This is a genomic window from Sphaerisporangium rhizosphaerae (assembly GCF_042665155.1).
GTDB lineage: Bacteria > Actinomycetota > Actinomycetes > Streptosporangiales > Streptosporangiaceae > Sphaerisporangium > Sphaerisporangium rhizosphaerae.
Genome location: NZ_JBHTCG010000025.1, coordinates 1 through 111,658, shown reverse-complemented (window position 1 = coordinate 111,658; position 111,658 = coordinate 1). Strand labels below are relative to the sequence as shown.

The 111,658-nt window shown below is 72.2% G+C and carries 102 protein-coding genes, 1 tRNA gene and 2 pseudogenes (1 of these 105 cut by a window edge); 55 read left to right on the top strand and 50 right to left on the bottom strand.

Annotated elements, in window-relative coordinates; genetic code table 11:
* From ACFQSB_RS29225 to ACFQSB_RS29215, 3 genes are all read right to left on the bottom strand, one after another.
* On the bottom strand, nt 1–863 hold the 5' portion of the coding sequence (locus ACFQSB_RS29225; protein ID WP_380830093.1) for an aminoglycoside phosphotransferase family protein. Its footprint begins 13 nt before the window's first position; 863 of the gene's 876 nt are visible here — the first part of the coding sequence; its start codon is at nt 861–863; the stop codon falls past the left edge of the window.
* 158 nt (nt 864–1,021) lie between these two features.
* Nucleotides 1,022–1,303 carry a hypothetical protein gene (locus ACFQSB_RS29220; RefSeq protein WP_380830092.1) on the bottom strand — a complete coding sequence of 94 codons (282 nt, stop codon included), beginning with the start codon at nt 1,301–1,303 and terminating at the stop codon, nt 1,022–1,024.
* A 275-nt stretch (nt 1,304–1,578) separates the two neighbouring features.
* The gene (locus ACFQSB_RS29215) at nt 1,579–2,265 is read right to left on the bottom strand and encodes an endonuclease III domain-containing protein (RefSeq protein WP_380830091.1); all 687 of its coding nucleotides are present in this window, start codon (nt 2,263–2,265) and stop codon (nt 1,579–1,581) included.
* A 447-nt stretch (nt 2,266–2,712) separates the two neighbouring features.
* On the opposite strand from ACFQSB_RS29215, the gene ACFQSB_RS29210 reads away from it, so the two are divergent.
* The 5 genes from ACFQSB_RS29210 to ACFQSB_RS29190 are packed head-to-tail and all read left to right on the top strand — an operon-like array spanning nt 2,713 to nt 10,532.
* Entirely contained in the window at nt 2,713–5,259 is a 2,547-nt protein-coding gene (locus ACFQSB_RS29210; RefSeq protein WP_380830090.1) for a glycoside hydrolase family 97 catalytic domain-containing protein, read from the top strand.
* A gap of 49 nt (nt 5,260–5,308) precedes the next feature.
* Nucleotides 5,309–6,577 carry an ABC transporter substrate-binding protein gene (locus ACFQSB_RS29205; protein ID WP_354836772.1) on the top strand — a complete coding sequence of 423 codons (1,269 nt, stop codon included), beginning with the start codon at nt 5,309–5,311 and terminating at the stop codon, nt 6,575–6,577.
* A gap of 14 nt (nt 6,578–6,591) precedes the next feature.
* On the top strand, nt 6,592–7,512 hold the full coding sequence (locus tag ACFQSB_RS29200; RefSeq protein WP_380830089.1) for a carbohydrate ABC transporter permease: 921 nt from the start codon (nt 6,592–6,594) through the stop codon (nt 7,510–7,512).
* Entirely contained in the window at nt 7,505–8,368 is an 864-nt protein-coding gene (locus ACFQSB_RS29195; protein ID WP_354916036.1) for a carbohydrate ABC transporter permease, read from the top strand. The genes ACFQSB_RS29200 and ACFQSB_RS29195 overlap by 8 nt, the downstream gene beginning before the upstream one ends.
* 16 nt (nt 8,369–8,384) lie before the next feature.
* Nucleotides 8,385–10,532, top strand: a complete 2,148-nt coding sequence (locus ACFQSB_RS29190; protein WP_380830088.1) for an alpha-galactosidase — start codon at nt 8,385–8,387, stop codon at nt 10,530–10,532.
* A gap of 157 nt (nt 10,533–10,689) precedes the next feature.
* Here ACFQSB_RS29190 and ACFQSB_RS29185 read toward each other — a convergent pair whose 3' ends face one another.
* On the bottom strand, nt 10,690–11,553 hold the full coding sequence (locus ACFQSB_RS29185) for a helix-turn-helix domain-containing protein (RefSeq protein WP_380830087.1): 864 nt from the start codon (nt 11,551–11,553) through the stop codon (nt 10,690–10,692).
* 173 nt (nt 11,554–11,726) lie between these two features.
* Here ACFQSB_RS29185 and ACFQSB_RS29180 point away from each other — a divergent pair, with 173 nt between their 5' ends.
* From ACFQSB_RS29180 to fabG, 7 genes are all read left to right on the top strand, one after another.
* The gene (locus ACFQSB_RS29180; RefSeq protein WP_354836759.1) at nt 11,727–12,458 is read left to right on the top strand and encodes an SDR family NAD(P)-dependent oxidoreductase; all 732 of its coding nucleotides are present in this window, start codon (nt 11,727–11,729) and stop codon (nt 12,456–12,458) included.
* On the top strand, nt 12,455–12,646 hold the full coding sequence (locus ACFQSB_RS29175; RefSeq protein ID WP_380830086.1) for a hypothetical protein: 192 nt from the start codon (nt 12,455–12,457) through the stop codon (nt 12,644–12,646). Before ACFQSB_RS29180 ends, ACFQSB_RS29175 begins: the two co-directional genes overlap by 4 nt.
* A complete protein-coding gene (gene dgoD, locus ACFQSB_RS29170) occupies nt 12,643–13,788 on the top strand; it encodes a galactonate dehydratase (protein ID WP_380830085.1) in 1,146 nt (381 codons plus the stop codon). The genes ACFQSB_RS29175 and dgoD overlap by 4 nt, the downstream gene beginning before the upstream one ends.
* Complete coding sequence (locus tag ACFQSB_RS29165; protein WP_380830084.1) at nt 13,782–14,618, top strand: hypothetical protein; 837 nt, start codon at nt 13,782–13,784, stop codon at nt 14,616–14,618. Before dgoD ends, ACFQSB_RS29165 begins: the two co-directional genes overlap by 7 nt.
* Nucleotides 14,611–15,282 carry a bifunctional 4-hydroxy-2-oxoglutarate aldolase/2-dehydro-3-deoxy-phosphogluconate aldolase gene (locus ACFQSB_RS29160; protein ID WP_380830083.1) on the top strand — a complete coding sequence of 224 codons (672 nt, stop codon included), beginning with the start codon at nt 14,611–14,613 and terminating at the stop codon, nt 15,280–15,282. Before ACFQSB_RS29165 ends, ACFQSB_RS29160 begins: the two co-directional genes overlap by 8 nt.
* Complete coding sequence (locus tag ACFQSB_RS29155; protein WP_380830082.1) at nt 15,279–16,214, top strand: sugar kinase; 936 nt, start codon at nt 15,279–15,281, stop codon at nt 16,212–16,214. The genes ACFQSB_RS29160 and ACFQSB_RS29155 overlap by 4 nt, the downstream gene beginning before the upstream one ends.
* 114 nt (nt 16,215–16,328) lie before the next feature.
* Nucleotides 16,329–17,087, top strand: a complete 759-nt coding sequence (fabG, locus tag ACFQSB_RS29150; RefSeq protein ID WP_380830081.1) for a 3-oxoacyl-ACP reductase FabG — start codon at nt 16,329–16,331, stop codon at nt 17,085–17,087.
* Between the two features lie 166 nt (nt 17,088–17,253).
* Here fabG and ACFQSB_RS29145 read toward each other — a convergent pair whose 3' ends face one another.
* Nucleotides 17,254–18,396 (bottom strand): S1 family peptidase, encoded by a 1,143-nt coding sequence (locus ACFQSB_RS29145; protein WP_380830080.1) that lies wholly within the window; start codon nt 18,394–18,396, stop codon nt 17,254–17,256.
* A gap of 152 nt (nt 18,397–18,548) precedes the next feature.
* Entirely contained in the window at nt 18,549–19,508 is a 960-nt protein-coding gene (locus ACFQSB_RS29140) for a LysR family transcriptional regulator (RefSeq protein ID WP_380830079.1), read from the bottom strand.
* A 378-nt stretch (nt 19,509–19,886) separates the two neighbouring features.
* On the opposite strand from ACFQSB_RS29140, the gene ACFQSB_RS29135 reads away from it, so the two are divergent.
* From ACFQSB_RS29135 to ACFQSB_RS29125, 3 genes are all read left to right on the top strand, one after another.
* Nucleotides 19,887–20,819: a PorA family protein gene (locus ACFQSB_RS29135; RefSeq protein WP_380830078.1), complete on the top strand. Its 933-nt coding sequence runs from the start codon at nt 19,887–19,889 to the stop codon at nt 20,817–20,819.
* A 399-nt stretch (nt 20,820–21,218) separates the two neighbouring features.
* The gene (locus ACFQSB_RS29130; RefSeq protein WP_380830077.1) at nt 21,219–22,334 is read left to right on the top strand and encodes an NAD(P)H-dependent flavin oxidoreductase; all 1,116 of its coding nucleotides are present in this window, start codon (nt 21,219–21,221) and stop codon (nt 22,332–22,334) included.
* Nucleotides 22,335–22,459: 125 nt separating this feature from the next.
* Nucleotides 22,460–23,644, top strand: coding sequence for a damage-control phosphatase ARMT1 family protein (locus ACFQSB_RS29125; RefSeq protein ID WP_380830076.1), 1,185 nt, complete (start codon nt 22,460–22,462; stop codon nt 23,642–23,644).
* Nucleotides 23,645–23,659: 15 nt separating this feature from the next.
* Here the strand turns inward: ACFQSB_RS29125 and ACFQSB_RS29120 are convergent, their stop codons facing one another.
* Together ACFQSB_RS29120 and ACFQSB_RS29115 are read right to left on the bottom strand one after the other, a co-directional pair.
* The gene (locus ACFQSB_RS29120; protein ID WP_380830074.1) at nt 23,660–26,431 is read right to left on the bottom strand and encodes an ABC transporter permease; all 2,772 of its coding nucleotides are present in this window, start codon (nt 26,429–26,431) and stop codon (nt 23,660–23,662) included.
* Complete coding sequence (locus ACFQSB_RS29115) at nt 26,428–27,129, bottom strand: ABC transporter ATP-binding protein (protein WP_380830073.1); 702 nt, start codon at nt 27,127–27,129, stop codon at nt 26,428–26,430. Before ACFQSB_RS29115 ends, ACFQSB_RS29120 begins: the two co-directional genes overlap by 4 nt.
* 71 nt (nt 27,130–27,200) lie before the next feature.
* Here ACFQSB_RS29115 and ACFQSB_RS29110 point away from each other — a divergent pair, with 71 nt between their 5' ends.
* On the top strand, nt 27,201–27,800 hold the full coding sequence (locus ACFQSB_RS29110) for a PadR family transcriptional regulator (RefSeq protein WP_380830072.1): 600 nt from the start codon (nt 27,201–27,203) through the stop codon (nt 27,798–27,800).
* Nucleotides 27,801–28,064: 264 nt separating this feature from the next.
* On the opposite strand, the gene tgmC is transcribed toward ACFQSB_RS29110, so the two are convergent.
* The 6 genes from tgmC to ACFQSB_RS29080 all read right to left on the bottom strand — a co-directional run bounded on the left by tgmC (nt 28,065) and on the right by ACFQSB_RS29080 (nt 31,308).
* Complete coding sequence (tgmC, locus tag ACFQSB_RS29105) at nt 28,065–29,201, bottom strand: ATP-grasp peptide maturase system methyltransferase (RefSeq protein ID WP_380830071.1); 1,137 nt, start codon at nt 29,199–29,201, stop codon at nt 28,065–28,067.
* Complete coding sequence (locus ACFQSB_RS29100; protein WP_380830070.1) at nt 29,198–29,803, bottom strand: hypothetical protein; 606 nt, start codon at nt 29,801–29,803, stop codon at nt 29,198–29,200. Before ACFQSB_RS29100 ends, tgmC begins: the two co-directional genes overlap by 4 nt.
* On the bottom strand, nt 29,800–30,093 hold the full coding sequence (gene tgmA / locus ACFQSB_RS29095; protein WP_380830069.1) for a putative ATP-grasp-modified RiPP: 294 nt from the start codon (nt 30,091–30,093) through the stop codon (nt 29,800–29,802). Before tgmA ends, ACFQSB_RS29100 begins: the two co-directional genes overlap by 4 nt.
* 14 nt (nt 30,094–30,107) lie before the next feature.
* Complete coding sequence (locus ACFQSB_RS29090; protein WP_380830068.1) at nt 30,108–30,479, bottom strand: hypothetical protein; 372 nt, start codon at nt 30,477–30,479, stop codon at nt 30,108–30,110.
* Nucleotides 30,480–30,673: 194 nt separating this feature from the next.
* On the bottom strand, nt 30,674–31,072 hold the full coding sequence (locus ACFQSB_RS29085; RefSeq protein WP_380830067.1) for an ATP-binding protein: 399 nt from the start codon (nt 31,070–31,072) through the stop codon (nt 30,674–30,676).
* 5 nt (nt 31,073–31,077) lie between these two features.
* Nucleotides 31,078–31,308, bottom strand: a complete 231-nt coding sequence (locus ACFQSB_RS29080; RefSeq protein WP_380830066.1) for a hypothetical protein — start codon at nt 31,306–31,308, stop codon at nt 31,078–31,080.
* Between the two features lie 235 nt (nt 31,309–31,543).
* Here ACFQSB_RS29080 and ACFQSB_RS29075 point away from each other — a divergent pair, with 235 nt between their 5' ends.
* Both ACFQSB_RS29075 and ACFQSB_RS29070 read left to right on the top strand, forming a co-directional pair.
* Nucleotides 31,544–32,395, top strand: coding sequence for a helix-turn-helix domain-containing protein (locus ACFQSB_RS29075; RefSeq protein WP_380830065.1), 852 nt, complete (start codon nt 31,544–31,546; stop codon nt 32,393–32,395).
* Complete coding sequence (locus ACFQSB_RS29070) at nt 32,392–32,592, top strand: DUF397 domain-containing protein (RefSeq protein WP_380830064.1); 201 nt, start codon at nt 32,392–32,394, stop codon at nt 32,590–32,592. Before ACFQSB_RS29075 ends, ACFQSB_RS29070 begins: the two co-directional genes overlap by 4 nt.
* 297 nt (nt 32,593–32,889) lie before the next feature.
* Here ACFQSB_RS29070 and ACFQSB_RS29065 read toward each other — a convergent pair whose 3' ends face one another.
* Nucleotides 32,890–33,705, bottom strand: a complete 816-nt coding sequence (locus ACFQSB_RS29065) for a crotonase/enoyl-CoA hydratase family protein (RefSeq protein WP_380830062.1) — start codon at nt 33,703–33,705, stop codon at nt 32,890–32,892.
* Between the two features lie 197 nt (nt 33,706–33,902).
* Here ACFQSB_RS29065 and ACFQSB_RS29060 point away from each other — a divergent pair, with 197 nt between their 5' ends.
* The 5 genes from ACFQSB_RS29060 (at nt 33,903) to ACFQSB_RS29040 (ending at nt 40,336) form a co-directional block, all read left to right on the top strand.
* Nucleotides 33,903–35,447 carry an acyl-CoA synthetase gene (locus ACFQSB_RS29060; protein WP_380830061.1) on the top strand — a complete coding sequence of 515 codons (1,545 nt, stop codon included), beginning with the start codon at nt 33,903–33,905 and terminating at the stop codon, nt 35,445–35,447.
* A 91-nt stretch (nt 35,448–35,538) separates the two neighbouring features.
* A complete protein-coding gene (locus tag ACFQSB_RS29055; protein WP_380830106.1) occupies nt 35,539–36,432 on the top strand; it encodes a Zn-ribbon domain-containing OB-fold protein in 894 nt (297 codons plus the stop codon).
* A gap of 13 nt (nt 36,433–36,445) precedes the next feature.
* Complete coding sequence (locus tag ACFQSB_RS29050; RefSeq protein WP_380830059.1) at nt 36,446–37,483, top strand: thiolase domain-containing protein; 1,038 nt, start codon at nt 36,446–36,448, stop codon at nt 37,481–37,483.
* A 2-nt stretch (nt 37,484–37,485) separates the two neighbouring features.
* On the top strand, nt 37,486–38,634 hold the full coding sequence (locus ACFQSB_RS29045; RefSeq protein ID WP_354836725.1) for a thiolase domain-containing protein: 1,149 nt from the start codon (nt 37,486–37,488) through the stop codon (nt 38,632–38,634).
* Between the two features lie 115 nt (nt 38,635–38,749).
* On the top strand, nt 38,750–40,336 hold the full coding sequence (locus ACFQSB_RS29040; protein ID WP_380830058.1) for an acyl-CoA synthetase: 1,587 nt from the start codon (nt 38,750–38,752) through the stop codon (nt 40,334–40,336).
* A gap of 68 nt (nt 40,337–40,404) precedes the next feature.
* Here the strand turns inward: ACFQSB_RS29040 and ACFQSB_RS29035 are convergent, their stop codons facing one another.
* A complete protein-coding gene (locus ACFQSB_RS29035; protein WP_380830056.1) occupies nt 40,405–41,013 on the bottom strand; it encodes a TetR/AcrR family transcriptional regulator in 609 nt (202 codons plus the stop codon).
* Nucleotides 41,014–41,161: 148 nt separating this feature from the next.
* Here ACFQSB_RS29035 and ACFQSB_RS29030 point away from each other — a divergent pair, with 148 nt between their 5' ends.
* Together ACFQSB_RS29030 and ACFQSB_RS29025 are read left to right on the top strand one after the other, a co-directional pair.
* Nucleotides 41,162–41,398 (top strand): hypothetical protein, encoded by a 237-nt coding sequence (locus tag ACFQSB_RS29030; protein ID WP_380830055.1) that lies wholly within the window; start codon nt 41,162–41,164, stop codon nt 41,396–41,398.
* Entirely contained in the window at nt 41,395–41,715 is a 321-nt protein-coding gene (locus ACFQSB_RS29025; protein WP_380830054.1) for a DMT family transporter, read from the top strand. The genes ACFQSB_RS29030 and ACFQSB_RS29025 overlap by 4 nt, the downstream gene beginning before the upstream one ends.
* On the opposite strand, the gene ACFQSB_RS29020 is transcribed toward ACFQSB_RS29025, so the two are convergent.
* Nucleotides 41,702–41,914, bottom strand: a complete 213-nt coding sequence (locus tag ACFQSB_RS29020) for a hypothetical protein (protein ID WP_380830053.1) — start codon at nt 41,912–41,914, stop codon at nt 41,702–41,704. The two genes, ACFQSB_RS29025 and ACFQSB_RS29020, sit on opposite strands and share 14 nt — an antisense overlap.
* A 21-nt stretch (nt 41,915–41,935) precedes the next feature.
* Here ACFQSB_RS29020 and ACFQSB_RS29015 point away from each other — a divergent pair, with 21 nt between their 5' ends.
* The 3 genes from ACFQSB_RS29015 (at nt 41,936) to ACFQSB_RS29005 (ending at nt 46,204) form a co-directional block, all read left to right on the top strand.
* Nucleotides 41,936–42,778, top strand: a complete 843-nt coding sequence (locus ACFQSB_RS29015; protein ID WP_380830052.1) for an SMP-30/gluconolactonase/LRE family protein — start codon at nt 41,936–41,938, stop codon at nt 42,776–42,778.
* A 259-nt stretch (nt 42,779–43,037) separates the two neighbouring features.
* The gene (locus tag ACFQSB_RS29010; RefSeq protein WP_380830051.1) at nt 43,038–43,562 is read left to right on the top strand and encodes a hypothetical protein; all 525 of its coding nucleotides are present in this window, start codon (nt 43,038–43,040) and stop codon (nt 43,560–43,562) included.
* Nucleotides 43,563–43,678: 116 nt separating this feature from the next.
* The gene (locus ACFQSB_RS29005; RefSeq protein WP_380830050.1) at nt 43,679–46,204 is read left to right on the top strand and encodes a M48 family metallopeptidase; all 2,526 of its coding nucleotides are present in this window, start codon (nt 43,679–43,681) and stop codon (nt 46,202–46,204) included.
* Between the two features lie 163 nt (nt 46,205–46,367).
* Here ACFQSB_RS29005 and ACFQSB_RS29000 read toward each other — a convergent pair whose 3' ends face one another.
* Together ACFQSB_RS29000 and ACFQSB_RS28995 are read right to left on the bottom strand one after the other, a co-directional pair.
* Nucleotides 46,368–47,006, bottom strand: coding sequence for a LysE family translocator (locus ACFQSB_RS29000; RefSeq protein ID WP_380830049.1), 639 nt, complete (start codon nt 47,004–47,006; stop codon nt 46,368–46,370).
* 73 nt (nt 47,007–47,079) lie between these two features.
* Nucleotides 47,080–48,027 (bottom strand): LysR family transcriptional regulator, encoded by a 948-nt coding sequence (locus ACFQSB_RS28995; protein WP_380830048.1) that lies wholly within the window; start codon nt 48,025–48,027, stop codon nt 47,080–47,082.
* Nucleotides 48,028–48,102: 75 nt separating this feature from the next.
* Here ACFQSB_RS28995 and ACFQSB_RS28990 point away from each other — a divergent pair, with 75 nt between their 5' ends.
* Nucleotides 48,103–49,080, top strand: coding sequence for a threonine ammonia-lyase (locus ACFQSB_RS28990; RefSeq protein WP_380830047.1), 978 nt, complete (start codon nt 48,103–48,105; stop codon nt 49,078–49,080).
* Between the two features lie 167 nt (nt 49,081–49,247).
* On the opposite strand, the gene ACFQSB_RS28985 is transcribed toward ACFQSB_RS28990, so the two are convergent.
* From ACFQSB_RS28985 to ACFQSB_RS28975, 3 genes are read right to left on the bottom strand one after another with little or no spacing between them, the layout of a single operon-like run.
* Nucleotides 49,248–49,748, bottom strand: a complete 501-nt coding sequence (locus ACFQSB_RS28985; RefSeq protein WP_380830046.1) for a hypothetical protein — start codon at nt 49,746–49,748, stop codon at nt 49,248–49,250.
* A gap of 6 nt (nt 49,749–49,754) precedes the next feature.
* Entirely contained in the window at nt 49,755–50,639 is an 885-nt protein-coding gene (locus ACFQSB_RS28980) for a WXG100-like domain-containing protein (RefSeq protein WP_380830045.1), read from the bottom strand.
* Nucleotides 50,630–50,959, bottom strand: a complete 330-nt coding sequence (locus ACFQSB_RS28975; protein ID WP_380830044.1) for a hypothetical protein — start codon at nt 50,957–50,959, stop codon at nt 50,630–50,632. The genes ACFQSB_RS28980 and ACFQSB_RS28975 overlap by 10 nt, the downstream gene beginning before the upstream one ends.
* A gap of 166 nt (nt 50,960–51,125) precedes the next feature.
* On the opposite strand from ACFQSB_RS28975, the gene ACFQSB_RS28970 reads away from it, so the two are divergent.
* Nucleotides 51,126–51,500 carry a YbaB/EbfC family nucleoid-associated protein gene (locus ACFQSB_RS28970; RefSeq protein ID WP_354836697.1) on the top strand — a complete coding sequence of 125 codons (375 nt, stop codon included), beginning with the start codon at nt 51,126–51,128 and terminating at the stop codon, nt 51,498–51,500.
* Nucleotides 51,501–51,528: 28 nt separating this feature from the next.
* Entirely contained in the window at nt 51,529–51,930 is a 402-nt protein-coding gene (locus ACFQSB_RS28965) for a YbaB/EbfC family nucleoid-associated protein (RefSeq protein WP_354836695.1), read from the top strand.
* A gap of 240 nt (nt 51,931–52,170) precedes the next feature.
* On the opposite strand, the gene ACFQSB_RS28960 is transcribed toward ACFQSB_RS28965, so the two are convergent.
* Together ACFQSB_RS28960 and ACFQSB_RS28955 are read right to left on the bottom strand one after the other, a co-directional pair.
* Nucleotides 52,171–53,076, bottom strand: coding sequence for an alpha/beta fold hydrolase (locus ACFQSB_RS28960; protein WP_380830042.1), 906 nt, complete (start codon nt 53,074–53,076; stop codon nt 52,171–52,173).
* 298 nt (nt 53,077–53,374) lie between these two features.
* Nucleotides 53,375–54,031: a PadR family transcriptional regulator gene (locus ACFQSB_RS28955; RefSeq protein ID WP_380830041.1), complete on the bottom strand. Its 657-nt coding sequence runs from the start codon at nt 54,029–54,031 to the stop codon at nt 53,375–53,377.
* Nucleotides 54,032–54,152: 121 nt separating this feature from the next.
* Between ACFQSB_RS28955 and ACFQSB_RS28950 the strand changes: the two genes are divergently transcribed.
* The 3 genes from ACFQSB_RS28950 to ACFQSB_RS28940 all read left to right on the top strand — a co-directional run bounded on the left by ACFQSB_RS28950 (nt 54,153) and on the right by ACFQSB_RS28940 (nt 57,340).
* The gene (locus ACFQSB_RS28950) at nt 54,153–54,602 is read left to right on the top strand and encodes a universal stress protein (protein WP_354836689.1); all 450 of its coding nucleotides are present in this window, start codon (nt 54,153–54,155) and stop codon (nt 54,600–54,602) included.
* Between the two features lie 387 nt (nt 54,603–54,989).
* Nucleotides 54,990–56,003, top strand: coding sequence for a pectate lyase family protein (locus tag ACFQSB_RS28945; RefSeq protein ID WP_380830040.1), 1,014 nt, complete (start codon nt 54,990–54,992; stop codon nt 56,001–56,003).
* A gap of 89 nt (nt 56,004–56,092) precedes the next feature.
* Nucleotides 56,093–57,340: a pectate lyase gene (locus ACFQSB_RS28940; protein ID WP_380830039.1), complete on the top strand. Its 1,248-nt coding sequence runs from the start codon at nt 56,093–56,095 to the stop codon at nt 57,338–57,340.
* Nucleotides 57,341–57,463: 123 nt separating this feature from the next.
* Here ACFQSB_RS28940 and ACFQSB_RS28935 read toward each other — a convergent pair whose 3' ends face one another.
* The gene (locus ACFQSB_RS28935) at nt 57,464–58,804 is read right to left on the bottom strand and encodes a M20/M25/M40 family metallo-hydrolase (protein ID WP_354916116.1); all 1,341 of its coding nucleotides are present in this window, start codon (nt 58,802–58,804) and stop codon (nt 57,464–57,466) included.
* A 351-nt stretch (nt 58,805–59,155) separates the two neighbouring features.
* Here ACFQSB_RS28935 and ACFQSB_RS28930 point away from each other — a divergent pair, with 351 nt between their 5' ends.
* Nucleotides 59,156–60,547 (top strand): aspartate aminotransferase family protein, encoded by a 1,392-nt coding sequence (locus ACFQSB_RS28930; protein ID WP_354836681.1) that lies wholly within the window; start codon nt 59,156–59,158, stop codon nt 60,545–60,547.
* 94 nt (nt 60,548–60,641) lie between these two features.
* On the top strand, nt 60,642–61,754 hold the full coding sequence (gene ald / locus ACFQSB_RS28925; RefSeq protein ID WP_380830038.1) for an alanine dehydrogenase: 1,113 nt from the start codon (nt 60,642–60,644) through the stop codon (nt 61,752–61,754).
* A 141-nt stretch (nt 61,755–61,895) separates the two neighbouring features.
* Here ald and ACFQSB_RS28920 read toward each other — a convergent pair whose 3' ends face one another.
* Nucleotides 61,896–62,873, bottom strand: a complete 978-nt coding sequence (locus tag ACFQSB_RS28920; protein WP_380830037.1) for a helix-turn-helix transcriptional regulator — start codon at nt 62,871–62,873, stop codon at nt 61,896–61,898.
* Nucleotides 62,874–62,934: 61 nt separating this feature from the next.
* On the opposite strand from ACFQSB_RS28920, the gene ACFQSB_RS28915 reads away from it, so the two are divergent.
* Entirely contained in the window at nt 62,935–63,375 is a 441-nt protein-coding gene (locus ACFQSB_RS28915; RefSeq protein WP_380830036.1) for a VOC family protein, read from the top strand.
* 239 nt (nt 63,376–63,614) lie between these two features.
* Here ACFQSB_RS28915 and ACFQSB_RS28910 read toward each other — a convergent pair.
* Nucleotides 63,615–63,914 (bottom strand): annotated as a pseudogene (locus ACFQSB_RS28910) (response regulator); the annotation flags it as partial.
* A complete protein-coding gene (locus tag ACFQSB_RS28905) occupies nt 63,898–64,734 on the bottom strand; it encodes a helix-turn-helix domain-containing protein (RefSeq protein WP_380830035.1) in 837 nt (278 codons plus the stop codon). The pseudogene ACFQSB_RS28910 and the gene ACFQSB_RS28905, both read right to left, overlap by 17 nt.
* 231 nt (nt 64,735–64,965) lie before the next feature.
* Here ACFQSB_RS28905 and ACFQSB_RS28900 point away from each other — a divergent pair, with 231 nt between their 5' ends.
* A complete protein-coding gene (locus ACFQSB_RS28900) occupies nt 64,966–65,727 on the top strand; it encodes an SDR family oxidoreductase (protein ID WP_380830034.1) in 762 nt (253 codons plus the stop codon).
* A 26-nt stretch (nt 65,728–65,753) separates the two neighbouring features.
* A complete protein-coding gene (locus ACFQSB_RS28895; RefSeq protein WP_380830033.1) occupies nt 65,754–66,551 on the top strand; it encodes an SDR family NAD(P)-dependent oxidoreductase in 798 nt (265 codons plus the stop codon).
* A gap of 25 nt (nt 66,552–66,576) precedes the next feature.
* Here the strand turns inward: ACFQSB_RS28895 and ACFQSB_RS28890 are convergent, their stop codons facing one another.
* The 6 genes from ACFQSB_RS28890 to ACFQSB_RS28865 all read right to left on the bottom strand — a co-directional run bounded on the left by ACFQSB_RS28890 (nt 66,577) and on the right by ACFQSB_RS28865 (nt 72,487).
* Complete coding sequence (locus ACFQSB_RS28890) at nt 66,577–66,930, bottom strand: VOC family protein (protein WP_380830032.1); 354 nt, start codon at nt 66,928–66,930, stop codon at nt 66,577–66,579.
* A gap of 75 nt (nt 66,931–67,005) precedes the next feature.
* Nucleotides 67,006–68,649, bottom strand: a complete 1,644-nt coding sequence (locus ACFQSB_RS28885) for a tetratricopeptide repeat protein (RefSeq protein ID WP_380830031.1) — start codon at nt 68,647–68,649, stop codon at nt 67,006–67,008.
* Between the two features lie 81 nt (nt 68,650–68,730).
* Nucleotides 68,731–69,966: a sulfite exporter TauE/SafE family protein gene (locus ACFQSB_RS28880; RefSeq protein ID WP_380830030.1), complete on the bottom strand. Its 1,236-nt coding sequence runs from the start codon at nt 69,964–69,966 to the stop codon at nt 68,731–68,733.
* A gap of 253 nt (nt 69,967–70,219) precedes the next feature.
* Entirely contained in the window at nt 70,220–70,492 is a 273-nt protein-coding gene (locus ACFQSB_RS28875) for an SHOCT domain-containing protein (RefSeq protein WP_354836661.1), read from the bottom strand.
* 190 nt (nt 70,493–70,682) lie between these two features.
* On the bottom strand, nt 70,683–71,330 hold the full coding sequence (locus ACFQSB_RS28870; RefSeq protein ID WP_354836658.1) for a response regulator transcription factor: 648 nt from the start codon (nt 71,328–71,330) through the stop codon (nt 70,683–70,685).
* Complete coding sequence (locus ACFQSB_RS28865; RefSeq protein ID WP_380830029.1) at nt 71,327–72,487, bottom strand: sensor histidine kinase; 1,161 nt, start codon at nt 72,485–72,487, stop codon at nt 71,327–71,329. The genes ACFQSB_RS28870 and ACFQSB_RS28865 overlap by 4 nt, the downstream gene beginning before the upstream one ends.
* A 172-nt stretch (nt 72,488–72,659) precedes the next feature.
* On the opposite strand from ACFQSB_RS28865, the gene ggt reads away from it, so the two are divergent.
* Entirely contained in the window at nt 72,660–74,492 is a 1,833-nt protein-coding gene (ggt, locus tag ACFQSB_RS28860) for a gamma-glutamyltransferase (RefSeq protein ID WP_380830028.1), read from the top strand.
* 40 nt (nt 74,493–74,532) lie between these two features.
* Here the strand turns inward: ggt and ACFQSB_RS28855 are convergent, their stop codons facing one another.
* Nucleotides 74,533–76,029 (bottom strand): flavin-containing monooxygenase, encoded by a 1,497-nt coding sequence (locus ACFQSB_RS28855; RefSeq protein ID WP_380830026.1) that lies wholly within the window; start codon nt 76,027–76,029, stop codon nt 74,533–74,535.
* 237 nt (nt 76,030–76,266) lie between these two features.
* Nucleotides 76,267–76,437 (bottom strand): hypothetical protein, encoded by a 171-nt coding sequence (locus tag ACFQSB_RS28850; protein ID WP_354836650.1) that lies wholly within the window; start codon nt 76,435–76,437, stop codon nt 76,267–76,269.
* Between the two features lie 122 nt (nt 76,438–76,559).
* Here ACFQSB_RS28850 and ACFQSB_RS28845 point away from each other — a divergent pair, with 122 nt between their 5' ends.
* Nucleotides 76,560–77,528 carry an SURF1 family protein gene (locus tag ACFQSB_RS28845; RefSeq protein WP_380830025.1) on the top strand — a complete coding sequence of 323 codons (969 nt, stop codon included), beginning with the start codon at nt 76,560–76,562 and terminating at the stop codon, nt 77,526–77,528.
* A 49-nt stretch (nt 77,529–77,577) separates the two neighbouring features.
* Nucleotides 77,578–77,898 carry a DUF3817 domain-containing protein gene (locus ACFQSB_RS28840; RefSeq protein ID WP_354836646.1) on the top strand — a complete coding sequence of 107 codons (321 nt, stop codon included), beginning with the start codon at nt 77,578–77,580 and terminating at the stop codon, nt 77,896–77,898.
* A 104-nt stretch (nt 77,899–78,002) separates the two neighbouring features.
* Here ACFQSB_RS28840 and ACFQSB_RS28835 read toward each other — a convergent pair whose 3' ends face one another.
* Both ACFQSB_RS28835 and ACFQSB_RS28830 read right to left on the bottom strand, forming a co-directional pair.
* Entirely contained in the window at nt 78,003–78,194 is a 192-nt protein-coding gene (locus ACFQSB_RS28835; RefSeq protein WP_354916164.1) for a hypothetical protein, read from the bottom strand.
* Between the two features lie 297 nt (nt 78,195–78,491).
* Complete coding sequence (locus tag ACFQSB_RS28830; protein ID WP_354836642.1) at nt 78,492–79,436, bottom strand: LLM class F420-dependent oxidoreductase; 945 nt, start codon at nt 79,434–79,436, stop codon at nt 78,492–78,494.
* 485 nt (nt 79,437–79,921) lie between these two features.
* Here ACFQSB_RS28830 and ACFQSB_RS28825 point away from each other — a divergent pair, with 485 nt between their 5' ends.
* Both ACFQSB_RS28825 and ACFQSB_RS28820 read left to right on the top strand, forming a co-directional pair.
* Nucleotides 79,922–80,977, top strand: a complete 1,056-nt coding sequence (locus tag ACFQSB_RS28825) for a winged helix-turn-helix transcriptional regulator (protein WP_380830024.1) — start codon at nt 79,922–79,924, stop codon at nt 80,975–80,977.
* A gap of 175 nt (nt 80,978–81,152) precedes the next feature.
* Nucleotides 81,153–82,451 (top strand): cellulose-binding domain-containing protein, encoded by a 1,299-nt coding sequence (locus ACFQSB_RS28820; RefSeq protein WP_380830023.1) that lies wholly within the window; start codon nt 81,153–81,155, stop codon nt 82,449–82,451.
* Nucleotides 82,452–82,677: 226 nt separating this feature from the next.
* Here the strand turns inward: ACFQSB_RS28820 and ACFQSB_RS28815 are convergent, their stop codons facing one another.
* Complete coding sequence (locus ACFQSB_RS28815) at nt 82,678–83,571, bottom strand: arylamine N-acetyltransferase family protein (protein WP_380830022.1); 894 nt, start codon at nt 83,569–83,571, stop codon at nt 82,678–82,680.
* Nucleotides 83,572–83,651: 80 nt separating this feature from the next.
* On the opposite strand from ACFQSB_RS28815, the gene ACFQSB_RS28810 reads away from it, so the two are divergent.
* From ACFQSB_RS28810 to ACFQSB_RS28785, 6 genes are all read left to right on the top strand, one after another.
* Nucleotides 83,652–84,335 (top strand): response regulator transcription factor, encoded by a 684-nt coding sequence (locus ACFQSB_RS28810; protein WP_380830021.1) that lies wholly within the window; start codon nt 83,652–83,654, stop codon nt 84,333–84,335.
* Nucleotides 84,336–84,387: 52 nt separating this feature from the next.
* Nucleotides 84,388–87,678, top strand: coding sequence for a DUF4153 domain-containing protein (locus ACFQSB_RS28805; protein ID WP_380830020.1), 3,291 nt, complete (start codon nt 84,388–84,390; stop codon nt 87,676–87,678).
* A 38-nt stretch (nt 87,679–87,716) separates the two neighbouring features.
* On the top strand, nt 87,717–88,934 hold the full coding sequence (locus ACFQSB_RS28800; protein WP_380830019.1) for a hypothetical protein: 1,218 nt from the start codon (nt 87,717–87,719) through the stop codon (nt 88,932–88,934).
* Nucleotides 88,935–89,384: 450 nt separating this feature from the next.
* Nucleotides 89,385–92,243, top strand: a complete 2,859-nt coding sequence (locus ACFQSB_RS28795; protein ID WP_380830018.1) for a glycosyl hydrolase — start codon at nt 89,385–89,387, stop codon at nt 92,241–92,243.
* Nucleotides 92,244–92,384: 141 nt separating this feature from the next.
* On the top strand, nt 92,385–93,809 hold the full coding sequence (locus ACFQSB_RS28790; RefSeq protein WP_380830017.1) for a glycoside hydrolase family 16 protein: 1,425 nt from the start codon (nt 92,385–92,387) through the stop codon (nt 93,807–93,809).
* Between the two features lie 244 nt (nt 93,810–94,053).
* Nucleotides 94,054–94,695: a YbhB/YbcL family Raf kinase inhibitor-like protein gene (locus ACFQSB_RS28785; RefSeq protein ID WP_380830016.1), complete on the top strand. Its 642-nt coding sequence runs from the start codon at nt 94,054–94,056 to the stop codon at nt 94,693–94,695.
* 97 nt (nt 94,696–94,792) lie between these two features.
* Here ACFQSB_RS28785 and ACFQSB_RS28780 read toward each other — a convergent pair whose 3' ends face one another.
* The gene (locus tag ACFQSB_RS28780) at nt 94,793–95,422 is read right to left on the bottom strand and encodes a LysE family translocator (RefSeq protein WP_354836622.1); all 630 of its coding nucleotides are present in this window, start codon (nt 95,420–95,422) and stop codon (nt 94,793–94,795) included.
* Nucleotides 95,423–95,710: 288 nt separating this feature from the next.
* Between ACFQSB_RS28780 and ACFQSB_RS28775 the strand changes: the two genes are divergently transcribed.
* Nucleotides 95,711–98,695 (top strand): helix-turn-helix transcriptional regulator, encoded by a 2,985-nt coding sequence (locus ACFQSB_RS28775; RefSeq protein ID WP_380830015.1) that lies wholly within the window; start codon nt 95,711–95,713, stop codon nt 98,693–98,695.
* Between the two features lie 298 nt (nt 98,696–98,993).
* Here the strand turns inward: ACFQSB_RS28775 and ACFQSB_RS28770 are convergent, their stop codons facing one another.
* Nucleotides 98,994–99,392: a response regulator transcription factor gene (locus ACFQSB_RS28770; protein WP_380830014.1), complete on the bottom strand. Its 399-nt coding sequence runs from the start codon at nt 99,390–99,392 to the stop codon at nt 98,994–98,996.
* 1,394 nt (nt 99,393–100,786) lie between these two features.
* Between ACFQSB_RS28770 and ACFQSB_RS28765 the strand changes: the two genes are divergently transcribed.
* Both ACFQSB_RS28765 and ACFQSB_RS28760 read left to right on the top strand, forming a co-directional pair.
* Nucleotides 100,787–101,236, top strand: a complete 450-nt coding sequence (locus ACFQSB_RS28765; protein WP_380830013.1) for a C40 family peptidase — start codon at nt 100,787–100,789, stop codon at nt 101,234–101,236.
* Nucleotides 101,237–102,013: 777 nt separating this feature from the next.
* A tRNA-Arg gene (locus tag ACFQSB_RS28760) sits at nt 102,014–102,085 on the top strand.
* A 381-nt stretch (nt 102,086–102,466) separates the two neighbouring features.
* Here the strand turns inward: ACFQSB_RS28760 and ACFQSB_RS28755 are convergent.
* Both ACFQSB_RS28755 and ACFQSB_RS28750 read right to left on the bottom strand, forming a co-directional pair.
* On the bottom strand, nt 102,467–103,468 hold the full coding sequence (locus ACFQSB_RS28755; RefSeq protein ID WP_380830012.1) for a GlxA family transcriptional regulator: 1,002 nt from the start codon (nt 103,466–103,468) through the stop codon (nt 102,467–102,469).
* 121 nt (nt 103,469–103,589) lie between these two features.
* Nucleotides 103,590–104,831 carry a YbfB/YjiJ family MFS transporter gene (locus ACFQSB_RS28750; RefSeq protein ID WP_380830011.1) on the bottom strand — a complete coding sequence of 414 codons (1,242 nt, stop codon included), beginning with the start codon at nt 104,829–104,831 and terminating at the stop codon, nt 103,590–103,592.
* On the opposite strand from ACFQSB_RS28750, the gene ACFQSB_RS28745 reads away from it, so the two are divergent.
* Complete coding sequence (locus ACFQSB_RS28745) at nt 104,832–105,083, top strand: hypothetical protein (protein ID WP_380830010.1); 252 nt, start codon at nt 104,832–104,834, stop codon at nt 105,081–105,083. It begins immediately after the preceding gene.
* Nucleotides 105,084–105,312: 229 nt separating this feature from the next.
* On the opposite strand, the gene ACFQSB_RS28740 is transcribed toward ACFQSB_RS28745, so the two are convergent.
* From ACFQSB_RS28740 to ACFQSB_RS28710, 7 genes are read right to left on the bottom strand one after another with little or no spacing between them, the layout of a single operon-like run.
* Entirely contained in the window at nt 105,313–106,146 is an 834-nt protein-coding gene (locus ACFQSB_RS28740) for a hypothetical protein (RefSeq protein WP_380830009.1), read from the bottom strand.
* Between the two features lie 15 nt (nt 106,147–106,161).
* Complete coding sequence (locus ACFQSB_RS28735) at nt 106,162–107,001, bottom strand: hypothetical protein (RefSeq protein WP_380830008.1); 840 nt, start codon at nt 106,999–107,001, stop codon at nt 106,162–106,164.
* Nucleotides 106,968–107,675 (bottom strand): hypothetical protein, encoded by a 708-nt coding sequence (locus ACFQSB_RS28730; RefSeq protein WP_380830007.1) that lies wholly within the window; start codon nt 107,673–107,675, stop codon nt 106,968–106,970. The genes ACFQSB_RS28735 and ACFQSB_RS28730 overlap by 34 nt, the downstream gene beginning before the upstream one ends.
* A complete protein-coding gene (locus tag ACFQSB_RS28725) occupies nt 107,675–108,565 on the bottom strand; it encodes an ATP-grasp domain-containing protein (RefSeq protein ID WP_380830006.1) in 891 nt (296 codons plus the stop codon). The genes ACFQSB_RS28730 and ACFQSB_RS28725 overlap by 1 nt, the downstream gene beginning before the upstream one ends.
* On the bottom strand, nt 108,562–109,404 hold the full coding sequence (locus ACFQSB_RS28720; RefSeq protein ID WP_380830005.1) for a hypothetical protein: 843 nt from the start codon (nt 109,402–109,404) through the stop codon (nt 108,562–108,564). Before ACFQSB_RS28720 ends, ACFQSB_RS28725 begins: the two co-directional genes overlap by 4 nt.
* Nucleotides 109,394–109,957 (bottom strand): hypothetical protein, encoded by a 564-nt coding sequence (locus ACFQSB_RS28715; RefSeq protein WP_380830004.1) that lies wholly within the window; start codon nt 109,955–109,957, stop codon nt 109,394–109,396. The genes ACFQSB_RS28720 and ACFQSB_RS28715 overlap by 11 nt, the downstream gene beginning before the upstream one ends.
* An 11-nt stretch (nt 109,958–109,968) precedes the next feature.
* Nucleotides 109,969–110,880: an LLM class flavin-dependent oxidoreductase gene (locus ACFQSB_RS28710; protein WP_380830003.1), complete on the bottom strand. Its 912-nt coding sequence runs from the start codon at nt 110,878–110,880 to the stop codon at nt 109,969–109,971.
* Nucleotides 110,881–111,405: 525 nt separating this feature from the next.
* Here ACFQSB_RS28710 and ACFQSB_RS28705 point away from each other — a divergent pair.
* Nucleotides 111,406–111,658, top strand: a pseudogene (locus ACFQSB_RS28705) (endo-1,4-beta-xylanase); the annotation flags it as partial.

Here is a 111,658-nt window from a genome sequence, read left to right as displayed (position 1 = left end):
GGATCGTCCAGTACGTGGGGGAGGACGCGGGCCTGGAAGGCGTCGGGGTCGGGGCTGGACAGGCCGGCCATGGTCACCAGCGCCTTCCACAGCGCCCATCCGCGTGCGCGTCTCCAGGCGTCGTCGGACAGGCCGGCCGCCCCGCGGAAGATCTTCCGCTCGTCGCCGGTGAAGTACGTCCACGCCATGACGAGGTCACACGCGGGATCGCCGGCCCCGCAGGTGCCGAAGTCGATGACCGCCGACAGCCTCCCGCCGGTGGTGAGCAGGTTGCCGGCGGCCACGTCGCCGTGGAACCAGACGGGTGGGTGCGGCCAGGCCGAGGTCAGCGCGCTCGTCCAGACGGCCTCACAGGCGGTCACGTCGACCACTCCCTTGAGCCGGTCCAGGGCGTGCTCGACCTGGTCGCCGTAGGCGCTGGGGTGACAGCCCCGGAAGTAGGAGTGCCGCCCGGCCGCCGGCCCGTGGTCCGCCGGGACGCGTCGCAGCGCGGTCAGGAAGCCTCCGAGGTCCCGTGCCAGCTCGGACCGGTCGAGGTCGGTGGCCGCCTCGACGGTGCCTCCGGGCAGCCATTGCCGTACCGACCAGGGGAACGGATATCCGGCCGCCGGACGTCCCGCCGCGACCACCGCAGGCACGGGCAGGGGCAGATGCGCGGCCAGGACGGGCAGGCAGCGGTTCTCCTTCTCCACGGCGGCGACGTAGCCTTCGGCGCTGGGCAGGCGCACGGCCAGCCGGTCACCGAGCCGGAAGGTCCGGTTGTCCCAGCCCTGGCGGGCCACCGGCTCGACCGGCAGGTCGCTCCACTCGGGAAACTGGTCGGAGACCAGGGCGCGTACGAGGTCGGCGGTTATGTCGATCACGGTCAGACCTGGTGCCGTTTCTGTACGACGACGATGGTGCGTCCGGGAACGGGATGAGAGGGATCCGGGCGCCGCTGGACAGGCAGCCTATGCCGGGGAGCAAGGCGGACGATATTGATTTATGGCAGGTCCGGTCAGTTCATGTGGTGTGGCCGGGCTCAGCAGTGTTGGCCGTTGGCGTAGTCGATGGTCGGGAAGTAGGTCACGTTCTGGCAGAAGTAGCTCCCGGACGGGATGGTGATGGTGCCGTAGGTGCCGGTGCCCGACCCGGTGCAGCCGCCGGCGGTGATGTAGTAGCCCAGCAGGTCGGACAGGAGGAACCGGTTGCCGCTCGTGCAGGTGTAGTTGGCGTCCATGGCCATGGCGGGCGCGGCGGTGAGGGCACTCGCGAGCACGGCGGTGGCGCAGACGGCGGCCATGCGCGTGACCAGAGCATTCATCAGGCGCTCCTTCCGGGGGGGGTACGGACGCGTGCATCCTTACCCGAGGTGCCTTGCCCTGATCTGGTCGGAGGTGTCCAGATGCGGTCAGCTCCCGGACGCGGCACGGCGGTGGTTCGACGGCGGTGGTTCGAGGGCGGCGGCCCCGACGGCGAGGGCGCGGCCTACCGGGCCGGTGACCTCCTGAGCTCGCGACCCATGGGCCCCGTGACTGCCGGGCCCGCAACTCCACCGGCCGGGTTCACAGAGGGGTTCCGCGTCCAGCCTGGGAGCCGTCAGTGTTCGGCGGTGGGGGTGTAGGTGGTGGCGTAGTAGTCGCAGAGGTCGGTGAGGGGGCAGGTTTCGCAGCGGGGGCGGCGGGACTGGCAGATGGTGCGGCCGTGGACGATCAGGGCGATGTGGAGTTCGTGCCGGATCTCCGGAGGGACGCGGGGGGCCAGGAGCCGGTGGGCCTTCTCGGCGGTGGTGCCGGGCGGGATCCAGCCGAGCCGGCCGGTCACGCGGTGGACGTGGGTGTCGACGGGGAAGGCGGGGCGTCCCATCGAGAAGACCAGCACGCAGGCGGCCGTCTTCGGGCCGACGCCGGGCAGTGAGGTGAGGTAGGACTCGACGGCCTGGTCGTCGAGGCCGTCCAGGCGGCCGAGGTCGATGCGGCCCTCCCGTTCCTCGATGACCGCCAGGATGTGCTGGATGCGCCGGGCCTTCTGGTCGGCGATGCCGCCGCACCTGATCGCGTCGGCCACCTCGTCGACGGGGGCGTCGGCGGCCTGCTCCCAGCTCGGGAAGCGGGTCTTCAACGTGGCGAACGCCCGCTCGGAGTTGCGGTCGGAGGTGGCCTGCGAGAGCACGGTGGCCACCACCTGGTCGACGACGGGTAGCGCCTTGCCCGGGACGAAGGGCCCCTGCCGGGCGCGCAGCCGGCGGAGCACCTCTTCGATGGTCTCGCGATCGGCCTCGGTCATCTCCCGCCTTCCTCCTCTGCCGTCATCTGCTGCACTGATCGTCTGCCGTTACCCGCTGCCCTGATCATGACGACACATGTGGTGAGTGGTGGCGTGATAGTCGGATCGTCCAGGTGGTTCGCCGGTTCGACCATTCCTGTGACCTCCGACCTGGGCTCATAGTTACCTCACCTGAACGGACGCACCTCGGTGAAGTCCAGGAAGTCAGGTCGATCGTTCCCCTTGGAGGCCCGATGGCGCAACGGACCCGACCGGCGGCGGCGACGCCTCCGCGACCGTCGGCCCGCTGGGCGCGAGGTGAACACCGTCCCGCCGGGGCCGTCGGATCGTCTATCTGGTACCTGTGAAAGCCCATGTTACGTGCGGTGACGTGATCGACAGCGTCATCGATATGTGGCGGTGATCCGCCACGGCAGAGAGTCGGACGGCATCGTGATGGAGAACCTCGTGACCGACGAAGTACGTCCCGGCCCCGCGACGGGTCCGGGTGCGGTGAGCGCCTGGGTCCGTGCCACGGACACGGGGGTGCGTCTGACCGTCGCGTGCGACGGCGAGGTGGTCCTTGACGGGATCCCGCTGGGGTTCTCGCTGGACGGCGTCGAGTTCGGCCTCAACCCCGAACCGGCGGGCGTCGTGGAGCGCACGGTCCGCGACCGGTTCCGCGCCCGCTCGGGCAAGGCGGTGGGCGAGCACCACTACGAGCACCGCGAGACCGTCCGCACCTTCCGCGAGGCCGGCGTCGAGTGGCAGGTCATCCTGCGGACCGGGCCCGACGGCGTGGCCGTCCGCTACGCGCTGCCCGCCCTGGACGGCACCGCCCTGCTGACCGGCGACCGCACCGCCGTCACGCTGCCGGCCGAGGCGAGGAGCTGGGTGCTGGACTACCAGACCTGGTACGAGACGCCCCGGTTCGGAGCCGGCACCGCTGAACTGCCGAGCGGTGCTTACGGGTTCCCTTTCCTGACCCGGCTCGACGCCACCAGGCATGTGCTGGTCACCGAGTCCGGCATCGACGGCCGGTTCTCCGGCGCGCACGCCGAGGTGGGCGAACCCGGGGCGGCCGGCGGGCGGACGCTGCGCTTCGCGCCGGCCGACGAGGCCGTCGAGGTCACCCGAGGCCTGGTGACGCCGTGGCGGGTCTTCCTGGTGGGGACGCTGTCCCGGCTGGTGTCCTCGCTGTTCGTGGACGAGCTGGCGCCGCCCGCCGCGCCCGAGCTGGAGGAGGCCACGTGGGTGCGGCCGGGCCGCGCGGCCTGGTCGTGGTGGTCGGACTTCTACTCCGGCGCGCAGGTGGAGAAACAGAAGCACTTCGTCGACGTCGCCGCGAGCCTCGGCTGGGAGCACCTGCTGATCGACTGCGGGTGGGAGGAGACCTGGGTCCCCGAGATCGTCGCCTACGCGAGCCGCCGGGGCGTCCAGGTGCACCTGTGGACCATCTGGCGTGACCTCAACAGCCCCGAGGACCTGCGCAAACTCGCGCTCTGGCGGTCGTGGGGCGTCGCCGGCATCAAGGTCGACTTCATGGAGTCTGAGTCCAAGGACCGCTACCGCTGGTACGACACGATCCTCGCCGAGACCGCCCGCCTGGGCCTGATGGTCAACTTCCACGGCTCGGTCATCCCGCGCGGCTGGGGACGCGCGTTCCCCCAGGTGATCGGGTACGAGGCGATCCGCGGCGCCGAGTACTACGTGTTCTTCGAGAACCAGGCGCTCACCGCCGCGCACAACGTGATCCAGCCGTTCACCCGCAACGTCGTCGGCGGCATGGACGCCACCCCGGTCGCCTTCGGCGCGGCGAACCGCACGACGAGCGACGGCCACGAACTCGGGCTCTCGGTGGCGTTCGAGTGCGGGATCACGCACTTCGCCGACCATGTCGACGCCTACACGGCCCGGCCGCTGGCGGCCCGCTTCCTGGCGGAGCTCGCGCCGTGGTGGGAGGAGACGGTGCTGCTGACCGGTGACCCCGACGAGCACGCGGTCGTCGCCCGCCGGTCCGGCGACCGCTGGTTCGTGGGTGGCATCGCCACGGGCGGGGCGCGCGCCCTGCACGTGCCGTTCGACCTGATCGGGGTGGGGGCGGACGCCCAGGTGTGGGTGGTCGGCGACGCCTCGCCCGCGACCGGCGAGGTGCCGGCCACCGGGCTGGCGGAGACCACCACGACCGCGGGCGACGGCATCGACGTGGAGGTCGCCCGCGACGGCGGCTTCGTCGCCATCGTCGCCCCGGCCGGAACCCCGCTGTTCCGGGCCGTGCCGCGCCCCGTGCAGTCCCAGCCCGCCGTGCACCCGGCCGTCGCCGAGGTCGGCCCGGACGGGACCGCGACGATCACGACCGAGGCGGGCGCCCGGATGCGCCTTCCGGCCGGCTGGACGGCCCACCGTGACGGTGAGGACGGTCGGACGGCCCACCGTGACGGCGCGGAAGGGTGGGTGGTGCGCCCCGATCGTTCGCTGGCGCCCGGGCGGCTCGGGGTCGTGACGGTGGAACGCGACGGCGACGGCGGCGTTCCGGTCGTCGCACACGCGCGGGTCGTGCGCCCGCTGACGCCCGGCGACCACGCGCTGTCCGACCTGCCGATGATCGCCTTCGTCAACGACGACGGCCCCGTCGAACGCGACCAGTCCAACGGCGCGGGCAACCCCGGAGACGGGCGGCCCATGCGCGTGGCCGGCGAGGGCTTCGCGCGCGGCCTGGGCACGGCGCCGTACTCCGAGGCGCGCTTCCACCTCGGCGGGCACGCCGATGCCTTCACCGGCGCCGTCGGCGTGGACGACGAGTCGACCGGCGTCGCCCGGGTCGGCGTCCTCGGCGACGGCCGCGAGCTGTTCACCGCCGTCGTCGAGGCGGGCAAGCCCGTCACGGCGTTCACCGTGGACGTCCGGGGCGTCCAGACCCTTTGCCTGCGCAGCGAGACGGCGACGCCGGACGACACCGGTGTCCACGTCGACTGGGTCGACACGACCCTGCGCGTCGCATCCACCAGCCGATGAAACCGCGCCGGTCACGACGACCGGGGCACAGCACGATCAGAGGAACACCATGAAACGCAAGTGGATGGCCGCCGCGGCGATGGCCGCGGCGGCGACGGTCCTGACCGCCTGTTCGGGCGGGTCCGGCGGCGCGTCGACCTCGTCATCGACGGAGAAGGTCACGCTGACCTACGCCAACTGGAGCGAGGACCAGTCGCCCGCGATGAAGCAGATCGCGGCCGAGTTCGAGAAGGCCAACCCCACCATCACCGTCAAGATCCAGACGCTGCCGTGGACGGAGTACTGGTCGACGCTCCAGGTCGGCGCCGCGGGCGGCACCGCGCCGGACGCGTTCTGGATGCTCGCCGACCACTTCCGCGAGTACGCCAAGGGCGGCCAGCTCCTCGACCTGTCCGGCACGGTGAAGTCGGCCGGCATCGACATGAGCGTCTACCCCAAGGCCGTCTCGGACTCCTACACCCTGGACGGCAAGGTCTTCGCGCTGCCCAAGGACTTCGACACCAACGGCATCTGGTACAACAAGGCGCTGTTCGACGCGGCCAAGGTCGCCCACCCCGACGACACCTGGACCTGGCAGGACGTGCAGGACGCCGCCAAGAAGCTCACCGACAAGGCCAAGGGGGTGTGGGGCATCGCGGCGCCGATCGACGCGCAGGGCGGCTTCTACAACACGATGCTGCAGGCCGGCGCGCAGATCGTCAATCCGGAGGGCACCGCCTCGGACTTCGCGAGCCCGGCCGGCGTCGCGGGCCTGAAGTTCTGGGCCGACCTGCAGGCGGCGGGCGTGTCGCCGACCCTGCAGCAGCTCTCGGACACCGAGGCCGTCTCGATGTTCGAGAACCAGAAGGTCGCCATGTACTTCTCCGGCGCGTACTGGGCCTTCCGCCTGCACAACAACCCCGACCTGAAGGGCAAGGTCGACGTCGCGCCGCTGCCGCAGGGCGTCAAGCGCGCCACCGTCACCAGCGGCATCGGCAACGCCGGGTACGCGGGGTCCAAGCACCCCGAGGAGCTGAAGAAGTTCCTGGCCTTCCTCGGCGGCACCAAGGCGGCCGAGATCCAGGCGGCCACCGGGACGGTGCTTCCCGCCTACAAGGGCACCCAGCAGCCGTGGCTCGACGCGATGCCGGAGTTCAACCTGAAGGTCTTCATCGACGCCATCGACTACAGCGTCCCGCTGCCGGTCGCCGGCAACGCCTCGGAGTGGCAGGGCCTGGCCGCGCAGTACCTGACTCCCGCGTGGAACGGCGACAAGCCGGTGCAGCAGGCGGCCAAGGAGTACCAGGACGCCGTGGACAAGGTGCTCGCGAAGCAATGACGTCCGTCAAGACTGTGACATCGACACCCGTGCGGCGGCCGGCCGGTCGCCGCGCGGGCGTCGGCGAGCCCGGCGGCTGGTGGGCGTTCGCCTTCATCGCCCCGGCGGTGCTGGGCCTGGCCGCCCTGTATCTGTGGCCGTTCCTGTCCACCGTGATCAAGAGCTTCCAGGACGTGCCGGCGTTCGGGCCGGCGACGTTCGTGGGGCTCGGCAACTACACCGAGCTGCTCGGCGACCCGGAGTTCTGGAAGGCGTTCGGCAACTCCGCCCTCTACACCGCGATCATCCTGCTCGGCATCCCGCTCGCCGTCGTACTCGCCGCGCTGATCGAGCAGGTAGGGCGGGGGCGGGCGGTGTACCGCGTGCTGTTCTTCCTGCCGGTGGTGACGCTGCCGGTGGCCATCGGCATGGTGTGGCGGTTCATCTACAACGGCGACTTCGGGCTGCTGAACACCGTGCTGTCGTGGTTCGGCGTCGAGGGCCGGTTCTGGGTCGCCGATCCCCGGTACACCATCTGGGCGTTCGGCGCGGTCGGCATCTGGATGAGCCTCGGCATCAACATGATCATCCTGGGCGCCGGGCTGCAGGCCATCCCGAAGGACCTCTACGAGGCCTCCGCCCTGGACGGCGCCGGGCGCGTCCGGCAGTTCCGCCACATCACCGTGCCGCTGCTCACCCCGAGCATCTTCTTCGTCACGATCCTCAGCGTGATCGCCGCCCTGCAGATGTTCGACCTGATCTTCGTGATGCTGCGCGGGGTGAACAACACCGCCCTGGCCGACTCCAAGACGATCGTGTACCTGTTCTACGAGAAGGCGTTCGTCCAGTTCCACCAGGGCTATGGCGCCGCCATCGCGGTCGTGCTGCTCATCGTGATCATGATCGCCACGGCCCTGCAGTTCCGCCTCCAGAGATCGTGGGTGTTCTATGGCTGAGTCCGCCGCCCGCTCCGGGCCGGGCCGCCGCCGACGCGGGGGAGCGGCCTCCACCTGGACGATCCACGCCGTGCTCATCGTCGCGGCCGTCGTCATGGTGGTGCCGTTCGCCTGGCAGATCCTCACCGTGTTCAAGACCACCGCCGAGGCGACCAGGATCCCGCCGACCGTCCTGCCTGACGCCTTCTCGCTGCGCTCGTTCGGGACGTTCTTCTCCACCGTGCCGTTCTGGTCGATGTTCGGCGTGTCGGCCGGCGCGCTGGTGCTGCGGGTCGCGGGCCAGCTCGCGGTGGCCTCGCTCGCCGGGTACGCCTTCGCCCGCATCCGCTTCCGGGGGCGCGAGCCGCTGTTCGGGCTGTTCATCCTCATGCTGATGGTGCCGAGCCAGCTGTTCCTGATCGGCCAGTACGACCTGGTCCGCGGCCTGAACCTGCTGGACACCCTGCCGGCGCTCGCCATCCCCGGCCTGTTCTCGGCGTTCGGCACCTTCCTGATGCGCCAGGCGTTCCGCACGATGCCCAAGGACTACGAGGAGGCGGCCCGGCTCGACGGCGCCAACACCTTCCAGGTGTTCTGGCACGTCATGCTGCCGATGGCCAGGCCCACCCTGGCCGCGCTCGCCGTGCTGACCGGCCTGTACTCGTGGAACGACCTGCTGTGGCCGCTCATCGTCTCGCCCTCGGGGGAGAACCGGCCGCTGCCGGTGGGCCTCGCGGGGCTGCAGGGACAGTTCGGCACGGACTACCCGACGCTGATGGCCGGGGCGTTCGTGTGCTCGATACCGCTCGTGATCGTCTTCCTGGTGCTGCAACGGCAGTTCTTCGCGGGCATCGCGAGCAGCGGACTCAAGGGATGACGGGGGAGTACGCCCAGTGAACGATGACACCCGCACGCCGATCCACCTGCGAGCCGGGGGCACCGGCCTGGTCGTCGCCGTCGACGGCGGCCGGCTCCCGCGCATCCTGCACTGGGGGCCGGACCTCGGCCCGCTCACCGGCGACGTGCTGGCCGACCTGCGCAGGGCCGCGCTTCCCGCCATCGGCGACAGCGCGGTGACCTATCCGCAGCCCGTGCCGGTCCTCCCGCAGCTCGCGGAGGGCTGGCTCGGACGTCCCGGGCTCACCGGCGACGACGACGGCCGCCGCTGGGCGCCGAAGTTCCGGGACGCGGCCTACCACCTGGACGGTGAGGCGGACGGCGGGCCGCTGCTGCGCTGCACCGCGCACGACCCCGAGTACGGCCTCACCGCCGAGATCGAGATCCAGGTGTTCGCCGCGAGCGGCCTGGTCCGGCAGCGGGCCCGCCTCAGGAACGACGCCGCGGCGCCGTACCGGGTCGGGCACCTCGAACTGGCCCTTCCCGTCCCGTCCGAGGCGACGGAGATCCTCGACCTGACCGGGCGGTGGGCGCTGGAGCGCGTGCCGCAGCGCCGCCCGTTCCACGTCGGCGAGTGGGTCCGGGCCTCCCGAGGGGGCAAGCCGGGGCTGGAGCACACGACGCTGCTGGTCGCCGGCGAGGAGGGCTTCGGGTTCCGGCACGGCCAGGTGTGGGCGACGCATCTCGCCTGGAGCGGCGACCAGGTGCTCGCCGCCGAGCGGACGCCCGCGGGCACCAGGCACCTGGCGGCGGGGGAGATCCTGCTCGCGGGCGAGGTGGTGCTCGGGCAGGGCGAGTGGTACCGGACCCCGTGGCAGTACGGGTCGTGGGGCACGGGGCTGGACGAGCTCGCCGCGCGGTTCCACCGGCACCTGCGGTCGCGGCCCGGGCACCCCCGCTCACCACGGCCGGTCGTGCTCAACACCTGGGAGGCGGTCTACTTCCGGCACGACCTGCAGGCCCTGGTGGCGCTCGCCGAACGCGGAGCCGAGGTCGGCGCCGAGCGGTTCGTGCTGGACGACGGCTGGTTCCTCGGCCGCAGGGACGACACCAGCTCGCTGGGCGACTGGACGGTCGACCCGCGGGTGTGGCCGGACGGCCTGGAACCGCTCGCCGCCCGGGTCCGCGAACTGGGCATGGACTTCGGCCTCTGGTTCGAGCCCGAGATGGTCAACCTGGACTCCGAGCTGGCCCGCGAGCACCCGGAATGGGTCTTCGACGCCGGGCACGGCCCCGGCCTGCCCTCCCGGCACCAGCACGTCCTGGACCTCGGCCACCCTGGCGCCTACGCCCACGTGCTGGAGCGGATGAGCGCGCTGGTGGCGGCCCTCGGCATCGCCTACATCAAGTGGGACCACAACCGGTACCTGCTCGACGCCGGGCACGGCCCGGACGGCAGGCCGGGCGTGCGGCGGCAGGTGGAGCAGGTCTACCGGCTGATGGCCGAGCTCAAGGCCGCCCACCCCGGTCTGGAGATCGAGTCGTGCGCCAGCGGCGGCGGGCGCGTGGACCTCGGCGTCCTTGACTTCGCCGACCGCGTCTGGCCGAGCGACTGCAACGACCCGCACGAGCGGCTGGAGATCCAGCGCTGGACGGGCCTGCTGGTGCCGCCGGAGATGCAGGGCACCCACATCGGCGCCGAGGAGTCGCACACCACCCACCGCGCCCACCCGCTGGACTACCGGGCGGAGAAGGCGCTGTGGGGACATCTCGGCATCGAGGTGAACCTGCTCACCGCCGACGACGCGACCCGCGCGGGGCTCGCCCGCTGGGTCGCCTTCCACAAGGAGCACCGGAGCCTGCTGCACTCGGGTCAGGTGGTGCACGCCGACCTGCCCGACCCGGCCCTCCGGCTGGAGGGCGTCGTCGCGGCCGACCGGAGCGAGGCGCTGTACGCGTTCAGCGTCGTCGCCCGGCCCGCGACCTGGCCGCCGGGCCGCGTCCGGCTGCCCGGGCTGGACGACGACCGGCTCTACACCGTGCGGGCGGTGTACCCGGGGGAGCCGCCCGCGGCGGCCGCCGTGCTCCCGCCCTGGCAGCGCGAGGGGGTCACCATGCCCGGCCGGGTGCTGCGGCTGGCCGGCGTCGAGGCGCCCTCACTGGACGTCGACCGGTCGGTGCTGCTGCGCGTGACCGGCGCCTGAACGGCCGTGACCGGCGCCCTCGGGACGGTCCCGCGCCGGGGCCTGGCCGGCCCTGGGACGGTCCCGCGCCGGGGCCTGGCCGGGCCGGAGACGGACCCGCCTTCCGGGCCGGCCGGCCGTGACGGCAGGGAGAGGGGACGCGCCCGCGTCCGGGGCGTCAGCCCTTGGCGCGGTTGCGGTACTCCGTCGGGCTGGTCTCGTGCAGCCGCTTGAAGTGGCGGGAGAAGTAGAACGGGTCGTGGTAACCCACCTCGCGGGCGATCGCGGCGACCGTCGCGTCCGTCGTGTCCAGCAGGTTGCGCGCCTGGGCCATGCGGAGCGCCGTGTGGTGGGCCAGCACGCCGCCGCCGGTCGCGCGGCGGAACAGCGCGCTCAGGTGGGAGGGGGAGACGCCGACCAGTGACGCCAGGTCGGCGACCCGCACGGTGCCGTCGAGCCGTTCGGCCAGGTAGGCCATGGCCCGCTGCAGCGGGTCGCCGGGCGCCGGCATGACCCGGTCGGCGGCGATCTGCGTGAGGAGCTTCCATGCCGCGCCCGCGGCGCCCATCAGGCTGGCCGGCGAGTGGTCGCGTTCGAGGACGGTGACGATCTCGTCGAGCAGGGCGATCGCCCGGTCCAGCCGCCGGATGGGGATCACCGGCCTGGACGCGCTCACGCCGATCTCCCCGACCAGCTCGGCCAGATCGCCGCCCCGAAGGTGACACCACCAGATCGTCCAGGGTGCCTCGGAAGACGCGCCGTAGGAGTGCGGGGCGCCGCGCGGGATGACCAGGGCCGCGCTCGGCCCGACGCGGTGCTGGGCGCCGCCCACGTCCGCCCACCCCGCGCCCGCCGCGCACAGGATGAGGACGGTCTCCTCGGTGCCGTTCGGCCTCCTCATCAGGTGGTCGGTCGCGTTGGGGTAGTAGCCGCAGTCGGTGACCTGAAGGCGTCTGGTCACCGGGCGCGCCTGCGCCTCCGCGGTGACGCGGCGCGGGACGACGGTCAGCCGCTGGTTGCGGAACCCCTCCTGGATCGGCATCGGCTCAGTATGGCATGGACCATCGGATTGTCCAGGCAGTGCCGTACATCCGCCATTCCCCGCGGCGCTCGCCGCCGGTTGACTGGTGGCGCCGGCCACCCGAGACACGTGCCCGGCCGATCACGGAGGCCGTCCAGCCGGGCGGCCTCCTCACGACCTGGGGGATGGAGATCATGGGACGGGGATTACTGGCCGGGAAGGTCGCCGTGGTGACCGGCGCGGCCTCCGGGATCGGCGCCGCGGTCGTGGACCGCTTCCTGTGCGAGGGCGCGCGGGTGATCGCGGTCGACGTGGCCGACCAGGGCCCGGACCGGCCAGGGGTGCTGCCGATCACCGGCGACGTCGCCGACTCCGCGGCCTGGCGGCGGGTCGCCGAGGCGGCGCGCGAGGAGTTCGGCCGGCTGGACGTGCTGCACAGCAACGCCAGCGTGGTGGTGCGCGCCCCCGCCCACGAACTCGCCGAGAGCGACTGGGACCGGCAGATCGCGGTCAACCTCAAGGCGGCCTACCTCGCGATCGGCGCCTGCGTCGGCCTCCTGCGCGACGCGCGCGGCGCGGTGGTGCTCAGCTCCTCCGTGCACGCCATCGCGGGCCTGCCGTCCCACCCCGCCTACGCGGCGGCCAAGGGCGGCCTGGTGTCGCTGGGCCGCCAGCTCGCCGTGGAGTACGGCCCCGAGGTGCGGGTCAACACCGTGCTTCCCGGGCCGATCCTCACCCCCGCCTGGGACGGCATCGGGCAGGAGGACCGCCGCCGCAGCGCCGCCGGCACGGCCGCCGCCCGCTTCGGCCGGCCCGAGGAGGTCGCGGCCGCGGTGACCTTCCTCGCCTGCGAGGAGAGCTCGTACGTGACAGGAGCGTGCCTGGTCGTCGACGGCGGCTGGAGCGCGGTCAAGGACTCCGCGTGACCGGCCGGTACGACGCGGCCCGGCGGTACGACGCCGCCGGCCGGCATGCCGTGACCGGCGAGAACACGGCGACCGTCCGGCATTCGGCGACCGTCCGGCATCCGGCGACCGCCCGGGATTCCGCGGCCGTACGGGATTCGGTGGCCGGCCGCGACGCCGTGGTCGGCCCGGGGCGGAGGGCGCGGTGAGGATCACCGGGGTCGAGACCTTCCTCGTGCCGCCGCGGTGGCTGTTCTGCCGGGTGCAGACCGACGAAGGCGTGGTCGGCTGGGGCGAGCCGGTCGTGGAGGGACGCGCGGAGGTGGTCCGCGCGGCCGTGCACGTGCTCGCCGAGTACCTCATCGGCCGCGACCCGCTGCGCGTCGAGGACCACTGGCAGGTCATGTCCAAGGGCGGCTTCTACCGGGGCGGCCCGGTGCTCTCCAGCGCCCTCGCCGGGCTCGACCAGGCCCTGTGGGACATCGCCGGCAAGGTGCACGACGCTCCCGTCCACGTGCTGCTCGGCGGCCCGGTGCGCTCCCGGGTGCGCATGTACGCCTGGGTCGGCGGGGACGAGCCGGCCGAGCTCGCCGACGGCATCGCCGCCCGCGTCGAGGCCGGGTTCACCGCGGTCAAGATGAACGCCGCCGGCCGGACGTCCCCGCTGCCGACGGCCGCCGAGGTCGCCGGCATCGTCGACCGCGTGGCGCTGGCCAGGGAACTGCTCGGCCCGCACCGCGACGTCGCCGTCGACTTCCACGGCCGCTTCACCGCGGCCGGCGCGCGGCGCGTCCTGCCGCTCATCGCGCCGTTCCACCCGCTGTTCGCCGAGGAGCCCGTGCTGCCCGACCGGCCGCACGTGCTGAGCGAGGTGGTGGGCGCGAGCGGCGTCCCGATCGCCACCGGGGAACGGCTGTACTCGCGCTGGGACTTCCGGCCGGTGCTGGAGGCGGGGGTCGCCGTGGTGCAGCCCGACCTGTCGCACGCGGGCGGCATCTCCGAGACCCGCAGGATCGCCGCCCTCGCCGAGGTCTGGGACGCCCAGCTCGCCCCGCACTGCCCGCTCGGCCCGCTGGCGCTGGCCGCCAGCCTCCAGGTGGCCTTCGCCACCCCGAACTTCCTCATCCAGGAGCACTCGATCGGCATCCACTACGACCAGGGCGACGACCTGCTCGGCTACGTGCTCGACCCGGAGGTGTTCCGCTTCACCGACGGCCACGCCGCCCGTCCCACCGGGCCGGGACTCGGCGTGGAGATCGACGAGGCGGCCGTGCGGCGCGCCGACCAGCGGGGGCACGCCTGGCGCAATCCCGTCTGGCGGCACGAGGACGGGGCGTTCGCGGAATGGTGACGACCCTTCGGATCCCCCTTCACCCCCGTTTCGACCTGGCGCGCGGCGGCAGGTGGACCTCGCTCGCCGGGGGCGGGCGCGAGTGGCTGTGGTCGCGCCCGGACCCGGCCCGCGCGGACGTGGCCCCCGGCGCGGAGTTCGTCGACGCCGGCGGCGTGGAGGAGTGCCTTCCCACGGTGCGCGGCCTGCCCGACCACGGCGACGCGTGGAGCCGGCCCTGGGAGGGCACGGCGGCGCGGGCCCGCGTGCGCGGCGCCGGCTACGAGCTGCTGCGCCGGGTCACCGAGGAGGCCGGGGCGGTGGTCGCCGAGTACCGGCTGTCGGCCGACCCCGGGTACGCCTTCGTCTGGACGGCCCACGCGCTGCTCGACGTCGGCGATGACGCGCGGCTGGTCGCCCCCGCAGGCACCGTGACCAGGGTGTACCCGGAGGCCGCCGGCCTGCTGGGGCGTCCCTGGCCCGACGGCGTGCCCTACCTTGAGGGCCGCTGGCCCGCTCCGCTGGGCCTGCCGCTCGACCGGTTCGGCCCGTGCGACGGCACCGCGGCGGGCGCGGTGCTGCGCTGCGCCGCCGTCCGGGTGACCGACGGAGCCGACGCGCTGCTGCTGCGGCTGGAGGCGCCCGGCGGGGTGCCGGTGTCCACCGCGCTGTGGCGTAACCTCGGCGGGTTCCCCGCCCGCGCGCCGTACCGCAGCATCGGCGTGGAACCCATGCTCGGCGCGGTCTTCGACCTGGAGGAGGCCGGGCCGGGGGACGCGGCGGTGGTCCCGCCGTCCGGCGAACTGACCTGGCGGCTGGTCGTGGCCGCGGAACGGATGAGCGATGCCTGAATCGAACACTGAATCACCCGCTGAATCCCCGCTGGACGGGGCGCGTGAGGCGCGTTTCCTGTCGACGCTGGCCGGACGGCGCCTGGTGGCGATCGTCCGCGGCCGGGACGCCGGCGCGGCCCTGCGCACGGTGCTCACCCTGGTGGAGGAGGGCGTCGAGCTGGTGGAGGTGTCGCTGGTCACCGCCGGCGCGCTGGAGGTCCTGCGCCGTGCGCGCGCGGCTCTCGGCGAGGCGGCGGAGCTCGGCGCGGGGACGGTCCTGTCGGCCGCCGACGCCGACGCGGCCGCCGAGACGGGCGCGTCCTACCTGGTCACCCCGGCCGTCTCCGCGTCCGTCGCGCGGGGCCGGTCCCTCGGCCTGCCGGTCCTCGCGGGCGCGTTCACCCCCACCGAGGTCGTGGCCGCGCTCGGCGCGGGAGCCGCCGCCGTCAAGCTGTTCCCCGCCTCGCTGGGCGGCGAGCGCTACCTGCGCGCGTTGCGCGACCCGTTCCCCGAGGTCGCGTTCGTGCCGGTGGGCGGGGTGGACGCGGCTGCGGCGGCCGGGTACCTGCGGGCCGGCGCGGTCGCGGTCGGCGTCGGCTCGCCGCTGGTGGGCGACGCCGCCGACGGCGGAAGCCTCACCGAGCTCAGGGCACGCGTCCGCGCCTTCAGGGACGTGCTGTGATCGACGTGGCCACCTTCGGCGAGACGATGGCGTCCCTGCGGGCGCGCGACCCGATCCGGCTCGGCGGCGCCATGCGGCTGTCGGTCGCCGGCGCCGAGTCCACCGTCGCGATCGGCCTGGCCCGGCTCGGCCACCGCGTCCGGTGGACCGGCCTGGTCGGCGAGGACGAGACGGGCGAACTGGTGCTGCGCACGCTGCGGGCCGAGGGCGTCGAGGTGTCCCACGCGCGCTCCGACCCCCGCGGGCCCACCGGGCTGATGCTGCTGGAGCGGCGCGTCGGCGAGCTGACCCGGGTGATCTACCACCGGGCCGGCTCGGCGGCCTCCTTCCTGCGGCCCGAGGACGTCCTGCCCGCGCTCGACCCGCCGCCCACGATCGTGCACGTCACCGGCATCACCCCCGCCCTCGGCCCCGGCCCGGCGGCGGCCGTGCGCGCGGCGGTGGAGTGCGGCGCGCGGGTCTGCCTGGACGTCAACCACCGCTCCCGCCTGTGGGGACGGGAGGAGGCGGCGCGGGCGCTCCGGCCGCTGGCCCCCCGGCTGTCGATCGCCGTCGCCTCGGAGGACGAGCTGGAACTGCTCGCCCCGCCGCAGGCGCTGACGGAGGCGGAACGGGTGGCGGCGCTGCTCGAGGCAGGCGTGGCGGAGGTCGTCGTCAAGCGGGGCGCCGAGGGCGCCAGCGCCTACACGGCGGGCGGGACGGCGCACCGGCCCGCCCGCCCGGTGCGGGTCGCCGACGTCGTGGGCGCCGGGGACGCGTTCGTCGCCGGCTACCTGTCGGCCGTGCTGGACGGCCTGGACCTGGCCGGCCGTCTGGACCGGGCCACGACCACCGCGGCCTTCGCCGTCGGCTCCCCGGGCGACTGGGAAGGACTCCCCGCGCGGGGGGAGCTGGACCTGCTCGCCGCCCCGCCCGGCGCCACCCTGAGGTGAGCGGGCCACCGCCGCGCCCGATGCCTGTGGCGTGCGGCGGCGGCGTGCGGCGGCGGTTACGCTGGCGGCCCCTGAGGGGTCACCGGGCGGTGGCCGCGAGCGCGAGGAGGACAGGTGACGGCTTCGGCAGGGCGGACGGCCATCGTGACGGGAGCGGCCCGCGGCATCGGGGCGGCGGTGGCGCGGCGGCTGGCGGCGGGATCGCCGGTGGCGGTGGTCGACCTCGTGGAGTCCGACGCGCGCGGGACGGCCGAGCAGATCGAGAGCGCGGGCGGCCGGGCGATCGCCGTCGGCGCCGACGTCGCCGACGCCGGGCAGGCCGCCGAGGCCGTGCGCCGCGTGGCGGCCGAGCTCGGGCCGCCCGCGGTGCTGGTGAACAACGCGGGCGTCACCCGGGACAACCTGCTGTTCAAGATGACCGAGGAGGACTGGGACCAGGTCGTCGACGTGAGCCTGCGCGGGTCGTTCCTGATGAGCCGGGCGGCGCAGCGGCACATGGTCGAGGCCGGCTGGGGACGCATCGTCAACGTGTCGTCGACCTCCGCCCTGGGCAACCGCGGGCAGGCCAACTACGCCGCGGCCAAGGCCGGGCTGCAGGGGTTCACCAAGACGCTGGCCATCGAGCTCGGCCGGTTCGGCGTGACGGTCAACGCGGTCGCGCCCGGCTTCATCGTCACCGACATAACCCGGGCCACCGCCGCGCGGGTCGGTCAGTCGTTCGAGGAGTTCAGCGCCGCCCGGGTCGCGCAGATCCCGGTCGGCCGGGCGGGACGGCCCGAAGACGTCGCGGCGGTCGTCGCCTTCCTGGTGGGCGAGGACGCCGGGTTCGTCAGCGGGCAGGTCGTCTACGTGGCGGGCGGCCCCCGCGGCTGATCCGCCGGACGATCCTGAGCGGCCGACCCGCCGGACGAGCCTGAACGGGTGGTCCGCCGGCCGGTCCCGCGCGGAGGGTCCCCGTGCGGCCGGTCCGTGCCCGTCCGCGGCGGGAGCGCCGCCCTCCGGGGAGGGCGGCGCTCCGTGTTACCGGGTGGGAGGGCTGCTACCCGGTGACCAGGGTGAGGCCATAGGCGGAGAGGACTTCGTTGACCGGCTGGAAGAACGTGGTGCCGCCGGAGCTGCAGTTTCCGGACCCGCCCGAGGTCATGCCCTGGGCCTGGCTGCCGGAGATGAAGGAGCCGCCGGAGTCACCGGGCTCGGCGCAGACGTTGGTGCGGGTGACCTCGCCGACCGTGCCCTGAGAGTAGGTGACGCTGGTGTTGCGCTGCTGGACGGTGCCGCAGTGCCAGCCGGTGGTGGAGCCGGACCGGCAGATGGAGGCGCCGACGCCGGCGACGCTGGAGCCGGTGACGGTCACGTTGCCGTACGCCACCTGCGAGGTGGGCGTCCAGTTGCTGTTCACCGCGATGTAGGAGTAGTCGCTGCCCGGGAACACCGAGCCCTGGAAGGTGCCCTGCGCGACCCGGTTGTAGCCGGCGGTGGAGTTGCCGGCCCGGCCGCAGTGGCCGGCGCTGACGAAGCCGGGCGTGCTGCCCCTGCGCACCGAGAAGCCGATCGAGCAGCGGGCCGAGCTGTTGATGTAGTAGGCCTCGCCGCCCCGCAGGTTGTAGAACGTCTGGGGCTGCTCGCTGGACTGCTCGACCCGCACCAGGGACGCGTCCACGCCGCTGGCGGCGATGAAGGCCTGGGCCTCGGCCGGCTGCGACGACTGGACGACCACGCTGTTGGTGGGCACGTCCACGAACCACACCGGGGTCGACCCGTGCGCCTGCGTGGCGGCGGTCCTGTCCAGGGCGGCCTTGGCCGCGTCGAGGGTCGCGAGGCTGTGCGCGACCAGCTTGCCCCGCACGCCGGTGCCCTGGATGCCGGTGAGCGCGGCGGCGTCGGTGGTGGCGACCGTCAGGGTCGAGGAGGTGGGCCCGCTGAGCCAGGAACCGGCGTAACCGGCGCCGAGCTTGTCGGTGTAGGACTTCTCGACGCCCATGAACCGGGCCTCGTTGAGAAGGCGGGACTCGGCCTGCTCCTTGTTGATGCCGAGGTCGCGGGTCATCGCGTCGATCATCGCGGGGGCGGGCTTGGGGCTCGCGGCGGCCGGTGCGCGTTCGGCGACGGCCGGGGCTGCCATGAGGGTGAGGACACTGATTGCTAGAGCGCATCCGGCGGTGACCGTGCGTCTGCGGAGCATGGGCTCTCTCCTCGGTGTTTGGGGGGTGTCGTCACCGTAACTGCGCTCACGCCAGGCGCGGAGCTATCGTTTGGTCCCTATCGCCGCGTTATGGAAGCGCGCACGGATGACGGATCGTGCCGTATCGCCGCTCGGGGAGGCGTGGCCACGGGTCAGGGGATCATGCCGAACCTCGGGTTGGCGGTCAGCCAGTCGGTGTAGCGGTCGTTGCGCCGGACGGCCTCGGCGTGCGCGTCCCTGGCGTGGTCGGTGACCAGGGGGGCCGTGCGGGCGGCCAGGGAGTCGGAGTGCCATCCCAGCAGGTGCCTCCAGCGCAGCGGGGTCCCGGCGACGGGCATCATGACCAGCCCGGCGCTCAGCTCGAACGTCGCCTGGCACAGGGCCACGGCCTTGCCCGCCTTGACCAGGTGCAGGCAGGTGGAGACGTCGGTCTCGTACATGTGCCGGGGGACGAACCCGGCGCGGGCGCACGCCCCGGCGAAGCAGTCGGCGAAGCAGCCGTCCCCCGGCGCGACGGCCCAGCCCTCGCCGGCGAGCCCGGACAGCTCCACCTCCTTGTCGCCGGCCAGCGGATGGTCTTCGGGTAAGAGCACGAACACCGGGTCGGTGCCGACGACGGCCCAGGTCATGGCCTCGGCGGCCGGTGGTGCCGACTCCCCGCAGGTGCCGATGAGGGCGAAGTCCAGCCGTCCGGCGCCGACCAGGGTGGTCAGCTCCCGCGCCGACCAGGACGTGCGGGTGCTGATGGGGGTGGAGGGATGGGCGCCGGTGAGGCGTTCGACGAGGCCGCCGAGGATCGGCCCGTGGGTGGCGCCGATGCGGAAGCCCGCGATGCCGGTGTAGGTGTTGGCGAAGCGCACCGCCTCTTCCTGAAGTTCCCGCACGGCGGGCAGCAGGACGCGGGCCCGGGTCAGGACGAGTTCGCCGAGGGGGGTCGGCCGGGCGCCGTTGCGGTCGCGTTCGAAGAGGGCGCCTCCGAGCGTGCGCTCGATCCGTTTGAGCTGCGCGGTGAGCGACGGCTGAGCCAGTCCTAGCTGGGTGGCCGCCTTGGTGACGCTCCCTGCCTCGGCGACCGCGCGCACGATCTTGAGGTGACGGAGCTCCAGATCCATACCGGGAACGTACGGCCGGGATGTTATGCCCGCAATGCCGATATGTCACCAAATCTGACTGCAATTTGTAGGATCATGCTGATCGCGCCGCTGAGCTGCGATGATGCTGGGCGAGGTCGTCGAAAAAAGGCGAGTCATCCTCGCCCTGCTCTGTCAAGAAGCGTGAACGGCGGCTCGGCGGCCGGTGCGGCGCGGAGGAACCGGGGCGGCGGCCGCCGGTCGCCCGCTCCACCCCACCCCAGGTAGAACACGTTTCTATCAATTTGGCGGGCGAGTGAGTGACGGAAGACACACGCAGCACTACGATCGCGGACAACATACGCGCTATTGGACAAACGGTCCGAGTATCCGGCTGTCGGTTAACCCCGGAGGATTTTGATGCGACGCATCACTGGAGTCGTTCTCATCGCGATCGGGGCCTTTCTCATCACGCTGGCGCCGCTCATCCGCTTCTACGCGGCCGGGAAGCTGGTCGCGGCGCCCGCCGACTACTACGGGGTCTCCGAGCTGCGCGCCGACGACGCGCAGTACTTCAGCATCGCCAAGGTGAAGGTGCTCAACGCCAGCCTCGACATCACGGTGACCACGCGCGGCGACGTGGCCGAGGCCAAGGGCGACCGGGTGGTGTGGGACGAGTTCACCGCCGTCAACGACGTCACCAACGGGCAGCCGAACATCCAGATGGACCAGCGGCGCAGCGCCTTCAACAAGTACACGGGGGAGGGCGTCGACTGCTGCGGCGCCAACGTGGACAAGGAGCCGGTCCAGATGACCGGCCAGATCTACCTGTTCCCGTTCGGCACCGAGAAGAAGACCTACAAGGTCTTCAACTCCTCGGCCAAGCAGTCCTTCGACGCCGCGTTCGTCGGCGAGGACACCGTCAACGGGCTGCAGGTGTACAAGTTCGAGCAGAAGGTCCCGCCGACCAAGATCGCCACGCTGACCGCGCCCGCCTCGGCGATCGGCATGGAGCAGACCGGTGACGTGCAGGTCGACCGCTTCTACGACGGCGTCGTCACCTACTGGGTCGAGCCGGTCAGCGGGTCCCCGGTGAAGCAGGAGCAGCAGCGTCACGAGGTCCTCAAGACCAAGGACGGTGTGGAGCGCTCGGTCGCCCTGGTCGCCACGGCGAAGATGACCCCCGAGACCGTCGACAGGCTGGTCAAGGGCGCCATCGACGGCAAGGACCAGATCACCCTGCTCAAGACCACCGTGCCCCTGGTGATGCTGGTCGTCGGCCTGGTGGTCGTGGTCCTCGGCGTCGTCCTGCTGGTGGCGAGCCGCTCCCGCCGCCGTTCCGCGGGCGCGTAGCCCGCAGCCAGGTGGCCGCGCGCCTCGGCGTCGTCCTGCTGGGGGTGAGCCGCTCCCGCCCCCGCTCCGTGGGCGCGTAGCCCGCGGCCAGGTGGCCGCGGGCTACGACCGGGCGTGGCTCTCCTCCCGTCATGTGCTGGAGGCGGTCGGCGCCGGGTCGGTGGGTCGTGGCACGGCGATGCCGGCGCCCCTTGCGGCGCCCGGCCGGTCGACGGTCGCGGACGGCCCCGGGCTGCCGGTCCTTCGGCGTGTCCGCTGTGGTGACCCGAGCGCGTGGAACGTGTTCTCGTAGGGGGCCGGCACCGTGATCGTCCGTGCGCCACGGGGCCCTCGCGTGTGATCACGACCTCCTGTTAGAACACGTTGCAGTTTGTGCGGCGGCGGTCGTACATTCGTGCCATGCGGACACGTGTCACCGACATGTTCGGGATCGAGCTGCCGATCTTCGCCTTCAGCCACTGCCGGGACGTCGTCGCCGCGGTCAGCCGCGCCGGCGGCATGGGTGTGCTCGGGGCCCTCTACTTCACCCCGGAAGAGCTCGAGATGGAGCTCAAGTGGATCGACGACCACGTCGACGGCAAGCCGTACGGCGTGGACGTGGTCATGCCCGCCTCCTACGCCGGAGCCGACCTCGGCGTCGACTCGCCGGAGGACCTGGTGGCCAGGCTCCAGGGGATGATCCCCGACGGCCACCGGGCGTTCGTCGAGAACCTGCTCGCCCAGCACGGCGTCCCGCCGCTCTCCGGCGACGCCGAGGCCGGACGGGTGCTGCTCGGCTGGACCGACGCCACCGCCCGGCCCCAGGTCGAGACGGCGCTCAAGCACCCGATCGCGCTGCTGGCCAACGCGCTCGGCCCGCCGCCCAAGGACGTCGTGGACCTCGCCCACGCCAAGGGCGTCAAGGTCGCCGCGCTCGCCTCGACCCCGCGCCACGCGATCAAGCAGGTCGAGGTCGGCGTGGACGTCGTGGTCGCCCAGGGCACCGAGGCCGGCGGGCACACCGGCGAGATCTCCACGATGGTGCTGATCCCGCAGGTCGTGGACGCCGTGGACGTCCCCGTCCTGGCCGCGGGCGGCATAGGGTCGGGCCGCCAGATGGCCGCGGGCATCGCGCTCGGCGCCGAGGGCGTCTGGACCGGATCGCTGTGGCTGACCGTCGAGGAGGCCGACACCCCCGAACTGGCCCGGCAGAAGATCCTCGCGGCCACCTCGCGCGACACCGTGCGGTCCCGCTCCTGGACGGGCAAGCCCGCGCGGCTGCTCAAGAACGAGTGGACCGACGCCTGGGAGTCGGCCGAGTCGCCGGGCACGCTGCCGATGCCGCTGCAGTTCATGCTGATCTCCGGCGCCCTGCGCCGCATCGGCAATTCCGACGCAGGCGAGCTGGCCACCTTCCCCGCCGGGCAGATCATCGGCGCGATGAACCAGGTGAAGTCCGCCAAGGACGTGGTGTTCGACCTGGTCGAGGAGTACGTCGAGGCCGTCGAACGCCTCGGACGCCTCACCGCCGACTGACGCCGCCGCGCTCGCCGTCCCCCGCTCGCCGTCCCCGTGCGCGCCGTTCCACCCGGCCCGGCCTCCCGGGCGGGTGGCGGCCGTGCGGTTTACTGGGCGGAAGGCGAGCGGAGGGGTGGAAGCGGATGCCGGAGGCGATGGACGCGCCCGAGATCATGGGCAACGTTCCCGGGGCGTACGCCCTGGGCGTGTTCCGCGAGCGGCACCCCATCCTGGTGCGGCAGGTCAGGGAGGCGCTGCCCTACACCCCCGACCGGCTGCGCGCCCTCGACGCGCTGCTCGACGAGGTCGTCCGCGACGTCATGGAGCCGCTCCACGACCCCGACGGCCCCGACGGCACGGCCCACGACCACGCCGCCTGGGCCGCGTGGGGGCGCGGCAAGATCGGCAGGCGCTGGGTGGACGTGCCGTTCCTGTGGGCCGAGAGCTACTTCTACCGCAAGCTGCTGGAGGCCACCGGCTACTTCGGGGACGGCCCGTGGCGCGGCGTCGACCCCTTCGGCCCGGCCAAGCAGGCCGAGCTGCACAGCACGGCGGTGGACGACGAGCTGGCCGCGCTCGACCACGCCGCCACGCTCCCCGAGGACGAGCGGGCCGCCGGGGTGCTGCTGGGGTCGCTGTGGGGCAACCGCGCCGACCTGTCGCACGCGATCACCGCGACCGGCGGGCCCGGGCCGGCCGGCGAGCTGGTCGTGGACGACGGCGCGCTGCTGTGGTCGCTGCTGCGCGACCGCGCGCCGGGCAAGGTCTGTGTGCTCGCCGACAACGCCGGGCGCGAGCTGCTGCCCGACCTGGTGCTGATCGACCACCTGCTCGACCGGGGGCTCGCGGCCGAGGTGGTCCTGCACGTCAAGCCGCAGCCGTACTTCGTCTCCGACGCCACGCCGGCCGACGTGGCGGCGTCCCTGCGGCGGCTGGCCGGCGCCCCCGGGCAGGCGGGCAAGACCGGCGAAAGACTCTGGCGGGCGATGGGCGCGGGACGCCTCGCGCTGCGCGCCCACCCCTTCTCCTGCGCGCCGCTGCCCTACAGCGACATGCCGGACGACCTGCGCGAGGAGTTCGCCTCGGCCGCTCTCACCATCACCAAGGGCGACCTCAACTACCGCAGGCTGGTCGGCGACCGGTTCTGGCCGTCGGCCACCCCCTTCGCGGCCGTCACCTCCTACTTCCCCGGGCCGGTCGTCGCGCTGCGCACCCTGAAGTCCGACGTGCTCGTCGGAGTGGACGAGCCGGTGTCGGCCGCCCTGGATGCCTCGGGGCGGTCATGGCGCACCTCGGGCACCCACGCGATGATCCAGGGCCGCGCCTGACGCCCCTCTCCTCTGTCACGCCTGGGCGAGGATAGCCGCGAGCGGCAGGCGCTGGACGAGCGCCGCCGGAAGCGCCGAGGCGAGCACCGCGAGCAGGACGGCCAGGACGCAGGCGCCGAGGCCCCCGGCGGCCACCGCCCAGGGCAGGCTCCCGGCGAGCACGGCCGTCGCCGCGAGGCCGGCGGCCGCCCCCGCGGCGCCGCCGGACAGGCCGATGAGCACGCCCTCCGAGACGACGAGCCTGGCGAGCGAGCGCCCCGTCCAGCCGGTCGCCCGCAGCGCGGCGAGTTCCGCGTCCCGCTCCCGCACGCCGAGATAGAGGACGTCGGCGACGGCCAGCGTGCCGAGCGCGAACATCACCATGATCGCGGCGTAGTCGGCGGGACGGGCCTGCAGCACGATCGCGTCCCCGAGGAGCGAGCCGACCACTCGGCCCCGGAAGCCGTAGGTCACCCCGAGAAGCACGGTCAGCGCGAACACGCACACCGCGAGCGTCGAGGCGCCGAGCAGCGTACGGGCGGGGACCCGGGCGAGGCCGGCCAGGGCCATCCCGGTGACGCCGCGAGGCGAGCGGGCCCGGCGGCCGGCCCGCGCCGCCGGGCGCACCGCCTCGACCGGCGGCACGGCCGAGGCGCGCCACGCGGGGACCAGCCCCGCCGCCAGCGCCAGGGCGAGCGCGGCGGGCACGGTGAGCAGGACGCGCGGCGCCGGCACCTGGAGCCCGAACCACGACGACACCGGCACGGCGACCACGGCCGACAGCAGGCCGCCGAGCAGGCCCACGCAGCCGGTCTCGGTCAGCACGCCGCCGAAGAGCTTGCGCCGCGACCAGCCGAGGCAGGCCAGCACGCCCAGTTCGGTGCGGGCGGTCCGCACCGCCGCGGAGGAGGCGTTCACCAGGAACAGCCCACACACGGCGAGAATCAGCACGAACAGCGCGAGCGACTTGCGGTCGGACTCCCGCAGGATCCGGTAGGCCACTCCCTTGTCGACCCAGCCCTCCTTGACGGTCAGCGCGGGCCGGCCGTAGGAACCGGCGGGCAGGTCCACGGTGACCGGCCGCGGCGAGGAGCCCATGGTGATGTCGACGTCGAGCCCCGTGGCGGCCACGATGTCGCGGGCCACCTGGCCGATGCGCTCCCTGCTCACCGGGTCGGGCCCGGTCACTCCCGCGACCCGCACCCTGACCACGCTCAGGGGCGCCTTCGCCAGCCGCCCGCCCTGCGTGAGGCCGGCGATCCTCCGCAGGCTCGCCAGGTCGGTCAGCAGCAGCGGCGGCGGCTGCAGGTAGCCCGCGAGGTTGTCGGAGGGCAGCAGGCCGCGTCCCTTCAGCAGGGCGCTCGTCCGGTCGTCGCCGGGGACGACCGACGGCGGGTTGTAGGTCTCCATCGGCAGCGAGGACAGGGGAGAGAAGCCCGGGAGTTTCTCGGGGTCGAACCGGCCGACGACCCGCATGGCGTCGTCCCTGACCACGTCACCGCTCATGGCGTTCAGGTCCAGCCGCCGGAACTGGGCGTCGGCCGACCCGATGGGGGCCGACCCCGCGCCGGCGATCTCGGGGACGATCGACGCGAGGAAGGGGTCCTGCCACACCTTGGGGTCGTTGGTCACCGGCACCGGCCTCAGCCGGCCATCGGCGTCCTTGCCGTACTGGACGGGGCCGGCCGTCCAGTAGCGGGTCATGGAGATGTACTGCTCGACGGACTTGCCGCTGACGGGGTGCTGCCAGGTGTGGAGCATGTCGGCGAAGAACCGGTCGGTTCCGACGGTGACCTTCTTGACGACGGGTCCGTGCTGCCGGGTGACCTCGCTCCGCAGCGTCCTGGCCGGCAGGCCGGTGACCACCTTCTCGGCGGTCCTGGCGGGCAGCCTGCTGATGACCAGCTCGTCCTGCTGGTCGGCGTAGGGACGGCCGGCCGCGATCAGCGGGATCTCCCCGCGGGGGGTGTCCTCCGGCCGGCCGAGGTAGTGGCCGTCCACCATCGCCTTGTCCAGGCCGGCCAGCGCGGCCTCCGCCTGCGGGTCGATCGCGGCGAGCAGCAGGGGGAACTCCTGCCAGAGCTGGATCGTCGCCTCGCCGGGACGGATCCCCCTCGTCTGCGCGAGAAACCGGTCGCCCTGCGCGTTCGCCGTGGACCAGGCGCTGGTGGTGGGCCCGCCGTCGAAGGGGAACGGGCCCGAGCGCGGCGTGAGCCGCTGCCAGTACAGGGATGTCCCGATGGGCACGTTCTTGTCGCGCGTCACCTGTTCGCCGGTGTGCCGCAGCACCGCGCCCTCCTGCATCGAGGAGGTCAGCGGGCGCCGGGTGATGTAGGCGTAGTGCGGGGCGTACGGGATGCGGGTGAGCCCGCGGTCGGCCACCCGGGTGCGCTCGACGCGCAGCAGGGTGCGCTCCCCTTCGCCCAGCACGTCGGTGACGGGGACGTCGACCTGCCCCGTGCCGGTCATGTAGCCGATCATGCCGATGGGCGCGGCGACCTCGATGCCGTCCAGCTTCCTGATGCGCTCGTACTGGGCCTGCGTGATGCCGCCGTGGATGCCCGACAGGTAGTTGGCCCGCACCAGGCCGGACGAGCGCTCCAGCGCCGTCGCCGACCCCTTCGGGCGGACCAGGATGTCGTACTGCGCGCGGAAGTTCTCGTCGACCGTGCCGACGATGCGCAGCCGCTGGGTCTCGGCCGTGCCGGTGAGGACGGTGAAGGCGGTGGCGGCGACCAGGATGCCGAGCAGGAGCACCAGGGCGCGCCCGGCGCCGTGCCGCAGTCGCGAGGCGGCGAGCCGGATCACCCGAGCCGTCCGATACGGTCGAGCACGTCGTCGGCCGGCGCCACCCGCTCGTCGCTCACGATGCGGCCGTCCTGGAGCCGGACCAGCCGGTCGCAGGCGGCGGCCACCTCGGGGTTGTGCGTCGCGATGATCATCGTCATGCCGTACCGGCCGCGCAGCGCCGCGAGCAGGTCCATGATCTCCTCTCCGGTGGCGCTGTCGAGGTTGCCGGTCGGCTCGTCGGCGAGCAGTAGAGGAGGGTTGCCGATGAGCGCGCGGGCGATGGCCACCCGCTGCTGCTGGCCGCCGGACAGCTCGCCCGGCAGCGCCCGCTCCCGGCCGTCCAGGCCGGCGGCTTCGAGCAGCTCCCGCGCCCGCGCCTTCCTGTCGAAGTCCACCCGGTACGGCAGGACGGGCGCGAGCACGTTGTCCAGCACGCTGAACGCGGGAAGCAGGTGGAAGCGCTGGAAGACGAACCCCACGCGCCGCCGGTGGGCGTCCAGTCCTTTGCGGGGGAGCGGCCGGTCGTCGACCACCACCTCGCCCGCGTCGGGCAGGTCCATGCCTCCGACGAGGTGGAGCAGGGTCGACTTGCCCGCTCCCGACTGGCCCATGAGCGCGACCGCGCCGCCCGGCTCGAACTCCACGCTGACGTCGTCGAGCGCCTTGGCCGACCCGTAGATGCGGCTGACGCCCCGTAACGCGACTCCTGCTCCCATGGCTCCATACATTGTCACAATGTATGGAGTGTTATCGATAGATTGCGACAATCTAGGGGAAGGTCGGAAAGATGCCGCTGAGTCACGCCGTACTCGCCCTGCTGGCCGAGGGCCCGAGCCACGGGTACGAGCTCAAGAGCCGCTTCGAGGCGGCGATCGGCCCGCAGTGGGGCGGCCTCAACATCGGCCACCTCTACCAGATCCTCGACCGGCTGGTCAGGGACGGGCACGTGACGCGCAGCCACGTGACGCAGAACGACCGGCCGGACAAGACGCTCTACGAGCTGACCGGCGGTGGGGCCGAGGAGCTGAGCTCCTGGGTCGCGACGCCGCACGTGCGCGCGTCCGGCTTCCGCGACGAGATGTTCCTCAAGCTGCTCGCCGCGACCCGGCTCGGCGCCGGGGCCCTTTCGGACTACACCTCGGCGCAGCGGCAGGCCTGCCTGTCAGACCTGGCCGGGCTCACCCGGCTGCGCCGCGAGAACGCCGCCGACCCGCTCGTCGCCCTGCTCGTGGACGCGGCCATCGCGCACACCAAGGCCGACCTCCAGGTGATCGACGGCGCCGAGCGGCGCCTCGCACCCCTCGCCGGTCAGGCCCGTCCCGCGCCGGCGGCCGGCGCCGTCCCCGAGACCGGCGGCGAAGCCCCGGACGCCGCCACCGGCCCGTAACCGGCGGATGACCGGCCGGCCCATGGCCCGGACGGGGGCCTCCATGGGTTACCGACCTCACTCAGCTGTTTTCAGCGGGGTCCTGGTCAGATGTGTCGAACTCCACGAGCGGACATGTTCGACGGACCAAGGCGTGAAGGCCCTCGACCAGAGAACCAGCCGAGGCCCTCTATGGGTGCCAGACGATACTCATTCAGTCGTTTCAACGAGGTTCTGGTAAGAGCTGCTGATCACCACCGAGCCGGCGCGCCTTGAACACTCCGCTTATACGGGCAGGTCCCAGCTTGGCCCGTCGTTGTCTCCCAGCCAGACGTACTGCCGGTCACGCGTGACCCTGAGACCGAACGCTGATTGATCGGGCGAACCGGCCTGTTGCCACGTCTCAATGGCATCTTCGACGGCGTCCCAGAGCCGCAACGGGCCATGCTGCCGAACCACCCATTCGCCTTCTGCCGTCTTACTGCTGCTCGCTTGTGAGCCGGTAGCGACATCGACCAGGATCGTCTCGTCCCCCGTACCCAACCGCTGGGCCGATGGTGCGGCGAGTTGGGCGACGAAGACCCCGGTTTCATGGTCGAGGAGATTAGGGTCGATCCTGCTCGGTCGTGACGGCCCGCGAAGAAGCACCGCGTGCGAGAGCGGGTGAGGCAGGTGTGGACGCGCGGTCATGAAGTAGAGACGGTCCTGCAAAAAACGCCCGCTGGCATAACCTGCGTCATCGAGGGTCAGGTGAGCGAACGCCGTCCCACCCATCCATCCCCACAGTGGCGTGGTGATGGTGCCGCCGTCACGGACTTGCCACATCCACGGCATGGGGATGTAGCGCACCGAACAGGTGGCGATCAGCCGGTCATACTCGGCGTTCTTCTCGTAACCCGAGAGCCCATCGCCGACCACCAGCGTAGGTGCGTATCCCCCAGCGGCCAATGCTGTGCGGGCGTGGCCGGCGACTGCGGGATCGTACTCGATCGATGTCACGGCGCCATCTCCGAGACGGTGGCACATCAGCGCTGCTGAATAGCCGGTCCCCGTCCCGATCTCCAGAACCTTCGCGCCCCCGGAGATTTGCGCGGCCTCCAACATCCGCACGACCAATCCGGGCATGGTTGACGAACATGTCGGTGGCCCTGACGTGCGACCGGTCGCGTCATCGGCCATGACCCCGCCCACCTGCGTTACCCAGGTCTCGTCACTGTAGGCGAGGCGGAGCCACTCGTCGGCGGGAACCTCATCACGCCGGATCACCTCCCACCGGTCCCCGTATTCGGTGGCCCGGTAGATCGCCGCCCCGAGAAACAGTTCACGTGGGACGGACTCGACGGCTTCACGCCATGCCGACTGCGGGAAGTGCTCCGCCAGGGCACGCCGGAAATGCGATGCATCGGTGGCGGGGACGTTCACGATGAGTCCTCCAAGAGCAGATCAGCGACGGCGCGGGCGATGGGCAATCCCGTCTGGTCTTCGAGCCATCCCCATTGACCGTTCGGATTGCATTCTAAGAATACCGGGCCGTCTTCGGTAAGGGCGAAGTCGAATGCTCCGAAGCGCAAGTCACAGCATCTCAAGTAGGTCATGCATCTTTCGCCGAGGCCGGACGGAGGATCAACGACTCTATAAGTGAGCCTGTCATAATCTGCTCGCCAGTCAAGCAGATCGGAATCAATTTGGACACAGAACACGCGTTCCCCGACCACGGTCACGCGAAGATCGGCATGCTTGGTCACGTAAGCCTGGAACAGATGTGCCGTGTGATTCACGGTTTCGTCCAACTCGGCCGGATCGACGAGGGTCGTCCAGATGGTGCACAAGTCGCCGTTTGGGTCAACGTAGGAAGTACTCCGCAGCGGCTTGTAGATGATCGGGCCGTGCTGGACCGCGAACGCGCGCGCATCCTCCACGCGATTAGTGATGAGCGTGGCCGGTACGATGAATCCGGCTCGCTGCGCCGTCGCGAGCTGGAGAGGCTTGTGCTCCGCTTCCGCGAGCGTCCACGGGTGGCTCACATATGGACATGGCAAAGTTGCGAGGACCCCACCGAGCCCGAACCGTGCTTGCATTCCCGAGAAACGCTCCACTTGAGACGGGCCCCCGCCTTGATCGGCTCACCTCCCGGGCCGACGTGCACGGCCTGCTGAGATACGGGATCGAGACGAACAGTGCTGTAGGAGAACGAAGAAGCCGGAGGCAGGGGGGACATTCGAGTCAAGCCCCACGGTTGCGCAGCATCCAGGGCCGATAGGCAGGACCCGGCTCCGCTGCTGTCGTCCCTTTCGCCCAGATCACTGTGAAGCATTCATTCACCTCGTTTCAAGACTGGTTACCGCGTCTTGGCTTGCGAGCCGATCCTAACTCGACCGGCCCGACATGGCGAGCCTTTCCGCGAATACGCATTTTGGCATGGTGTGCTTGCCGTTGAATTTGCGCAGCGAAATACCATTCGCTGTGCTGGTGTTTTGAAAAAGTGTTGACGAGGATGGATGGGGCGGCGATGCGGGAGAAGTCGCGCGTCGCTCCCGGATCGAGGGCGGCAACGGTCCGCCGTCCGAATGCTCGCCCAGGCGGCGGGCGGATCACCTCGCGGTCCGGCGGAACATGATCGTCACCCAGGCTGCGCACCCAGGACAGCCGGGTCGAGGGAAGATCGGGCAACCGGGACCAGCCCGTCAGGTAGCTGCTCACGTCCCATGTCGTCACCGGAGCCCAACGGCGGTGCTCGGCGGGGTGATCACGGGCGATCGAGCGGGCGACCTCTTCGGCCGGCAGCCCTATAGACGATGTCGATCTGTGCGATCGGTGCGATCTGTGCGATCTGCCAACCGTCATCCAGGCCGCTTGCCCGCGACTCCAGTTGAAAGGCGACGATCCGAAGCCCGTCATGACCGGACCTCAAACCAGACCGTGCGCCCGCTGGCGTCCTGTCCCCACCCCCACGATGAGGACAGCTCCCGTACCATCCACAGGCCCCGGCCGCTCTCACTGAAGAGGCTGGCCTGAACGGGGATCGTCGGAATGCTGTTGGGCGAACCCTCGTCGGTCATCTCTACTCGAACCCTGTCGCCGTCCTCGTAGATCCGCACCTGCACCACACCACCCGGTCGGCGGCCCGACTCCGAATGCCGGACCGCATTGGTGAACACCTCACTCACCAGGGTTTCGACGTCCTCCAGGTCCCGCCACCTGGCCCGGTCCAGCACCGAGCACACATACGCTCGTGCGATCTTGACCGAACTTTCCAGCCCCAGGAGATCGACCTTGCCGAGAAGATCGCCCACCGTTCTCACTGCGCGACCTCCCAGATCCGCTCGGCCGCGTCGTCCGCCAGCGCCCGCACCTGCTGATCCCGGCCCCGGCCCCAGGTGTAGACCCATGTCCCTTTGGCGCAGTACGCCATGACCCGCAGTGAAGCCGTCGCCGTCCGGGTCACCATCAGGACGGGCTCGGTCTTCAGGGGGAGATCCACCGCCGCGCGCAGGCCCCGCCGGTTCAGGTTCCAGGCCAGCCGAACCAAGTAGAGATACTGCTGCTCTCTCGCACTTCGAGAAGCCCGCGCAGTCGTGGCGGGCGCGGCGTTGCTCCTCTTGGAGCGACCGCGCACAAGATCCTGGCTTGTCATTCGCTCTCCATCCGCCTTGGTGAACGCCATGATGTTCGCGATATGTGCGTGGTGTCGATGCACTGTGCAGATTCGCTATAACTTGAGCATTCGACCATTGGCAGAGACGTGAATCCGGCAGACTGTGCGTATGTCGATCGCGCACAGTCCCACAGTCCGGCTACGCCGCCTCGCCAGGGAACTTCGTAAGATGCGAGAGGCGACCGGGCTCAGCCCCGAAGGCGCAGCCGCTCAACTCGGGTGGAGCCGCAGCAAGGTAAGCCGCATCGAGACCGGTCGCACTCGCGCAAGCACCGCCGACGTGGCACAGATCTGTGATCTCTACGGCACGCCGTCATCGACCCGTGCCGCCCTGGTGGAACTCGCGAAGGAAGTCCGCCGCCGAGGATGGTGGACGGCGTATGCCGATGTGTTCACCGGCTCGTATGTCGCGCTGGAAGACGAGGCGTCCCTGATCCATCAATGGGAAGTCCAGCTTGTGCCCGGCCTTCTCCAGACCGAGGACTACGCGCGCACGGTGATCAGCGTGGTGCGTCCTGAGCAGTACGATCCCCAGGAGATCGACCGGCGGGTCATGGCCCGCATGGCACGGCGGACCCTCTTGAGCCGGACCAACGCGCCACAGCTACACGCCGTACTGGATGAAGGCGTCCTACGCCGTCGCATCGGAAGCCGTGCGCTGATGCATGACCAGTTGGAAGCTTTGATCATCGCCGCACGGCGACCCAACGTGACTATCCAAGTTCTTCCCTACAGCGCTGGAGCCCACGCCGGCCTTGAAGGAGCCTTCACGATCTTGTCCTTCCCCGACGAGGTCGATCCTGATGTCGCATACATCGAAAGCACGGCAGGGGACGTGTACGTGGAGAGCTCAGAGCAGGTCGACCGCTATAAAGTGGCTTTTGAGCGCATCCGCGATGTCGCTCTGATCCCGGAGGAATCCATCGGGCTCATCACCGACACCAAGGAACAACTCGAATGACTGATCTTCCCAACGCCCGCTGGCGCAAGAGCAGCTACAGCGGTGGGGGCAACAACTGCGTCGAAGTCGCCGGCAACCTGCCGGGTGTCATCGGTGTCAGGGACAGCAAGAACCCCACCGGTCCCGCTCTCCTCTTCACGCCGGGCGGGTGGTCGGCTTTCGTGAAGGGTGTCAAGGGTGGGGAATTCGACGTCTGAGGCTTTGCTAGTCCCGACGCGACTGACCTAGAGAGCCCTCGCACCACGGGGGCTCCAAGGTTGTCGAGCGGCCTGGCGGACCCCGGCCAGTGCCGTCCCCCGAGACCGGGGGCGGAGCGCCGGGCTCCGCCCCCGGCCCGTGACCGGCTGACGTCGCCGCGGTCACCGGCCCTGACGCGCCCGCGCGTCGGGGGGTCGCCCTTGAAGGTCGTAGGTCGCGTGACAAGGGCCCGCATGCGGTGAGTCTCGCGTGCGGTGCGGCCAGCGTGCGGTGCGCCTGGCGTGCGGAGGCGAGGCTCATTCGCCTCGGTACACGGCGGGGCGCTTCTCGCGGAAGGCGCGTGAGCCTTCTTTGGCGTCCTGGGAGCCGATGACCGGCCAGCCGATGGCGTCGGAGACCTTCAGGGCCTCCGGCTCGGGCATGCCGAGCGTGTCGCGGTAGGCGCGCAGGATGGCCTGCACGGCGAGCGGGCCGCAGGCGGCGACCTGGTCGGCGATCTCCCGCGCGGCCGTCAGCGCCTGGCCGTCTGGGACGACCCGGTTGACCAGGCCCATCGTCAGCGCCTCCTGGGCGGTGACGGGCCTGCCGGTCAGCAGGATGTCCATGGCGAAGGCGTAGGGGATCTGCCGCGGCAGCCGGACGGCGCTGCCGCCCATGGGGAACAGCGCCCGCCTGGCCTCGAACAGGCCCAGCGTGGCCGACTCGCCCACCACGCGCAGGTCGGTGCCGACGAGCAGCTCGGTGCCGCCCGCGACGGCGTACCCCTCGACCGCGCAGACGATCGGCTTGGCGGGCAGCGCGTCGCCGTCGCGCAGCAGGCCCTTCCAGTGCACGTCGGGGATCTCCTGGGCGCGCCGGGCCACCCGCTCGTCGGCGGGCGGCGCGCCCATCGCCTTGAGGTCGGCGCCGGCGCAGAAGGTGCCGTTCGCGCCGGTGAGGATGCCCACCCGGACCTCCGGCTCGGCGGAGATGTAGGCCCACGCGTCGGCGAGCCCGACCAGCATGTCGGTGGACAGGGCGTTCCTGGCCTCCGGGCGGTCCATCGTGACGATGACGACGTGGCCGTCCCGCTCGACCCGGCAGTGCTGGGTGCTGATGGGCAGGAGCTCCATGGAGGACACCTTCCTGGGCTGAGCGGTCCTATCAAGCGCTTGTTCGACGCGGCCGTCCGGGGTTAGTCTGCCGCTGCGAACTAGAACAGATTCTTGTTCGTGAACCTGCCGTAACGCCAGGGTTGTCGGGAAACCGAGAACGTGCTTCACTTCGGCGCATCCGGGAAGGTACGGCGCAACCGGACAAGGGAGTTCCCATGGGCTCGCTCGGCTTCTGGAGGCTCGCGCAGGCCGATCCCGGCTGGATCGCCGCCGTGGACCCCGACGGCACGCCACACCCCGCCGGCGAGCTGCTCGCCCGCGCGAACCGGTTGGTCCACGCCCTTCGCGGCCTCGGGCTGCGGGCCGGGGACGGCGTGTGCGGCCTGGTGCCCAACGGCGCCGACGGCCTCACGCTCTACCTGGCCGCGCTCCAGGCGGGCTGGTACTACACGCCGATCAACTGGCACCTGACCGGGCCCGAGATCGCCTACATCGTCGCCGACAGCGAGGCCAAGGCGCTGTTCGTCCACGAGCGCTACGCCAAGGAGGGGGCGCGGGGCGCCGAGGCCATCGACGCCGGCCGCCGGTTCTCCTTCGGGCGCGTCGACGGCTTCCGCACGGTGGACGACCTCACCGCCGGGTACCCGGACACGCCGCCGCCGGACCGCACCGCGGGCGCGACCATGCACTACACCTCCGGGACGACCGGCAGGCCCAAGGGCGTCCGCCGCCCGCTCAGCGGCCTGGACCCCGACGACGGCGCCGAGCTGATGACGTTCCTGCTCTCGCTGTTCGGCATCACGCCCGGCCCGCCGAACGCGCACCTGGTGACCTCGCCGAACTACCACACCGCGGTCACGCAGTTCGGCGGCACGGCCCTGCACATGGGGCACACGCTCGTCTACATGGATAAATGGGACGCCGAGGAGATGCTGCGGCTGTGCGAGAAGCACCGCGTCACCAACTCCCACATGGTGCCGACCCACTTCAAGCGGCTGCTCGCCCTGCCCGACGAGGTCAGGCATCGCTACGACCTGTCCTCGCTGAAGTGGATGATCCACGCGGCCGCGCCCTGTCCCGTCCCGGTCAAATGGGCCATGCTCGACTGGTGGGGCGACTGCGTCTACGAGTACTACGCGGCCACCGAGGGCGGCGGCACCATCGCCACCCCGGAGGCGTGGAAGAAGCACCCCGGCACGGTCGGCTCGGCCTGGCCGATCAGCGAACTGCTCATCGTGGACGACGACCTGCGCCCGGTCCCCACCGGCACCCCGGGCACCGTCTACATGAAGATGGCCGGGGTCCGTTTCGAGTACAAGGGCGACCCTGACAAGACCGAGGCGGGCCGCCTGCGCGACCACTTCACCGTGGGGGACATCGGCTACCTGGACGAAGAGGGTTTCCTGTACCTCTGCGACCGCAAGGCCGACGTCATCATCTCGGCCGGCGCCAACATCTACCCGGCGGAGATCGAGAACGAGATGATGGTCCATCCCAAGGTCGCCGACGTGGCCGTCTTCGGCATCCCCGACGACGAGTGGGGCGAGCAGATCAAGGCCGTCGTCGAGCCGGCGGCGGGCGTCGCGCCGGGCCCCGAGCTGGCCGAGGAGATCCTGCGCTCGCTGGAGGGCCGGCTGGCCCGCATGAAGTGGCCGCGCACCATCGACTTCATCGCCGAGATGCCGCGCGAGCCGAACGGCAAGCTCCTCAAACGCAAGCTCCGCGACCCGTACTGGGAGGGCCGAGACCGTGCCATCTGAAGGGCCCCTCCCCGGGAAGCCCGACACCGCGACGCCCGGGACCGCGCATCCCGGGGGCCTGCCGCCCCTGCAGAGCCCGGTGCCACCGCCGGTGCCGCTGGTCGCCGAGCACGTGCTGGAGTTCCCCGGCGGGTACACCCGCACCACCGGCCCGGTGATCGGCCGCTTCCTCACCGAGCTGCGCGACGGGCGCATCGTTGGCGTGCGCACCGCCGACGGCCGCGTCCTGGTGCCGCCGCTGGAGTACGACCCGGCGACCGGCGAAGCGGTGACCGAGGAGTACGTCCAGGTCGGCCCGGGGGGCACCGTCCAGAGCTGGGCCTGGGTGGGCACGCCCCGCAAGGGGCACCCCCTCGACCGGCCGTTCGCCTGGGCCCTGGTCAGGCTGGACGGCGCGGACACCGCGCTGGTGCACGCCGTCGACGCCGGCACGGCCAAGGCCATGCGCCCCGGGCTGCGCGTACGGCCCCGGTTCCGGCCGGACGGCGAGCGCGCCGGCCACATCACCGACATCGCCTGCTTCGTGCCCGAGGTCACCACGATCACCGCGCACGTCCGCACCGAGTACCGCGTGCAGCCCGGCCGCTCGCTGACCCGCTTCCTCGAGGGCGTCAGGGACGGGGTCTTCATCGCCGGGCGCTGCGCCCGCTGCGACAAGGTCTACGTGCCCTACCGCACCTCCTGCCCCGAGTGCGGCTCGGCCATCGCCGAGGAGGTCGTGCTGCCCGGCACCGGCACCGTCACCACCTTCGCCATCAACAACCTGCCCGACCCCCGCGCCCCGCAGGTGCCGTTCGTGTCGGCCTACATCCTGCTCGACGGCGCCGACGTCCCCATGATCGCGCTCATGGGCGACGTCCCCGCCCACGAGGTGCGGCAGGGCATGCGGGTGAAGGCCGTCTGGGTGCCCCCCGAGGAGCGCACCATGTCGATGAGCAACATCAGGTGGTTCGCCCCCACGGGCGAGCCGGACGTCCGGCTGTGAGGGGAAGGTCCGCGTGCGTGAGGTGGCGGTCATCGCGTTCGCCCAGACGAGGCACACCGGTGAGGACCAGGGCCTCAACGAGCCCGAGCTCATCGGGCCCGTCATCCAGGAGGTCAAGGAGCGCACCGGCCTGACGCGATTCGGCTTCACCTGCTCGGGAAGCTGCGACTATCTGGCCGGGGCGCCGTTCTCGTTCGTGTCCGCGCTGGACGCCATCGGCGCCTGGCCGCCCATCTCCGAGAGCCACGTCGAGATGGACGCCGCCTGGGCCCTGTACGAGGCGTGGGTGCGGCTGCAGCACGGCGACGTCGACTCGGCGCTGGTCTACGGCTACGGCAAGACCTCCATGGGCGACCTGCGCGAGATCATGACGCTCCAGCTCGACCCCTACTACCTGGCGCCGCTCGGGCTCGACCAGGTGTCCTACGCCGCACTCCAGGCGGACGCGGTCGGCGCCACGCCCGCCGAACTGCGCGAGATCGTCCGGCGCAGCCGCGCCGACGGCCGGGCCAACCCGTACGCGCTCGACCTGCCCGACCCGGGTGACTCCGGTGGTCCCGGTGACGACGAGTACGACGTGCGGCCGCTGCGCGCGAGCGACATCGCGCCCATCACCGACGGCGCGGCGGCGATCGTCCTGGCCGCCGGAGACCTCGCCAAGCAACTCGGCAAACGCCCCGCGTGGATCACCGGCATCGCGCACCGCGCCGAGCCGCACTACCTCGGCATGCGCGACCTCGCCCGGTCCGTCTCGGCCGCCGACGCGGCCCGGGCCGCGGGCGTCGGCAAGGGACCCGTCGAGGTGGCCGAGCTGCACGCCCAGTTCAGCCACGAGGAGGTCATCCTGCGCGAGGCGCTCGGGCTGCCGCCCGGCACGGTCGTCAACCCCTCCGGCGGCCCGCTCGCCGCCAACCCCGTCATGGCGACCGGGCTCATCCGCATCGGCGAGGCCGCGCGGCGCGTCATGGAGGGCGCCGCGAGCCGCGCCGTCGCCCACGCCGCCTCCGGGCCGTGCCTCCAGCAGAACCTCGTCACCGTCCTGGAGGCCTGACCATGGGAAACCGCTGCGCCGTCATCGGGGTCGGCCAGACCAAGTACCAGACCAAACGCCGCGACGTCTCCATCGCCGGCCTGGTCCGCGAGGCCGCGCTGCGCGCCCTGGAGGACGCCGGGCTGACCTTCAAGGACATCGACGCCGTCGTCATCGGCAAGGCGCCCGACCTGTTCGAGGGCGTCATGATGCCCGAGGCCTACCTCGCCGACGCGCTCGGCGCCGCGGGCAAGCCGGTCACCCGCGTCCACACCGCGGGGAGCGTCGGCGGCTCGACCGCGCTGGTCGGCGCCTCCCTCGTCCAGGGCGGCGTGCACGACCGCGTGCTCGTGGTCGCCTTCGAGAAGCAGTCGGAGTCCAACGCCACCTGGGCGCTGTCCACCCACCTGCCGTTCACCGCGTCCCTGGTCGTCGGCGCCGGAGGGTACTTCGCGCCGCACATCCGCGAGTACATGCGCCGCTCGGGCGCCCCCGACCACATCGGCACGCTCGTCGCCGTCAAGGACCGGCTCAACGCGCTCAAGAACCCCTACGCGCACCTGAGGATCCCGGGCATCGACCGGCGGATGGTGGAGTCCACGCCGATGCTGTGGGAGCCGATCCGCTACCTGGACACCTGCCCGTCCTCCGACGGGGCCTGCGCCATGGTGCTGGCCGCCGAGGACAAGGTGACCGGCACCCCGGCGTGGATCCACGGCGGCGCCATGCGCTCAGAGCCGATCTTCCGCGCGGGCCGCGACACCGTGAACCCGCAGGGCGGCAAGGACTGCGCCGCCGACGTCTACCGCCAGGCCGGGATCACCGACCCGCTGCGCGAGATCGACGTCGCCGAGGTGTACGTGCCGTTCTCCTGGTACGAGCCGATGTGGCTGGAGAACCTCGGCTTCGCGGGGGAGGGCGAGGGGTGGAAGCTCACCGAGTCCGGCGCCACGGCGCTCTCCGGTCACATCCCCTGGAACGCCTCCGGGGGCGTGCTCAGCTCCAACCCCATCGGCGCGTCCGGGCTGATCCGCTTCGCCGAGGCGGCTCTGCAGGTCAGGGGCAAGGCGGGCGAGCACCAGGTCGAGGGGGCGCGCCGCGCGCTCGGCCACGCCTACGGGGGCGGCGCGCAGTTCTTCGCCATGTGGATCGTCGGAAGCGACAAGCCGTGAAAGGCGCTCCGCATGCCGGGGGATGAGTCGTGAGCCCGTTCCGGGCCACCATGGAGCGAGCACATCGGGGGGCAAGCAGTGAGGGCCGCCGGCGACCAGTTGTGAGGAGTCCCCGATGGAGTTCAACCACGCCGACCTGTTCGAGGGATTGGCCGACGCGATCGGGGACCGCGTGGCCGTCGTCTGCGGAGAGGCACGCCTGACCTACGCCGGGCTGGAGGCGCACGCCAACCGCCTCGCGCACTTCCTGATGGAACGCGGCGTCGGCCCGGGACGGCACGTCGGCATCCAGATGTACAACGGCGTCGAGTACATCGCCGCGCTGCTCGCCACGCTCAAGATCAGGGCGGTGCCGGTCAACGTCAACTACCGGTACGTCGAGTCGGAGCTGCTGTACCTCTACACCGACTCCGACATCGTGGCGCTGCTGTACGACACCGAGTTCGACGACCGGGTGGCCGCCACCGCGCCGAAGTGCGCCAGGCTGGAGACGCTGGTGGCCGTCGGCGGCCCGTCGCGCGTCGAGGGCGCCGTGCCCTACGAGCAGGCCGTCATCGGCCGGCCGGACGGGCGGGAGGGCTTCCCCCGGCGGTCGGGCGAGGACCTCTACATCATCTACACCGGCGGGACGACGGGCATGCCCAAGGGCGTCATGTGGCGCACCAGGGACCTGTTCATGGCCTTCGGCGGCGGCAACCCCTACGGCGAGCCGCACAAGGAGCCGGGCCAGGTCATCGAGACGGCGGTGAGCTCCAACCCGATCATCATGATGCCCGCCGCGCCGCTGATGCACGGGGCGGCGCAGATGGCCACGTTCATCTCCTGGTGGATGGGCGCAACCGTCGTGTACACGCGCAGGTTCGACGCCGCCGAGGTGCTGCGCGCCATCGAACGCGAGAGGGTCCTCACCGTCAACATCACCGGCGACGCCATGGCCCGGCCCCTGGCCGACGAGATCGCCGCCGGCGGCTACGACCTGGCGTCGCTGATGGTGCTCAGCTCGACCGGCGCCATCCTCACCGGCGTCGTGCGCGACCGGTTACAGGAACTGCTGCCCAACGTGATCATCATGGACAGCTTCGGCTCCACCGAGTCCGGCTACACCGCCTCCGCCGTCGCCGGCTCCTCCCCGGAGTCGGGCCTGAAGTACAAGCCCAACGCCACCGCCACCCTCGCCGTCCTGAACGAGGACCTGCGCCCGGTCGAGCCGGGTTCGGGCGAGATGGGCACCGTCGCCAAGGCCGGCGACATCGCCTTCGGCTACTACAACGACCCGGACAAGACGGCGCGGACGTTCGTCACCGACGCCGCGGGCACCCGCTGGCTGCTCACCGGCGACCTGGCCCGCGTCGAGGAGGACGGCACCATCCTGGTCTTCGGGCGCGGCTCCCAGTGCATCAACACCGGCGGCGAGAAGGTCTTCCCCGAGGAGGTCGAGGCCGTGCTCAAGGGCCACCCCGCCGTCTTCGACGCCGTCGTCACCGGCGTCCCCGACGAACGGTGGGGCAGCCGCGTCGCCGCCGTCGTCGAACCCCGCGACGGCGCCCGGCTCACCGCCGAGGAACTCGACGCCCACTGCCGCGGGAAGCTGTCGGGCTACAAGGTGCCCCGCACGTACGCCTTCGTCGAGCACATGGTCCGCACCCCCGCCGGCAAGGCCGACTACCGCTGGGCCCGCCAGGTGGTCACCGAGACGTCGTAGTCACTCACCCACGTCCCCCGCCATGCCGCGTGGGGACCACCCGCCATGTGCTGGTGGGGACCCGCCCGTCAGTGCGCGGCCGGGCCGAGGACGCCTTCGGCCAGCCGGGTCAGCGCGGCGATGATCCGCTCGGCCGGGTAGCCGTGCTCGTACCGCTGGTGCAGGTAGACCTCCGGGGCGAGCGGCGCGAGCAGGACGTCGACCAGCGGCTCGGGGTCCTCGGTGTGGGCCGCGACGAGCAGCACCCGCACGTGACTGCTCCAGAAGCGGTAGGAGCCCGGCGCGAAGCGCGACCGTCCCACTTCGGCGCCGAGCACCAGCGGAGCGTGCTCTTCCAGCAGGCCCACCATCGCCGCGTAGAAGGCGACCAGCCGTTCGGCCGGTGGGGCGCCGGGGCCCAGCGGCGGATCGCCGCGCAGGATGTGCTCCTGCAGCCGGCGCTCGTGCTCGTCGAGCAGCGCCAGGGCGAGGGAGGCCACATCGGGGTAGCGGCGGTAGAGCGTGGCGCGGCCCACCCCCGCCGCGCGGGCGACCGCCTCCATGGTGACCCCGCCGGCCGGCGGGGCGGCGAACAGCTCCGCGGCGGCGGCCAGGATGCGCCGGCGGTTGCGGGCCGCATCCGCGCGTTCGGCGAACGTGCCGGACTGACCCAGCACGGGAAGGTCAGCGGTGCTCACCCGGCCGGTCCCTTCCTCGAAGCGGCGCTCTCCGCCGGCAACGTTAGCAAACCCGCCCGCGCCGCCTCCGCAAGTGGACGGCATGTCCGGTTGTCCGGTACCGTGGTGACAATCGGACAAGGTGTCCACTTTTCCGGAGAGGAAGACGATGACCGGCCTCGCATCGACCGCCGTCGGCGCTCGCAAGGCAGGAGTGCGGCTGCCGCCACACGGCTGCGACGCCATCGAGCAGCCGGGCATGCCGCCACACCCCCGCGAACGCCCGCGTACGACTCCCGCCCGCGGCCGGGAAGCGCCCGGCGAGGCGCCCGGCGAGGCGCCCGGCGAGGCGCCCGGCGAGGCGCCCGGCGAGGCGCCCGGCGAGGCGGAGGCGGCGTCCCGATGAGCTGGGTCTGGCTGGTGACGGCCGGCCTGCTGGAGGTCGCCTGGTCGCGGAGCATCAAGCCGACCGGGAACTTCACCCGTGTGCTCCCCACGGTGCTGTGCCTGGCGCTGGCGGTCGCGGCCGTCTACCCCCTCACCCTCGCGATGCGCACCATCCCGGCCGGAACCGCCTACGCCGTGTTCGTCGGCATCGGCGCCGTCGGCGCCATCGCGCTCGGTGTGATCGTCGACCACGACCCGCTCACCCCCGGGCGGCTGGCGGCGCTCGCCCTCATCGTCGCGGGCGTCATCCTCGCGCGCCTGGTCACCGCGGGCTAGCCTCGGTGATCTGGGTGATCCAGTCGATCCAGGTGATCGCGGTGATCTCCGGTGATCTGTCGGTGCGGCGGTGCATCGTCGGTACGGCGATGTCGATCCGGGGGTTCCCCGTTCGTCTGTGTACCGAGACCAGCCCGAGGAGGACCGGCGCACGCCCTCGTACGTCGCCGTCCGCGGGCATCTCGCCCAGCTCGCCCACACCGACGTTGAGGGAGTCTTCATGTCAGAACCGCGCACCTGGGTCACCGGCCTCGGGCTGGTCGAGTCGCCACGCTGGCACGACGGCCGCCTGTACTTCTCCGACTGGACGGCGCGCGAGGTGATCGCGCTCGGCATGGACGGCGCGCACGAGGTGGTCGCGCGCGTCGACTCGCTTCCCTTGTGCACGGCCTTCGATCCCGACGGGCGCATGCTGATCGTCGACGCCGCGCGGGGGCTGTTGCTGCGCCTGGAGCAAGACGGCTCGCTCGTGACCCATGCCGACCTGTCCGGCCTCGCGCGCGGCTGGAACGACATCGTCATCGACGGCCGGGGCAACATCTACCTCAACCGCGTCGGCTTCGACATGCTCGCCGGAGCGGCGTTCGCCCCCGGGAACGTCGTGCACGTCGCCCCCGACGGCTCGGCGCGTCAGGTGGCCGACGGCATCGCCTTCCCCAACGGCATGACCGTGACCGGGGACGGCTCCACCCTGATCGTCGCCGATTCCTACGGCCACAAGCTGATGGGGTACGACATCGAGCCGGACGGCGGCCTGTCGGGCGCCAGGGTGTGGGCGGACCTCGGCGACGCCGCCCCCGACGGCATCTGCGCCGACGCGGAGGACGCCGTCTGGTACGCGGACGTGCCTCACCGGCGGTGCGTACGCGTGCGCGAGGGCGGGCAGGTCGCCGAGACCATCGAGCTCGACCGCGGCGCCTTCGCCTGCGAACTCGGCGGCCCAGACCGCTCGACGCTCTTCATCGTCGCGGCCGAATGGCGAGGCATGCCAGACCTGGTCGCCCCCGGCACCGGCCGCGTCCTGTCAACCCAGGTGACCACCCCCGCCGCCGACCGGCCCTGACCTCCGGCTTCATCACCGTCGTACGGGAGTTCTCCCTCAACGGACGCGCGGCTCGCCCAGGGAGACGCCGCCCGGCTTCCCTTCCGCCTGCTCGTCAGCCGACAGAGCAGATCGGTCGAACAAATGCGGACGAATCGCGGGTCGGGTGGTGCGGAATCGCGCGGCTATGCGCGCGGGCGGCCGGCGCGTGTTTCGGTAAACGCGCTGCCGAACCACGGCGTCATTGTGTCGGCGCGCATTTCCGTTCTCGCGTCCGACGATGTGCCGCAACGTACTGGAAGGGACATCAATGGCGGATGATCCACCGACCATCGACAGCGTCGCCCGTTCCGTCCTGGAGAAAGTCGCGCCACGGCAGATTTCCTTCCTGGATTCGACGGCGAGCGAGATATTCGCCGGCGGCGCCACGTCCAGGCGCGCCATGCTCGCCGCCCTCGGGGACGGCAGAACGGGCCGTCCCACCGGATTCGGCGCCGAGAGCATGGGCCTCGTGGTGGGCTTCCTGCTCAGCGTGCTCAACGGCGTGGCCTGCGAGATCCTCACCGACCAGGTCACCGAGCGGTCAGGGGCGCTGGTCAGGCGATGGCGCGCCCGGCGCGAGAGGCGGGCGCTTGCCTCCCGGCCGGCGCCGCGAGGGCTGGACACGAAACTGCCGCCGCTCGGCGCGGTGCAGGCCGCCCAGGTGGGGCAGCGCGTTCTCGGCCTGGCCCGCGAGGCGGGAATACCCGAGGAGCAGGCGCACCGCATTTCAACGCTTATCGCAGCGGAACTCACGACGGCATGACGACGGCCCCGAAATCCCCGGCCGGCGGTGAGCCGGCGCCTCCGCCGCCGGCCTCCGCACGTCATGACGTTCGCCTCGATCCACTGACGCTGCCTTCGGCGACGACATCGCGGTTCGTGATTCTGCTCGTGGTCGCCGCCGCGGGCGCCCTGTTCCTCGACTATGTATTCCTCAGCGATATTCAGGCGTCCACCCCCGGCAATCCCCTGGTGGACAGAAGCCACTGCGCGAAGACCCTCGGCACCGATTTTCAGGCGGCCAGGACGGGTCTCGGGCTGGCGTACTACCAGTGCGAGCGGCTCGCCTCCATGCGCTTCGCCACGATCGCTCTGGTCTCGGTCCCCGCGCTGGCGATGGTGACCTTCCTCATCTACCGGCTCTATCCTCTGCTGATCGGGCGGAGGCTGCGCACCGTGCCGCTGTCCTCGCGGGCCGCGGACCTGCCGGAGCACGTCGTCGCGATCATCGACGGCATGGTGGCGCGTGCCGGCCGGCCCGTGGACATCAGGATCGCCCTGAACCGGCCGACGACCGGCGGCCGGGCCTTCGGTCACTACCCGCGCTACCGCGTGGTGCTCGACCTCGGGCTGCTGGCGCAGGCCGCGGACGACTCCGGGCCGCTGCGCGCGGTCCTGGCGCACGAGTTGATGCACGTCCGCAACCGTGACATCGACCTCACCTACCTGGCCATGTCCGTGTGGTGGGCGTTCCTGCTGGTGGTCGTGGCACCCTTCCTCGCCGCCGGCCTGTGGTACCCGGCGTCGGTCGCCGCCATGTCGTGGCGGGTCGCGCTGCTGGTGGCGCTGCTCTGGTTCGCGCGCGCCGCGGTGCTGCGCTCGCGGGAGTTCTACGCCGATCTGCGGGCCGCCGAGGCCGGCGCCGGCGCGCCTCTGCGGGAGATCCTGCGCGGACGCGCGGCGATGGAACGTGACAGCCGCCCAGCGCGCATGCTGAGGGCCTTCTCCTACCACCCGGCCGCCCGCGCCCGGCTGGCCGTCCTGGACGACGCCGCACCGCTGTTCCGCCTGTACCCGAGCGACGGCTTCGTCGTCGGTGCGTTCGTCGGGCTGGCGTTCACCCCGCTGCTGATGATCGCGCGGATGTTCTGGACCAGCGTCATGTGGACCGGCGTCGCGGTGGGGCTCATCTTCAGCGCGTTGCTGGCCGGGTCGCTGGGCGGCGCGATCTGGCGGCAGACCCATCACCGCCTGGCCGCCGGCCGGCCGCCGGGCGGGATCGCCGCCGGAGCCGCCGCGCTCGCCGCCGGCATCCTGGCCGGACAGCTCGTCACGCCGCCGCTGTTCCCGATCAACGGCCTGACCTACCTGGTGACCGGTGCGCCGGTCGCCGCCGTGGGCCTGGTAGCCGTGCTCTTCGCGCTGAGCTACCTCATGTTGCGCTGGGTCGCGGTGTGCGCCGGAGGGTGGCTGCCGGTGGTGCGCCGGCCCCGGCGGGCCTATGTCGCGGGGGTCGTCGTCGCCGCGGTCGTGCTCGGAGGCTGGCTCGCCATCTGGTTCCAGATGCAGGCGCTCATGATGGAGACGCGCGCTCCCGCCGACATGATCAGCCTCACGGTGTTCAGCATCGCGCTCAACCAGCCGATGCTCGTCGCGGTCGCGGTCGCGCTGCTGTATCCCGCGCTGGCGTGGACCTATACACGGCTCCGCCGGCGCCCTGACGGCGTCCCGCTCGCCGCCTCGCTGGTGCCGGTGCCCGTCGCCCTCGCCACGGTACTCGCCGTGGCCGTGGCCTCCACGGTGGTGCCGCTGGCCTTCCTGGAGCAGGTCCGCCTGGCCGACCGGGCCGCCGCCGGCGCCCAAGGGGTGAACTTCGGCGGGTTTCTGCCTCCGCTGGTCATCGGAGCGATGATGTCCACCCTGGTCGGGTTGGTGGTGGGCCTGACGGTGGGCGGCCGGCGGCGCACTTCGCCGGTGGTGATGAGCACCGGCCTGGCCTCGCTGATCACCGGGCCCTACGTGCTGTTGATGTCGTTCGCGGCCGTGTGGCTGGCCGAGTGCGGCGGATGGCCCGGGGCGTTGGTGTGCCTGCAGAAGATGCCCGCGTCCACGATCAGCGCCAGCGGGGCGCTGGTCGGCATGTGGTTCTCCGCGGTGTGCGTCGCCGGGGTCGCCGCCGCGGCGGCCGGCAGCGGCATCCGCGCGGCGGTCGAGGCCGCACGGCGCAGGCCCCTGCGGACGCCATCGCCGCCGCCGCGGGCGCGGCCCGTGCGCGGCGTCGCGGCCATGCTGCCCTTCGCCGCCGTGTTCGCGCTGTTCGTCTATGTCATCGCCCATCCGGTGTTCGTGCCCTACACGGCGCTCGGTCCGGCCAATGCAGAGGCGATCCGGCGGCAGCCGATGCCCGCGCCGAACTCCTGGACCGGGGCGGTGGCCTGTACGACGATCCAGCGGCTGTTCAACGATTACACGTTGGGGGACGTCACCCAGGCGGGGGGCATCAGGTCGGCGCAGGCGGTGGCCGCCGCGGTGGGGAGCGACAACGGACCGCTGGCCGCCCTCGGCCGGGAGTTGGCCGCGCACATGAGGGCCGCCGAGGAGCGGGAGGTCAACGACATGAACCAGGCGGTGAGCTGGTACTGCGACCTGACCATCGGCTCCCGCCGCCCCACGGGCGCCGCCTGACGGAACGAATGCCGAACACGCCGATGAGGGGCCGAGAACCATCGCCGGACCCGGGGCGACGAGGGCCCCGAACGGCGGCCGGGACACCTACGACCAGGGACGGGGACGGCCGAGGCGGCTCGGCGAAGGCGGCTGCGCCCTGCACACCGGCTGACCTCGGAGGTCAGACCTTGCGGCCGGTGTCGCCGGAGAAGGCCGCCAGTGCGCCGAGGCCGATGTAGACCAGACCGCTGGCCACGTCCAGGCGGCGGGCGGCGATGGACGAGCGGCGCAGCCGGCCGGCGAGGGCGGCCGACAGCAGCGCGTAGGTGCCGTCGCTGGCCATGCCCAGGGCGATCCAGATCAGCCCGAGCAGGACGATCTGCGGCGCGACCGGACCGCGTCCCGGGTCCACGAACTGCGGCAGGAAGGCCAGGAAGAACAGCGCCGTCTTGGGGTTGAGCACGTTGACCACGAAGCCCTCGCCGAACATGCGCGAGCGCGAGACCGGCTCGGCCTCCTTGGCGAGCGCGCCGGTCCGGGCGAACAGTTTGCGCAGACCGAGGTAGAGCAGGTACGCGGCGCCGGCGTACTTCACCGCGGTGAACGCGGTGGCCGAGGCGGCGAGCAGCGCGCTGACGCCGAGCGCGGCGGCCACCACGTGGACGACCGAGCCCGCGTGGATGCCGGCGACCGACACCAGCCCGGCGGCCCTTCCCTGCGCCACGCTGCGGGTGACGATGTAGACGACGGCGGGTCCCGGGACGAGCAACAGGGCGAGCGTCGCCGCGGTGAAGACGGCGAGCGCGGTCATGGATGGCATGTCGCCGATGGTAGGAATCATCCCGCCCCCAGGTCCATCGATTTCCGCCCCACCGGCCGCTCCACCGGCCGCCTCAGGGAACGGCGTCGGCGAGGGCGGCCAGGAGGGCCGCGGTGGCCGGGGGCTCCGGCGGCTCACCGTAGGTGGCGGCGAAGACGTGCCTGGTCGAGCCGGGGATGGCGCTCGTCCGCACGTCCGGGTGGCGGTGGGCGGCCAGCGCCAGGCCGGGCAGCACGGTCACCCCGAGCCCGGCCGCGACCATCGCCTGAACGGCCACGTAGTCGTCGGTCGTGAAGGCGATCGAGGGCGCGAAGCCGGCCGCGGCGCACAGCTCGAGCAGATGGCCGCGGCACCGGTCGCAGCCGCTGATCCACTTGGCGCCCGCGTACGCGGCCGGCGAGCGGTTCGCGTCGGTCCCGGATGGCTCGGACGCCGCGGACGTCCGGGAGGTCGCGCGAGCATCGAAGGCTCCGGACGATTCGGGCGGGGTGACCAGGAAGCCCGGGTCGTCGAACAGCGCCCTCACGCGGACGCCGTCCTCCTCGGCGGCGGCGGGCACGGGGGCGGTGGCGTACCGGAAGGTGACGGCCACGTCGACCTGGCCGGCGCGCAGCATGGCCAGGGCCTGCGGCGGCTCGGCCTCGACCAGGCGCAGGTCCAGCCCGGGATGCTCCCGGGACAGGCGTACGGCCGCGGCGGGCACGAACGTCCCGAGCGCGGAGGGGAACGCGGCCAGGCGCACGCGGCCCGCGCGCAGGCCGACGTGCGCCGCCAGCTCCGCCGAGGCGGAGTCGAGCCGTCCGATGATCTCGGCGGCGCGGTCGGCGAGGATCAGCCCCGCCTCGGTCAGCCTGATGCCCCGGCCCACCCGCTGGACCAGCCGAGCCCCCGTCTCTGCCTCCAGCCGGGCCAGGTGGTGGCTGACCGACGGCTGGGAGTAGTGCAGCTCGCGGGCGGCGGCCGTCACCGAGCCGTGCCGGGCGACGGCGTCCAGGACGCGGAGCCGCAGCATGTCGAGCATCCATCAACCATATCTATGGATCGTGCCGCGTATTGGCATTGGACCTATGAAAGCGCGCGGGACAGGGTGGTGCCCATGCCGATCGTGTCCTGTCCTCCGGCGCCGCCGTCGTTCACCGACGTCCTGCGCGCCGCCCGCGTCATCGCACCGCACCTGCCGCCGACGCCGATGTGGTCCTACCCCGTGCTCGACGCGCACGTGGGCGCCGAGATCCACGTCAAGCACGAGAACGCCCAGCCGACGGGCGCGTTCAAGGTCCGCGGCGGACTCAACCTGCTCGCCCACCTGCCGGCCGGCGCCGAGAAGGCCGGGGTGCTCACCTACTCCACCGGCAACCACGCCCAGTCGATCGCGTACGCGGCCCGGATCTCCGGGGTTCCCTGCACCGTCGTCATGCCGGAGAACCCGAACCCGGCCAAGGTGGCGGCGGTGGAGGCCCTCGGCGCGGCGGTCGAGATCCGCGGCGCCACGATGGTCGAGACCGGCGCCTACGCGCGGGCGCTCGCCGAGGAGCGCGGCGACCGGCTGATCAGCCCGGCCGGCGACCCGGACCTGATCGCGGGCGTCGGGACGCTCTACCTGGAGATGTTCACCCGGCAGCCGGACCTCGACGCCGTCTTCGTCCCGGTGGGCTCGGGCACCGGCGCCGCCGCGGCCTGCCTGGTCGCCCGCGCGGTCGCCCCGCGCTGCCGCGTGATCGCCGTGCAGTCGTCGCTGGCGCCCGCCGCCCACGACGCCTGGCGCTCCGGCGAGCCCGCCGGGCGGCCGGTCCAGACGGTGGCGGAAGGCCTGGCGACCGGCTCGTCCTTCGCCCTGCCGCAACAGCTGATGCGCGGGCTGGACGACTTCCTGCTCGTCCACGACGATGACCTGCGCGCCGCACAGCGCCTGCTGCTCACCAAGGCCCACACCCTGGCCGAACTGGCCGGCGCCGCCGCCCTGGCCGGGCTGCTCGCCGTCGGGGAACGGTTCACCGGGCGCAAGGTCGCCGTCGTCTGCACGGGCGCCAACGCGAGCCCCGCCGAACTCCGGCGCCTGCTCGCCGACGACTAGGACCCCAGCGGCTGTTCAGCGACGCCAGGACTCCGGTGGTCGTTCGCCGACGGCCAGGACTCCGGTGGCTGGTCGCCGACGGCCAGGACTCCGGTGGCTGGTCGCCGACGAACAGGACTCCGGCGGCTGTTCAACGACGGCCAGGTGTCCTGGGTCATGGCGTCGATCTAGGGGGCGGGGTCGGGGCCGCAGGTCCAGGAGTCGTCGAGCACCTCGAAGACATCCCCGTACAGGGACGGGTCCCACCCGTCCCGCACGTACAGCCGCGAGACCACGTCGGACGGGGCGCCCAGCAGGTCCTCCGACGCCTCCTCGCCCACCAGACGGGTGGCCGCCGCCAGGTCGTTCACCCGGATCCGGTAGCGGGCCTCCAGGGTCACCACCGGGGCCTGCCCGTCCGCGGCGGCCTCCTCCTGCTCCTCGGCGGAGTCCGGCTCCTCGTCCAGGTCGCTGAACGGGTTGCCCCATCCGGCCTGGTCGGCGCACAGCGCGGCGTAGGCGACGGCGGAGGCGCGCAGGCGGTTGACCGCCTGCACCACCCGCGGGTAGTCCTCGGGGGACTCGGCGAGGATCCGGGCGTGCTCCTCGACGGCCCTGCCCAGATCGCGGGCGCCGGTCAGCAGGTCGCCGTTCCCGGGTGCCTGGTTGTCGGTCTGGGACTCATTCACGATCGTCTACTCCTGGAACGGGAAGTGCCTGGTGTGCATGATCTCACCACGGTTGTTGAGGTAGTCCACGTGGAAGTGGTCGTCGGACTTGCACGGGCCGCGGAACACCGCTCTGCTGCCTCCGTCGGCGGCCGCCGTCCTGGCCTGTGACTCCGCGTCCCCTCTGCTTCCCGCCTTGCGGACCCCCGAGTTGGTCTTGTTGGCGGAGTTCTGCCGCCGGCGGGCGGACATCTGCATGATGGACGGCTTGCCGGGCCCGTCCACTTTAGGCGGCCGGAAACGGGGGACGCCTCCGGGGATGTGCCGTGGTCCGCCGGCCATGGCGAGCGGGGGACCGCCGAACGGGCCGCGGGCGTTGCGCAGGATGCGTTCCAGGGGCTCGGTGACCTTGCGGGCGAGGCCGGGGGCGAGCACCCGGGCGCCGCCCTCGCCGGCCTCGCGCAGGATCCTGCCCATGGCGGCCCGCGCGGCGAGCACGGTGGCCGTGGCGGTGCCGAGAGCGAGCGGGCCGCCGGCGAGCATGCTGGTCGCGAGCTTGACCGTGGCGGCGGCGGCCTGCGAGATCACCGCGATCTTCGTGCCGGTGACGACGGTGGCCGTGCCGTCGAGCAGGACGGGCGCGTAGGAGCTCGCCCGCGTCGCCAGCCCGAGGTGGCCGGTGCCACCGGTCTTCTCCCAGTGGCCGGCCAGGGCGGTCGCGGACGCGCCCTTGTAGTCGGCCCCGGTCGTGCGGACCACCTGGTCGGCGCCCTCGGAGGAGGCCGCCGACTGGCCGGTGAGCCGGCGCCAGGAGTCCGCCTCGTGACGGATCTTGCTCTCGCTGATGTTGGGCCAGGGGACTCCGGCCATGTTGAGCATGCCGGAGGCCCAGGGCGGAAGCATCACGTCCATGTGACGCCCAGGTCCCCGTCCAGTCCGGCCATGCCGCCGACCAGGTCGTCCTCCGCGTACGAGACCCGCCCGCTCGCGGTGGAGAGCCCGTCCCCGGTGGCGGTGATCACCTGGCCCATGTGCGTGTAGGTGGCGAGCGCGGTGTTCTTGCACTCGGCGTAGGCCGAGATGAGCGGGCTCAGCAGCCCGTCGTCCCCCCATGACCGGGGGTCGTTCTCCAGCAGTCCCCGCACCGCCGACGCGTACTCTTCCCCGTGCGCCCGGAGGTGGGAGCCGGACGCCGAAAGAGCCCCGTGGGCCATGTCGAATCCCCGTTCCATGGTCGCAGGCTAGCCATGATCGGCCACAATTGCGCCACATTCCATTGTGAATCCCGACATCTGGCGTTTACAGCGGTCATTGGTGCCGATCACCGCCCTTCTCGCCGGTACCATCCTCACCAATGGCGCCGTCCCCGCGTTCCGGCGCCGGGTGAGGGAGCGCGTGGTGTCCGATGACCTCGAGCATCTGGAGCGGATCGTCCGCCAGACCGAGGAGGTGATGCGCGGCTTGCGTCAGGCGCAGGCCGCGATCGGGCGGGTCACCGGCGAGGGGGAGGGCGCGGGCGGCCTGGTGCGCGTCGTGTCCGACGGCAGGGGACGGCTCACCGACGTCCGGTTCGACCCGCGCGTCATGCGCCTGGACCCCGACGAGCTGGGCAGACAGGCGCTCAGGGCCGTCCAGGACGCGCAGCGGTCGGCCGTGCGCGCCTCGGAGGAGATCATCGAGCGCGCCCGCGAATCCGCCGAGGGGTTCCCCGAGCCGCTCGACGAGCGGTTCGTGCGGCGCCGGGTCGAACAGGTCGCCCGCGAGATCGAGTGACGGCGGGGGCGCCGGCAAGGAGTGATCGATGGACAGGCTGGACGCCGACCCCGCCAACTGGCGGGACGGCGAGCTGGAGAAGGACGCCGAGCGTGCCGCCCGCATCCTCGCGTGGGTCGAGGAGGGGCAGCACGAACTGGAGGCGATCACTGGGGAGGGCGAGGCCGCGGACGGCCAGATCAAGGTGGTCACGGGCTCCGACGGGCTGGTGCGGGACATCGCGATCACCCGGCGGGCCATGCGCCTGGACAGCGGGTCGCTGGCGGAGGAACTGCTGGCCGCCGTCCACCGTGCGCAGGACGACGCCGAGCGCAAGGGCCGGGAACTTCTCAACGAGGCGCTCGGAGAGGTGCTCCCGGCCGGCGCGTCCGACGTCGAGGCCATCGAGGAGCAGTACGCCCGCATCCTGGACTACTTCGACCGCCCCTGACCGGCCGGAATCCGGCACGACCGGCCGGGACCCGGCACGACCGGCCAGGACTCGGGACGACCGGCCGGGACCCGGACGACCGGACAAGGCCCGGGACGACCGGCCGGGACCCGGACGACCGGACAAGGCCCGGGACGACCGGCCGGGACCCGGGGACGACCTGCCGGGACCGGGGACGACCTGCCGCGACCGGGTCGAAGGGCCCGGCCGCGGTCCGGCCCGGGGGCGCCCGGCCGATGGTCAGGCGCGGGTGAAGAAGCGGCGCAGCACCGGCGCGACCCGCTCCGGGGCGCCGCGCTGGGCCGCGTTGCCCGACGCGCTGTGGCCGAGCCCGGGCAGCTCGGCCCGCTCGGCGTGCGGCAGCACCTTCGCCAGGGCATCGGCGGCCACCCGCATGTACGCCGGGCTCCTGCCGCCGACGAGCAGCAGGATCTCGGCGCGCGTGGCCCTGAGGTCCTCCAGCTCGCGGCTCTGCTCGGCGACCAGCCGGACGTCATGGCGCAGCGTCGGCGCGAGCGCGCGGAACGGCACGTCGTCCGGCCCGGCAACGCCGTCCTCGCGCGCCATCAGCTTGGTGGTGAGCGCCTCCAGCAGCCGACGGGGGACGTAGTCGAACACCTTGGGCCCCATCTGCGTGCCCTTCATGCCGGTGACCAGCGCCGCCGCCGTCCTGCCCTCGGCCATCTCCCGTTCGTGCCGCGCCAGCCAGGCCAGGGACGGCGAGCCGTCGATCGGCAGCGGCGGGTCGAAGACGACGACCCTGGTCACCGCCGGAACCGACAGCGCCGTGCGCAGGGAGACGACGCTGCCTGAGCTGACGCCGAACAGCAGCCGGGCGCCGGTCTCCTCCAGCAAGGCGGCGACGTCCGCCACCTCGGTGCGCAGGCCGTGCCCCTCGCGGTGCGGGCCGCTCAGCCCCCGCCCGCGACGGTCGGGCAGGTAGCAGGTGAAGTCGGAGGCGAGCGCCTGAGCCAGCTCGATGTGGCTGGCGGAGGACTCCATGGCGCCGTGGAGGAGCACCAGGCCGGGACCGCGGCCGAGCCGCCGGTAGCCGATGGTGGTGCCGTCCGCCGAGGTCACCGAGCCGGTGGTCACGGTGGTCGTCGTCGGGCTGGTCGTTGTCGGGTTGGTCGTCGCGTCGGACATGATCTCTCCCATGGTCGGCGCGGGACCGGAGGATCCGGTCCGGCGCGTGTCGGTCGGCATGCGTGCGAACCGGCCCATGCGGGGGAGCCCAGCTATTCTTGCGGTTGCCACCTTGCGGCCGGGTTCCGTCGCCACGGGTCTCGGTTCGAGGTCGAGCCCGGCGGGGTGTTCCCGCACCCCGCCGGGCGTCATGGTCGTCAGTCGTGCGTCATTCGGTCGTGCGTCATTCGGTCGTGCGTCATTCAGTCCTGCGTCATTCAGTCCTGCGTCGTTTGGTCGTGCGTCTTCTGGTCGTGCGTCATCGGTCCGGGTCCGCCGTGCTGCCCCTTTCGGCGATGTCGGCCAGGTCGGGCGGTATGCGGCCCGTCCGGTGATAGTCCCGCCACCCGGCCTGGCCAGGGAAGGAGCCGGCGGTCAGCTCCTCCAGCAGCGCGCTCACCCAGGCCGCCTCGGCCTCGCGGACGGCCAGCTCGTACTCGTCCTCGATGAGGAACAGCCGGGGGACGTCCTGGCGGTCGTGGTCCAGGGCCTCGCGCCGGGTGGCGGTCTCCTCCGCGAGCAGGCGCAGGCGCCGCCGCAGCAGCCCGGCCACCTCGTCGGGCGGCAGGCTCCCCATCACCGAGAGCCCGGCCTGGAAGCTCGACCACTCCGGCTCGGGATCGGACAGCAGCTCGCGGGTCCAGTCGCGCATCTCCTCCTGCCCGGCGTCGGTGATGCGGTAGACGGTGCGCTCGGGGCGGCCGCCCTGCCGGGTGCTCTCGACCGCCTCCAGGAAGCCGTGGCGTTCGAGATTGCGCACCACCGTGTAGAGCGAGCCCCATTTGACCCGCATGTCGTGGTCCTTGCCCCGCGCCCGGAGCATCGAGGCCATCTCGTAGGGGTGCATCGGCCGCTGCACGACGGTGCCCAGGATGGCGAGGGCCAAGAGATTGCCGACCTTGCGCCGCTTCGCCACCGCGCGACCCCTCCTCTATTCGGCTACGATTACTCGTTCACGAGCATACGGTGACGGCTATGCCGGTGACAAGACCCCTTCCGCCTGCGGCCGTGTCCGGGACGGGTCGTAAGCTCGCGGCATGAGCGGTTTCGAGATCGGCACCGACGGTCCGCAGGTGATCGTCGTCGGGGTCGACGGCTCCGAGACCTCCATGCGCGGCACCGCCTACGCTTGGGGGCTCGCCCGCCGCCAGGGCTCTGAGCTGATCTTCGTCTACGTCGTGGTCACCAGCCCGATCACCGCGCTCATCCCCGACGCCTCCGTCAGCGCCATCCAGGCGCAGGAGGAGGCGGGCGCCGAACTGCGCGACCGGCTCGCCAAGGTGGCCGAGTCGATCCAGCCGTGGGTGCGCCACACCTTCCGCATCGAGCGCGGCGACGCCGCCTCGGTCCTGATCCGCGTCGCGAACGAGGTCAGGGCGGACGCCGTGGTCGTCGGCTCCTCGGCCCAGGCCGGCCACCGGCTGATGGGCTCGGTGGCCGTCCGCCTGGTCCGCGCCGGCCGCTGGCCGGTCACCGTCGTCCCCTGACCCGCGCCCCGGCCCGTGCCCCGGTCCGCGCCCCGACGCGCGCCTCGACCCGCGGCCGTACTCGCGCCTTCGGCCCGGGCCGCTGCCCGCGTCTCTGACCCGCGTCTCTGACCCGCGTCTCTGACCCGCGCCCGTGATCCTTGGCGAGCCGTTCGCTGAACGTTTCAAGCCGTTCACACATGTGAAACAGATCCCAAGATGAGGAATCGGCGACCGCCCAGCTAGGAGGCCGTGGCCGGCATTTCGCCACGGGAAAGACTTTCCGCGTCCTCACCAGGCGGGTTGACAGCCATGAGGGCGATTTTTACCTTCAACTCGTTCGCTTACATGTACGCCATACACATATGTGAACAGTGTGGCGAGCCCTACGAACCCCGAGGAGTGATCGTGGGCGTGATCGTGAACAGAAGGCGGGCGGGCGCCGTGCTCGCCCTGGCGGCGGCCTCAGGTGTGGTGCTGGCCGGCTGCATCGTCGCCGGAGTGCCCGCCTCCGCGGCGCCGGCGTCGGGCGCCGCGCTCCAGGCCGCGATGGCCGCCCCGACCGACCTGGTCGGCTGGGCCACCCAGGGCGGCGGCACCACCGGCGGCGGGAACCTCTCACCCACCAACGTCTCCAGCGCCTCGGCGCTGACCTCGGCGCTGTCGTCGTCCAGCGCCGCGGTGATCCGCGTCTCCGGGACGATCTCCTGCTCGGGCATGCTCAAGGTCGCCTCCAACAAGACCGTCCTGGGCAACGCGGGAGCCACGCTGGTCGGCTGCGGCCTCAACGTGACCAAGGCGTCCAACGTGATCATCCGGAACCTGACCTTCCGTGACTGGAACGACGACGGCATCAACGTGCAGTACTCGACCCGGGTCTGGCTGGACCACAACACCCTCAGCCACGGCCACGACGGCGCCATCGACATCAAGCGCTCCAGCGACTACGTCACCGTCTCCTGGAACCGCTTCTTCAACCACGACAAGACCATGCTCCTCGGCCACAGCGACGACAACGCCTCCGAGGACGTCGGCCACCTGCGCGTGACCTACCACCACAACTTCTTCGACGGCACCAACCAGCGTCACCCGCGCGTGCGCTTCGGCAACCCGGTGCACGTCTACAACAACTACTACCGCAGCGTCGGATCCGGAGGCGGCTACGGCGTCGCGTCCACCGAGGGCGCGGGCGTCCTGGTCGAGGGCAACTACTTCGAGAACACCCCGGACCCGTTCCACCGCGGCGAGGCGGACTCCGGTCCGGGCAGCCTCGTGGCCCGCAACAACTACTTCGTGAACTCGGGCGCGGGGGACGCCGGCGGCAGCGTCGCCTCCATCCCCTACTCCTACTCGCTCGACACCGCGTCGAACGTCAAGTCGATCGTCACCGCGAGCGCCGGCGCCGGCAAGATCAGCGTCTGACGCCGTTCGTGCGAACCGGACCCAGCGGTCACAGAAACAAGGAGAGAACAAACGTGAGCCTCATCATGAGGACGAGGAGGACGGGCAGAATGCTCGTCCTGACCGTCGCGGCCGGCGTCGCGCTGGTGGCGGGCGTCACCGGCGCGGGCATGGCGGCCGCCGCGGCGCCGACGTCCGGCTCCTACACCCTGGTCAACGCCGGGAGCGGGCTGTGCCTGGACGCGCCGGGCGGCTCCGACGGCACCCAGCTGGTCCAGTCGTCCTGTAGCGGCGGCGGCAACCAGATCTGGACGCTCGCCTCGGCGAGCGGCGGCGTCACGCTCAAGGCCGGCGGCACCGGCAAGTGCGCGGGCGTCAAGGACGCGAGCACCTCCGCGGGCAAGGCCGTGCAACTGGAGAGCTGCTCGGGAGCCTCCTCGCAGTCCTGGCAGCTCACCGAGTCCGGGTCCGACTACCGCGTGGTCAACGCCAACGGCGGCAAGTGCCTGAACGTCAAGGACAGCTCGACCAGTCCGGGCGCGCTCATCCAGCAGAACTCCTGCGACTCGGTGACCAGCAAGCAGTGGAGGCTGGCGCCGGCCGGGTCGACCCCGACTCCGACGGCCACGCCCACCCGGACCCCCACGCCGACGCCCACGCCGACGCCCCCGCCGAGTGGCGGCGGCACCATCCCGACCTTCCCCTCGCCGAGCGGCTCGGTGAAGGTCGACGCCACCATCCAGGTGTCGGGCACCTTCGACGGCGGGATGAAGCGCTACTACGGCATCGGTGACGGCGGCCAGAGCGAGAGCCAGGACCCGGTGTTCGAGCTGGCGGCCGGCTCGACGATCAAGAACGTCATCATCGGCGCGCCGGCCGGTGACGGCATCCACTGCAACGGCAACTGCACGATCCAGAACGTCTGGTGGGAGGACGTGGGCGAGGACGCCGCGACCTTCCTCGGCGGCAACGACTACTACGTCACCGGCGGCGGCGCCAAGTCGGCCTCGGACAAGGTGTTCCAGCACAACGGCCCGGGCACCGTCCACATCAGCAACTTCTTCGTCGGCAGCTCCGGCAAGCTGTACCGGGCGTGCGGCAACTGCTCCAGCTCCTACCAGCGCCACGTGGTGATGAACGGCATCGTCGCCCAGAGCACCAAGGTGCTGGCCGGGATCAACACCAACTGGGGCGACACCGCGCGGTTCAGCAACATCACCGTCTACGGCAGCGCGAGCAGCACCAGCATCTGCGACAAGTACAAGGGCGTGCCCAAGGGCAGCGAGCCGACGAAGATCGGCAGCGGCGCCGACGGCGTGAACTGCATCTACTCGCCTTCGGACATCACCTACAAGTGATGCCCTGTAAAGGGCAGGAGCCCCCGTGCCGCGCCGGCACGGGGGCTCCGCCGTTCACCGTGAATGCCTGGCCCCGCGTGCCCCAAGGGTTCGAAGGCCGGACGGCTCGAAGGCTCGAACGGCTCAGATCGCGCCGTAGTCGGCCAGGAACAGGGCCTCGGCGGTGGCGGCGCGGCGCAGCTCCTCGATGACCAGGCGCTCGTTCGGCGCGTGGATGGCGGCGCCGTCGTCCTCGGCGCCGAACAGCAGGATCTCGGCCGCCGGGTACTGCTTGAGCAGCGTGGCCACCAGCGGGATCGAGCCGCCCGAGCCGATGTCGCGCGGCGCCCGGCCGAAGGCGCGCTCCATCGCCCGGTCGAGCGCGGCCCTGGCCCGGCCGCCGCCGTCGGCCTGGAACCCCGAGCCGAGGACCAGGTCGGTCACCGACGCCTCCACCCCCCAGGGCGCGGCGTGACGCAGGTGCTCGGCCACGTCGTTGGCGGCGGTCTTGGGGTCGCCGGACGGGGGGACGCGGACGGTGACGCGGGCCCGCGCCACCGGCTGGACCGCGTTGATCGCCCCCTGCACCGACGGCACGTCCAGCCCGGTGACCGTGATCGCGTACGAGGCCCAGAGGCGGTCGGCCAGCGAGCCGGAGCCGACCAGGGACACCCCGTCCAGCACGCCGGCGGTCGCCCGGAACTCCTCCTCGGCGGGGCCGGCGCCGAGGAAGACCCCGCGCGGCAGCCCGGGCACCCGGACGTCGCCGTTCTCGTCGTGCAACGAGGCCAGCATGCGGATCAGCGCCGCCAGCGCGTCGGGGGCGGCGCCGCCGAACGAGCCGCTGTGCACCGACTCGGCCAGGGTGCGCACCTCGACGGTGAAGGCCGCCATCCCGCGTAGCGACGTCGTCACGGTCGCGTCGCCCACGCTGGGGTTGCCGGTGTCGGCCACGATGATGGCGTCGGCGCGCAGCAGCTCGGGGTTGCGCTCGACGAACTCCTCCAGGCGCTCGCCGGCGTACTCCTCCTGGCCCTCGATGATGACCTTGATGCCCACGGGGAACCGGCCCTGGAAGGACCGCAGGGCCAGGACGTGCGCCAGCACGCCCGACTTGTCGTCGGCGACGCCGCGGCCGTACAGGGCGCCGTCGACGAACGTCGGCTCGAACGGGGGCGTGCGCCACAGCGCGGGGTCCCCGGCGGGCTGGACGTCGTAGTGCGCGTACAGCAGCACGGTCGGGGCGCCGGGCGGGGCGGGCGCCTCGCCGTAGACGGCGGGGAAGCTTCCGTCGACCGGGATCTGCCGGACCTGCGCGAGCCCGGTGCCGCGCAGCAGTTCCTCGGTCATCGCGGCCGCCGCGTACACCGGCTCCTCGGGATGACCGGGGAAGGCGACCGAGGGGATGGCGGCGAGCCGGGTGAGCTCCTCCACCGCCCTCGGCATCTCGGCTGCTACGGCGTTCTCGATCTGATCAGGAGTCACGGCTGTCTGTTCCCCGTATCGGCTGAGTTCTGATTCGACACATTGCATCACAGTCAGAACGCGCGTCGTGCCCTCGTCCGAGGTCCGGGGGCCCTTCGGGGAGATCGGGAAAGCGACCGGTCCGCGGTATGTCCCCGTGTGCCGGGCGGCCTCGCCCGGCGGGACGCGTTACATCGGTTCCGCGTGCCCACCGAGGATTCGCGTTCGACACACCCACACGGATTTCGTCGTTGTTACATACCGATATCGCGGATTCCGAAGTTCTTGCATAGTGTCGCCACGCAACCAGTTGTAATCACCCGTGTGGAACATGCACACTGAGGGCAGTCGAGATCACGAGGAAAGATAGCCATGACGCGACCTGAGACCGACACGGCCGCCGTCCTGAAGGCAGCGCAGGACAACCTGTGGCTGCACTTCACCCGGCACAGCGCCCACGACGCCGCGCAGGTGCCGACGATCGTCCGGGGCGACGGTGCCTACATCTACGACCTCAACGGCAAGCGCTACCTCGACGGGCTGTCCGGCCTGTTCGTCGTGCAGATGGGGCACGGGCGGGCCGAACTGGCCGAGGCGGCGGCCAAGCAGGCGCAGGATCTCGCGTTCTTCCCCCTGTGGTCGTTCGCCCACCCCAAGGCCGCCGAACTGGCCCAGCGCCTGGCCGGCCTGACCCCCGGCGACCTCAACCGGGTGTTCTTCACCACCGGCGGCGGCGAGGCCGTCGAGTCGGCCTGGAAGCTCGCCAAGCAGTACTTCAAGCTCGTCGGCAAGCCGCTGAAGCACAAGGTCATCAGCCGGGCCATCGCCTACCACGGCACCCCGCAGGGCGCGCTGTCGATCACCGGCATCCCGGCGTTCAAGCAGTTCTTCGAGCCGCTGGTGCCGGGCTCGGTGCGCGTTCCCAACACCAACCACTACCGCGCCGACGAGATCACCGGCATGCCGGGCATGAGCCCCGAGCAGTTCGGCCGCTGGGCCGCCGACCAGGTCGGCAAGGCCATCGAGATGGAGGGCCCCGACACCGTCGCGGCCGTCTTCGTCGAGCCCGTGCAGAACGCCGGCGGCTGCTTCCCGCCGCCGCCCGGATACTTCCAGCGTCTGCGCGAGATCTGCGACCAGTATGACGTGCTGCTGGTCTCGGACGAGGTGATCTGCGCCTTCGGCCGGCTCGGCACGATGTTCGGCGGGCAGAAGTTCGACTACGTCCCCGACATCATCACCTGTGCCAAGGGTCTGACCAGCGGATACTCGCCGATCGGCGCGATGATCGCCTCCGAGCGGCTGTTCGAGCCGTTCAAGTCGGGCGCCACGATGTTCGCCCACGGCTACACCTTCGGCGGCCACCCCGTCTCCTCGGCGGTCGCGCTGGCCAACCTCGACCTGTTCGAGCGCGAGGACATCCTCGGCCACGTGCAGCGCAACGAGCCGGTCTTCCGCGCCACCCTCGAGCGGCTCCGCGACCTGCCGATCGTCGGCGACGTGCGCGGCTCGGGCTACTTCTACGGCATCGAACTGGTCAAGGACAAGGACACCAAGCAGACCTTCGACGAGGCCGAGTCCGAGCGGCTGCTGCGCGGCTTCCTGTCCAACGCCCTGTACGACGCCGGCCTCTACTGCCGCGCCGACGACCGCGGCGACCCGGTCGTCCAGCTCGCGCCCCCGCTCATCTGCGGCCCGAAGGAGTTCGACGAGATCGAGTCGATCCTCCGCTCGGTGCTGACCGAAGCCTGGAACCGCCTGTAGCGGCCGTTCCGGCGTCCTGCCCGTGCCTGGAAGCCAAGGCCCGTACCTCGTTCCGGCACTCCCACAGTCTCGCCATTCCCGAAAGGACTCCGTAATGAAGATCGGCGTGCCAGCCGAGGTCAAGAACCACGAGTACCGGGTCGCCGCCACCCCGGCGGGCGTGCACGAGCTCGTCCGCCACGGCCACGACGTCTACGTGCAGCGCGACGCGGGCCTCGGCTCGCAGATCCCCGACGAGGAGTACCTGTTCGCGGGCGCCAAGATCCTCGACAGTGCGGACGAGGTCTGGGGCGAGACCGACATGGTGCTCAAGGTGAAGGAGCCCATCGCCGAGGAGTACCACCGGATGCGCGAGGGGCAGGTCCTGTTCACCTACCTGCACCTCGCCGCGTCCCGTGCGTGCACCGACGCGCTGCTGGAACGCAAGGTCACCGCCATCGCCTACGAGACCGTGCAGGCGGGCGCCGCCCTGCCGCTGCTCGCCCCGATGTCGGAGGTCGCCGGGCGGCTCGCTCCGCAGGTGGGCGCGTACAACCTGATGCGCTTCAACGGCGGCCGCGGCGTGCTGCCCGGGGGAGTCCCCGGCGTCGCCCCCGCCAAGGTCGTCGTCATCGGCGGCGGCGTCTCCGGCCTCAACGCCGCGCAGATCGCGGTCGGCATGGGCGCCGAGGTCACCATCCTCGACGTCAACGTCGACCGGCTCCGGCAGATCGACGCCATCTACCAGGGCCGCCTGAAGACCATCGTCTCCACCCGGTACGCCATCGAGCAGGCCGTGGTCGAGGCCGACCTGGTCATCGGCGCCGTGCTGATCCCCGGCGCCAAGGCCCCGACCCTGGTCTCCAACGAGCTCGTCTCGCGCATGAAGGCGGGGTCGGTGCTGGTGGACATCGCCATCGACCAGGGCGGCTGCTTCGAGGACTCCCGGCCCACCACGCACGCCGAGCCCACGTACAAGGTGCACAACTCGGTCTTCTACTGCGTGGCCAACATGCCCGGCTCGGTGGCCAACACCTCGACCTACGCGCTCACCAACGCGACGCTGCCGTACGCGGTCAAGCTGGCCGACCTCGGCTGGCGCGAGGCCCTGCGCGCCGACCCGGCCCTCGCCCTCGGCCTCAACACCCACGCCGGCCGCCTCACCTACGCCCACGTCGCCGAGGCCCACAACCTCCCCCACGACCCGGTGACCGCCGTCCTCAACTAGCCGGACCAGAGTCACCAGCCGAACCGGCGCCACGCCCTCGCGGCCGGGCCGGCGATCGTCGGAGCTTCACCGCCGCCGGCGATCGTCCAAGCCGCACTGCCATCTGTGCGGGGCCGCGGGGGTGGCGCCGTTCTCGTGGTGTCACGGAGTGCCGGGCGGGTCCGACGGGTTAGCGTACTGGTCGGTGAGTTCCTGGCCGATTCTGGCCAGTTCGGTGCGGACCGATCGGGGCGCCACCACTTCGAGCATCGCGCCCCAGCCTGCCACTTGTTCGGCGATCGAACGGGCCATGTGCGCCGCCACGCGGACCCGGACCCGTCCGCCGGCCCGCTCATCCTCCTGGGCGACGACCTCGCAGTGCCGTCCGAAATGGGAGCGGAGCACCGGAAGGAACCGGGCGTCCACCAGCACCACGGCCGACACCAGGGATCGCCGCTGCTCCATCTCCGCCACCACGCGCGACCACTCCGCCGAGAGGTCGAAGTGCTCGGGCCGCTCCGCGGGCAGATCCGTGACGTCCGCGGACGCGATGCGGTCCAGGCGGAAGGTCCGCTGACCGGCTTCGGTGCCCGCGATGAGGTACCAGATCCCGTCCTTGTCGACCAGACCTAGGGGATCGACCAGGCGCTCCGTCGAGCGTCCTGCCTTGCCGGTGTACGCCAGCCGTACCTTGAGCCGGCGCACGACGGCGTTCCGCAGCGGTCGCAGGACGGCGGGCGGTTCACGGTCCGCCTCGCCCCAGTCCGCCGCGTCGGACACGACCGCACGGGACGCGGCCTCGGCGTCCGAGCGGAACGTGGCGGGCAGGGCGCGGATGAGCTTGCGCAGGGCGGAGGTCACCTCGGGCTCGGCCGAACTCGCCGGGCCCAGGAGCAGGAAGAGGGCCTGGGACTCGGCCGCGTTCAGCCCGGTCAGGTCCGTGCGGGCGCCACCGACCAGCGACCACCCTCCGCCGCGTCCCGGCTGCGGGTAGACCGGGATCCCGGCGGCGGACAGGGCCTCCAGGTCGCGGCGGGCGGTGGCCACGGAGATCTCCAGCCGCTCGGCCAGCTCCGCGGCCGTCACCCTGCCGCGCGCCTGCAGAAGCAGAAGAGCAGCCACCAGCCGGTCAGCGCGCATGTTCCCATCATGGCTCTAAAAGTGCTCAATCGGTGAGCACTTTGGCGGGGACGATGGTCACATGACCGCGAGAGAGGAAGCCGAAATGCTGCGAGGACTCACCACCGTCACGTTCTACTCGCCCGACTTCGAAGCCACCAAGCGCTGGTACACCGAGCTGTTCGGCATCGCGCCCTACATGGACACCTCCGCGTACATGGAGTGGCGCATCGGCGACTACGAGCACGAGTTCGGCGTCATCCACAGTTCCTACGCCGGCACCGAGCTGGCCAGGACCGCCGCCCCCGACACGATCGGACGAGCGGCGGGCGCCGTGGTGTTCTGGCACGTCGACGACGTCCCGGCCGCCCTGGAGAGACTGGTGGCGATGGGAGCCAAGGAGCACGATGCGCCGCGCGACCGCGGCACCGGCTTCATCACCGCCTCGGTGATCGACCCCTGGGGCAACGTCCTGGGCCTGATGTACAACCCCCACTACCTGAAGGTCCTGGGCTCAGCTTGAGCTTCAGCTCTTCACGCAAGCCGTACTCGGGCTCTTGAGGCGCGTAATCACTGGTCCGAGCGATAAATGTTCTCCGACTCCCGGTTCTCGCGCTCCCCGGTCCTCCGAGCCGCCTCCACCACTTATCGCCCGCCGCCTAGGCCCAGTTGAAGGCGCCGCGGCGGCGGGTCGTGGTACGGCGAATCCGGCGCCCCACTACGGCGCCAAGCGCACACAGCGTTTCCGAGTTTCCGAGTTTCCGTCACCGAGGGCGACAGCAGGGAGCCCCCCTCTACCACCACGCGGACCGCCCGCAGGACCTCTCCCGGCTCGGCGTCCCTGACCAGGAAGCCGCTGGCCCCCTCGCGCAGTGCGGTGAAGACGTACTCGTCGATCTCGAACGTGGTGAGCATGACCACGCGCGTCGCGGTCAGCGCGGGGTCGGTGGCGATGTCCCGAAGCGCCGTCAGGCCGTCGCCTCCGGGCATCTGGACGTCCATGAGCACCACGTCGGGGCGGAGCCGCCGGGCGAGCCGCAGAGCCTCATGCCCGTCGGCGGAGCGGTGTCGTCTGGGCCATGGAGGCGAGGAGGCGGAGCTTCTCGTCGCTCTCGCTGCCCTGGTCGGCGTAGTAGAGGACCAGGATCAGGTCGTCGACGGGAAGCTTGTCACGGTGCAGGCGCAACTCGCCGACGACGGGATGGTTCACGGTGGTGGTGCCGCCGTCGAGGCCGCGGACGTCGTGGCGCGCCCAGAGAGTCCGGAACCGCTCGCTCGACAGGGCGAGCTCTCCCACCAGCTCCACGAATCGCGGGTCGTCGATGTCGTCGCCGATGGACTTCCTGAAGGCGGCGACGAACCCTTCCGCCGAGCGCGCCCAGTCGTGCTGGAAGGCCTGCTCCTCGGGGTCGAGTATCAGCGACCGGAGACGGTTGTACCCGGGCTGGAGGCGTGGAGACAGCGCGACCGCGAGCCGGTTGGACGCGAGCACGTCGAACGCCCGCCCTTCCACGAACGCGGGCACCTGCACGCTCGCCAGTAGCTGGTGCAACCGCGCGGGCACCCGTTCGGGCTTCCTGCGCCGCCGCGGCCTCGGACGGGAGGCGGCCAGGCCGAGCAGGTACTCCTGTTCGAGCTCGTCAAGGTGCAGGACCCGCGCGAGTGATTCGAGGACCTGCGGCGAGGGGTTGTTGTCACGGCCGCGCTCCAGCCGCAGGTAGTAGTCGCCGCTGATGCCCGCGAGCATGGCGACCTCCTCACGGCGGAGCCCGGGAACGCGGCGATTGGCGCCCGCCGGAAGCCCGGCCTGCGCCGGAGTGACCAGCGCCCGGCGGGCACGGAGGTAGCTCCCGAGCAGGTTGGCGCGGTTGTCCTCGCTCATCTCAGCATCGTAGGTCAGGGCCTGGTCGGCTAAGGGGGCCCTGACAGGACCCTGGAAGACGGGGGCATCCCCTCCGTCCGGAGAACCGCACGACACTGAAGGCGTCGCCGCACAGGACAAGACCTCGGCGAGCCGGGGCGCGCTCGCGCGCAGACCACGACCGGTGTCCGGCGACATCATCGACCGCGCCCGACGGCCCGCCGCCGTCGGCGCCGTGGACAGGAGGAAACAATGGACATCACCGACCGCACCGTCTTCATCGCCGGCGCCACCTCGGGGATAGGCCTGGAGCTCGCGCGCCGCTTCGCCGCGGCCGGCAGCGCCGTCATCGTCGGCGGCCGGCGGACCGACCTGCTGGACCGGCTCGCGGACGAGGGGTTCGCCACCGTTCCCATCGACGTGACCGACGGGGCCGGCGTCGAGCGGGCCCGCGACGCCATCCTCGAGAGCCACCCGGACCTCGACACGATCGTGACGATGTCCGGGGTCATGATGACCGAGGACCTGCGCGATCCCGGGCACTTCGGCGCCACGGAGAAGACGATCGACACCAATCTCCTCGGCACCATCCGCGTCGTCGACGCCTTCACCCCGCATCTGATCGGGCGCGGCGCCGGCACCGTCATCACGGTCACCTCGGGCATCGCGTTCCTGCCGTTCCCGCCCATGCCGGCCTACGCCGCCTCCAAGGCCGGCGTCCACGCCTACTCCGAGGCGTTGCGGGCGCAACTGGACGGCACCGGCATCGAGGTCTGCGAGCTCGTCCCCCCGGCCGTCGCCACCATTCCGGAGCATGCACGGCGCAATCCCCGGGCGCTCGACCTGGCCGCGTTCGCCACCGAGGTGATGGACCTGCTCCGGGCCGACCCCACTCCGCGCGAGATCCTCGTCAAGGGCGTGCTGATGCACCGCTGGGCCGAGCGCGACGGCACCTACGACGAGTTGGTCGCCCAGCGGTCGCAGACACTCGCGATGCTCCCGGGCCGGCAGTGACCACGATGGCAGAGAAAGGAACGGCAATGAGCAAACTGGCACTGGTCACCGGCGCCACCTCCGGAATCGGCAGGGCCTTCGCCGAGCGGCTGGCGGCCGACGGCCACGACCTGCTGATCGTCGGCCGGCGCAAGGAGCGACTGGAAGAGTTCGCGGAGACCCACCCCGACGTCGGTGTCCGGGTGGTCCACGCCGACCTGTCCACCCCCGCGGGCATCGACGCGGTCGCCGGGATCTGCGCGACCGAACCGCTGACCATGCTCGTGAACAACGCCGGGGTCGCCCACTACATGCCGCTCGCCGAGCTCCCCGCGGACAAGGCGGCGGAACTCGTCAACGTCAAGATCCTCGCCCCCACGCTGCTCACCCGCGCCGTGGTCGCGGGCATGCAGGAGCGCGGCGAAGGCACGATCGTCAACGTGGCCGGCATGATCGCCTTCAGCGGCCCCGCCCCGCACTCCCAGATGCCCCGTCGCGCCGTCTACGGTGGGAGCCTGGCCTACCTCGTCGCGATGTCCCAGACCCTCGCCGCGGAACTCGAGGGCACGGGCGTCGCCGTCCAGGTCGTGTGCCCGGGCGTGGTGGCCACCGAGTTCCACGAGCGCCAGGGCCTCGACATGAGCGAGGTGCCCCGCATGACGGTCGAGGACGTGGTCACCGCGAGCCTGCGCGGCCTGGAACTGGGCGAGACCGTCTGCGCCCCGGGCGTCGAGAACGCCGCCCTGCTGGACGCCGTCTTCCAGGCCGACCTGGCCGCCTTCGCAGGCCAGAGCCCTCACCTCGCCACCCGCTACCGCGACACGAACGCCCTGCCCGGCGACTGACGTCACCGTTCGGGTGGAGAGGTCGTCAGCTGGGCTCCCACAGTTCGACCCGGTTGCCCTCGGGATCGGTGACCCAGCCGAAGCGGCCGACTCCCTCCATGTCCTCGGTCTCCTTGGCCACGTCCGCTCCCTTGGCGCGCAACTGCGCGAGCATCGCGTCCAGGTCGCGGACCCGGAAGTTGAGCATCGTCCGCTGGGCGCGGGAACCGAAGTACTCGGTGTCGGACTCGAAGGTCGCGAACACCGTCGCCCCCTCTTCCTGACGCCACAGGCCGTTCTCATCGGCGTCCAGTCCCAGGCAATCGCGATACCACGCGCCCAGAGCCGCGGGGTCGGCGGCCCGCATGAAGTATCCGCCGATTCCAAGCACACGTTCCATGGCGCCATCCTGCCAGGACCGCGTCGCCCGCTAGGCGCTTCGTCCCGATCGGGGAGGAACTCGGTACGGCGGGGGTCAGGTGAGGCCGAGGCGTTTGCGGAGTTGGCGGGAGGTGGCGAGGACGTGCTCGATCTCGGTGGGCGTGGGCCAGGGGGCGCGGCCCGGCCTCAGCAGGGTCATGCGCACCGAACTGAGGTGCTCCACCGCGCCGGCGTGCAGGCCGCTGCGCTCGGTCAGCCAGCCGACCACGTCCACCGGCTCGCGGAGGCGGCGGGTGAGCAGGTCCCAGGTGCCGAGGATCTCGGTGAGCTCGGACATGTGCAGGACGGTGCCGCCGCGCCTGCCCGCCGCCGCGACGGCGAGCTCGGCCCGGGCCACGAGTTCGGGCTCCACGGGACGGTCCCAGGTCTGCGCCGCCGGCGGAACGGGCGCCGCCGCATGGAAGCGGGAACCGGCGTGGCGGGCGTCCGGGTTCGTCACCCGCGACCGAGGAACGGACGGCCGCGTCCCAGGAGTGGACGGCTGAGTTCCAGGGGTGGATGGTCGGGTTCCAGGGGCGGACGGTCGGGCGTCGGCGGTGGAGGGTGGCGTCTCTGGGCCGGATGGCGACGGAGTCCCAGGAGATGGCGTGGATTCGCCGGTAGGGCCGGGGCGTGGCCATGGGGCGCTGGACGGGGGGTTCACCACGAGCCGGACGGTGTCGAGTTCCGCCGCCGCGCCCGGGTGGCCGTTGGCGGCGGCCTGGCGCAGCCAGTGCTCTCCTCCTCGCAGGTCGTTGTGCTCGGCGATGAGCAGCAGGCCGAAGTTGTAGGCGGCCTCGGCGTCTCCGCTCGCGGCGGCGCGGCCGAACCAGTGGCTCGCGGCGCGCGGGTCCTCCAGTTCGACGCACACGAAGCCGGCCATGCGCTGGTCCTCGACCCGGCCCAGGTGCGCCGCGCGCTCGAACCAGGCCCGCGCCGTGCGCAGGTCGCGCCGGGCCAGCGCGAGCCTGCCGAGCTGCGAAGCGGCTCCCGGGTGGTCCACCTTGGCGGCAAGGCGGTACAGGGCCTCGGCGCCCTCCGGGTCGCGGTCCGCGTGCAGCAGGCGTCCGAGGTAGTACGCGGCGTCGGAGTGCCCGCCGCGGGCCGCGTACTCCCACCACGCGCGGGCCTGGGCCTCCTCGCCGGAGGTGTAGTTCAGGAAGGCCAGGTCGTGGGCGGAGGCGAGGTCCCCGGCCGACGCGGCGCGGTGGTGCCAGTCGCGGGCCGCGATGGTGTCGCCGACGTCCTCGCACAGCAGGGCGAGCCTGCGCGCGGCCGGACGGGAGCCCGCTTCGGCGGCGGTCTCGAACCACATGCGGGCGCCGCGCACGTCGCCGCGCTGCTCGAGCAGCAGCGAGGCCAGGTTGACGGCCGCCTCGGCGTCGCCGGCCCCGGCGGCGATCTCGTACCAGGTGATCGCCTCGTCGAGGCTGCCGTGCTTCTCGTGCCAGATGCCGAGGTTGTAGGCGCTGTCGATGTTGCCCGCTCCGGCGGCCCGTTCCCACCAGTGGCGCGCCGCCGACCGGTCGCCGCGCTGGGCGTACAGGCGGCCGAGCCGGTGGGCCGCCATGGAGTCGCCCGCCTGGGCGGCGCTGAGCAGTTCGCCCTCGGTGCGCTCGGGGAGCGGCGGCTCGGACGCGCGGGGAACCGGCACGGCGGGCCACGTGACCGCCTCCGGTTCACCATGCCACCACGTCATGGGGGAAAGAGTCGCACGTGATCCAAAGAGATGGAACATAATCGACTGCTTCTTGCCGTCCGGCGGAACGTGTTTGACCCGCTAGCCTCCCTGGCCAGGATGTGGAGGGTTCCCGGGCGGGTTCGCCATGCCAGGTTTGTTTATGTTGATAATTCCGACATACATCCCCATCCCGCATACATAGCGGAGCGTTCCCGGATTCTGCGGCGCCAGCCGTACGGTGAACGCGCCGCTCTCAGGAAGCGTGAGGTCCCGGCCCTGGAGGGTGACCGACCGCGTGCATCCCCGGTTGCCGCGGGTGCGGAAGACGATCTCCGTCGGCCGCCCGGCATCGACGGCGGCGATGCCCGGACGGTACCCATGGTCGGTCGACCAGATGGTGAGCACCTGCGTGCCGTCCGCCCGGACCACCGCCCGCGCCGCCTCCGGCCCGCCCTGCCCGGCCCCCGAGACGGCGGAGACGGCGTTCCGGGCGGTGCCGGAGGCCGTCTCGGGGCCGCCGGCCGGTGGCCAGCCGCCCAGGCGCAGACCCGCGACGACCGTCGCCGCGCCCGCCACCAGCGCGCCCGCCGCCGCGACGGCCGCGAGCCTCCTCGCGGCCACCCGGCGGACCAGAAGCCCGAGGACGGCGAAGCCGGGTGCGGTTCCGGCGACGAACCCCGCCATGACGGCCGCTCCGCCGAGCCACGACCCGCTGGAGACGGCGACCGTCTCGGTGGTGAGCGTCACTCCGCAGGGGATGAGCACGGTCGCACCACCCAGTGACGCGGGCCGCGCCAGCGCCCGCCACCGCTTCGCCCGCTCCCACCGCCCGGACGGGCCGGCCTGCGCCTCCGGCACGCCCGCGCCGTCCGGGCAGGCCGGGCGACGGCGCTCGGGGCCGTCGAAGGGGGAAGCCGGAGAGCCGGCGCGGCGCGGAACCGGGCCCTCCGCGCAGTGCGGGTCGCCAGGACCCTCCGAGTGCGCGCCCGGGGATCCGGCGGGGCCGGCAGGAGACGGGCTCGTGGAGCAAGGGGGGCCGGGGCTCCGGCTGAGCGCGAGGCGGACGGCGTAGACGACGACCGCGATGCCGGCCCCCACCAGCAGCGCCGCGCGGACGGGCGGCGGGAGCCGTACGGCGTCCCCCAGCATGCCGAGCAGCGCGCCTGCCGCCGCGTGCGAGAGCAGCCGCCCTCCGATGAATGCCGGAACGACGCCGCGTCCGCCCCGCCCTCGGGCGAGGCCGATGAGGACGCCGCCCTGGACCGCCGTACAGGACGCGGTGCCGGCCACCAGACCGGCGGCGAGCCCGCCGGCGAACAGGGCCGCGGGCGTCACGCCCGTCCGGCCCGGGACGGCCTAGCCGGTCGCGGTGCGTTCGGCCGCACGCGGTCCTCCTCCGTAAGGGGTCACTAGCGGAAGGTAACCGATGATGGCGGTGACGAACAGTGACAGTGCGATAACCGTCCGACCGTGTCCTGCCGAGTCCAGGGGGTGGACGCGGGAGGCCTCCACCCTCGTGCGGTGCGCTCGGTGGGCGGACGCCCCGCCCCCCTGCGGTGCGCCGGGTGGGCGGGGCGTTCCGCGGGTGTCAGGTGGCGGCGCCCTTGAGTACCGACATGCGCTCGAAGTACTCCTCGTCGCTCAGCTCGCCCCGTGCGTACCGCTCGGCCAGGATCTTCTCGGCCGAGGTCGTCGGGGACGCCGCGGCGCGGGCCGCCCACGGGGGAGTGCCGCCCGCGAACGGCGTCCAGCCCCCCTTGCGCGACCGGAAGACCAGCACGACGAGCGTCACCCAGAACAGTCCCCAGAAGATCGGGATGATCGGCCACCACGGGCCGGGTCCCCAGTGTGCGTACGGCATCTGTCGCTCCTCGTTTCGTTCGGATGCCTCAACACTCCTCCGCGCTGCCTCGCGCGGCATCGCCCCGCGGGCGCGCCCCGCGCTACCGCGCCCGATGGCGCACCGTTCTCCGCCCTACCACCGGCGTCGTACGGCACCCGCTCACCCGCCTACCGCCGGCGTCGCAGGGCGCCGCCGGAGGGGGCGGGGATCAGATCCAGCCGGGTTTGACCAGGCCGGACTCGTAGGCGATGACGACGAGCTGGGCGCGGTCGCGGGCGGCGAGCTTCATCATGGCGCGGCTGACGTGGGTCTTGGCCGTGGCCGGCGCCATGTAGAGCTTGGCGGCGATCTCGTCGTTGGTCATCCCGGTGCCGACCAGCGTCAGCACCTCGCGCTCGCGCTCGGTGAGCTGGTCCAGGCCGGCCGTCGTCCTGGGCTCCTTGGCCCGCGAGGCGTACTCGGCGATCAGCCGCCGGGTGACGCTCGGCGACAGCAGCGCCTCGCCCGCCGCGACGACGCGGACGGCCTGGATCAGCTCGGCCGGCTCGGTGTCCTTGACCAGGAAGCCGCTGGCGCCACCGCGCAGGGCCTCGAACACGTACTCGTCCAGCTCGAAGGTCGTCAGGATGATGACCTTCACGGCCCCGGGCATCTTCCGCGTCGCGGTGAGCCCGTCCATGCCGGGCATGCGGATGTCCATCAGCACGACGTCGGGTTTGTGCCGCTCGGCGAGGCGGACGGCCTCCGCCCCGTCCGACGCCTCGGCGACCACGGTCATGCCTTCCTGGGCGTCGAGCAGGGCGCGGAAACCCGCGCGCACGAGGGCCTGGTCGTCCGCCAGCAGTATCTTGATCACTCGGTGTCCTCGGAGGGGTCGGTTTCCGCCGCCGGCGGGATGGGGAGCACGGCCTCGACGCGGAAGCCCTGCCCGTGCGGGCCTGCCGTCAGGGTGCCGCCAAGGGCGGTGGCGCGCTCGCGCATGCCCGGAATGCCGTTGCCGCCGCCCTCTCCGGCGAGCGCGCCGGGCGCGGTGGCGCCGCCGTCCTCGACCAGGACGGTGAGCCGGTCGTGGCCGTAGGCGAGCGTGACCGTCGCCGGGGCGCCGGGCGCGTGCTTGGTCACGTTGGTGAGCGACTCCTGGACGATGCGGTAGGCGGCGCGCTCGACGCCGGGCGGCAGCGGCCGGGGTGTGCCGGTGACGCGCTTGGTGACGTCGGGGCCGCTGCGCTCGATCAGCTCGTCGAGCTGGCTCAGGTCGGCGGTGGGCGCGCGCGGAGCGTCGTCGCGCAGGACGCCGAGCAGCGAGCGCATCTCGGTCAGCACGTCCTTGCTGGCCTGCTTGATGGTCGCGAGCGCCGTGCGGGCCTGCTCAGGGTGATCGTCGATCAGGTGCAGCGCGGTGGACGCCTGGACGTGGATGAGGGAGATGCTGTGCCCGAGCACGTCGTGCAGCTCCTGCGCCATGGACAGGCGTTCCTCGCTGGCCTGCCGCCTGGACTCCTCCTCGCTCACCCGTTCGCGCTCGGCGCGCTGGTCGCGGCGGGCGCGGACCACCTCGGCGACGGTGAGCACCACCAGGATGATGGCGCCCACGCTCGCGTGGTGGAACCACCCTTCCCTGTGGGGCAGCAGCCAGGTGGTGTAGGCGACGAAGAACAGCCAGACGGCGCCGCCGGCGAGGTAGGCGGCGCGCCGGTGCCCGAGCTGCACGGCATTGAAGATCGCGATGATCGGGCTGAGGAACACCGGCCCGTAGGAATAGCCCCTGTACACGTAGAAGGCGGTCAGCGCGACGATCGACCACAGTGTGAGCACCGGGTGGGCGCGGCGCGCGGACAGGGCCAGCGGCCCCAGCGAGAGCAGCAGGAAGCCGAGCGGGTCGAGCGGGACGCGGGTGAGCGGGTCGCCGGGGTGCACCTGGCCTCTCTGCGCGGCCATGGTGCCCCAGATCTGCGCCATGCCTGCCAGCAGGGGCAGCATGGGATCGACCCAATGGGGAGCTTTGGCGCGCACCCGTGAACGGTACGTCAACCCGCTGACCAGCGCATCCGCCCAGAGTGGCAGGGGTGTCTACCGTGCCCGGTGTACAGGTGGGGGCCGGGGGATCGTTGTTGACCCCGGTTGTGATGCTGTGAGTCAATGCTGGTGCGATCTAGGAATGAGGTCCGCCATGAGCCTTCGCCGCATGACCGTTCCCCTCGTCGGGGTCGCCGCCTCCCTCGCGCTCGTCGCCCCGCCCGGCGTCGCCGCGGCCTCGCCCGCGCTCGGCGGGCCCCCGCACGGGCAGCCGGCCGCCAAGGTCCCGGTGGCCGAGGGGTACGGCGGGGCCGTCTCGACCGTCGACCTGGACGCCAGCAAGGCCGCGCTGAGCGTGCTGAAGCGCGGCGGCAACGCGATGGACGCGGCGGTCGCCGCGGCGGCCACGCTCGGCGTCACCGAGCCGTACTCCGCCGGTCTGGCCGGCGGCGGGTTCCTGGTCTACTACGACGCCCGGCGCGGGAAGGTGATCTCGATCGACGGGCGCGAGAAGGCGCCCCAGGCGATGACCGAGACCTCCTTTCAGGAGAACGGCGCCGCCATCCCCTTCGCCGACGCCGTGACCAGCGGCCTTTCCGCGGGCGTGCCGGGCAGCGTGGCGCAGTGGGAGCTGGCCCTGCGCCGCTACGGCACCTTCTCCCTCAAGCAGGCGCTCCAGCCGGCCGTCGACGTGGCGTCGAACGGCTTCACCGTCGACCAGACGTTCTACGACCAGACGGCGCAGAACGCCGACCGCTTCGCCGCGTTCACCTCCACCGCCGCCCTGTACCTGCCGAACGGCGCCCCGCCGCCCGTGGGGTCGGTGTTCCGCAACCCCGACCTGGCCGCGACGTACCGCGAGCTGGGCCGGCGGGGCGGCGAGTGGCTGTACGGCGGCCGGCTCGGCGAGGAGGTCATCGCCACGGTCAAGAGGCCGCCGGTCAAGCCCGGGTCCACCCGGGTGGTGCGGCCGGGCCTGATGGAGCTGTCCGACCTTCGCGCCTACCGCGCCCTGGAGCGCCCGCCGACCAAGGTCGGCTACGGCCCGATGGAGGTCTACGGCATGGCGCCGCCGTCCTCCGGCGGCTCGACGGTCGGTGAGGCGCTGAAGATCCTCCAGGCGCTCCCCAAGGTCGGCCTGCACGAGTACCTCGAGGCGTCCCGGCTGGCCTTCGCCGACCGCAACAAGTTCGTGGGCGACCCCGCCTACGTCGACGTGCCGCTCAAGGAGCTGCTGTCCGACGGGTTCGCCAAGGAGCGCGCCTGCCTGATCGGGGACGTCGCGATGCCGAACCCGGCCGCTCCCGGCTCGCCCGACGGCTCCTACGCGGGCTGCCAGTTCGAGGGCACGGCCGTCCCCAACGGCGACCCGGCGCCCGCGAAGGGCGCCGAGGGGCAGGCCGAGAAGCCCGAGGGGCCCGAGACCACCCACCTGGCGGTCACCGACCGCTGGGGGAACGTGGCGGCCTACAACATCACGATCGAGCAGACCGGCGGCAACGGCATCGTCGTCCCCGGCCGCGGGTTCCTGCTCAACAACGAGCTGACCGACTTCACCTTCGGCCCGGCCCCCGGCGACCCGAACCTGCCGGCCCCCGGCAAGCGGCCCCGCTCGTCGATGGCGCCGACGATCGTGCTGAAGCACGGCAGGCCTCTGCTCGCGATCGGCTCGCCGGGCGGCGCGACGATCATCACGACGGTGCTGCAGATCCTCGTCAACCGGTACGAGTTCGGCATGTCGCTGCCGGACGCGGTCGCCGCGCCGAGGGCGAGCCAGCGCAACGCCGCCGCGACGCAGGCCGAGCAGGCGTTCATCGACCGCTACGGGGCCGAGCTGACCGCTCGCGGCCACACCCTCACGCTTGTTCCCGGGCCGCCGGTGGGAGAGATCGGCGCGGCCACCGGCCTTGAGTTCCTCGGCAAAGGCAAGGTCCAGGCGGTCGCCGAGCCGTCCCGCAGGGGCGGAGGCAGCGCGCTGGTGGTCACCCCCGCCCGGCCCTGACGGCCCTGACCCGCACGATCCGCCGGCCGGGTCGCGCGGGTCAGCCGATCAGCTCGAAGTCGCCGGGCTTCACGGCGCGGGTGCGCGCCCAGAACTCGAAGGTGAAGCCCGGCCAGATCGCGCGGTTGATGCCCTTGCCGTCCAGGTACCAGCTCGTGCAGCCGCCCTCGGACCAGACCAGGCGCCGCAGCCGCCGCTGGAGCCGCTCGTTGTAGGCGCGCTCGGCCGAGGGCCGCACGTCCAGAGCCCTCGCGCGGGTCGCCGAGAGCAGGCGCAGGCACGACATGACGAGGCGCACCTGAGCCTCGATCATGAAGACGACCGAGGTGTGGCCGAGACCGGTGTTCGGGCCGAGCAGCATGAACAGGTTGGGGAAGCCGGCGGTGAGGGTGCCCAGGTAGGCCCGGATGCCGTCCCGCCAGGCGTCCTGGAGCTTCAGTCCGTCCCTGCCGATGATGGGGTGCTGGGCCAGCGACTCGGCGACCTTGAACCCGGTGCCGTAGATGATCACGTCGACGGGGTGCTCGCGCCCGGTGGCGTCGACGACCGAGTGGTCGCGGATCTCGGTGATGCGGTCGGTGACCAGCTCGACGTTGTCGCGGCAGAGCGCCGGGTAGTAGTCACTGGCCAGCAGGATGCGCTTGCAGCCGATCGTGTAGCCGGGCGTCAGCCTGGCCCGTAGCTCGGGGTCGGGCACCTGGGAGGCGAGGTGCCGCCGGGCGACGGCCTCGTGGACCTTCATCAGGCGAGGGTCGACGGCGAACCCGAGGGCACGGGTCTCCAGCAGCCAGTAGACGCCGTCGCGCAGCGCGCGGTCGGCCGGCGGGAACCTGCGAAGCGTGCGCCTGGTCCGCTCGGTCAGCGGGATGTCCGGTTTGGGCTGGATCCACGGCGCCGTCCGCTGGAAGACGCTCAGCTTCTCCACCACGGGGGCGATCTGGGGGATGAACTGGACCGAGGAGGCTCCGGTGCCGACGACCGCGACGCGCTTGCCGGTCAGGTCCACCGAGTGGTCCCATCGGGCCGAGTGGAAGGCCGGTCCGGCGAACGACGCGCGCCCGGGGATCTCGGGCACGGAGGGGACGTGCAGCCCGCCCATGCCGGCGACGACCGCGTTCGTCGTGAAGGTCCCGCCGTCCTCGGTGCTCACCAGCCAGCGGCGCTCGCGGTCCTGGTACTCCAGCGCGGCGACCTTGGTGCCGAGGCGGAGGTGCGGCGCGAGCCCGTACTTCTCCGCGCATGCCCGCAGGTAGTCCCAGATCTCCCCCTGCGGGGCGAACAGGCGGGTCCATTCGGGGTTCAGGTCGAAGGAGAAGGAGTACATGGGGGAGGGGACGTCGCAGGCGCAGCCGGGGTAGGTGTTGTCCCGCCAGGTGCCGCCGAGCTCGGAGTCCTTCTCCAGGACGACGAAGTCGTGGTAGCCGGCCTGCTTCAGCTTGATCGCCATGCACAGCCCGGCGAAGCCGGCGCCGATGATGGTGATGCCGGGGCTCTTGGCCGCCGTGCCGTCGGCGTTGGCGGGGCCTGTGGCTGCCATGCCGTCTCCCTACCCGGTATTGGATGAGCCATCCAATTGAAGCGCGGCCCGGGACGCGCCGTCCATCGTTTCACGGTGGTCCGATCCACGATACGGGCTGCCGTGCCGTGCCCTCGCGGGCCCTCGCGGCTCTCGGGGGACCGCACGAGACCCTCGCTCGGGGCCCTCGCGGGCTCTCGCGGGCATGGTGAAAGCGCCGACGGCGGTCGCCGACGGCGCGAGGCACCTGTCAGGTGGTCACTTCACGAGCAGGAAGACCACCACGGCGATCACGATGACGGCGGCCACGGCCGCCACGATGGGGACCAGGCGGGACCGCTGCGGCGCGGCGGCCTCCGGCTCCTGGCGCTGGGCGAAGGCCTTGAACTGCTGGGTGTTACCAGCAGGATCAATCTGAGGTTCCGACATGGAAGGAACTTTAGCCATCCCCAGCATGGCTTGACGCCCTTTATGCCAGTTAGGAGTCAGTCCAAGGGTGGGAGGCCCGACCGGCGGGCGGGACCGCGGGCCCGGACGGATAGCGTGGTGGCATGCTGCGGACGCTGCTGTCGCCCCGCCTCGTGGGCCTGCACCTGGTCACGATCGTGCTGGTCGTCGCGTTCGCCTTCCTCGGCCGCTGGCAGCTCGGGGTGTTCGAGGAGTCCGGGCGGCCGCACGCCGTCGCCGACCCGGCGCCGGTCGCGCTGACCACGCTGGTGCCCCCCGGCGGGCGCATGCCCGCCGCGGCCGGAGGCCGCCGGGTCGCCGCCCAGGGCGCCTACGACTCCTCGCGCCAACTGCTGGTGGCCGAACGCGCGCCCACCGTCGAGACCGGCGGCGGCGCGGCGACCGGCGGGGACGACGGCTACTGGCTGCTCACGCCGCTCACGCTGGCCGACGGGACGGTGATCCCGGTCGTCCGCGGCTGGGTGCCCTCTCCCACCGACCCCGCGACGGCCGTCCCGGACGGCGCGGTGACCGTGACCGGGCGCGTCCTGCCGCCCGAGCCGACCGACTTCGCCCGGCGGCGGACGGCCCCGCTGCCTGCTGGGCAGGTGGCCACGGTCTCCACGGCCGAGCTGGTCAACCTCTGGCGGGGCGTCCGGCTGCGGGACGGATTCGTGGTGGCCACCGACCAGACGGGGGCCGTGCCGCGGGCCGGCTCGGCCGTGCGGGCGGTGGCCGTGCCGCCGCCCACCGAGAGCGGCGGCTTCACCTGGCGCAACCTCGCCTACGCCGCCCAGTGGTGGATCTTCGCGGGGTTCGCGGTGCTCATGTGGTTCCACTTCGTCCGCGACACGGTGCGCGCGGCCCGCCCCGGACACGCCGCCGGCGGCGAGGAGGATGACGGCGAAGGCGGCTCCGGCGAGGACGGCCCGGACGCCGCCGGACCGGAGGATGTCGCGGCGGCCGGACGGGAGGATGTCGCGGCGGCCGGACGGGAGCACGGCGCGGCGGCGGAAACCGCGGGTGCTCCGGCCGCGGGCGCTCGGGCCGCGGGCACGTCCCCGCGGGAGTGACCGCCCTCCCCCCGGGATATCGTGTGGTGACCGCTCAGCTAGCGAGGTAATGATCGTCGTGGAATCCGCGCTCAAACCGTTCCGGGTGTTGGCCTACATCGTCGGCTGCATGCTGCTCGTCCTGGTGGCGGCCATGGTCGTGAAGTACGGCTTCGACAACGCCACCCCCGTCGCCGTCGTCGGCCCCGTGCACGGCTTCGTCTACGCGGTGTACCTGCTGACCGCGCTCAACCTCGGGCTGAAGGCCCGCTGGTCGTGGCCGTACACCCTGGGCGTGCTGCTCGCCGGCACCATCCCGTTCCTGTCGTTCGTGATCGAGCGCAAGGTGACCGAGCGGGTGCGGCGGCAGCTGGCGGTCGCGGCGGCGTGAGCGCCATCGCGTGACAGGACGGAGCGCCCGTCCGGTCACGCGGCGCGGCCGGACCGGGCGGATGCCGCCGGGCCGCGGCCCTGGCCGGGGTGCTCCCCGGTGGGTCAGCCGCCGATCTGGCGCCTGCGGATGCGGCGCAGCCGGGCACGCTGGGACTCGTCCAGCATGAAGTAGGCCGCCACCGGGCCGCCCAGCAGGACGATCACCAGGATCCAGGCCACCAGCGAAGGCAGCAGGAGAAGGGCGAGGATCGAGGCGATCGCCGCGCCCACGTAGTACTTCGACAGTGGCGACATTGCCGGGCCTTTCTGTTCGCCGGACGGGGGAGGTCCCCACCGCCCATTCTGCGTCGTCACCTCAACGAGCGGCCGCCGGGGCGGAGTTCCGCCGGGCACCGCCGGCGAGGGGCCGTGGCGTGTCGCGGTCCCGGCCGCGGGAGTCGCCGGAGGAGCCGGGGCGCGGTCGTGAGGGCCACCGGAGGAGCCGGGGCGCGATCGTGAGAGCGAGCCGGGGCGTGGTCGTGAGGGCCGCCGGGGTCGCGTGGCCGGCAGAGCCTTCGGCGTCGTGGCGTCAGGTGCGGGCTTGTCGTGGCGTCAGTCGGCGAGGGCTTTCAGCGTGGCCTCGCCGCACGGGTCGCTCTCGGTGCTGACCGGGACGAGCGCCACCTCGTCCACACCCGCTTCCTCGTAGGCGTCGAGGCGGTCCATGATCTCCACAGAGTCGCCGATGAGGGCGACCGCCTCCAGCATGCCGTCGGGGATGGCGGCCAGCAGCGCGCGCGGGTGAGGTTCGGTGCGGGCGTAGGCGACGACGTCCTCGAAACCCGCCTGGGCGAACATCTCGCGGTAGCCCGGCGCGTACAGATAGGGCACCAGGGCGCGCCGGATCTGCTCGATGGCGGCCTGGTCGGGGTCCACGGCGGCGGCGACCCAGGCGGCGACCCTGGTCGTGGGGGAGAGCAGCCGCAGGTCGGTGATCAGGCGGGCGGCCGAGGCCGGCGTGAGCAGGTTGAGCACCATGCGGTCGGCCAGCGCGGCGGCCCCCACGGCGGCCGGGCCGAAGGCCGCGACGCTGATCGTCGAGCGCGGGGCCGCGAGCCGCAGACGGTACCCCCGACTGGCGACGTGCGCGCCGGAGAAGTCGGACCTCTCGCCGTCGAGCAGCGGCCGGAGCGCCTGGACGGCCTCGCGGAGCGCCGCCGCGGAGCCGGACCGGGACCTGCCGTGCCACTCTTCCACGACCACGGGTGTGGAGGTGCCGAGCGCGACGCCCACCGGCCTGCCGGTGAGGTCGGCGACGGAGGCGGCGCCCATCGCGATCATCATGGGGTCGCGCACGTTCACCGCCAGCGGGCCGACGGTGAGCGCGGCCCGCCGCGTGCGCGCGCCGATCGCCGTGGCCAGGGCGAAGGCGTCGTAGGTCGCCATTTCCCCCACCCATATCTCCGGATAGCCGTGCTCGTCCGCGATCTGCGCGGTGAGCACCGCCTCGCCGGCCGGGCGATCCTGCCATAGCCCGACGGAGACGCTGAGCCTCATGTGTAACGCTCCTGCCATCGCCCGGGGGAGCCGCGACGCCTCGCACGGCACGCCCCCGCCACCGTCCTTGCGAGGCGTTCAGTCAACCCCATGAAAGACCGGCCCCACCACTGTCGTGCTGGAGGCGTCATCAGTCGGTTATGGGGCCGAATCATCGGAGCTGTCCGGCTCCGTGGCGGTGGTGCGGACGTGGGAGGGAACGGCTCGTGGGACGAGGTGGACGGGTGTCCGCCGGGCCCTGTCCGCCCCGCCTCGTCCGCGACCGTCGCCATCGCGGCCGTCGCCATCGCGATCGGCTCCACCGCCATTCTTGGAAACTACGATGAAAAAAGTCAGCTCGCAATCTCACTCGATCGGCGGCCCGATGGGAGAGCCGGTGAATGTGACTTAGAGTTGACGCGGTGAACACCAAGGAGTTATCGGTCGCGGCCGGAGTTCATTCGGCCGAGATCGACCAGAAAGTCGCACAACATCCCGCATCTAGGGTGAATATCACCCAAAAGGGATACCATCCCGAAAATCCGCTGCCCTGGCCCGCGGCCCTGCACGCCGAGGCCGATGGCGCGGACACCGATCTCAGTGCCTTCGGCCGTGCCCTGGGCATGCTCGGCGACCGCTGGGTGCTGCTCATCATCCAGCGCGCCTTCCTGCTGCACGTGCGCACCTTCGCCGGGTGGCGCGACGAGCTCGGCATCTCCGAGTCCGTGCTCGCCACGCGCCTGAAGGAACTGGTCGGCCACGGCATCCTCGCCCCCGTCGCCTACCGCGACGGCCGAACCCGCTACGAGTACCGGCTGACCGGCGCGGGCCTGCGCCTGTGGTCCTTCCTGCTCGCCATCCACGGCTGGGAACGCGACTGGGCCGACGGCCCCAACCTGCTCGGCCCGACCCATGACATCTGCGGCCAGGACGCCCGTCCCTACCTGGCGTGCGGGGCCTGCCGGCGTCCGGTCGGCGCCCGCGACACCGCGACCGAGCTGGGGCCGCGCGCCTCGTTCGTCCGCATCGGCCTGCCGCGTCACCATCGCCGCACCCTGCGGGGCGGCGACCACGTCGGTTACTGCCCGCACTCGATGGAGATCCTCGGCGACCGGTGGAGCACGGCGGTCCTGGCCGCCGCGCTGCTCGGCGTCAAACGGTTCGTCGACTTCCAGAGCCGGCTCGGCATCGCGCCCTCGGTGCTCACCGAGCGGCTCAAGCGGTTCGTCGAGGTCGGAGTGCTCACGGCCGACTCCTGCCGCCTCTACCGGCTCACCGAGAAGGGGCTGGCCTTCTTCGAGGTCTTCGCCTTCCTCGCCGAGTGGGCGCAGCGCGAGCTGCCGGTCCCCGAGGACGCCCGGCTGGTCATCACCCACAGATACTGCGGCGAGGTCCTGACGCCGGTGCTGGTCTGCCTCGCGTGCGACGGCGTGCTGGAGCGCAGGCGCATCCACTTCGACCTGACGGGGTACGTGCCGCCCGCGCGACGCGAGCATCCCCGCCGTGACCGGCCACCGCCCGCGCCCCCGGAGCCGTACCCCGTCGCGGGGCACGTGAGCTGAAAGATTCAGCCGGCTCACAGGCTCGTCCGAGGTCGGTGAACGGGCGAGGGCGGTGTCGTTGACAGGCGGTGGTCAAGCGGACGACCATCGGCGATCGAGCGCGGCGGAGCGATCCCGGTCCGGCGCGTGGGAGCGCTCCCACTTTGTCAGCGGCCTGCAGAAAGTGAGCTGTTCCATGAGTGGTCCCCTGTCCGGCCCCCCGGCCTCGCCGCCACCGTCGTCCGTATGGCCCGCCTTCCGCCGCTTCGGAAGGCGGGAACTTCTCGCGGTCCTGGCCGCGGTGACCGCGGTCGCCGCCATGCTGCTGCCGGTCCGCGCCGCCTCCGCGGCGGACCCCGTGTGCAGGGTCGCCTACACCGTGAACCAGTGGGCCGGAGGGTTCACCGCCTCGGTCAAGGTCACCAACCTCGGGTCCGCGGTCACGAGCTGGCAGCTCCGCTGGGTGTTCGGCGGCGACCAGAAGGTGTCCAACGCCTGGAGCGCGACGGTCACCCAGTCGGGGACCGCCGTGACCGCCGCCAACGCCTCCTACAACGGCAACCTGGCCACCGGAGCGTCGGCGGACTTCGGCTTCCAGGGCACCTGGGCCTCCGCCAACCCCGTCCCGTCCGACTTCACCTTCAACGGGGTCAACTGCAACGGCACCGGTCCGACGCCCACTCCCACCCCGACGCCGACCCCCACGCCCACCGTGACCCCCACCGTCACGCCGACGCCGACCCCCACGCCGACGCCGACCCCCACACCGACCCCCACGCCCACGCCCACGCCGACGGTGGGCCCCCCGCCCGGCTGTAACGGCGCCGTGGTGTGCTCCGGCTTCGAGGACCAGACGTCCTCGCCGAGCGGGGACTGGCAGGTCGTCACGCCGAACTGCTCGGGCACCGGCACGGCGACGATCGACTCCTCCACCACCCACAGCGGCGGCAAGTCGCTGAAGATCAGCGGCGGGGGCAACTACTGCAACCACATCTTCGTGGGCACCACCAAGAACGTCTCCTCGATCGGCCCGGTGGTGTACGCGCGGATGTGGGTGAGGCACACCACCGCCCTTCCCGCCACGCACGTCAGCATGATCACCATGGCGGACTCGGCCAACGGCAACAAGGACCTGCGCATCGGCGGGCAGAACAGCGCGCTGCAGTGGAACCGCGAGTCCGACGACGCCACCCTGCCCGAGCAGAGCCCCACCGGGGTCTCGCAGAGCAGGCCGCTGCCCACCGGCCGCTGGGTCTGCCTGCGCTACCAGATCGACACGACCAAGCAGGCGATGAGCACCTACCTGGACGACCAGGAGGTCCCCGGCCTGCACCTGGACCAGACGCCCACCCGCGACATCGACTCCCAGTGGCTCAGCCGCACGACCGCTCCGCGCCCGGCGACCCTGCGCCTGGGCTGGGAGAGCTACGGCAGCGACTCCGACACCATCTGGTACGACGACGTCGCCTTCGGCTCCTCCCCGCTCTCCTGCTGAACCCGTCACGCCCACCGGCCGGTGGGCGTGGTGAACGATTCGCCGCCCGGTCCGCGAAGGGCCCGGGACGGACCACTCGTCCGTCCCGGGCCCTTCATCCGGTCCGCAGGGTCCCGGTCCCTCTCGGCGCGGCCGGACGCGCGCCGGCCTGCCGCACCAGAGGCGGCCGGTGCTCGCCGCGTGATCGGGTGCGCGGGCACCTGGGCCGGGACTTCGGCGGGGGCTCTCAGCCGCCGGCCGGTTCCGGCTCCCGGGGCGCCTCGGCGCTCGCGAGCCACCTCTCGTGGGCTTCGCTCAGCCGCCGCCACAGCCGCTCCTTGCGCTCCGGGGCGACATCGTCCAAGGTCAGGCCGAAGACGTCGGCCAGCGCCTCGAAGTAGTCGCGCCGGCCAGACAGCACCGAGGTCCCCTCCTCCGAGCCGATGCGGCTCAGGCTCAGGCCGCGCAGGCAGTCGACGCCCGCCGCGTCGCGCCGCTGCACCGACATAACCGACCGGAAGCTCGACTGCGGCGAGGCCGACAGTTCCTGGTGCTTCACGGCGAAGGCCGACATCTCGGCCGGCTCGGCGCGGAAGTCCATGCCGACGAAGCTGCCGCGCGGGTCGTGGTCGAACCGCAGGCCGCCCGGCTCGGCCGCCGAGGGCCGCAGCCGGTACTCGAAGGGGCCCTGCCGGTGGACGCCCTCGACGAGCGGGAGCGGTTCGTGAAGGGCGTCACCGAGGCCGACGTCCACGAACCACACCCCGTCCGGGCACCGCTCCGCGGGCAGCCCCGACACGGTGAGCGCCAGGTGGTTGCCGGTCACGCCCACGGGGGAGTCCGCCCCGCCCTGCACCCCGCCCACGTGCCGGGACACCCGGTACCCCAGCGCCGCGAGCAGCAGCGACAGGGCGCCGTTCAGATGGAAGCAGTAGCCGCCCCTGCCGCGCAGGATGCGCCCGGCGGACTCCAGCGGCTCCACCGAGGTCGGCTCGTCCATCCAGATGTGGAAGTACTCGTACGGCACGCGCTCGACGTGCGCCCGGTGCAGCCGCACCAGGGATTCGACGCTCGGCGGCCCGTCGAGCCCGCCCAGGCCGATACGGCGGAGATAGGTGGAGACATCCAAAGATCGCGTCACGGGGCAAGCTAATCAAGCTGCATCAGATCTGCACATATGCCTTCGGATAGTCTGCACGACCGGGTTCTAGGCTTCCCACCGTGACAGACCAGCGACGCGTCCTCGTGGTCGAAGACGACACCACCATCGCCCTCGCCGTGCGGAGCCGGCTCATGGCCGAAGGCTTCGACGTCCGCATCGCCGGCGACGGCGAGGAGGCGCTGGCCGCGTACGCGAAGGCCGAACCGGACCTCGTGGTGCTCGACCGCCTGCTGCCCGGCCTCGACGGCCTGGAGGTGTGCCGGCGGATGCAGGCCGCGCGGCCGGTTCCGGTGCTGATGCTGACCGCGCTGGGCGAGGAGACCGACGTGCTCGTCGGCCTCGGCGTCGGCGCCGACGACTACCTCACCAAGCCGTTCAGCATGCGCGAGCTGATGGCCAGGATCCACGCCCTGCTGCGCCGGGTCGAGCGGGCCGCCCAGCTCGCCCACGAGGACACGGTGATCCGCGCGGGCGACGTGGAGATCAACACGGCCGAGCGCAGGGTCTTCGTGCGCGGAGTGGAGGCGCAGCTGACGCGTACCGAGTTCGACCTGCTCAGGCGGCTCGCCGAGCGCCCCGGGCACGTCTTCGAACGCGAACGGCTGCTGTCGGACATCTGGGGCTTCTCCGAGGCCGCCGCCACCCGCACCGTGGACAGCCACGTGCGCTCCCTGCGCCGCAAGCTCGGCTCCGGCATCGTCCGGACGGTGCACGGCGTCGGCTACGCCCTGGTCAAGCCATGAGCCCCCGTCCCACGCCGAACGGCCCGCACCCCGGGAAAAAGGGGGGCGCGTCGTGAGGCCGCTCGACTTCCTGGGCCGGGTGAAGATCAAGATCGGGCTGGTCATCCTGCTCGCGGTGGCCACGGCCTTCGCGCTCAACGAGTACGGCCGCTCGCTGGGGGTCGTCCCCTGGGCCCGCATGGGGCTCGCCGCCGTCCTCAGCCTCGGAATGGTGCAGCTCGTCGGCCGGGGGATGACCGGGCCGCTACGCGAGATGGCCGCCGCCGCCCAGACGATCGCCAAGGGGCGGTACGGCATGCGCGTCAGGGCCACCTCCCGCGACGAGGTGGGCGAGCTCGCGCGGGCGTTCAACGCCATGGCGGCCGACCTCGGCGAGGTGGACCGGCAGCGCCGTGAACTGGTGGCCAACGTCAGCCACGAGCTGCGCACCCCCATCACCGGGCTGCAGGCCGTGCTGGAGAACCTCGTCGACGGCGTCTCCTCGCCCGACAACGCCACCCTCAGCACGGCGCTCACCCAGACCGAGCGCCTCGGCCGGCTGGTGGCGCAACTGCTCGACCTGTCGCGGCTGGACTCCGGCGCGCGGCCCATCGAGCCGGAACCCGTCGAGCTGGGCCCGCTGTGCGCCCAGGCCGTCCGGGAGGCCGGGCTCGCGCGCGAGGAGGTGGCGCTGTCCAGCTCGGTGCCCGCCGCACTGGGCGTCCACGCCGACCCCGCGCTGCTCGGCCAGGTGCTGGCCAACCTGCTCGACAACGGCGTCCGGCACAGCCCGTCCGGCGGCGCGGTCCGGCTCGAGGCCCGCCCGGCGGGCTCCGGAGTGCGGCTCAGCGTCACCGACGAGGGGCCCGGCATCCCCGCGCCGGAGCGGCCCCGGGTGTTCGAGCGGTTCTCCCGCCTGGACGCCGCCCGGGCGGCCGACGCGGGCGGCGCGGGCCTCGGCCTGGCCATCGTCAAGGAGATCGTCGAACTGCACGGCGGCTCGGTGCGGGTCGCCGACACCACCTCCGGCTGCCGCATGGTGGTCGACCTCCCCGGAAGGACCACGGTCATGAGCGACCTCCCCGACGACCCGCCCGGCGACCCCGCGTCCAGGTCGGGTGATCCCGTGTCCAGGTCCGGTGGTCCCGCGTCCAGGTCGGGTGATCCCGTGTCCAGGTCCGGTGGCGCCGAGCCGGGGCCGTCGCGCACGACACCTGCCCCGGTCGGGGCGCCCCAACCGTCCGGCGCCGTCCAGCGGTCCACGACGGAGGCCCGGTCGCGGCACGATGCCGGAACGGACGCACCCTCGAGCACCGCCGAAGCCCCGGATGCCCCGACCGGCGGCACACCCCCGATCTCCAGGCCGGGCGCCGCCGCCCTTCCGCCCGGCCCGCGTGTCCCGGCGCGGGCCGGCGAAGACACGGAAGATCCGAAGGAGGAGGCCGTAGGCATCGCGGACCAGTCCGTCGTGTCCGCCATGTCGGGCGTTCCCGACGCTCCTGACGCTCCGGCCGTCCTCGTCGTGCCCCGGAGACCCAAGCCGTCCGGGGAGCCGACGGCGCAGCCGGTGCCGGGCGCGGCGGAGTCACCGGCCGCGATCTCGGACTCCATCGCCGCGCGACCGCTCACCACTGCGGCACCTCGCACCGTCGCCGAGTCCGGCACCGGCGCGGAGTCCGGCACCGTCCCGGAGGTCGCCGCCGCGGCCGTGGGCCGGATGCCGGCCGGACCGTCCCCCGCCGCGGCAGGGGGACCGACCCCGGCCCGATCGTCCCCTGCCGCGGCCGAGGGCCGGGCCGCGGGCGGATCGTTCTCCGCCGTGAAGCCGCCGGTCCAGGATTCCCGGCCGCCCACACAGTCCGGCGCCACCACGGGGGCGCCGCCGGACTATGTGCCGCCGCCGTTGCTGCCGCGTCCGGCGCTCCCCCCGACGCCCCGCTGGCTGCTGCCCGTGGCGGCGGCGGTGGGTCTGCTCGCGGCGATCGCCCTGCCGGACGCGCGGGCCGGGCTGGGCGTGGTGCTGGTGGCCGTCGCCGCCGGCGCGGCCGTGCTCCCGGCGGCGCGCCGCCGCATCACCCCATGGACGGCCGCCTTCGGCCTGCTGGCGTACGCCCTGGTGGCGGTGGCCCTGGTCCGCGACGCCGAGTGGCTGGTCGGCCCCTCGCTGCTCGCGGGGTTCGGCCTGGCGGCGCTGGCGGTGTCGGGCGCGGGGCGGGGCTGGCCCGGCGTGATCCGCGGAGGGCTCTCGGTGGTCCTGGCCGTCTTCCCGCTGCCGTGGTTCCTCCTGGAACCGATCAAGGCCGTCGACCGCAGGCGCACCCTGGCGCCGATGCTCGCCGGGCTGGTCATCACGGCGGTGCTCCTGCTGGTGTTCGGCGTGTTGTTCGCCTCGGCCGACGCCGTCTTCGCCTCGTTCGTCTCCGAGGTGTTCACCGCCCCCGCCTGGGCCGAGTCCGTTCCGGTGCGGCTGGTGCTCTTCGGGGTGTTCGCGGCGCTGGTCGGGGCCGCCACGCTGGTCGCCCTGCGCCCGGCGGTCGAGCCGGCCGGCCGCCGGGCCCGCAGGCGGGTGAGCCTGGTCCTGTGGACCATCCCGCTCGGCGCGCTGGACCTGCTGTTCGCCGCCTTCGTGGCCGTGCAGATCAGCACGTTGTTCGGCGGGAACCGGCGGGTGATGGAGACCGCCGGGCTGACCTACGCCGAGTACGCCAGATCGGGATTCTTCGAGCTGGTCACGGTCAGCGTCTTCGTGCTCGGCCTGGTGGCGGTCGCGACGGCGGTGGTGGCCGCGCAGGGTCGCGAACGGCTGCTGCTGGCCGGCCTGCTCGGCGTCCTGTGCGGGCTCACCCTGGTGATCCTCGCCTCGGCGCTGCACCGCCTCGGGCTCTACATCGACGCCTACGGGCTGTCCAGCCTGCGCGCCTCGGTCGGGGCGGTGATCTGGTGGCTGGCGGCGGTGTTCGCGCTGGTGCTGGTCGCGGGCGCCATGCGGCTGGCCCGGCGGGACGCGGGCTGGCTGCCGCGCACGGTGGTGCTGGTGACGGCCCTGTCGCTGCTGACGTTCGCGATCTGGAACCCCGACCTGCGGGTCGCCGAGTCGCAGCTCGGCATCCGCAAGGTCTCGGAGCTCGATTTCAACTACATCACCGACCTCAGCGCCGACGCCGTGCCGGCCATCGACGGGTTGCCCCCTCAGGTGCGCGACTGCCTGCTGTCCCAGATGTCGTCGGTGCGGCGGCTGAGCGCGCGGGACGGCTGGAACGGGTGGAACCTGGCGCGCGAGCACGCCCGTGATCTGCTCGGCGACCGGCCTCCGATGGAGCCGTCCTCGGCGTGCGGGGAGGATATAAGGTCGCCTGGGACATAGGTCAGACACGGGCGGGCTCGTCGAAAGGCACGGCTGCGGTGCACGGTTCGGTATACGTCTACGTCGAGGACGTGCGCGACGAGGGCGCCGGGCGGGTCCTCGACCGCATCGCCGGCTACGGCGTGCGCGAGGTGACGGTCGCCGCCGCCTACCACGGCGCCCGTGACGTCACCCCGCACGGCGCCTCGCGGGTGACCGTCCGCTCCGACGGCGTGCACTTCCCGCCGCCCGCCGACCTGTTCACCGGCCTGCGGCTCGCGCCGCCCGTGCAGCCGGGGGCCGAGGGCGAGCCGCTCGCGGCGCTGCGCTCGGCTGCGGCCGAACGGGGCATGGCCCTGCACGGCTGGGCGGTGTTCCTGCACGACCTGACCCTCGGCCTGGCCAACCCCGACGTCACGGTGCACGACTGCTTCGGCGGGCGCGGCTTTCCCGCGGCGCTGTGCCCGGCCCATCCGGACGTCCGCCTGTACGCCGTCGCCCTGGCCAGGGCGACGGCCCGGCAGGGCGTCGACAGCGTGGTCGCTGAGTCCCTGCACTTCGGGGGGTTCGCCCAGGGATACCAGCAAGAGAGGTGCTTCGTCCCGCTCGGTCCGATGGACGAGTTCCTGTTCTCGCTGTGCTTCTGCACGTGGTGCATGCGGCGGGCGACCGACCTCGGCGTCAAGGCGGAGGTCGCCCGCGAGGAGTGCGCGCGCATCGTCGGCGGGGTGCTCGACGGCGACCCGCCCGCGCAGGGCGAGGTCACGCGGGCCGCGCTGACGGCGTACGCGGGGCCGGACGTGGTGGCCTACGCGCGGGCCCGGTCCGAGACGGTGACCTCCCTGGTCAGCGAGGTGTCCTCCGCGGTCGCCGCCGAGGGCGCCACGCTGACCTTCCTGGACGGCACCGGCCATCGCAAGGGGTACGCCGACGGGCTGCCGCCCGCCGGGCTCGCGGCGCACGACGCCTGGCAGCTCGGGGTCGACCTGGTGGCGCTGGGCGACCTGGTCCCGTCGTTCGGGGTCCTCGCCTACGCCAGGGACGCCGCCAGGGTCGCCGACGACGTGAGCGCCTACCGCCGCTCGGTCGGCAACGACAGGGAGCTGCGCGTCGTGCTGCGCCCGGGCAGGCCGGACACCGACTCCGAGGAGCGGCTGGCCGCGAAGGTCCGCGCGGTGCGGGCCGCGGGCGGCGACGCGGTGGACTTCCACGCCTACGGGCTCGTGCCTTACAGCGTCCTGGACCGCATCCCCGGAGCCCTCGGCCGCGAAGCCTGATCCCCGCCCGCGGCACGCGATCGCGGAGGGAGAGCGCTCTCCGGTGGTGAAGCGGCCGGGTGCGCGGTGGTTGCGGTGCTTTCAGAACGGTCCGTTCACGGCGGTGCACCGGGGCTCAGCTCGCGAAATGGGGCTTCCGCAGTGTCCTGTCCCGTCTTGCCTGGTCAGCGAGGTAGGGCGAGCCGCGTCCACGGTGGTCGGCGCGATGAACGACAGAGAGCGCTCTCACGATCTTCGAGAAACATTTTCTCGCTGTTGACACCGGTTGTGGAGGCATCTAGCGTCAGCGGCGCTGAGAGCGTTACATCCACGTTACGTCGACGAGAACACCTGGTTCCCCGCCGTCGCGGACCTCGAACGGCCGTCGGGCCCGCGCCACCGAGCCGCCGCCGGTCGCCGCCCTATCGCGGGCGGCGGCCGGTTCACCCCCCACGACGAAAGCCTCTCCGCATGACCTGTGACCTGACCTCGAACCACCGCGACTCCGGCGACCCCGGAAACCGCCGAGCGAGGCGACGGTCCGCCGGGACGGCCGCCGCCGTCCTGCTCGCCGGACTGCTCGTCACCATGCCCGCCGCCCCCGCCGACGCCGCCACCGTGTCCGTAGGAGCCGGCGGGTACACGACCGACCTGCCCGCCGGCGCCTCCGGCCCGGCCGACAGCACCGGCGCGCCGGTGAACCCGAAGGTCACCTCGGCCGTCACCGCCAAGGTGCCGACCAACGACTGGTGGTCGTCCCTGGCCTTCCAGCGCTACGCGGGCAACCCGTACTCGGAGAACATGTACGCCCATCCGCTGACCTTCCACGCCGTCGCCGGCGGGCTCGAGGTCGGCTACCCCACCACGCCGGGCATCGGCGCGACGCAGTACGACTACGCGCACGCCCGCGACCTGACCCTCGGCGTCACCGGGCTGAACGCGCCGCGCACCCAGGTCGACGGCTGGTCCGACTGGACGGTGACCCCCTACTGGTCCGACGGCGCCCGCACGCTGCGCGCCACGATCGGCCACGGGCTGCCGTTCGTCTACGCCACCCCGAGCGGCGGGGACGGACGGGTGGACTTCGCGGCCACCCCGACCATCTGGGCCGACCGCGGCAACGTGCTGGGCGCCACGGTGAACGGCCACGACTACGCCCTGTTCGCCCCCACGGGGACCGACTGGGCCATCTCCGGCACCGCGGCCACCGTCGCCCTCGGCGGCAGGAACTACCTCAGCGTCGCCGCCCTGCCCGCGCGCGGCGCGCTGGACCTGTTCGCCAAGTACGCCTACTCGTTCGTCACCGGGACCACGGTGAGCTGGTCCTACGACGAGGCCGCCGCCCGGCTCACGACCACCTACACCGCCGCCACCAGCGCCAAGGAGGGCACCCAGACCGGCACGCTCCTGGCGCTGTACCGGCACCAGTGGCAGGCCACCTCCGACCCGCTCACGAGCTACACCTACCTCTCGCCGCGCGGCACGATGAAGCTGCGCGAAGGCGCCTCGTTCAGCACCCGGCAGACCTTCCACGGCGTCCTGCCGTCCCTGCCCGATCTCGGCGCCTACGACCGGGCCCGGCTCGGCGACTTCGTCCGGCAGGAGGCCGACGCCGCCGACCCGTACAAGGGCGCCGGCGACACCTACTGGGCGGGCAAGGCACTCGGACGGCTCGCCCAGCTCGTGCCCATCGCCGACCAGCTCGGCGACACCGCCTCGCGCGACAAGCTCCTCGGCCTGCTCAAGACCAAGCTGCAGAGCTGGTTCACCGCCGGCGGCGAGCAGTTCCGCTACGACGCCACCTGGGGCATCCTCACCGGCTACCCGGCCTCCTACGGCAGCGACACCGAGGTCAACGACCACCACTTCCACTACGGCTACTACCTGATGGCCGCCGCCACCGTCGCCCGCTACGACCGGGCGTGGGCCGCCGACGGGCAGTGGGGAGGCATGGCCAAGCTGCTGGCCAAGGACGCCAACAACTGGGACCGTTCGGACACCCGGTTCCCGTTCCTGCGCAACTTCGACCCGTACGCGGGCAACGGGTGGGCCTCCGGCCACCAGGGCTTCGCCGCGGGCAACAACGAGGAGTCGTCCTCGGAGGGGATGAACTTCGCCGCCGGAGCGCTGCTGCTGGGCGCCGCGACCGGCGACACCGCCCTGCGCGACCTCGGCGTCTACCTCTACACCACGCAGGCGGCCACCATCGCGCAGTACTGGTACGACGTGGACGGCGCGGTGTTCCCCGCGGGTTTCGCGCCCGACACCGCCGGCATGATCTGGGGCGACGGCGCCGCCCACGCCACCTGGTGGACGGGCAACCCCGAGGAGATCCACGGGATCAACTACCTGCCCATCACCGGCGGCTCGCTCTACCAGGGGCTCTACCCGGCCAAGGTCAGGGCCGGGCTGGCCGAGATGGAGGCCGAGAACGGCGGGCCCGCCGTGGAGTGGCGCGACGTCATCTGGCAGTACCGCGCGCTCGGCGACCCCGCCGCCGCCAAGGCGAACTGGGACGCGGGCTGGAGCTCCTACAGCCCGGAGTCCGGCGACTCCAAGGCGCACGCCTACCACTGGATCTACAACCTGGCCAGGCTCGGCACGGTCGACGCGGCGGTCACCGCCGACATCCCGACGGCCGCCGTCTTCAGCCTGAACGGTACGCGCACCTACGTCGCCCACAACTTCGGCGTCTCGGCGCGGACGGTGACCTTCTCCGACGGCAAGCGGCTGGACGTGCCGGCCGCGTCCACCGCGACCAGCGCGGGCGGCGGCGGGCCCACGCCCACGCCGACGCCCACTCCCACTCCTACTGCGACGCCCACTCCGACCCCGACCCCGACGCCGACTCCTACGCCTGGGGGCCCGGTGCGGTACCTGCTCGGCGGGGGAGGGCTCGGCGCGGCCGCCGGGACGGCCGGGGCCGACACCGTCGCCTCCGCCGGCGGCGTCAACCACGACGGCACCCCGGCCAACCCGCTCGTCTACACCGCCGGCGGCCTCACCATGACCTCCACCGGCGCCGCCACCGCGTTCGACCTGTACCTGGACGCGGGGACCGCGGTGGGCAACGGCGTCCAGGCGCGGGTCTCCTACGACCTCACCGGAGACGGCTCCTACGACCGCGTCGAGACCTACCGCTACTTCGCCACCGACCCGGTCGCGGGCTGGGAGCACTACACCCAGGCCGCCGGGCTCGCCTCCTCGACCGGCGCCCTCGGCAACCTGGTCAACGGCCGGGTGAGGGTCGAGGTGTGGAGCGCCATCGGCGTCAACCCGACCTCTCTGGGGGTCGGCAACCGCTCGGTCCTGACCCTTCCGTTCCGCTGACCACGCGGCTCCGTCACCGGCCCGTCCAACCAGCCTGAGCCGCCGACCCGTCCGCTCTGTCCGACCCGTCCGACCCGTCCGACTCGTCTGACCCGTCCTACTCGTCCCACTCGTCCCCGAGAGATGAGGAGCATCATGGGCATGACCACCGATCCACCGGCGCGCCGCCGCTCCCGGCTGCGCGCCGTGCTGGCCGCCGCCGGAGCCGCCGTCCTCCCGATCATCGCGCTGACCCTCGGCGGCGGGCCCGCCGGGGCCTCGGTCCCCGCCACGCCGAGCGGCTGGAACCTGGTGTGGAGCGACGACTTCAACGGCTCCGCCGGGACGCCGCCCTCGTCGGCCAACTGGATCATCGACACCGGGCACGCCTACCCGGGCGGTCCCGGCAACTGGGGCACCGGCGAGATCCAGAACTACACCGCGAACGCCTCCAACGTGAGCCTGGACGGCGGCGGAAACCTGCGCATCACGCCCGTCAGAAGCGGCTCGGGGGAGTGGACCTCCGCGCGCATCGAGACCCGGCGCACCGACTTCAAGCCGGCGGCCGGCGCCGTCCTGCGCATCGAGGGCCGCATCCAGATGCCCGACGTCACCGGCGACGCGGCGCTCGGCTACTGGCCGGCGTTCTGGGCGCTGGGCTCGCCCTACCGGGGCAACTACCAGAACTGGCCGGCCATCGGCGAGTTCGACATCATGGAGAACGTCAACGGGATCAACTCCGTGTGGGGCGTCCTCCACTGCGGCACCAACCCCGGCGGCGCCTGCGCCGAGACCAACGGCATCGGCGCCAGCCGTGCCTGCCCGGGCTCCACCTGCCAGTCGGCCATGCACACATACCGCTTTGAATGGGACCGTTCGGTCACCCCCAACCAGCTGCGCTGGTACGTCGACGGGCAGCAGTTCCACAGCGTCAGCCAGAGCCAGCTGGACGCCACCACGTGGAACAACATGACCGGCCACGGCGGATACTTCCTGCTGCTCAACGTGGCGATGGGCGGCGCGTTCCCCAACGGCGTCTCCGGCCGCTCCACCCCGACGTCGGCCACCGTCTCCGGACGGCCCATGGTGGTCGACTACGTGGCGGTCTGGCAGAGCGGCGGCACCACCACCCCGCCCCCGAGCACGCCGCCGCCCAGCTCGCCGCCGCCGGGCGGCGTCGACGCCCGCTCCACCATCCAGGCCGAGCGGTACCAGGCGCAGTCCGGCACCCAGCTGGAGACCACCACCGACAGCGGCGGCGGCCAGAACGTCTCCTACATCGCCAACGGCGACTGGCTCCGCTTCGACGGGGTGAACTTCGGCTCCACCGCCGCCCGGCAGTTCGTGGCCCGCGTCGCCTCCGGAGCCCCCGGCGGCGTCAGCGGCCTGATCCAGGTGCGGCTCGACAGCCTCACCGCCGCACCCATCGGCGACTTCGCCGTCGGCAACACCGGCGGCTGGCAGAGCTGGCGCACCGTCCCGGCCAACATCTCCGGCGTCACCGGAACCCACACCGTCTACCTCACCTTCGCAAGCGGCCAACCCGCGGACTTCGCCAACCTCAACTGGTTCACCTTCACCAGCTGACCCCCGCCACCCCGCGCCTCGACCGGTCCCGGTCCGCCGAGGCTCGGGGTGGCGCATGCCCCTGCGGTGACCACAGTCCTTCATCGGGTCGGGCTCTGTACCGTTTCGTGGGGGATGTGATCGGCGCCGGGGCGGCGGGTCGTGGTACGGCGATGACGGCGCCGTCGTGCGGCGGGTGGCCGGCCTGCGCCGAGTGGTGGCGTCGTTACCCGGCTGGCGTTGGTGGCGTCGTTATGCTGGGTCGATGAAGATCCGGATGGTGGGCGCGGTCAGCGGCGCCCTGCCGGCGGCGCTGGCGTTGACCCTGGCCGCCGGGTGCGCCACGTCGGAGGGCGCGTCGCCACGGGCGTCCGGCGGGGCCTCGCCCGCCACGTCCGAGGGAGCCTCTTCCGCCGTCGAGGAGGCCTCGCCGGCGGCGTCCGAGGCGGCGTCGCCCGTGGCGGGCCTGCAGGTGAGCAGCCCGGCGTTCGGGGACGGCGCGGCCATACCGCGCAAGCATGCCTGCGCCGTCCAAGGAGGCCAGGACGTCTCGCCCGCGCTCTCCTGGTCCGGCGTCCCGTCCGAGGCCCGCGAGCTGGCGGTCATCGTGGACGACCCGGACGCGCCCGGCGGCTCGTACATCCACTGGATCGTGACCGGCCTGCCCGCCTCGCTGACCGGCCTCGGCCAGGGAACGACGGAGGGAAAGACGCTGCCCGGCAGCGGCGGCGCTCCTTCGTACGCCGGCCCGTGCCCGCCGGGCGGCACGCATCACTACCACTTCATCGTGTACGCGCTGCGCGACCGGTTCCAGCCGGTCGGCGACCCGCGGGCCGTGTACGCCCGGCTCAAGAAGGCCGCCATCGCCTCCGGCGAGACGGTCGGCACCTGGACCCGGCGCCCCTGACCGAACATCCGCCCGCTCGGGGCGCGCGGTCAGAACGGCGGACGGCGTCCGTGCGGCTGGAGCCGCCGTCGAGTCGCCCGAGGGCTGGCCCGGCCGGTCAGCGGGAGCGGGCGCCGCTTCCGGCGAGCGCGGTGGCGACGCCCAGTCCGAGGTAGACGCAGCCGCTGACGTACCGCAGCGCCCTGTGCCTGCGGCGCAGCAGCCCGCTCAGCGTGCCCGCGCCGAGGGCGTACACCATGTCGGCGGCGATGCCGAACATCAGCAGGGTCAGCCCGAGAACCACGATCTGCAGGGCGGGAGACCCGGCCGCGGGGTCGACGAACTGGGGGAGGAAGGCCAGGAAGAACAGGATGACCTTCGGGTTGAGCACGTTGACGATCACGCCCTCGAGGAAGACCTTGCGCAGCGGCTGGGTGGCCGCCGCGCGCGCCGCGGCGCCGTCCCCCGAGGCCAGTGTGCGGATGCCGAGGTAGACCAGATACAGGGCGCCCGCCCACTTGACGGCCGTGAACGCCGCCGCCGAGCGCGCGATCAGGTACGAGAGCCCGGCTGCTGCCGCGGCGATGTGCAGCAGCGTTCCCGTCTCCACCCCGACGGCCGAGGCCACCGCGGCCGCCCGTCCCTGCGCGATGCCGCGCGCGGTGATGTACAGGTTGTTCGGGCCGGGGACGACGACCAGCACCAGCGCGGCCACCGAGAAGACCACCAACGTCGAGGCAGAGACCATGCCCGCGACCCTAACCTCCACCGGACCAGCAGAAGTGGTCCATAACCATCCCTTCCTCCCAGTCCAAAGCCTGCTTGACGACGAGCGGCACCGTCGCCGAACGACGGGTCCGATCACCGGCACTCACCTCCGTCCAGGTCCGGGGTGCTTCGGCGGGAGGTCCGCGACCTCGGTCGCCTGCTGCCACGGCCGGCCGAGGTCGCGGACGGGAAGGCAGGGCATGGGCGGGTTGTGGCGGCTCTGCGGCGATTCCGGGTTCTGTCGGGCGGGCGTGCGATACTCCCCAACGTGGTGTGGCGGGAGGCGGGCAGCGCTCTTGTGGGGCGGTCGAGTGAGCTCGGTCGCCTCGTCGGGGTGCTCGACGCCGCCGCCTCGGGGCAGGCAGGAGTGGCCGTCGTCAGCGGCGACGCCGGCATCGGCAAGAGCCGCCTGGTCGCCGAGCTCGTCGCCCTGGCCCGGGCCCAGGGGTTCGCCGTGCTGACCGGCCAGTGCGCCGAGCTGGGTGACGCCCTGCCCTACCTCCCCCTCGCCGACGCCCTTCGCGGCGCGGCCGGCGACTCCGGCCTGGCGCAGGCCATCGAGGCGCGTCCGATGCTGCGCAGGCTGACGCCCGGCGCCTGGCTCGACCCCCAGCCCGCGGCCGGTTCGGGGCTCACCCAGCAGCAGCTCTTCGGCTCGACGCTCGACTTCCTCGCCGAGGCCTCGGCCGGAAGGCCGGTCCTGTTCGTGCTCGAAGACCTCCACTGGGCCGACCGGTCCACCCGTGACCTGCTGGTCTTCCTCAGCCGCATGTTGCAGCACGAGCGGGTGTGCCTGCTCGGCACCTACCGCACCGATGACCTGCACCGGCGCCACCCGCTCCGGCCCCTGCTGGCCGAGCTGCAGCGCCTCCCGTCGGTCACCGCGGTGCGCCTCGGCCCGCTGGACGCCGACGCGCTGTCCGACCACCTGGTTGCCCTCGGCGGCGCCGACGCCAGGGCGATCGGCGACATCATCACGCGCGCCGAGGGCAACCCCTTCTACGCCGAAGAACTGCTCGCCGCCGAGGGCCTGCCGTACAACGTGGCCAACCTGCTGCTCGCGCGCGTCGAACGGCTGTCGGAGCCCGCGCAGAGCGTGCTGCGGGCCGCCGCGGTCGCCGGCCGGCGCATCGACCACGACCTGCTGCAGAAGGTCTCCGGCCTGCAGGACATCGAGCTGGAGGAGGCCATCCGCGAGATCGCCTCCCGAGGGCTGATGCTGCCCGACGGCGACTACGGCTACGCGTTCCGCCACGCCCTGCTCCAGGAGGCCGTCTACACCGATCTGCTCCCCGGAGAGCGCGCGCGGCTGCACAGCCGCTTCACCCGTCTGCTCGACTCGCCGGCCGAGCTCGCCTACCACTACCTGGCCGGTCACGATCTGCCCGGCGCCCTGGCCGCGTCCGTGGCGGCCGGACGGCGAGCCGACCGGCTGGGCGCGCCCGTCGAGGCCCACGACCACTACGATCGGGCTCTCGCGCTGTGGCAGCGCGTCCCCGACGCCGAGCGGGTGGCGGGCATCGACCGCGTGCGGCTGGCGCTGCTGTCCGCCGCCGCGGCCGAAGAGAGCGGAGCCACCCACCGGGCCGTCGCCCAGATACGGGAGGTCCTGGCCGTCGAGCGGCCGACGGCCGAGATCTGGGAGCGGCTCGCGTACTACCTGATCGACGCCGGGGACGACGCCGGCGCCGTCGAAGCCGCCAAGACCGCCGTCCACCTGGCCACCGAGGCCGCGGACGAGGAAGACGACCACGGTCCGGCGGACGACCAGGCCGAACGGCGTCAGGTCAAGAACTGCCGGGCCGCTCTGCTGGCCAGATCCCTGGCGACGTACGCGCGTGCCCTGGTCTGGAGTCCTCAGCACGGCGAGGTCGAGCAGCTCGCCGGCCGCGCGCTCGAAGCCGCGCGCGCGTCGGGCGTGCGCGACGCCGAGGCCAGCGCGTTGATCACCCTGGCCGTCGTCGCCGACATCGGCGGCGACCGGCAGCGGGCCGAGGACGTGCTGACCACCGCGGCCGCCGGCGTGCCCTCCGGCAATCTCTCCATCGACCTGCGTGCCATCTTCAGCCTCGCCCGGGTGCAGTACGACCGCGGTAACCTCGCCGATGCCGCCGCCACCGCCGACCGCGGCGTCGGCCTGGCCCGCGAGACCGGCCTGACCTGGAGCAACTACGGCACCGACCTGCGATTCCTGCGGCTGCTCATCCACTACACGGCCGGAGAGTGGGAGCAGGCGGGAGAGCTGGCCGCGGGGTTCGCGGCGCGGGTGGGCAGGCTTCCCGAGGCATGGTTGTCGGGGTACGCGCTCTTCGTGGAGGTCGCGCGCGGCGACCCGATCGTCGAGGAACGCATGGTCTGGCTCAGGCCGTTCTGGCGCGACCCGCTGGTCAGCTACATCTCCCGCACCCTGGCCGCCGAGCACGCGCTGTGGAACGGCGACCCGCGCTCCGCCATGGAGCACATCGACGCGGTGATCGCGGTGCTCGAGCCCTTCGACCCCGGCATGATCCGCGTCTGCGCCACCGGCCTGTGGGCGCTGGCCGAGCTCGGGCAGCACCCGCCACGCGCCGACGACCAGGCGAAGGCCGACGACCTGCTGCGGCGCGCCCACCAGGCGGCGACCCTCGGGCCCGGCTCGGGCACCCGGGGCGCCATGGGGGTCGAAGGCCGGGCATGGCTGGCCAAGGCCGAGGCCGAACGGCGGCGAGCCGGCGGCGACGCCGATCCCGCGGCCTGGCGGGCGGTCGTGGACGCCTTCGACTTCGGGTCGGTCTACGAGGTCGCACGGGCGCGCTGGCGCCTCGCCGAGGCCCTGCTCGCCACGGCGGACCGCGACGAGGCGTACGCGCAGTGGCGACAGGCCGTCGACACGGCCGCCGCGCTCGGCGCCGCGCCGCTCCACCGTGCGCTCACCGACCTCGGCCGCAGGGCCCGCTTCCCCTCCCCGTCCAAGCAGGACACCACGGACACCGCGTCCCCGGAAGCGACGTCATCGCCCTCGTCTTCCGCCGACTCCGCCGCCTTGGCCGCAGCGCCGGCCGACCACGGCGGTCCCACGATCTCCCTGACCGGCCGCGAGCAGGAGGTTCTCGCCCTGGTCGCCGCCGGCCTGTCCAACCGCGAGATCGCCGAGCGGCTCTTCATCACGCACAAGACCGTGAGCGTGCACGTCTCGAACATCCTCGCCAAGCTGGGCGTCTCCTCCCGCACCCAGGCCGCCGCCTACGCTCACCAGCACGGCCTGCTCCCCTGAGGCCGCCACCCGCCTCGCCCAACGCGCGGCCGGCGCGCTTCCGGCCTCACTCCAGGATGCGCAAGCGGCACTCCCGGAAACGGCACTCCTGGAAGCGGTGCCTCGGCGGGAACGCTCACGGGAGAATGCTCTGGAAGGCACGGAGAATGCTCCGGGAGACGGTGCCGGCGGCGGTAAGGGGCCGCCGGAACGCGGCTGCCGGGCATGATTCCGAGAAGAGGGCGCCCCATTGAGACGTTCCCCTTCGGACGATCCTCAGGCGACGGTCACCCTGGGAACGGTGCTGTCTCGGGGTCCTTCATGAAGGACCGCTCTCCGAAGGAGTGAGGATCAGGTCGCGGACGATCTGGATCAGCTCCGCCGGGTCGAACGGCTTGGTGAGGTAGGCGTCCACCCCGATGCCGAGGCCGCGCTTCTTGTCCTCTTCCTGGGCCCTGGCCGTGATCATCATGATCTTGATGTGGCGCAGGCTCTCGTCGGCGCGCAGCTTGGTGGCGGTCATCCAGCCGTCCAGGCGCGGCATCATCACGTCCAGCGTGATCACATCGGGTTGGACGGACGCCACGCGATCAAGGCAGTCCTGCCCGTCCGTCGCCGTCTCCACCTGGAACCCCTCCAGGCTGAGATTCACGGCGATGAGCTGCCGGATGACCTCGTCGTCGTCCACGACCAACACGCGTCCCAGAACCTCTTCCACGGCCGCGAGGCTAACCCCTGAAAGCCCTCCCCGCGACCTTTTCCCCCAACTCAACCCCCACGGCCACGCGATCAGACACCGCCCTTCCCCGACAGGCAGGGCAGAACGCTCACCCCGGCCACGCAACCCCCGCACCAACCGCTCACCTCCCGAGACGAACCGCTCATCCCTCGCGACGAACCAGGACAGGCAGGGCGGAACGCTCACCCCGGCCACGCAACGCCCGGACCGACCGCTCACCTCCCGAGACGAACCGCTCATCCCTCGCGACGAACCAGGGCAGGCAGGGCAGAACGCTCACCTCGGCCACGCAGCGCCCGGACCGGCCGCTCACCTCCCGAGACGAACCGCTCATCCCTCGCGGCGAACCACGGTCTCCGGGCCGCCGCGCCTCTCGTTCCGAAGCCCGTGACCGCACATCGACGCCCCGCCTGTTCCCCGCCTCTTCGGCAGCGATGCCACGCCGAAAGGGACCTCGCCTGCATCGCCGATCCGCATCGCATGAACCAATTCCCCATGCCGCTTGTCCACAGCCTGACGCTGCGAAGCCCCCGCCGTGCTGCATCGCCGCAGCTCATGGGCTACGTCAGTCACATTCGCCGCTGAGCGGCACCCGACCTTCGTCCACAGAACGCCGTTCGGCCCAACGGCCGGCAGCTCTCGAAAATCACCCTTGGGTTTGATTCGCCATCGAGCCCAAGGAGGGCACCGTGATCACGATGCTCGTCACCACCGTCCTCATCACGGGGACGGCAGTTCCCCTCGTCGCTTCGGCCGCTCCCCGCCCCCCGCTGACCCGATGCACGCAGATCCGCCGGCTGCCCACTCTCCACCACCTCACGGCCCCACCTGCCCGTCGATCGTCCGGCGTTCTCACGGCATGCGTCGGCGAGAGCCCGGGAGGCCTTCCTGTGGCCCGGTCGTCGCTCCATGACCGCCCGTGGCCGCCTCACCGCCAGATCGACCCCTACGGCACACCAGCCGCTCGTCTGTGGACCTGGCCGGCGCGTGACCTCCTGCCGGAAGAGATCGACACCAGCGCGCCGGGCGAGGGGCACCTCGCCCGGCAGCAGGTCGGCGCCCGCACCGACGGAGGCCTTCTGCTGCGCATCCACCAGCCGGCGCTCGTCGACCGCCGTGGCCCGCACGCCGGTTCACCCGAGGCCGCCGAGTCCGGTCGGCCGCCCGGCGCCGATCGTCCAGCGCGAAGTCTTTCCGTGTACCGACGCCCTCCGCGTGTGCCCGACCGAGACCGGTCTCGGTCGGCGCCTGACGGCGGTGGACGCCGGCATCGGGAGGCTCCCGACCCGGCATTCCCCCGATCGACGCCAGACCACGCGGCCGGAGCGGCGCGCTCCCAGCGCCGAGGCGGCGCCGCGCCGACGGCTGCCCGGGTGGTCCCCACCTCCCGCCGTCCTGCCGGCGATCGGTCGGCGTCCCGCTCGCGGCAGGTCACTGCCGGGGCCATCGCCGCGCGAGCGGCCGTCAAGAAGATCGGCACCCCGTACGTCTGGGGCGGAGGGTCACGGAACGGGGCCACGAAGGGCGGGTTCGACTGCTCGGGTCTGGCGCTGTACGCCTGGTCCCGGGCCGGGGTCTCCTTGCCTCACTACACGGGCAGCCAGTTCACCAGAGGCAGCAAGATCCCCTTCTCCCGGCTCAAGGAGGGTGACCTGGTGTTCTTCGGAGGAGGCGCCGGAGACCCCACTCATGTCGGCATCTACCTCAAGAAGGGGGTGATGGTCCACGCCCCGAAGTCCGGTGACGTCGTGCGCACCGTCGACTTCGCCCACTCGGCCTACTACCGGGCGCGCTACCGAGGCGCCATCCGCCCCGGCAAGTAAGTCCTTTCGTCCGCACCCGCGATGTCGCACCAGGCGATCCACCCCGGTCCCAGCACGGGTGGTCGGCAGACCCCACTGCCACGATCCACGCCACCCACGCGAAAACCGTCGCCAAGCCCCGAGCGCCACAGGCCGACCCCGCCGAACCGACACACGACGACGATTCGCGAGGTCACAACCAGGCCCAACCCACCCGGAGCTCCCACGACGGACCGGGGCACCCGCCACAGCGAAATCGACAGCCGAGCGGTTCACCTGGTCACAGCAGCCCCAGTCACCTCCAGTAGCCCCACGAGGAGACGGGCGACTGCCAGGACAAGACCAGCAGCGACACGGTTTGACTTCCCGCCCTCTCCGGAGCCCGAGCGACGAGGGGGTGGCTGTCGGGACAAGCTCGGCGGCGGGACGGTTTGGACTTCCCGTCCTCTCCAGGGCCCGAGCGGCGAGGTGGGTGGCTGTCGGGACAAGCTCGGCGGCGGGATGGGTTGGACTTCCCGCTCTCTCCAGGGCCCGAGCGGCGAGGTGGGTGGCTGCCGGGACAAGCTCGGCGGCGGGATGGGTTGGACCTCCCGCTCTCTCCAGGGCCCAGCGGCGAGGCGGGCGGCTGGCGGGATAAGACTAGGAGCGAGACGGCTCCGACTTTCCGCCATGGGTCGGCGCCGTCGGGGTGGGGTCTTCTCGGTGGCTTCGTGGGGCCGGTCGGGGGCATGGTTCGGTTGGCGCGGGTTTCTGAGTAACGGAAGACCGCCAGATGCTGGTAGCCTTACCACTCGTTGAGCCCCCTTAGCTCAGGGGATAGAGCACCGGCCTCCGGAGCCGGGAGCGCAAGTTCGAATCTTGCAGGGGGCACACGATCTTGACCAGCGGATCCGTCCGCTGACCAGGGCGAACAGCACAGCAACGGGCGGGTCTCCAGTCTCACGGAGTCCCGCCCGTTCTCATTGACGCCGCTGGTTGTGGACCAGTTGTGGACCACACGCGTGCTTCCGTAGTGATCTCCGTGTGGGGATGAGTCAACGCTCGGTCCTTGGTGTTGTGCATGTGTGGTCAATACCGATCGTCCTCTCTTGACGTACATGCCTGGTCCATCTCGATAGCCCGAGGCGATCAGGGGCGTGGATCACGAACGGGGGTGCGGAGTGACCGCCCGGCCAGGTCACGACACAGGGTGCGGGCGCAGCCGACCGGTGGGGCACGGTACAGAGATGCGGGGCGAGCAGGCGGGGTGGATCACGAGCCGGTGCGCGGGGCCGGCGCGCGGGTGGTGCGGAAGCGGGCGCGGTAGGCCGTGGGCGGCACGCCCAGTTCGCGGACGAACGCCCGCCGCATCGTCTCCGGAGAGCCGAACCCGATGCGGCGGGCCACGACGTCGAGCGGCCTGTCACTGGTCTCCAGCATGTTGCGGGCGCTCTCCAGGCGGGCCAGCTCGACGTACCGGCCCGGGCTGAGCCCGGTCTCCTGCCGGAACAGGCGGGTGAGCTGCCGCACGCTGAGCCCGGCGCGCGCGGCCATGGCGGCCAGGCCGTGGTCGCCGGCCGGGTCGACGGCCACGGCGTCCAGCACCGGGCGCAGCGGCGCGCACCGCTCGCCGCCGGCGAGCAGGCGGACGCTGAACTGCGACTGGCCGCCGGGCCGCTGCATGAACACGACCAGGTGCTTGGCGACGGTGCGGGCGAGGTCGGCGCCGTAGTCCTGCTCGACCAGCCCGAGCGCCAGGTCGATGCCCGAACTCACCCCCGCCGAGGTGACGATGTCGCCGTCCCGGACGAAGATCGCGTCCCGGTCCACCTCGATGCCCGGGTACGCCCCGGCGAGCCGCTCGGCCAGCTCCCAGTGTGTGGCCGCGCGGCGGCCGTCCAGCAGCCCGGTGGCGGCCAGGACGAACGCGCCTGCGCAGACCGAGGCGGTGTGCCGGGCGCGGCCGGACAGCCGCCGCACCTGGTACAGCAGCGGCCGGTCGGCGGACGCCGCGTCCACGTCGGGGCTGCCCGGCACGAGCAGGATGTGCCCGCCGTCGCCGAGCTCTTCAAGGGCCACGTCGACGCCCAGCCGGATGCCTCCGCTGGTCTTGATGTCCCGTCCGCCGAGTGAGGCGATGAGCGGCCGGTAGCCGGCGCCGTGCTCGACGGCCATGGTGAACACCTCCAGCGGCCCGGTCACGTCCAGCAGGCGGACGCCGTCGTACACGACGACGACCACGGTGCGTCCCTCATGCTCGTGCGGCGTGGCCATGGCTTCAGTCTGCTCCCCGCCTCGGACGACCGGCGGCACCGCGGTGCGCGGGCCGGCCTCGTGCCCCACCGGCGGAGCCGCCGATCGTGACGGGAGTGTCGCCGTACATGGTTCCTCCGTATCAGGACGCGGCGTGCTCGCGCTGGAAGAGCGCGGTGAGCGCCGCGATGACCAGCAGGCCCGCCGACAGCCACAACCCCCGCGCGATGCCGCCTTCTCCGTCGGACAGCAGGCCCGACGCCAGCGGGCCCGCGGCCTGCCCGACGGAGAAGGCGACCGTCAGCAGGGCGATGCCCGCCGTCCAGCCGGTCGGCGGCAGCATGCGCCGGGCGATGAGGGTGGCCGCGGTCGGTCCCGCCATGAACCCGGCGCCGAAGACCACCGCCGACAGCAGGGCCGAGAACGGGCCGGGCGTCATGAGCAGCACGGGCAGTACGCCCGCGAACACCAGCGCCGCGACGAGCGCCGTCGCCCGGCCGCCGCGCAGCCGTCCGGCCAGGCGGCTCCAGACGACCAGCGTGGTGACCGCCGAGGAGAGCCCGAGCACGACGAAGAACAGCGCGGTCATCGAGGCGCCGAGCCCCTGAGTCCTCAGCAACGCGATCACGAAGGTCATGTAGCTGACATATCCGGCGCCGAACAGAACGTACCACGCGAAGGTCGGGCCGAGGCGGCGCAACTGGTGACGGGCCAGGACGGCGGCTTGCGTGTCGGCGGAGTCGGGGACGCGCCTCGCGCCAAGCCAGGCGGGCAGCAGCGCGACCGCGGCGGCGGCGCCCATGAGCAGCCAGCCCAGCCGCCAGCCGTCGTCGCCGGCCGACAGCGCGGCGGGCACGACGAGCCCGGAGATGACCACCCCGACGCCGACGCCGGCCATGTACACCGCGACCGGCAGTGCGGAGCGGCGTCGCGGGGCGCCCGCGGCGACGCGGGAGACCAGCGCCGAGCCGATGACGAAGGTGACGGCCGTGGCCAGCCCTCCGATGAACCGCAACGCCAGCAGCGCGGAGAAATCCGCCCACGCGGCGGTGGCGAGCAGTGCGAGCGCGCTGAGGGCCAGGCTCCACAGGAACGCGGCGCGGTCGCCGAGCCTGCGCGCCCAATGGACGGCGGACGCGGCGCCCAGGATGTAGCCGGCGGCGTTGGCGGTGTTCATGCCGCCGGCCTGCGCGTAGGTCCACCCGAGGGTGTGGTGCATGGAAGGCAGCAGCAGGGCGTAGGCGAAGCGGGTGAAGCCGAGCGCGACCACAGGCCCGGTGGCCAGGCCGAGCGCGATCAGCACCTGCCGGGCGACGCCCGCGCGCTGATCCTGGGGCGAAGAGGTGACCGCGGTCATGTACGGCCTCGGCCGCGCGTGAGCCACATGGTGATCGTCCTTCCGGTCGGTTTCGAGGCCATCGATGCCTCAAGGCGCCGGAGAGCACCACCCATGGCCGTCGATCCGGCCATCCGTCCCTCGGATCAGGCCATCGGTCTCATCGGTCTCAGCGGAACGGTCGACGTGGACCAGGCCCTCGCCGAAGGTGCGAAGAACGCCCACCGCATCCCGTCGAGAGCGGGTATCACCAAGTGGACTGACCGCAATGCGAATGGTGAGCTGGACGAGCGGGCCTGAGGGACATGCAAGCAGTTCCGAGCGCAAGGATCGTTTGACGCTCGCGGGTTGTGGGCCGTCTAGGCGTTATGCGCTCCGGGCTGTGGAGACGCTGGTCCTTCGCTGGTCATGGGGCGGGTCGGCATGGGTCTTCGAGGGGGAACGATTCGGGGACCTCAGGTGTTCTGGCGGCTGAGGGTGCGGGTGATGGTCGGCAGGACGGCGATGGACGGGGCCCAGCCGAGTGCCTTCAGAGCGATGGGGCGCCCTCGCAGGTCACCGCCCGCTTGCCGGGATTGCTGAGTTCGGCCCCGGTGAAGTCGGCCGTGCCGGCGATCTGCGCGCCCTGCAGGCGGATCCCCCCTTCGGCGGTGAACCCGTCGCGGAAGAACATGTCCTGATCGACCGCGATCCGCTGGCCGCTCACCGCGCCCCCTCCGGGGTTGCGGATGGTGGCGCCGTTGAAGGAGATCTGACCGTGGACGCGGGCTCCGGCGAGCTTCACCTCGCCGGAGGTCGTGAACCCGTTCTCGCAGAACATGTTGAGGTCGACGACCATGCCGGCGGCGGAGAGCGCGGGCCGGTCCTGGGGGGCGAGGATGACGGTGCCGCCCAGATCGAGGTTGCCGCCGACATGCGCGCCGGCCAGCCGCACCTCGCCGATCCGGCAGGAGGTCAGCCCCAGCGGCCCGTCGGTCCGGATCCGGTTGGCGTCCAGGCCGGGAATCCGGCAGGCGGAGACCGACAGCCGCCGTACGTGCGCGTTCTCCACGTCGATCGGCTCGTCGAACCAGCACCGCCGGAAGATGATCTCCGCCGCGATCTCTCCGCCGTTCAGGTCGAGCCGGCCGGTGATCCGGGCGCCGCGGAGGGAGAGCCTGGTGACGCCTCCGCCGTCGCCGCCTCGGCCTCTGAGCAGCAAGGCGCTGATGACCTCCGCGCGGACTCGCTGGTCAGGGTCGTACTCGTCCGGGTCGAATCCTTCGGCCGTCGGGTCGGCCGTGCCGATGTCGACCCGATCGCCGTCCGGGAACGCCTTCCAGAGCCGTCGCTCCGCGTCCGTGCGCAGGTCGTTCGGGTGCACCGTCTCTTCCTTCTGTCAGAACCGGCAGTGCAGGGGATCGGTGAACACGGGAGGAGGGCCGGACAGGGCCGCGCGGATCGACTGTTCCAGGATCGAGTACGGCGAGCCGTCCGCCCGGTCGAGGCGGAGAGGTTCGCGCAGACCGGTCTCGGTGTTGCTGATGAAGCGGGGTGGGCCGGTGTGCTTGTAGCCGCGGGTGTGGAACAGCAAGGGATGACCGAGGACGACGTCGCCGGCCGAACCGGTGATCTCGCGGAAGTTGCCGATCGGCTCGGCCAGCACCGCGTCGAACAGCTCCAGGTGGGTCATGCCCTCGGGGCGGGCGGCGAGCACTCTCGCGGCGCGGCGGTGGGAGCCCTCGGACACGATGGTGCCGCCGCCGCGCGGCTCGATGTCGGAGAACAGGCCGATCAGCAGCAGTCCCTGCCGGGGCGCGTCGATCGTGTGGCGGAACCAGTTGCCGTCCACGTGCCACCCGTACGGGGGTACGCCGTACGGCCGGTCGGCGCCGTGCGCGAAGTTGACCGGCCAGAAACCCCAGCTCCGCTCGCCGCGCCAGCGTCCGGGGCCGAGCAGTTCTTCGACGGCCGCCGCCACCTGGCCGGTGAAGCAGGCGAGCACCTCGGGCGTGTGCAGGCGCTCCTCGATGTCGTACCCGGGCGGCCACGTGGCGGGGTCGTCGCGCAGGATGCCGGCCTTCTCCGCCATCCGCCGCCAGACCCGGTCGCGGGCGGCGGCCGCCTGCCGCGCCGTGAACGCGCCCGGAAGGACGCACAGGCCACGCTCGACGAAGCTCTCGATGCGCGCCCGGCCCAGCATGGTCACCAGTACAGCAGCCAGCGGCCGTCGCACCACACCCCGTGTCCCTGCAGGGTGAGCCGCTCGTCGTCGGGTTCGACCTGGCCGACGGGGGCGACCTGGTGCAGGATGTGGCCCGAGTGCACGGCCATCGTGCCCACCGTGTACGGGACGTAGGTGCGGGTGTGGAACCGCAGCAGATCGGTGGCGCCCTCGACCCAGCCTCGCCGCCGGGCGAGCTGGAACTGCTCGTAGGTCGCGTCCCACACGTTCAGCCCGCCGCCGGCGACGGGCAGCCGGATCGGCAGTGTGAACGACAGCAGCCGTTCGAGGTCGGTGCCCGGGGGCCAGTCGAAGGCCCGGTACTGCAGGTCGAAGTGGATCGGCGCCCGGGGTTTGGTGAACACCGCCGCGGCCAGCCAGACGTGGAAGCCGGGCAGTGCCAGGTCCTCGGGGTAGCACACCGGCGATCCGAGGTGCTCGCCCAGCACTTCGGCCAGGCGCTCGTACAGCCAGCCGAACCGCTCCCACAGCACCGGCCGCGCGGCCCGTGCCCGCGCCCGGTACTCTCCCGCCCGCGGGTCCTGGGCCAGGTCGAGGTAGCTGGGCGGCCCCAGGGTGAAGAACGCCGTGGGCTCGGGTCCCCGGGGCAGCCAGTGATCTCGCAGGTCGTGCACGGCGTCGCGGACGGTGGCGCTCTGCTCGCCGGTCAGGACCGGGACCGATTCCATCACGCGGCCCCCTGTTCCAGCAGGGTCAGCAGCGACCTGGTGACGGCGCCGCCCAGCCTGCGGTCGTACCAGTCGTATCCGGGCATCGGATTGACCTCCAGACACCAGTGGGTGCCGTCGTCGGCCACCTTGAGGTCCCACCCGGCGAACGCCAGCCCGAAGTCGCGGGTGCACGCGGTCATCCGGGCGGCCAGCGGGCCGGGCAGTTCGCACAGGCTGAAGACGACCTCCCCGGCGGGAGCCGCGCGGTAGTCCACGACGGGAGAGATGATCCGCTCGGCGTGCACGCGGTCGCCCACGACGTGCGCCCGTACGTCGGCGCCGGTGACGTAACGCTGCACGTGCACGGGCCCCTGCCGGGAGTCGAACCCGGCGAAGTCGCCCGGGCCGACGAGCCTGCTCGTCGCCCGCACTCCGGACACGGCCTTGACGATCGTCGGCCCCGCCGCGGCGAACGCGCCGAGACGGGCCCCGTCGGAGCTGGTCAGGCTCTCGGGCACGGCGAAGCCCGCCTGTGCGATGGACCACTCGTGCAGGGGCTTGGCGCCGTTGTCGGACCCCGCCCGGTTCACCACCAGGCCGGGGATGTGGTCGAGCCAGGCCGTCAGGCCGGTCACCAGGCTCTGCCAGGCCACGGCGTGACGGGGGTCGTCCTGGAGAGCGGCCAGGTCGATCAGCCGGCAGAAGTAGGACGCGCGCGGGTCGAGTTCGTGCCTCCCGCTCGGGGTCGGCAGGACGCTGTGGCCGTCGTCGGGGATGGCCAGCCGCCAGGCCCGTTCGGCCACCACCTCCCGCAGGTCGATCGCCACGACGGGCGCACCGGCCCGCTCGGCCTCGGCCACGAAGTGGGTGAACGTGGCGTCGCCGCCGACGCCGATGGCGTAGATCATGGGAACAGCGCCTTCACCAGATGAGGGCCGAGGCCCAGCCAGACCATGCGGAGCTGCTCCAGGGCGGGGAACGGCTCCACGTTCACCAGCCGGGCGGACGCAAGGTCGGGGGCGAGCCGCCAGGTCACCGCGGCCAGGTCGAGGCCGAGCCGGGCGACGATGCCGATGCCGCGCTCGGTCAGGTCCAGATCGTCAAGGTCGGCGGTGGTGCACCGCCAGGCGTTCCCGCCCAGCACCACGACGCCTTCGAAGACCGGATCGGCGTCCGACCACCGTGCCCGGAACGGGCCCTCGGCCGTCATCGCGTCGGTCCACGGCGCCGTGGCCCCGGTGCCCTCGTCCCGCACCCACCAGGTGGCCTCCGCCTCCTCGCCCGCCGGCGCAGGCGTGGGCGGAGGCGCGGGCGGCGCCCCCGCGAAGACCTCCACGGAGCCCCCGGAGACCCCCGCGCGAAGCTCGGTCAGGGCGGCCGAGACCGAGACGCGGCTGCCGAGCCCCTGCGGGGTGGGGCGGTTGATCACCGGGGCGGGGGTGAGCGCGGCCACCGCCCACAGCTGGGCCAGGCATTCGCCGTACTGGAACTCCGCGTCAAAGCTGACGCGGAGCGGCGGGGGAGGGGGGAGGCGCAGGAGCATGGGGCATTCGGGCGTCACGGCGGCCACACCGTCGCGGACCGAGACGGTGAACATCTGGGCCGCGTCGAACACGTCCAGGACGCGTGCCTTGTGCCCGCTCTCGGTGACGAATTCCGCCACCTCGATCGCGACCTCGTCTTCGGGGTCGGCGACGATGATCAGTTCTGGGTCGGCGGTCCCGGATGGCGCGGACTCAGATGACAAGACCGTTCCTCCTCAGGAACCGGTTGAACCGGGACGCGCGGAGCGCCGCGATGGTCTCGTCATGTTCGCCGGACGGTGACGCGGGAGACGTCGTCATTCCTTCCGGCGGGCCCGCCGGGCCCGCCGGGGATCGCCCGGGCGGCGGCGCGTACGTCTTCGGCCCGCCGGTGGGCGTGGGCCAGTCCCGGCCGTCCTTGCCGTCCTTCCAGTCCTTGGTGTCCTTGCCGTCTTTGGTGTCCTTCCAGTCCTTCAGATCTTTGCTGTCTTTGTAGTCCTTCAGATCCTTGTAGTCCTTGTTCTCCTTGCTGTCCTTACCGTCCTTCGAGTCTTTGCTGTCCTTATAGTCCTTGGAGTCTTTCGAGTCCTTGCTGTCCTTGGAGTCTTTGCTGTCCTTGAAGTCCTTGAACTTGGCGACCCCCGGCCGGGCGAGAGGCGGCACGGAACCGGCGGGTTCCGGGAAGGCGCGCCCACCCGCGGGCAGCCGCCACAGCGCCGCGGTGACGTCCCTGCGTCCGGACGCCGCCAGGAACGGCATCACCCGCGACTCGTCCACCGTCCATGACATCAGCCCGTTCTCCCCGTCGTCGATCCGAGTCGATCGTGATAGCCGCGCAACGCCGTCGCCAGCCGTCGCTGGGACGCCCTGTCGTGCGGGTTGAGGTTGCAGACCAAGTGGTCCACGCCGAGGTCGCGGTACGCCAGCAGGCCCTCGGCCACCTGCTCGGGCGACCCGGCCAGCACGGGATGGTCCTGTGGCCCGGGCTCGCCCACGGAGACGTTGACGCCGAGGGTGACGCCCAGCGTGCCGGGGGCGCGGCCCACCTCCGCCGATGCCTCTTTGAGCCGGGACAGCGCCTCACCGGCGGTCTCCGGCGGGCCGAACCAGCAGCCGTTCCACAGGTCGGCGTGCTCGGCGGCCAGGCGCAGCATGCGAGGACCCCGGGCGGCCACCAGGACGGGAGGACCGCCCGGCCGCGGCCCGCGTGGCCGCAGCTCCCCGCCGCGGACCCAGTGGTGCCGCCCTTCGTACCGGTCCAGTTCGCCGGTGCGGAGCAGCGGCAGGATGATCCCCAGCGCCTCCTCGAACCGGTCCACCCGGTGGTCGAAGGGGATGCCGAAGGCGTCGAACTCCGGCTGGTGCCAGCCGCAGCCGAGGCCGAGGATCAGCCGCCCCCCGCTGACCTCGTCCAGGGTGACGGCCATCTTCGCCAGTACCGCCGGGTTGCGGAAGGCCGTGCAGAGCACGAGCGTGCCGAGCTCGACCCGTTCGGTGGCCTCGGCCAGCGCCGCCAGCACCGTCCAGGCCTCCCAGATGCCCTCGGTGGGCAGGCCGGGCTCGCGGAACAGCAGGTGATCGTAGACCCAGACCGAGTCGAACCCGGAGTCCTCCGCCCGCAGGGCGAGATCACGGATCTCGACGTAGGACGGCTGCTTCCACGGGTACTCCGCCACAGGCAGGACAAGGCCGATCTTCAATGCCCCTCGCATTCACGACCGCACGACGTGAACACCCCCGAACCAAGCGTCACTATATGCCGGAAAGCGGCCGCCGGGAATGGCCGCGGACCGTTCCGAATGGTCGCGGACCTCCGGTCGCCGCAGCGGTGGCGGCCGCCGCGTCACGTCCAGGATCGGCCGGCATCGAATTCGAGCGAGGCATCACATGGAGGGAGGAGCTGAAAATTTCATTGCGAACTTTCGTGCGTGATTCGGCGCGAGTTGAAGAAGTTTCCGCAGGCCGTATCGGGTGCCGGGGTGGGTAGAAGGAAGCACTTAAGTCGAGGGTTTCTCGAAAGTTTCATGATGGCCTTGACACATTTCGGAGGCGTTTCCACACTGAGTCCCCGAGGCGGTCGCTCCCTGCCTGCTGATGGTGCAGCGGCGGAGAACGCCCGCCTCCGACGTCCTCGTGGTGTGCGTTCCCGCTTATGGGGTGGCGTCGATCCCGCAGGACGTCGCCGCGATTCCGCTGTTCCGTGACTCAGTTGTGGAGGCTCAGGCATGAGCACAAACGCCACCCCCCCAGATGGACGCCGGCGGCCACGCGGCGCACGCCGCGCCCTGATCGCCGGCGCTCTGGGCGCCCTCGGTCTGACCACCGTGCTGATCGCGCCGGGTACCGCCGGTGCGGCCGAGAGCACGCTGGGCGCGGCGGCCGCGCAGAGCGGCCGCTACTTCGGCACCGCGATCGCCTCGGGCAAGCTGGGCGACTCGCAGTACACCACCATCGCGAACCGTGAGTTCAACATGGTGA

What these genes read in the sequence shown, in the direction of transcription:
- ACFQSB_RS29220 (WP_380830092.1), bottom strand. Translation starts at nt 1,303, where the DNA reads ATGAATGCTCTGGTCACGCGCATGGCCGCCGTCTGCGCCACCGCCGTG.
- ACFQSB_RS29215 (WP_380830091.1), bottom strand. Translation starts at nt 2,265, where the DNA reads ATGACCGAGGCCGATCGCGAGACCATCGAAGAGGTGCTCCGCCGGCTG.
- ACFQSB_RS29205 (WP_354836772.1), top strand. Translation starts at nt 5,309, where the DNA reads ATGAAACGCAAGTGGATGGCCGCCGCGGCGATGGCCGCGGCGGCGACG.
- ACFQSB_RS29195 (WP_354916036.1), top strand. Translation starts at nt 7,505, where the DNA reads ATGGCTGAGTCCGCCGCCCGCTCCGGGCCGGGCCGCCGCCGACGCGGG.
- ACFQSB_RS29185 (WP_380830087.1), bottom strand. Translation starts at nt 11,553, where the DNA reads ATGCCGATCCAGGAGGGGTTCCGCAACCAGCGGCTGACCGTCGTCCCG.
- ACFQSB_RS29180 (WP_354836759.1), top strand. Translation starts at nt 11,727, where the DNA reads ATGGGACGGGGATTACTGGCCGGGAAGGTCGCCGTGGTGACCGGCGCG.
- ACFQSB_RS29165 (WP_380830084.1), top strand. Translation starts at nt 13,782, where the DNA reads ATGGTGACGACCCTTCGGATCCCCCTTCACCCCCGTTTCGACCTGGCG.
- ACFQSB_RS29160 (WP_380830083.1), top strand. Translation starts at nt 14,611, where the DNA reads ATGCCTGAATCGAACACTGAATCACCCGCTGAATCCCCGCTGGACGGG.
- ACFQSB_RS29145 (WP_380830080.1), bottom strand. Translation starts at nt 18,396, where the DNA reads ATGCTCCGCAGACGCACGGTCACCGCCGGATGCGCTCTAGCAATCAGT.
- ACFQSB_RS29140 (WP_380830079.1), bottom strand. Translation starts at nt 19,508, where the DNA reads ATGGATCTGGAGCTCCGTCACCTCAAGATCGTGCGCGCGGTCGCCGAG.
- ACFQSB_RS29135 (WP_380830078.1), top strand. Translation starts at nt 19,887, where the DNA reads ATGCGACGCATCACTGGAGTCGTTCTCATCGCGATCGGGGCCTTTCTC.
- ACFQSB_RS29130 (WP_380830077.1), top strand. Translation starts at nt 21,219, where the DNA reads ATGCGGACACGTGTCACCGACATGTTCGGGATCGAGCTGCCGATCTTC.
- ACFQSB_RS29125 (WP_380830076.1), top strand. Translation starts at nt 22,460, where the DNA reads ATGCCGGAGGCGATGGACGCGCCCGAGATCATGGGCAACGTTCCCGGG.
- ACFQSB_RS29115 (WP_380830073.1), bottom strand. Translation starts at nt 27,129, where the DNA reads ATGGGAGCAGGAGTCGCGTTACGGGGCGTCAGCCGCATCTACGGGTCG.
- ACFQSB_RS29110 (WP_380830072.1), top strand. Translation starts at nt 27,201, where the DNA reads ATGCCGCTGAGTCACGCCGTACTCGCCCTGCTGGCCGAGGGCCCGAGC.
- tgmA (WP_380830069.1), bottom strand. Translation starts at nt 30,093, where the DNA reads ATGCTTCACAGTGATCTGGGCGAAAGGGACGACAGCAGCGGAGCCGGG.
- ACFQSB_RS29075 (WP_380830065.1), top strand. Translation starts at nt 31,544, where the DNA reads ATGTCGATCGCGCACAGTCCCACAGTCCGGCTACGCCGCCTCGCCAGG.
- ACFQSB_RS29070 (WP_380830064.1), top strand. Translation starts at nt 32,392, where the DNA reads ATGACTGATCTTCCCAACGCCCGCTGGCGCAAGAGCAGCTACAGCGGT.
- ACFQSB_RS29065 (WP_380830062.1), bottom strand. Translation starts at nt 33,705, where the DNA reads ATGGAGCTCCTGCCCATCAGCACCCAGCACTGCCGGGTCGAGCGGGAC.
- ACFQSB_RS29060 (WP_380830061.1), top strand. Translation starts at nt 33,903, where the DNA reads ATGGGCTCGCTCGGCTTCTGGAGGCTCGCGCAGGCCGATCCCGGCTGG.
- ACFQSB_RS29045 (WP_354836725.1), top strand. Translation starts at nt 37,486, where the DNA reads ATGGGAAACCGCTGCGCCGTCATCGGGGTCGGCCAGACCAAGTACCAG.
- ACFQSB_RS29040 (WP_380830058.1), top strand. Translation starts at nt 38,750, where the DNA reads ATGGAGTTCAACCACGCCGACCTGTTCGAGGGATTGGCCGACGCGATC.
- ACFQSB_RS29030 (WP_380830055.1), top strand. Translation starts at nt 41,162, where the DNA reads ATGACCGGCCTCGCATCGACCGCCGTCGGCGCTCGCAAGGCAGGAGTG.
- ACFQSB_RS29025 (WP_380830054.1), top strand. Translation starts at nt 41,395, where the DNA reads ATGAGCTGGGTCTGGCTGGTGACGGCCGGCCTGCTGGAGGTCGCCTGG.
- ACFQSB_RS29015 (WP_380830052.1), top strand. Translation starts at nt 41,936, where the DNA reads ATGTCAGAACCGCGCACCTGGGTCACCGGCCTCGGGCTGGTCGAGTCG.
- ACFQSB_RS29010 (WP_380830051.1), top strand. Translation starts at nt 43,038, where the DNA reads ATGTGCCGCAACGTACTGGAAGGGACATCAATGGCGGATGATCCACCG.
- ACFQSB_RS29000 (WP_380830049.1), bottom strand. Translation starts at nt 47,006, where the DNA reads ATGCCATCCATGACCGCGCTCGCCGTCTTCACCGCGGCGACGCTCGCC.
- ACFQSB_RS28995 (WP_380830048.1), bottom strand. Translation starts at nt 48,027, where the DNA reads ATGCTCGACATGCTGCGGCTCCGCGTCCTGGACGCCGTCGCCCGGCAC.
- ACFQSB_RS28990 (WP_380830047.1), top strand. Translation starts at nt 48,103, where the DNA reads ATGCCGATCGTGTCCTGTCCTCCGGCGCCGCCGTCGTTCACCGACGTC.
- ACFQSB_RS28980 (WP_380830045.1), bottom strand. Translation starts at nt 50,639, where the DNA reads ATGGACGTGATGCTTCCGCCCTGGGCCTCCGGCATGCTCAACATGGCC.
- ACFQSB_RS28975 (WP_380830044.1), bottom strand. Translation starts at nt 50,959, where the DNA reads ATGGAACGGGGATTCGACATGGCCCACGGGGCTCTTTCGGCGTCCGGC.
- ACFQSB_RS28965 (WP_354836695.1), top strand. Translation starts at nt 51,529, where the DNA reads ATGGACAGGCTGGACGCCGACCCCGCCAACTGGCGGGACGGCGAGCTG.
- ACFQSB_RS28960 (WP_380830042.1), bottom strand. Translation starts at nt 53,076, where the DNA reads ATGTCCGACGCGACGACCAACCCGACAACGACCAGCCCGACGACGACC.
- ACFQSB_RS28950 (WP_354836689.1), top strand. Translation starts at nt 54,153, where the DNA reads ATGAGCGGTTTCGAGATCGGCACCGACGGTCCGCAGGTGATCGTCGTC.
- ACFQSB_RS28940 (WP_380830039.1), top strand. Translation starts at nt 56,093, where the DNA reads ATGCTCGTCCTGACCGTCGCGGCCGGCGTCGCGCTGGTGGCGGGCGTC.
- ACFQSB_RS28930 (WP_354836681.1), top strand. Translation starts at nt 59,156, where the DNA reads ATGACGCGACCTGAGACCGACACGGCCGCCGTCCTGAAGGCAGCGCAG.
- ald (WP_380830038.1), top strand. Translation starts at nt 60,642, where the DNA reads ATGAAGATCGGCGTGCCAGCCGAGGTCAAGAACCACGAGTACCGGGTC.
- ACFQSB_RS28920 (WP_380830037.1), bottom strand. Translation starts at nt 62,873, where the DNA reads ATGCGCGCTGACCGGCTGGTGGCTGCTCTTCTGCTTCTGCAGGCGCGC.
- ACFQSB_RS28915 (WP_380830036.1), top strand. Translation starts at nt 62,935, where the DNA reads ATGACCGCGAGAGAGGAAGCCGAAATGCTGCGAGGACTCACCACCGTC.
- ACFQSB_RS28905 (WP_380830035.1), bottom strand. Translation starts at nt 64,734, where the DNA reads ATGAGCGAGGACAACCGCGCCAACCTGCTCGGGAGCTACCTCCGTGCC.
- ACFQSB_RS28900 (WP_380830034.1), top strand. Translation starts at nt 64,966, where the DNA reads ATGGACATCACCGACCGCACCGTCTTCATCGCCGGCGCCACCTCGGGG.
- ACFQSB_RS28895 (WP_380830033.1), top strand. Translation starts at nt 65,754, where the DNA reads ATGAGCAAACTGGCACTGGTCACCGGCGCCACCTCCGGAATCGGCAGG.
- ACFQSB_RS28890 (WP_380830032.1), bottom strand. Translation starts at nt 66,930, where the DNA reads ATGGAACGTGTGCTTGGAATCGGCGGATACTTCATGCGGGCCGCCGAC.
- ACFQSB_RS28885 (WP_380830031.1), bottom strand. Translation starts at nt 68,649, where the DNA reads ATGACGTGGTGGCATGGTGAACCGGAGGCGGTCACGTGGCCCGCCGTG.
- ACFQSB_RS28875 (WP_354836661.1), bottom strand. Translation starts at nt 70,492, where the DNA reads ATGCCGTACGCACACTGGGGACCCGGCCCGTGGTGGCCGATCATCCCG.
- ggt (WP_380830028.1), top strand. Translation starts at nt 72,660, where the DNA reads ATGACCGTTCCCCTCGTCGGGGTCGCCGCCTCCCTCGCGCTCGTCGCC.
- ACFQSB_RS28855 (WP_380830026.1), bottom strand. Translation starts at nt 76,029, where the DNA reads ATGGCAGCCACAGGCCCCGCCAACGCCGACGGCACGGCGGCCAAGAGC.
- ACFQSB_RS28850 (WP_354836650.1), bottom strand. Translation starts at nt 76,437, where the DNA reads ATGTCGGAACCTCAGATTGATCCTGCTGGTAACACCCAGCAGTTCAAG.
- ACFQSB_RS28845 (WP_380830025.1), top strand. Translation starts at nt 76,560, where the DNA reads ATGCTGCGGACGCTGCTGTCGCCCCGCCTCGTGGGCCTGCACCTGGTC.
- ACFQSB_RS28840 (WP_354836646.1), top strand. Translation starts at nt 77,578, where the DNA reads ATGATCGTCGTGGAATCCGCGCTCAAACCGTTCCGGGTGTTGGCCTAC.
- ACFQSB_RS28835 (WP_354916164.1), bottom strand. Translation starts at nt 78,194, where the DNA reads ATGTCGCCACTGTCGAAGTACTACGTGGGCGCGGCGATCGCCTCGATC.
- ACFQSB_RS28830 (WP_354836642.1), bottom strand. Translation starts at nt 79,436, where the DNA reads ATGAGGCTCAGCGTCTCCGTCGGGCTATGGCAGGATCGCCCGGCCGGC.
- ACFQSB_RS28820 (WP_380830023.1), top strand. Translation starts at nt 81,153, where the DNA reads ATGAGTGGTCCCCTGTCCGGCCCCCCGGCCTCGCCGCCACCGTCGTCC.
- ACFQSB_RS28795 (WP_380830018.1), top strand. Translation starts at nt 89,385, where the DNA reads ATGACCTGTGACCTGACCTCGAACCACCGCGACTCCGGCGACCCCGGA.
- ACFQSB_RS28790 (WP_380830017.1), top strand. Translation starts at nt 92,385, where the DNA reads ATGACCACCGATCCACCGGCGCGCCGCCGCTCCCGGCTGCGCGCCGTG.
- ACFQSB_RS28785 (WP_380830016.1), top strand. Translation starts at nt 94,054, where the DNA reads ATGAAGATCCGGATGGTGGGCGCGGTCAGCGGCGCCCTGCCGGCGGCG.
- ACFQSB_RS28780 (WP_354836622.1), bottom strand. Translation starts at nt 95,422, where the DNA reads ATGGTCTCTGCCTCGACGTTGGTGGTCTTCTCGGTGGCCGCGCTGGTG.
- ACFQSB_RS28755 (WP_380830012.1), bottom strand. Translation starts at nt 103,468, where the DNA reads ATGGCCACGCCGCACGAGCATGAGGGACGCACCGTGGTCGTCGTCGTG.
- ACFQSB_RS28745 (WP_380830010.1), top strand. Translation starts at nt 104,832, where the DNA reads ATGGTGATCGTCCTTCCGGTCGGTTTCGAGGCCATCGATGCCTCAAGG.
- ACFQSB_RS28730 (WP_380830007.1), bottom strand. Translation starts at nt 107,675, where the DNA reads ATGGAATCGGTCCCGGTCCTGACCGGCGAGCAGAGCGCCACCGTCCGC.
- ACFQSB_RS28725 (WP_380830006.1), bottom strand. Translation starts at nt 108,565, where the DNA reads ATGATCTACGCCATCGGCGTCGGCGGCGACGCCACGTTCACCCACTTC.